Genomic DNA, 109,012 nt, shown 5'->3' with positions numbered 1-109,012 from the left:
GGGCGGGCGGGTGTGGGCGCCCGCCCCTACAAACAGACTTCCAAGATTGATGTAGGGGCCGATGTCCTCATCGGCCCGTCCCCAGGGGGGGTACATCCAATAGGGGGGAGACCGCAGTCTCCCCCCTGATTGGTCGTTTTAAGGAGAGGGGATTTCAAAGGGGAGAGGGAAATCGAAATCCCTCTCCCCTTTGACGGTTCTTTGGTGCCTTTCTGTCCGCACAGAAAGGCACTCGCCCAACAGGGCAAAACTATTTGGAACTAATCGGCTTAATCTCCAACGCTCTTCTGGAAATGATCGCACCAGGGCCGCAGGGTACAGTTTTGGCAGTCGGGCCGCCGGGCCACGCACACTGCCCGGCCATGGAGCACCATCCGGTGGCAGAAGTCGCTGGATTCCTCCGGGGGAAGGATTTTCCGCAGCTGCATCTCGGTCTTGACCGGGTCCTTGGTGCCGTCGGTGAGGCCCAGCAGGCCGGTAATGCGGATGCAGTGGGTGTCGGCCACCACCACGCCGGGGGTCTTGTATACGTCGCCCAGGATCAGGTTGGCGGTCTTGCGGCCCACGCCGGGCAGCTTCAGCAGGTCCTCCATATTGTCGGGTACCACGCCGCCGTACACATCCACCAGCATCCGGGCGGCGGCCACGATGTCCCGGGCCTTGGCCCGGAAGAAGCCGGTGGAGTGGATGTAGGTCTCCACCTCGCTGACGTCGGCCTCCGCCAGGGATTCCAGAGTGGGGAAGCGGGCGTACAGGGCGGGCGTGACCATATTGACCCGCTCGTCGGTGCACTGGGCAGCCAGACGGACGGCGAAGAGCAGCTCATAGGGCTTGGGATATTGCAGGGAACACAGGGCGTCGGGGTAGAGGCGCTTGAGCTCCTCCACAATGGCAATGACATCCTGATGGTCTTTCATAGGATCACCTCGTTAGACAATATAACACACAACGCAGCAAAAAACGAGAGGGTTTTTCCTATGGTGACGATTGTAATTTTGGGAATCATCCGGTATAATGAGTTAAATCGCTAAAATTTTGAAAGGTGGCGACAGACATTGGTCAAGGATATCATGGAGTTTCTTACCGCCCAGGACCCGGAGGTAGGTCAGGCCGTTGAGGCGGAGTACGCCCGGCAGCAGCGCAACATTGAGCTCATCGCCTCTGAGAACTTCGTCAGCCAGGCGGTGCTGGCCGCGGCGGGTACGGTGCTCACCAATAAATATGCCGAGGGCTATCCCGGCAAGCGGTACTACGGCGGCTGCCAGTGCGTGGACGTAGTGGAGGAGATCGCCCGCAAGCGGGCCTGCCAGCTCTTCGGAGCCGACCACGCCAATGTGCAGCCCCACTGCGGCGCCAACGCCAACTTCGCTGTGTATCAGGCTCTGTGCGAGCACGGCGACACCGTGCTGGGCATGGATCTGGCCAACGGCGGCCACCTGACCCACGGCTCTCCCGTCAACTTCTCCGGCAAGAACTACAACATGGTGGCCTATGGTGTCAATGAGCAGGGGTATATTGACTACGACCAGGTCCGGGATCTGGCCAAGAAGCACCAGCCCAAGATGATCCTGGCCGGCGCCTCCGCCTATCCCCGCATCATCGACTTCAAGACCTTTGCCGACATCGCCCATGAGGTGGGGGCCTACCTCTTTGTGGATATGGCCCACATCGCCGGTCTGGTGGCCGCCGGGCTCCATCCCAACCCGGTGCCCTATGCCGACGTGGTGTCCACCACCACCCACAAGACCCTCCGGGGTCCCCGGGGCGGCATGATCCTGTGCAAGGAGGAGCTGGCCAAGAAGATCGACTCCGCCATCTTCCCCGGCAGCCAGGGCGGCCCCCTGGAGCACATCATCGCCGCCAAGGCGGTGGCTCTGGGCGAGGCCCTCAAGCCTGAGTTTAAGACCTACCAGCAGCAGATCGTGAAGAACGCCGCCGCCCTGGCGGACGCCCTGCTGAAGGAGGGCTTCGATCTGGTGAGCGGCGGCACCGACAACCACCTGATGCTGGTGGACCTGCGGCCCGCCCACCTCACCGGCAAGGAGATGGAGCACCGCCTGGACGAGGTCAACATCACCGTCAACAAGAACGCCATCCCCAACGACCCCGAGAAGCCCTTTGTCACCTCCGGTATCCGGGTGGGCACCCCTGCCGCCACCAGCAGGGGCTTTAAAGAGGAGGACATGAAGGTCATTGCCCAGGTCATGTGGCAGACCGCTACCAACTTCGAGGGCAACCAGGAGAACCTGCGTGCCCAGGTGGCCCAGCTCACCGCCAAATACCCCCTGTACGAATAAGAACGTTCCACAAGGCCGCCTTCGGGCGGCCTTGTTGCGTCCACCCATCCAGCTTGACAGGTAAATTATGATATGGTATATTTATCACAAGATGAGCGAAATACATCACACATATAAAGGGGAATGAGATGAAGACCAAACGGTGGTATGGACTGATCGGCTTACTGTCTCTGCTGGGTTTTGTGGGAGTATTCACGCCGGAACGGGCCTTTTTGGGTTTCTTCGCCTTTGCGGTGGACTTCCAGTATTTCTTTGTCCGGGCGGATGAAATGGAGGAAGGGCGGATCCAGCGCTCGGCGGCCTTGGGCTTTTTTGCAGGTATGACGGTCTCTGTGGTGGCAGCCCTTGGCTGCTTGCTGCTGGGAGGGGGCACCAGAGAAGGGCTGTATCCGGCCTTTGCCCTGGGCTGGGGCGTGGCGGTTGCGGTATACGCCTTGTCCGACTTCTGGAGCAGTTGTAAGGAATGGTGGTATACCCGGTCATGATATACAATCGGATCAAGGAGCACCGGGCCCGGCTGGAACTCAGTCAGGAGGAGCTGGCCAAAAGGGTGGGGGTCCGGCGGGAAACCATCAGCAATCTGGAAAAGGGAAAGTATAATCCCTCTCTGGTACTGGCCTGGAATATCGCCAAGGTATTCGGTGTGTCCATTGAAAAGGTCTTTACCGTCACAGAGGAATAGGGGCATTTTCTCTTTACGGTCAATCGAACGTGTGTTAGAATGGAGCGGAAGTAATTCCGCTCCATTCTGCTTTTAAGGGAGGTCGTTCCCATGACATACCGGCCTTTGGCGGACGAGATCCGGCCCCAGTCTCTGGATGAGGTGGTGGGCCAGCGCCACATATTGGGGGAGGGAGGGCTGCTCCGCCGCATCATTGAGGGGGGCAACATCCCCAATCTGGTGTTTTACGGCCCATCGGGCACCGGCAAGACCACGGTGGCTAACATCATCGCCAAGCGCACCAACCGGCCCCTCCACCGGCTCAACGCCACCACCGCCTCCATCTCCGACATCAAGGAGATTATGGCTCAGATCGGCACCATGCTGGCCCCCGACGGGGTGCTGCTCTATCTGGATGAGATCCAGTACTTTAACAAGAAGCAGCAGCAGTCCCTGCTGGAGTTCATGGAGAACGGCAAGATTACCCTCATTGCCTCCACCACTGAGAATCCTTACTTCTATGTCTACAACGCGGTGCTCAGCCGCTCCAGCGTCTTTGAATTCAAGCCCCTCACTGCCGCCGACGTGCTGCCCGCCGTGGAGCGGGGCATCCGACTCATGGGGGAGCGGCTGGAGGGCGAGGTAGTGTGCGAGGAGGGCGTGAAGGAGCATATCGCCTCCGCCTGTGGCGGGGACGTGCGCAAGGCCATGAACGCGGTGGAGCTGCTCCTCAACTCCGCCAAGCGGGAGCAAGGAAAGCTCCTTGTCACTCTGGCCGATGCCCAGACGGTGGCCCAGCGCTCTGCCATGCGGTATGACCGGGAGGGGGACGACCACTACGACATTGCCTCCGCCCTGATGAAGTCCCTCCGGGGCTCCGACCCGGATGCCGCCTGCCACTATCTGGCCCGGCTGCTGGAGGCGGGGGATCTGATCACTGCAATCCGGCGGCTGCTGTGCTCGGCCAGCGAGGATGTAGGCATGGCCTATCCCCAGGCGGCCCTCATCGTTAAGGCTCTGGTGGACAACGCCCTCCAGCTGGGTCTGCCTGAGGCACGGCTGCCGTTGGCCCAAGCGGCCATCCTGCTGGCCACCGCCCCTAAATCTAACTCGGTGTACAAGGCTATTGCCGCTGCCCAGGCTGACATCCGCAAGGGCAAGACGGGGGACTATCCCCGGCACCTGCAGAACGTCCACGCCGATTCGGCCGGGATGGAGCGGGAGCAGGGGTACATCTACCCCCACGATTTCCCCAACCACTGGGTGAAACAGCAGTATCTGCCCGACGCCCTGGCGGGCAGTCACTATTATCAATACGGAGATAACAAGGTGGAACAGGCCGCCAAACGGTACTGGGACGCCATCATGGGGGGCAAACCTTAAATCGGGTTGTCCGCATAAACCACTGCTCTGCCGCATATAGATAGCCCACACTCATACAGAAGGGATGCGGGCCGGCATGAGAGAGCAGCGAAGCAGGGTTGCCAGCAGAAGAACGGGACAAAAGAAGGGAAAAACAGTGCTGGGCCCACGGGAGAGGCGGCGGATCACCCAGCTGGTGGTCTGTCTGGCACTGTTTTTGGCGGTATTTATCGGAAAAGGGATCTTCCCGGAGCGGATCTCCGACCTGCGGGAGCAGGTGCTGGGCCTGCTGCGGGGGGACACGGATTTTCAGGCGGTCTTTGCCGACCTGGGCCAGTCTATCTCCAAGGGAGAGCCGATGTTGGATACCCTGGGGGATGCCTGGAGCCAGATGCTGGGCGGGGAAGAGGCCAAGACCGGCGGAACGGCGGGGGAGAACGCCCTCTATGCCGCCCAGGCTGCCTGGCTCAGCGGCTTTGGCCGTCAGGAAGGCACCGGGACCCTGGGGCTGAAGATCGACCCCCAGGCGACCCCGGCGGTGGCCGCCACACCGGCGCCCCAGCCGGAGGTCACCCCAGAGCCGACTCCCACCCCGGAACCGGCGGTGGAGCACGTGGACTACACCGGTCCCGCTCTGCCGGACAACACCTCCATGGATAAGTACCGGCTGGATGTGGGGGAGACAGTGAGCCCGGTGATGGGGGTGCTCACCTCACCCTTTGGCTGGCGGGAGCACCCGGTGGACGGGGAGGAGAAGTTCCATAACGGAGTAGACCTGGCAGTGAACACCGGTACCCAGGTCAAGGCCTTTGCCGATGGGGTGGTAGACTATATCGGCGATGACCCCGATCAGTACGGCCTCTACCTCCAGATCAGCCACGCCAACGGGGTGAAGAGCTTTTACGCCCATTGCAGTCAGCTGCTGGTCAGTCAGGGCCAGACGGTGAAGGCAGGGGACACGGTGGCCCTGTCCGGCGACACAGGCAACACCACCGGACCCCATTTGCATCTGGAGCTGCGGTTCAACGGGGTGCGGATCAATCCCATCTACTATATCGAGACCAACTGAATGAGATGGGGGCGTGTGGAGATCACGGCAGGGGCCCTGCTGCTGTGGGCCCTGCTGTACTATCTGGACAGCGGGACGCTGGTGCCCCAGGCTTTGGCGGCCTGCGCCCTCCATGAGCTGGGCCATTATGCCGCCATCCGGCTGCTGGGAGGCAGAGTGGCCCGGCTGAAACTCTCCTGCGTGGGGGCGGAGATGGCCCTGTCTGCACGCTGTCCCCTGGGCCCCGCCCGGGAGCTGGCGGCCGCCCTGGCCGGACCGGCGGTCAATCTGCTGTGCGCCTGGATCTGTTCAGGACTGGGGGAGGCCTGGTGGTGCTTTACCGGCCTCCATCTGGCTCTGGGCCTGTTTAATCTGCTGCCGGTGGGGCCGCTGGACGGAGGCCGGGCGCTGAGCTGCCTGCTGACCCTGGCGGGCAGGGAGGACTGGGCACAGCCGGTGGTGGGCCTGCTTTCCGTTGGGCTGTCCATGGGCCTGACCATGGGGGCGCTGTTGCTGTGGCGGGTAGGGGAGGGCAACCTGACCTTGCTGCTGGTTGCTCTGTGGCTGTCTGCCATCCCGCTGCGGAAAACCAAGAAAAAATGAAAAATCTGCTTGCAATTTGTGGTGGGGCATGGTATACTATATCGGACTCAATAAAGGGCGGTCCTCTGCGGCTGCTGTCCAGAGAAGGACGGCGGGAATATGGCCGGTAAGAACGCCTATCAACAGGAGGAAAATCAAATGGATCTTATGCAGGCTTTCAGCGCCAAGTATCAGAAGGCTGAGCCCCCCGTGGCCAATGTGGGCGACACCGTCCGTGTGCACGTGCACATCAAGGAAGGCAACCGCGAGCGTATCCAGGTCTTTGAGGGCACCGTGATCGCCAAGAAGCACGGCGGCATCGAGGAGACCATCACTGTTCGCCGCGTGTCCTACGGCGTTGGTGTGGAGAAGGTGTTCCCCATCCACGCTCCCGCTGTGGACAAGATCGAGATCGTCCGCAAGGGTAAGGTGCGCCGCGCCAAGCTGTATTATCTGCGTGACCGCGTGGGTAAGAGGGCCAAGGTTAAGGAGCGCATCTAATCGCATTGGATTTATCCGAAAAAGGAGAGAGGCAGCTGCCTCTCTCTTTTTTTATGTCTAAAAATAGTTAGAAAACGCAAACTGTTTGCCATCTTGCACAAAAATGCATCGGTAAATTGAGAACGGCGAAGTTTGATGTTCTTGTTTTGGTTATAATTCATAAAGAAACTGAAATATTTTTAAGGTTTTTAAATGGTTTCAGACAGAATAGAGGAATACAGAGGCATAAATGGACTTTTGAAAAACCGTCTTGCAAAAGAAAATGCTTCATGGTACGCTATAGGCAAGAGCAAGAGGAAAGGAGGACAGGCCCAATCGCGCACACCGGGAAACTGAGAAAGAAGAATCAAATAGGAGGCGAAATTCATGTCACGCAAAGGCTTTGGACGCATTCTTGGCACGATTTTGGCACTTACCATGCTTCTCTCCCTCTTCCCCGCCTCTGCGGCCGGCCCTGAGCCCGCCGACAGTGTGTACCGCAACGGCAATATTTATACGGTGGATGAGGAGTTCACCGTGGCCAGCGCCATTGCCGTCAAGGGCGACCGGCTGGTCTATGTGGGCGATGAGGCCGGTGTGGAGGCCTACATCGGCGCCGGCACCAAGGTGGTGGATCTGGGCGGCAACACCGTGATCCCCGGCCTGATCGAGGGCCATATGCATATCAACGGTCTTGGTGAAAGCCTGCTTCAGATCGATGCCTTCTGGAAACCCAAGGAGGACATTCTGGCCGCGGTGAAGGAGGCGGCCGACGCGGCCCAGCCCGGCGAGTGGATCCGCGGCCGGGGCTGGATGAACACCGTGTGGGAGGACAGCGACTATCCCACCAAGGAGGAGCTGGACGCGGTGGCCCCCAACAACCCGGTGTACCTCACCCGGGCGGACGGCCATATGTGCTGGGTGAACTCCATGGCTTTTGAGCTGGCGGGCATCACGAAGGATACCCCCAATCCCCAGGGCGGCGAGTATCTGAAGACGGAGGACGGGGAACTGCTGGGCTGTGTGACCGATACCGCCATGAGTCCGATCAGCGCCCTGCTCCCCGCGTTCTCCATCGAGGAGCAGAAGCAGGCCCTGCTGCTGGCCCAGGATCAGCTGTTCTCCTACGGGCTCACTTCGGCCATGAACGCCGGCACCTCCGTGGAGACCCTGAACGAGGTGTACAAGCCCCTGTATGAGGACGGCAGTCTGAAGTTGCGCGTTTATATTCTGATGTCCCTGTCCTCCACCGAGGGGGCTCAGGCCGATTATCTGCGCAACAATAAGCCTCAGGACGGTCTGTATAATGAACACATGGACGTCCGGGCGGTCAAGCTGTTCAGCGACGGCTCCCTGGGGGCCCGCTCCGCCGCCATGCTGGAGGAGTACAGCGACCGGGCCGGTCATCTGGGCAATTACAGATCCTCCGACGAGGAGATGTACCAGCTGGTGAAGCTGGCCTATGATAACGGCTATCAGACGGGCAGCCACGCCATCGGCGACGGCGCCAACCACCAACTGCTGGACGCCTATGAGCGGGTGATGGAGGAGAATCCCAGAGAGGATCCCCGCCTGCGCATCGAGCACTTCCAGATCCTGACCCTGGAAGACATCCAGCGGGCCATTGATATGGGGGTCCTGCCCTCCATGCAGACCACCCACGCCACCTCCGATATGCTGATGGCCGAGGACCGCATCGGCGCCGAGCGGCTGAAGGGCGCCTACGCCTGGCGCACCATCATTGACAGCGGCAGTATCATCATCAACGGCTCCGACGCCCCCGTGGAACTGGTCAATCCCTACCATGGCCTGTATGCCGCGGTCACCCGCAAGGACCGTCTGGGCGAGCCGCCCGAGGGCTGGCATGCCGAGCAGTGCATGACCCGGGAGGAGGCCCTGCGCTCCTTCACCATCTGGGCGGCCTACGGCGAGTTCAACGAGGACATCAAGGGCTCCCTGGAGGTGGGCAAGCTGGCCGACTTCGTGGTCATTGACCGGGACTACATGAACTGCCCCGCCGAGGATATCAAGGACATCCAGGTGCTCACCACCGTCTCCGGCGGGGAAGTGGTGTACACCAAGGACCTGTCCCAGCCCACCATCATGTGGAACGGCCTGCCCCTGACCTACAACAGCAAGCTGTACGTTGAGCCCGGCACCATCTATGTGCCCCTCAACGATACGGTGAACGGCCTCAGCGCCGCCCAGACCAAGGCCGACGGCATGGTCACCATCAAGCTGGACGACCAGTCGGTCACCCTGCCCGTCAAAACCGTGGACGGCGTGGAGTATGTGGGTGTGCGCGCCCTCTTTGAGGGTCTGGGCCGCAACGTGACCTGGTACGGCCTCAGCTCCTGTGTCTCTGTCGGCTGGCTCAAGTAAATTCTCTGTTCCGCAAAGCGGCTCCGGATTGATCCGGAGCCGCTTTTTTGTGCGTGTTTGCTCTTTTCAAACTACTATATCTTGTGTATAATGGAGCATAAAATTGATTCTAACCGAACCAAAGGAGGCGGGAGCATGAACATCCAATGGTATCCCGGCCATATGACAAAGACCCGGCGGCAGATCCAGGCGGATCTGAAGCTGGTGGACCTGGTGGCGGAGATCATCGATGCCCGCATTCCCATTTCCAGCCGCAACCCGGATATCGATGAGATTGTGGGCGACAAGCCCCGGCTCATCATCCTCAACCGGGCGGATCAGGCCGACCCGGCCATGAACAAGGTGTGGGGGGACTGGTTCCGCCAGCGGGGCTGGTGGGTCATGGAGACCAACGCCCGGGACGGCAAGGGAGTCAATCAATTCTCCGCCGCTATCAAGTCCGCCCTGAAGGACAAGATCGAGCAGTGGAAGGCAAAAGGACTGGTAGGCCGCCCTGTGCGGGCCATGGTGGTAGGGGTGCCCAACGTAGGCAAGTCCACCTTTATCAATCAGGTGGCCAAAAAGAAGTCCGCCAAGGCGGGCAACAAGCCCGGCGTCACCCGGGGCAAGCAGTGGGTCAACGTGGACCCGGGCCTGGACCTGCTGGACACCCCCGGCATTCTCTGGCCCAAGTTTGAGGACGAGATCACCGGAATGCACCTGGCCTTTACCGGGGCGGTGAAGGATGAAATCATGGACCGGGAGACCCTGGCCTGCCACCTGATGGAGATTTTGGGACAGCGGTATCCCCAGGCCATCACCGACCGCTACAAGGTGGAGCCCCAGCCCGGTTTAGCTGGCTGGGAGCTGCTGGAGGCCTGCGGCCGCAAGCGGGGCTTCTTGATCTCCGGCGGCGAGGTGGACACCGAGCGTATGGCCCGGGTGCTGCTGGAGGAGTACCGCAGCGGCAAGCTGGGTAACTTTACCCTGGAGACTCCCCAAGAGGTGTAAAGGAGATATACTATATGGATCTGTGGGAACTGGAGCGGGACTGCTGGGCCCAGGGCCATGAACTGGTGTGTGGCTGCGACGAAGCGGGAGCTGGTCCCCTGGCCGGTCGGGTGTACGCCGCTGCGGTGATCCTGCCCCGGGAGTTGGTGATCCCCGGCCTCAATGACTCCAAAAAGCTGACTCCTAAAAAGCGGGATCAGCTCTACGATCTGATTATAGAGCAGGCCCAGGCCTGGAGCGTGGCATGGGTGGAAGCGGAGGAGATCGATGAAACCGACATCCTCAGCGCCCGGATGAACGCCATGCAGCGGGCCATTGACGGCTTGAGCGTCAAGCCCGACTTCGCCCTCATCGACGGTAACCGGGACCATGGAAAGCACGGAGCCGTCACCACGCCCCACGCAACAGTTGTAAAGGGAGATTCCCTGTCGGCATCTATTGCCGCCGCCTCCATTCTGGCCAAGGTGAGCCGGGACCGGTACATGGAGGAGATGGCGGAACAGTACCCCCAGTACGCCTTTGAGCAGCACAAGGGATATCCCACAAAACTCCACTATGAACGGCTGCGGCAGTACGGGCCCTGTCCCATCCACCGCCGCACCTTCCTGAAAAAGCTATGAGCGGGGGAGAGGCCAAGCTGCTGGGTCGTTGGGGGGAGGCCAAGACGGCGGAGCTGCTGCGGCAGCGGGGCTATACCATCGTTGCCGCCGGTTATCACTGCCGGTTTGGAGAAATCGACCTGATTGCAACGACTGACAAGTATTTATGCTTTATAGAAGTGAAGCTGCGGAAGAATGATTCCTTTGCCCCCGGGCGGGCGGCGGTGGACCGGCGGAAGCAGCAGAAGCTGCGTACCACGGCGGAGTGCTGGTTGGCGGAGCACCCTGATATGGGGCTCCAGCCCCGGTTCGACGTGGCGGAGCTGTATGCGCCCCAGGGCATGGCTACCCGGGAACCGGAGTTTCACTATTGGGAAAATGCGTTTTAAAAGGAGGCGGGTGCCTTGCCGGAGATCGACGTCTTTGACGGACACTGTGATACGGTGCTGAAATGCTGCCTGGAGGGGGGCGGCTTTGGCCGCAATTCCTATCATGTGGATCTGGAGCGGGGGAGAGCCTTCCGCCGGTACGCTCAATTCTTTGCCCTTTTTGGTCAGCCGGAGGATTTCCCCGGGCTTATACCCCGGGAGACCTTTGAGCGGGAATACCAGCTCTTTTCCCGGGAAATGGAGGCCAACGCCTCTGTGATTACCCACTGCCGGACGGCAGAGGAGGCGGAGAAGGCTTTCGCGGCTGGAAAGATGGCTGCCTTCCTGTCTGTAGAGGGGGCAGAGCTGCTGGACTGTTCTGTGGAACGGCTGGAGGAGGCCTGTGCTTTGGGTGTCCGGGCGGTCAATCCCACCTGGAACCGGGCCAACGCTCTGGGCGGCACCAACGCAGAGGACACCGACAAGGGCTTGACCGTTCAGGGAAAGGCCTTTGTCCGCAAAGCGGAGGAGCTGGGAGTGCTGGTGGATGTGTCCCATCTGTCCGACCCGGGCTTCTGGGATGTGGCGGACACCCTGTCCGGTCCCTTTTTTGCCAGTCATTCCAACAGCCGGTCTGCGTTTTCTCATCCCCGGAACTTGACCGACGAGCAATTTACTGCCATAATAGAGCATGGCGGCGTGGCGGGACTGAACCTCTACGCTGAGTTTGTGGGCGGTAAGGCGGATCTGGAGGCCATTGCCGCCCATCTGGACCACTGGCTGGAGCTGGGGGGCGAGAAAAACATCGCCCTGGGGGGCGATCTGGACGGATGCAGCCCCCTGGCCGGCAGCATGGCCGGAGTCCAGGACTATGAACGGCTTTACCACTTCCTGCTGGAGCGGGGCTACGGCCTGGCCCTGGTGCAGGATCTGTTCTTCAATAATCTGATGAGGGTAGTGAGCAAAGTATGTACTATGTAAGCACGAGAAACAAACAGGACCGCTGCACCGCAGCTCAGGCCATTGCCCGGGGACTGGCCGCCGACGGCGGCCTCATGACCCCCGAGGTGTTCCCCAAGCTGTCTCCCAACGGCCTGAATACCATGCGGGATATGTCCTACCAGCAGCGGGCGGTCTTTGTGATGAACTCCTATCTGGACGACTTCACCTCCTCCGAGCTGACCTCCTTTGCCAGCAAGGCCTACGGTGGCGCCAAGTTTGACGTACCTGAGGTGGCTCCTGTCCGGCAGGTGGACGACAAGACCTACTGCCTGGAACTGTGGCACGGCCCCACCTGCGCCTTCAAGGATATGGCGCTGCAGATGCTGCCTTACCTGCTTACCGCCTCCCTGAAGAAGAATCAGGAGTCCAAGACGGTGTGCATTCTGGTGGCCACCTCCGGCGACACCGGTAAGGCTGCCCTGGAGGGCTTCCGGGACGTGGACCGCACCCGCATTCTGGTGTTCTATCCCAAGGACGGCGTGTCTGCTATCCAGGAGCTGCAGATGAACACCCAGGAGGGCGGCAACGTGGGAGTCTGCTCCGTGGTGGGCAACTTCGACGATGCCCAGACCGGCGTGAAGAAGCTCTTCTCCGATGAGGCCCTGCGGGAGCAGCTGGCAGAGCGGGAGTATTTCCTGTCCTCCGCCAACTCCATCAACTGGGGCCGGGTGCTGCCCCAGATCGTCTACTACATCTCGGCCTACTGCGACCTGCTGCGGGACGAGAAGATCCAGAAGGGGGACCCCATCAATGTCTGCGTCCCCACCGGCAACTTCGGCAATATCCTGGCGGCCTACTACGCCAAGGAGATGGGCGTGCCCATCAATAAGCTGATCTGTGCCTCCAATGCCAACAACGTGCTCACCGACTTCATCCGCACCGGTCAGTACGACCGCAACCGCACCTTCTACAATACGATGTCCCCCTCCATGGACATCCTGATCTCCTCCAACCTGGAGCGGATGCTCTTTGCCCTGAGCAACCATGACGATGCCGAGGTGCGGGGCTATATGAACCAGCTGAACACCGTGGGAATGTATAAGGTAAGCCCCGCCATCCAGACCAAGCTCAGCCGCATCTTTGCCGCCGGCTGCTGTGATGATGCCCAGACCCAGAAGGTCATCGGTCAGATGTGGCAGGAGCACCAGTACCTCATCGATCCTCACACCGCTGTTGCCTTTGACGTGCTGGATCAGTACCGGAAGGAGACCGGCGACGAGACCCCCGCTGTGGTGGTGTCTACCGCCAGCCCCTTCAAGTTCTGCGACAGCGTGCTGGGTGCCCTGGGCGTCACCGAGCTGGCGGAGGGGACCGCTATCCTGGATCAGCTGGCCGAGCTCACCGGCGTGCCCGTGCCTGCTCCTCTGGCTGCCCTCAAGAATAAGAGCGTGCGCTTCAGCCAGACCGTCTCCAAGGAGCACATGGTGGACCAGGTGCTGGAGATGCTCAAGTAAATGGCCCTGTTTGTCATTGGCGATACCCACCTTTCCCTGGCCTCCAACAAGCCCATGGATGTATTTGGCGGCGGCTGGGAGGGCTATGTGGACAAGCTGCGGGAGGGCTTTCAGGCGGTAGGCCCGGAGGACACGGTGGTGCTGTGTGGCGATCTGTCCTGGGGTATGAGCCTGGAGGAGGCGGAGGCCGACTTTGCCTTTCTGGACAGCCTGCCCGGCGTCCGCAAGCTGATGCTCAAGGGCAACCATGACTACTGGTGGAATACCGCATCCAAGATGAACCGCTTTTTTGCCGAGAAGGGCTTTTCTACCCTGAAGATCCTCCACAACAACTGCTACGAATACGGTGAGTACGCTCTGTGCGGCACCCGGGGCTGGTTTTACGAGGAAAAAGGGGACCAGAAGGTGTTCAACCGGGAACTGATCCGGCTGGAGGCCTCCCTGAAGGCGGCGGGGGAGAGGAAGAAGCTGTGTTTTCTCCACTACCCGCCCCTGTATCAGGGCTACCGCTGTGCGGAGATCATCGCGCTGCTTGAAAAGTATGAGGTGGAGGCCTGTTATTACGGCCACCTGCACGGCGGAAGCCACCGTTTGGCGGTGGAAGGAAAGTACGGTCCGGTGGTCTATCATCTGGTGGCGGCCGACTATGTGGGGTTCCAGCCCCAAAAAATCCTGGAATAATTGAAAAAAACTATGGCAATTTCCGCGCACATCTGATAATATATAACGGATAACGCGAAAGCTGCCCCGTCCTGGACCCCTGTCCGGGCCCCGGGGCTGACAGGAGGAAGTTAACAAGATGAATGTCAAAAGCGTCGAGAAGCAGGAAAAGAGCGCCGTTCAGCTGGTCATCGAGATCGGCGGCGAGGAGTTTGAGGCCGCGGTCCAGAAGGCTTATCTGAAGCAGCGCAACAAGATCAACGTGCCCGGCTTCCGGAAGGGCAAGGCTCCCCGGAAGATCATCGAGGGTATGTTCGGCTCCGGCGTGTTCTATGAAGATGCCATCAACGAGCTCTATCCCAAGGCCTATGCCGATGCCGTGGAGCAGGAGAAGCTGGACGTGGTGTCCTGGCCCAACGTGGAGGTTCTGGAGGCCGGCAAGGACGGCCTGACCTTCAAGGCCACCGTCACTGTCCGTCCCGAGGTGAAGCTGGGCGAGTACAAGGGCCTCACCGCTGAGAAGGAAGAGGTCAAGATCACCGACGAGGACATCGACAACGAGCTCAAGCCCTACATCAACCGCGCCAGCCGTATGGTGACCGTGGAGCGTGAGGCTCAGAACGGCGACACCGTGGTCATCGACTTCGAGGGCTTCAAGGACGGCGTTCCCTTTGACGGCGGCAAGGCCGAGGGCCACAGCCTGGAGCTGGGTTCCGGCGCCTTCATCCCCGGCTTTGAGGATCAGCTGGTTGGCACCAAGGCCGGCGACGAGAAGGACGTGAACGTCACCTTCCCCGAGGACTATCACGCCGAGGATCTGGCCGGCGCCCCCGTGGTGTTCAAGGTCAAGGTCCACGAGGTCAAGGAGAAGCAGCTGCCCACCGTGGATGACGAGTTCGCCAAGGATGTGTCCGAGTTTGACACCCTGGAGGCCTTCAAGAAGGATCTGGCCGACAAGCTGACCGAGCGCCGTGAGGCCCAGGCCAAGCGCGCCTTTGAGGCCGCTATCATGGAGCAGGTCATGGACAACATGGAGGTTGAGATCCCCGACGCCATGGTGGCCTACGAGACCGACCAGATGGTGGAGGATATGGCCCGCCGCATCCAGGCTCAGGGCATCCCCTTCGAGCAGTATATGGCTATGACCGGCATGACCATCGACATTGTCCGCTCTCAGGCCGCCGCCGCCGCCATGGAGCGGGTGCGCCGTGACCTGGCTCTGGGCGCCGTTGTGGCTGCTGAGAACATTGAGATCAGCGACGAGGACCTGGAGGCCGAGTATAAGCGCCTGGCCGACGAGTACCACATGGAGCTGGATCAGGTGAAGGCCGCCGCTCCCGCTGAGGACGTGAAGAAGGGCCTGGCCATCCAGAAGGCCGAGCAGGTCATCTATGACAGCGCCAAGGTGGGCAAGGCTCCCGCCAAGAAGAAGACCACCAAGAAGAAGGTCGAGGAGGCCGAGGGTGAGGCTGCCGAGGGCGAGGAGAAGCCCAAGAAGCGCCGCACCACCAAGAAGAAGACCGAGGAGGCTCCCGCTGAGGAGGCTCCCGCTCAGGAGAAAACTGAGGAATAAGACGCCGTGAGGCGGGCATACTTTGAGGTAAGCCTGCCCAAGGATGGGGATGGTCCGGGGCCCGGGTCTCTGAGAGGGAGGCCCGGCGCCCCGACATCAGAATAAAGGAGTTTCGCAATCATGAGCTTAGTACCCTATGTAGTGGAGCAAACCAATCGGGGCGAGCGGTCCTACGACATTTTCTCCCGCCTGCTCAACGACCGCATCATCTTCCTGGGCGAGGAGGTCAATGCCACTACCGCCAGCCTGGTGGTAGCCCAGCTGCTGTACCTGGAGGCCCAGGACCCGGATAAGGACATTCAGTTCTATATCAACAGCCCCGGCGGCTCCGTCACCGATGGTATGGCCATCTATGATACCATGCAGTACATCAAGTGTGATGTATCCACCATCTGCATCGGTATGGCGGCCAGCATGGGGGCCTTCCTGCTCTCTTCCGGCGCCAAGGGCAAGCGCCTGGCACTGCCCAACGCGGAGATCATGATCCATCAGCCCTCCGCCGGCACTCAGGGCCAGATCACTGATATGGCCATCCACCTCAAGCGCCTGGAGATCATCAAGAAGCGTATGAACCAGATCCTGGCCGACAACACCGGCAAGAATGTGGCGGAAGTCACTGCCGCCTGTGAGCGCGACAACTTCATGTCCGCTGAGGAAGCCAAGGAGTTTGGCCTGATCGACAAGGTCATCTATTCCCGGTAATCTGCGGGGGAGCGGGGAGGAAACGCCCCGCTCCCTTTCCGGCTTTTTACCTGCTCCCATCTGCAACCAATCCAGAGTACGACGAGGTAACGATATGCCAAAAAACGACGAGCGCAAAAGCGTACGCTGTTCCTTTTGCGGCAAGCACCAGGACCAGGTGGCCCGCATCATTGCCGGCCCCGGGGCCTATATCTGCAATGAGTGCGTCCACCTGTGCATGAGCATTCTGGACGACAACTACGACCCGGAGGAGTCCGTGTCCCCCGACATCCCCGATGTGATCCCCACCCCCCGGGAGATCCGGGACGTGCTGGACCAGTATATCATCGGCCAGGAGGACGCCAAGGTGGCTCTGTCCGTGGCGGTATACAACCACTATAAGCGCATCTACTTCGGCGGCGGGGAGGATGTGGAGCTCCAGAAGAGCAACATCCTGCTCATGGGCCCCACTGGCTGCGGCAAGACCCTGTTTGCCCAGACCCTGGCCCGCATCCTGAAGGTGCCCTTCGCCATTGCCGACGCCACTACCCTCACCGAGGCGGGCTACGTGGGCGACGACGTGGAGAACATCCTGCTGCGTCTGGTCCAGGCCGCCGACTACGACATTGAGCTGGCCGAGCGGGGCATCATCTATGTGGATGAGATCGACAAGATCGCCCGCAAGAGTGAGAACACCTCCATCACCCGCGACGTGTCCGGCGAGGGTGTGCAGCAGGCCCTGCTGAAGATCCTGGAGGGTACCGTGGCCAATGTGCCCCCCCAGGGCGGCCGCAAGCACCCCCATCAGGAGTTCATCCAGATCAACACCAAGAACATCCTCTTCATCTGCGGCGGCGCCTTCGATGGCATGGAGAAGATCATCGAGCAGCGTCTGGACAAAAAGACCATCGGCTTTGGCGCCGAGATCCAGAGCAAGAAGGAGAAGGATACCGCTATCTTCAAGGAGGTCCAGCCCCACGACCTGCTGAAGTTCGGCATCATCCCCGAGCTGGTGGGCCGTCTGCCGGTGATCACCACCCTGAACGCCCTGGACAAGGACCAGCTGGTGCGCATCCTCACCGAGCCCAAGAACGCCCTGGTGAAGCAGTACCAGAAGCTGCTGGAGTACGATATGGTGGATCTCACCTTTGACAGCGCCGCCCTGGAGGCGGCCGCCGACAAGGCCATTGAGCGTGGTATCGGCGCCCGCGGCCTGCGGGCGGTGCTGGAGGAGGTCATGACCCAGGTCATGTACGACGTGCCCTCCGACCCCACCATTACCAAGGTGACCATCACCGCCGAGAGCGTCAAGGACCATGTGCCTCCCACGGTGGAGCACGACCCGGAGCGCACCCACCGGCCCAGGCTGGGCGGCGCGTCCCTCCGTGCCGAGCACGGCGGAAAGGCCCCCAAGGGCAACGTGTCCTGAACAGAACAGCCATAAGACCAATATAGGAGACAGGAACCGGGAGACTGGGCAGGACCGGCCGCCCTCGGTCCTGTCTCCTGTTTCATATTCCCGAGAGGAGGGAAGTCCATGCAAACCAATCTGCCTGCGGTCATGCCGGCCCTGGCCCTGCGGGGCCTGACCATTTTTCCCAATATGATGCTCCACTTTGACGTGGGCCGGGAGGCCTCCATCAAGGCCCTGGACGAATCCATGACCTCCGGTCAGCCCATTTTCCTGGTAGCCCAGCGGGATTTGGCAGTGGAGGAGCCTAAGGAGGCCGACCTCTACCGGGTGGGTACTATCAGCACCGTCCGCCAGATTCTCCGCCTGCCCGGCGGTAATGTGCGGGTGATGGTGGAGGGCGTCAGCCGCGGACGGCTCCAGTGCCTGACCCAGACCACGCCATACTTCACCGCCCAGGTGGAGGAGATCCCGGAGGAGACCACCTTCCGCCGCTCTGCCCGCACCGAGGCGCTGATCCGTCAGACCTACGAGCTGTTTGAGAACTACATCGACCTGGCCCCCAAGATGACTCCCGACATTCTGCTGTCGGTGCTCTCCAGCGAGGAGCCGGGCTATATTGCCGACTACATCGCCCAGAACCTGCCCATGCGCACCGGGGACAAGCAGGCCATTCTGGAAGAGTTGCGCCCCGTCCGCCGGCTGGAGAAGCTGTGCCAGAACCTCCGCCGGGAGGTGGCCATTCTGGAGCTGGAGCACCAGATGCAGGACAAGGTGCGGGACCAACTCACCCGGAGCCAACGGGACTATGTGCTGCGGGAGCAGCTGAAGGTCATCCAGCAGGAGCTGGGGGAGGACGGCCAGGGGGACAGCGAGCTGGAGGAGTACCGCCAGCGTATTGCCCAGGCCAAGCTGCCCCAGGAGGTGGCGGACAAGCTGACCAAGGAGCTGGGCCGGCTGGAGAAGCAGCCCTTCGGCTCCGCCGAGGCTACTGTGCTGCGCAACTACTTGGATACTGTGCTGGAACTGCCCTGGGGCAAGTATACCAAAGAGCGAGTCAACGTGGAGGCCGCCCGCAAGGTGCTGGATGGGGACCACTACGGCCTGGAGAAGGTAAAGGAACGTATCCTGGAGTTCCTGGCCGTCAAGCAGCTCTCTCCCCAGATGAAGGGGCAGATCATCTGCCTGGTAGGCCCGCCCGGCGTGGGCAAGACCTCCATTGCCACCAGCGTGGCCCACGCCATTCACCGGAACATGGCCCGCATCTCTCTGGGCGGCGTCCACGACGAGGCTGAGATCCGGGGCCACCGCAAGACCTATGTAGGGGCCATGCCTGGCCGCATCATTGCCGCCATCAAGCAGGCCGACAGCTGCAATCCGCTGCTGCTGCTGGATGAGATCGACAAGCTGGGCAACGACCAGCGGGGCGACCCCGCCTCCGCGCTGCTGGAGGTGCTGGACGCCGAGCAGAACGCTACCTTCCGGGACCACTTCCTGGAGGTGCCCTTCGATCTGTCCGACGTGCTCTTCATCACCACCGCCAACACCCTGGACACCATCCCCAAGCCCCTGCTGGACCGGATGGAGGTCATTGAGCTGAGCAGCTACACCGACGAGGAGAAGGTGGAGATCGCCAAGCGCCACCTGATCCCCAAGCAGATCAAGCGCCACGGCCTGACAAAGGCCAAGTTCAAACTGTCCGACGACGCACTGCGTACCCTCATCCGGGGTTACACCCGGGAGTCGGGCGTGCGTATCCTGGAGCGGCAGATCGGCGCCCTGTGCCGTAAGGCCGCTATGCGCCTGGTGACAGGCACTGTAAAGTCGGTCAGCGTTACAGAGAAAAATCTGGAGGAGCTGTTGGGCATTCCCCGGTATCACCCCGACCACATCCCCCAGACCGAGCAGGTGGGCGTAGTCAATGGTTTGGCCTGGACCAGCGTGGGAGGAGAGATCCTGGAGGTGGAGGTGGCCGTGGTGCCCGGCACCGGCAAGGTGGAGCTTACCGGCAACCTGGGGGACGTGATGAAGGAGTCTGCCCACGCCGCCCTGACCTATATCCGCAGCCGGGCCGCCCAGCTGGGCATTGAGGCCGACTTCCACAAGACAAAGGATCTCCATATCCACTTCCCGGAGGGAGCGGTGCCCAAAGATGGCCCCTCCGCCGGTATCGCCATCACCACCGCCATGGTGTCCGCCCTCACCGGGCTGCCGGTCAAGACGGAACTGGCGATGACAGGCGAAGTTACTTTACGGGGCAGAGTGCTCCCCATCGGCGGCCTGAAAGAAAAGACCATGGCCGCTTACCGCAACGGCATCCGCACCGTTCTCATCCCGGCGGACAATGAGAAGGACCTGGAGGAGATCGATCCCACCGTCAAGGCGGGCCTGCGGTTCGTGCCTGTGGAGCAGGTGGATCAGGTACTGGCTGAGGCTCTGGACCTGAAGGTGTGTGAACCTGCCCAGCCGCTGGCCCAGCCCCACACCGGGGCCCAGACCGCCGAGCGGCCCAATCTGCGCCAGTAAGACGGGGGCAAACCCCCGTCGCGCATACACATTTGGGAGGTAATTATGCCCATCAATCTGCAAAAAGCGGAATTTGTCCGCTCCGCCGCCAAGGCGTCCGATTTCCCCCGTGACCGGCTGGCCCAGGTGGCCTTTGCCGGCCGCTCCAACGTGGGCAAGTCCTCAGTGATCAACCGGCTCCTGAACCGGAAGAACTTTGCCCGGGTGGGCGCCGCCCCCGGCAAGACCACCCACATCAACTACTTCCTCATCGACTCCGCCTTCTATCTGGTGGACCTGCCGGGCTACGGCTATGCCAAGGTGTCCCTGGCGGAGAAGCAGCGGTGGGGGCGGCTCATGGAGGAGTGGTTTGCCGACAACTCTCTGATGACACTGGGGCTGATGATCGTGGATTCCCGCCACAAGCCCACCGCCGACGACTGTACCATGGCTCAGTGGTTCAAGAACAGCGGGAAGCCCTTTGCCGTGGTGGCCAACAAGCTGGACAAGCTGCGCAAGAGCGACATCGAGCCCAACCTGGCCCGCATCCGGGAAACCCTGGAGCTGGACGATAGTGTAAAGGTAATTCCCTTTTCGGCTGAAAAGGGAGACGGAAAGCAGGAACTGCTCAATCTGATTCTGGACCACGCGGAGGGACTGGCATGAGATATGTAAAACTGCTGCGGGACGGCAAAGGTGTGTGGGGCGTGCTCCAGGGGGACCTGGTGCGCACCTTGACCAAGCCTCCCTTTGAGGAGCTGTGCTACGACGGGGCGAGCTTGCCCCTGGAGGCCTGCCGGCTGGTGGCACCCTGCGAGGCCACCAAGATTGTGTGTGTGGGCAAGAACTACTATGACCACGCGGTGGAGATGGGGGAGGGGGTGCCCGACAAACCCATCCTCTTCCTGAAGGCCCCCAACACCCTCAACCACCCGGAGGGGAGCGTCCACGCCCCCGGCTTTGTGGAGCGGCTGGACTACGAGGGTGAGCTGGCCTTCGTCATCCGCCGCCGGGCAAAGGATGTAAAGGCGGAGAACTTTGCAGACTATATCCTGGGCTACACCTGCCTCAACGACGTCACCGCCCGTGACGTGCAGAAGGGGGACGGCCAGTGGACCCGGGGCAAGAGCATGGACGGCTTCGCCCCCATTGGCCCCGTGGTCACCGACGAGGTGGACCCCGCCGCTCTGGCCATCGAGACCCGGCTCAACGGGGTGGTGGTCCAGCAGGGGAACACCAGCCAGTTCATGACGGCGGTGCCTCAGCTGCTGGAGTTCATCACCGCCTCCATGACCCTGGAGCCCGGCGACGTGGTGACCACCGGTACCCCAGCGGGCATCGGGCCCATGGCCCCCGGCGACACCGTGGAGGTTACCGTCCAGGGCATCGGCACCCTGCGGAACCACATCATCTGAGCAGAGGCCGGACCGGCTGGGCAAACCCGCCGGTCCGGCTTGTGTTTTTCGGGAAAATTTGATATAATCGGAATCAAATTATGGACAGAACTGAGGTGAAATGGAATGGAGCGGCGAATCGTGCTGGGGAAGATGCTCAACCTGCGGGATCTGGGCGGCTATCCTACGGCGGATGGGAGGACCACCCGGTGGGGCGTTCTGCTGCGGGGGGACAACCCTATGGGATTGACCGACGCCGATGTCCAGCTTCTGCTGGAGCGGAACATCACTACTATCATCGACCTGCGCAGCCCGGCGGAGGCGAGACAGTTCCCTGACGAACTGACGGCCCGTTCCGGCTTCTCCTGCCATTTCATTCCCATGTCTACCGGCGAGAAGCTGCCCAACGAGGAGGAGCTCATCGGCCTGGGCTATTTCCGCACCCTGGAGCGGAAGGACACCATACGCTCGGTGCTGGAGACCATCACCGACGCACCTGGGGGTGTGCTCTTCCACTGTATGGCGGGGAAGGACCGCACCGGCTGCATTGCCGCCCTGCTGCTCACTCTGGCGGGAGTGGACCGGCTGGATATCCTGGCCGACTATCAGGTGTCCCAGACCTATATCCGCCCGGTGATCCGGTGGATGCGGGAGACCCGCTCCGACCTGCCCGCCTATGTGGGCCTCTCCAAGCCGGAATATCTGGAGGATTGCCTGGAGAGGTTGGAGGGGGCCTACGGCTCTGTTTTGGACTATCTGTATGCCGCCGGACTGACCGATCCGGTACTGGACCGGCTGAAACGCAAACTGTTGGAGGAATGACCATTGGGTTCTCTGCGTGAATTTGCCCAGCACATGGACTGGTGGGGGCTTGTGGCTCTGCTCATCAGCGCCGTGGCCGCCCTGCTGTGCATTACCCTGCATGAGCTGTCCCACGGCTTTGTGGCCTACCGGCTGGGGGACCCCACCGCTAAAAACGCCGGACGGCTTACCCTCAACCCCATCAAGCATCTGGACCTCATCGGCCTTTTGATGATGGTGGTGGTCAAGGTGGGCTGGGCCAAGCCGGTGCCGGTGGATATGCGCTACTTCAAGCACCCCAAGCAGGGTATGGCCATCACCGCCCTGGCGGGCCCTGCGGCCAACTTCCTCACTGCCCTGGCGGCAGTGGCGCTGGCCTCCGTTGTCTGGCACTTCGCTCCCATCAACAAGGGCACTCTGCTGGCCCTGTGTTTCCTGTCCAATATGGCCCTGCTGGGGGTGGGTATGGGACTGTTCAACCTGATCCCCATTTCCCCTCTGGACGGGTCCAAGATCCTGTTTGCCTTCCTGCCCGACAGGACCTACTATACCATCCTCAAGTATGAGAAATATGTGATGGGCCTGCTCATCATCCTGGTGCTGGTGGGGGTGTTCAACAAGCCCCTGACCTTCCTGATGGTCCAGTGCCTGCGGGGGCTGTGCGCCATCACCGGAATGCCGCTGGAATGGCTGCTCTATCTCCAGGACGTTTCCACTATTCTGAACCTGTTTTGAGGTGAGTGCCATCGAAACGCCCATTTACCATCTGGAAAAAGTGGTCAAGAACCGGGAGGACCTGGAGGACTTCAACGGTCCCCTGGACCTGATCCTCCATCTGCTGAGCAAGAACAAGATGGAGATCAAGGACATTCAGATCTCCCTGATTCTGGACCAATATCTGGCCTGGATGGACCAGCGGCGGCAGCTGGACCTGGAGGTGGCCAGCGAGTTCGTCACCATGGCGGCCCAGCTGGTCTACATCAAGACCCGGATGCTGCTGTCCATCCACGATGAGGAGGCCCTCACCGAACTGGAACAGTTGATGGCCTCCCTGGAGGAGCATCAGCGGCGGGAGGACTATGTCCGCATCAAGGCGGTGGTGCCCACCCTGTCCGACCGCTACGCGGTGGGGCGGGACTACCTGACCAAGCCGCCGGAGGCTATCCAGGCGGACAAGACCTACCGCTACGTCCACAAGCCTGAGGACCTGCTGAAGGCCATGAAGTCGGTCCTGGCCAGGACTGACCACCGGCTGCCGCCCCCCATAGCCGCCTTTGAGGGCATTGTGGGTAGGGAACCCTATCCGGTGGCCGATAAGGCCGACGAGATTCTGGAGCGGCTGGCCCGGTTCGGGGTCACCCGGTTTTCCGCCCTGTTCCGGGGCAACCGGAGCCGGTCGGAGATCGTGGCCACCTTTATCGCTGTGCTGGAGCTGTGCAAGGCCCGGCGGGTGCGCCTGGCCGGGACCGAGCAGGACTGCACCATTACAAGCACCGGGGAGGGCGGGGAGGAGCCCGACTACTCCACCGATGTTTATGAGCCGTCAGACGGGGGATAATCTATGGAAGTAAAGGAAATCGAATCGGCCATCGAGGGCATCCTCTTTGCCGCCGGGGAGCCGGTGGGAGTGGAACGGCTGTGCCTGGCCCTGGACCTGGACCGGGGCACCGTGGACACGGTGTGCAAACGCATGGCCGACCGCTACAGCTATGAGCGCCGGGGCATCCGGCTGGTGCGGCTGGAGACCAGCTATCAGCTGTGCTCTGCCCCTGAGTTCGCCCCCTACATCCGAAAAGCCTTTGAGACCCGCCGTCCGGCCCGGCTGAGCCAGCCCGCTCTGGAGGTGCTGGCCATCATCGCCTACCACCAGACTGCCACCCGGGCCTATGTGGACCAGGTGCGTGGGGTGGACAGCTCCTACACCATCGGCCTGCTGCTGGAGCGGGACCTGATCGAGGAGTGCGGCCGCCTGGCGGTGCCGGGCCGGCCCATCCAGTACCGCACCACCCAGACCTTCCTGCGGTCCTTCGGCCTGTCCAGCCTGGACGAACTGCCCGAGCTGCCCAATATGCCGCCGGAGGACGGGCAAATTACCCTGGAGATGCAGGCGGCGGTGGAGCGGCTGAAGGCGGCGGAGGAAGGGGAGAACCTGTCCGCCATTACGGAAGAAGAGATCGAGGAAGCCGCCAGGGAGCTGGCCAAGTCTGAGGAGGAGTCTGGGGCATGATTGTGCTGCTGGTTCTGGGGATCGTGGTCCTGGCGCTGGTGCTGCTCAGCCTGATCCGGGTGGGGGTATGGGCGGAGTACGCCCAAAAGACCTTTACCGTTCGGCTGCTGATAGGCCCGGTGCGGGTGACCCTCTTTCCCCGGAAGGCCAAACAGCCCAAACCGGCCAAGGCAAAAAAAGCCAAGGCATCCAAGCAAAAAAAGTCCAAGCCTCCAAAGAAACCCAAGACGGCGGGGGAGATCTTTGATCTGGTGAAAGAACTGCTGCCGGTGGTGACCGATGCCGCCGGGCAGCTGCGGCGGAAGATCCGCATTGACCAGTTTTATTTGGACGTGGTTGTTGCCTCCGCCGATCCGGCCAAGACGGCGGTGAATTACGGCAGACTCAACGGGGCCATCGGTATGTTTTGGCCCCTGGTGGAGCAAAATTTCAAGGTGAAGGAGTGGCGCATCCGCACCAACGTGGATTTTACCACCGAGCATCCCACTGTATATCTGCGGGCGGCGGCCACATTGACCATCGGGCAGATCCTTGCCTTGGGCGTCCGGGTGGCATCCAAGGTACTGCCCATCCTTTCCAAACAAAAAAGCGGGAGCAAATCCCGGCAGGAAACACAGAAAGAGGCGGTTTAAGCTATGGAAAAGCATCCTATCGGAGATCTGATGGGCGAGATCGCGGACAAGGTCCGTGAGATCGCAGACGCCAACACCATTGTGGGCCAGCCCATCGTCACCGGCGAGGTGACCATCATCCCCATCTCCCGGCTCAGCGTGGGTGTGGGCTCCGGCGGCACTGAGTTTGGCAGCAAGCACAAGAAGCCGGAGGACAACAGCTGCTTCGGCGGCGGCGCCGGGGCGGGCATCAACCTGATTCCGGTGGGCTTCCTGGTGGTCAAGGACGGGTCGGTAAAGCTGCTGCCCGTGGCGCCTCCCGCCGCTACCACTGTGGACCGGGTGGTGGAGATGGTGCCCGAGGCCATCGACAAGATCACGGACTTCATTGAGAAGCAGCAGGAGAAGAAAAAGGCAGAGAAGGCCGCCCAGAACGGCACGGATAAACCGGGGTTTGAGGGCGTATACTAACGGCATCAACGTGAGGTGATGCTGTTTTGAAACGCTGGTGCGCCCTTTTGCTGGTTCTGTCTCTGCTGGTCCTGCCCGTTTTTGGGGCAGAACCCACCCTGTCCGCCTCCTCGGCCATCCTGATGGACAAAGAGAGCGGGCGGGTGCTCTACGAGAAAAACGCCCGGGAACAGAGGAGCATCGCCAGCATCACCAAACTGATGACCGCCCTGGTGGCGGTGGAACTCCATCCCGACCTGTCCTCCACGGTAACCATCAAGCGTGAGTGGACGGGGGCGGAGGGCTCCTCCATGTACCTCAAGCCGGAGGAGAAGGTCACCCTGGAGGCTCTGCTCTATGGGCTGATGCTCTCCTCGGGCAACGACGCGGCCCTGGCCATTGCAGGCTACTGCGGGGGAGACGTGGAGAGCTTCGTGGCGGAGATGAACAAAAAGGCCGCCCAGCTGGGCATGAACGACACCCACTTTGCAAACCCCAACGGTCTGGACGATCCCGACCACTGCTCCACCGCCTACGATATGGCCATTCTGGCCCGGGCGGTACTGGAGCGGGAGGAACTGCGGACCATCGTTTCCACCCGGTCTATCTTCATTGACGGGCGGAGCCTGACCAACCACAACAAACTGCTGTGGCGGTATGAGGGGTGTACCGGCCTGAAAACGGGCTACACCGACGAGGCGGGACGGACCCTGGTGTCCAGCGCCTTGCGGGATGGCCAGGAGCTCATCGCCGTTACCCTCAACGCCCCCAACGACTGGACGGACCACGCCGCCCTCTTTGACTACGGCTTTGCCGCCTATCCCCGGACTCTGGTGGCGGCGGCGGGGGAGTGGACCCACATTCCGGTGACGGGCAGTCTGTGCCCTTTCACCCGGGTGAGCACCGTGTCCGACTTTTATTACCCGCTGGCCCAGGGCGAGACCGTCCAGCGTACGGTGGACCTGCCGGAGGAGGTGGAGGCGCCGGTGGAGGCCGGGTTTCCGGCGGGGAGCCTCACCCTCACCCTGAACGGGGATGAGATCGGCCGGCTGCCCCTGCTCTACCAGACGGGCGCGGCCAACAACGTGGCCCCTCTGCGGTGGTGGCAGCGGCTGTTCGGATGAATTTGAGAGAATACAGAAGAGGTCTGCCGTTTTACGGCAGGCCTCAACTGCGGAAAGGAGACTGCCGGTGGAAGAACGGCTGCAAAAAATACTCTCCGCCCACGGTGTTTGCTCCCGCCGGACGGCGGAGGGCTGGCTGGCGGCGGGCCGGGTGACGGTGAACGGCAAGCCTGCCGCTGTAGGTGATAAGGCCGACCCAGACAAAGACGATATCCGGGTGGACGGCAGGCCCCTGAAGGGTCCTGAAAAGCGTACTTATCTGATGCTCAACAAGCCAAGGGGCTATGTCACTACCCTGTCCGACGAGAAGGGACGGAAAACGGTGGCCGACCTGGTGAAAGGCTGCGGGGCCCGGGTGTGGCCGGTGGGCCGGCTGGACCTGGATTCGGAGGGCCTGCTCATCCTCACCGACGACGGGGAGCTGACCCAGCGTCTCATCCACCCCAGCCACGAGGTGGAGAAGGAGTATCTGGTGTGGGTGAACGGAGATATCCCCGCCGCTCTGCCGGTGCTGCGGGGTCCCATGGAGCTGGACGGCGTGCCCCTCAGTCCCGCCCAAGTGGAGCGAGCGGGGGAGGGGATTCTGTCCGTCACCATCCATGAGGGGCGCAACCGGCAGGTGCGGCGGATGTGCGCCGCCGCCGGACTCCAGGTCACCCGCCTGCGCCGGGTGCGGGAGGGAGCCCTCACCCTGGGAGAGCTGAAGCCGGGCCGCTGGCGCGCCCTCAGCAGGGAGGAAGTGGCCCTGCTGGAACAGGTACCCCCAAAAAGGTCATAGACTTTTTGCAGGAAGTGATAGAATTCTTGCAAAAAGGGGATTGCTTTTCTTTCGAAAAACCAGTATGATAGTGTTTACTGAATCAAGGGACGTACCGCGGCTGCGCGGCCGTCTATCTGTCCGGTCTGTCCACGGTCACACCGGGGGATGGACCGGGATTCTTTGTCATCAAGGTTAACGGCGTTATGTCGACAGGGATCAGAACGCCGGGAGGTACTGGTTATGCCGAAAGATATTCTCTCTACCATTCAATCTGAAATGAATACCTTCTCCAAGGGGCAGAAGCTCATCGCCAACTTCATCCTGGAGTCCTACGACAAGGCCGCCTTCATGACGGCCAGCAAGCTGGGCAAGACGGTGAAGGTGAGCGAGTCTACCGTGGTGCGCTTTGCCGCCGAGCTGGGCTACGACGGCTATCCCGCCATGCAGAAGGCCCTGCAGGAGATGATCCGCAGCAAGCTCACCTCCATCCAGCGCATCGAGGTGACCAACGACCGCATCGGAGACCACGACATTTTGTCCATGGTGATGCAGTCCGACATTGAGAAGATCCGCCTGACCATGGAGGAGACCGACCAGGCCCAGTTCCAGCGTGCGGTGGACGCCATCGTCAAGGCCCGCCACATCTATATTCTGGGTGTGCGTTCCGCTGCCGCCATCGCCAGCTTTATGGGGTTCTATTTTACCCTGATCTTCAACAATGTGACTATCATCCACACCACCTCCAGCAGCGAGGTCTTTGAGCAGCTGCTTCACATCGGGCCGGAGGACGTGATCATCGGGATCAGCTTCCCCCGTTACTCCCGCCGGACGGTGAAGGCCATGCAGTTTGCCCATGACCGGGGAGCGGAGGCTATCGCCATTACCGACTCGGCGGCATCCCCCCTGGCCCCCTATTCCACCATCAACCTGCTGGCCAAGAGCGACATGGCCTCCTTCGTGGACTCCCTAGTGGCCCCCCTCAGCCTGGTCAACGCCCTGATCGTGGCCATCGGCCGGAAGAAGAACGACGACCTCTCCCGCACCTTTGAGAGTCTGGAACGGATTTGGGACGAGTATGAGGTCTATGAGAAGGTGGACGAAAACCCTTGAGTGAGATCATCGTGATTGGCGGCGGCGCCGCCGGTTGTATGGCGGCCCTGGCCGCCGCGGAGCAGGGCGTGTCCGTTACCCTGCTGGAGCGCAACCCTAAGCTGGGCCGCAAGCTGTACATCACCGGCAAGGGCCGGTGCAACGTGACCAACCACTGCACGGTGCAGGAGTTGCTGCAAAACATCCCCGGCAACAGCCGGTTCCTGACCAGCGCCGCCACCCGCTTTACTCCCGAGGAGGCGGAAGCCTTTTTTGAAGGTCTGGGTGTGCCCCTGAAGGTCGAGCGGGGCAACCGGGTGTTTCCTCAGTCCGACAAGGCCGCCGACATCATCGACGCCCTGCTGCGGGCGCTGAGAAAGGCCCGGGTGGACATCGTTCAGGACCGGGCTGTCGGCCTGATCCTGGAGAAGGGACACATTACCGGCGTGAAGGGGGAGAAGGGGACCTATCCCTGCAAGGCGGCGGTGGTAGCCACCGGCGGCGTGTCCTATCCGCTCACCGGTTCCACCGGCGACGGCTACGACTTTGCCAAGGTGCTGGGCCATACCATTGTGGAACCCCGGCCCTCTTTGGTGCCTCTGGTGGCGGAACAGGCATTCTGCGCCCAGATGCAGGGTCTCAGCCTGCGGAACGTGGCCATCCAAGTGAAAAACAGCAAGAAAAAGACGGTGTATGCCGAGCAGGGGGAGATGCTCTTCACCCATTTCGGGATCACCGGACCCCTAATCCTCTCCGCCTCCGCCCATATGCGGGACATGGGGAAGGAGCACTATTACATCCTGCTGGATCTGAAACCCGCCCTGGACCAGGAGAAGCTGGACGCCCGGGTGCTCCGGGACCTGGGGGAGGGGGCCAACAAGGATTTCCGCCATGTGCTGGAGGGGCTGGTGCCCCGGCTCATGGTGCCGGTGGTGCTGGAGCTGACCAGCATTCCCGGCGACCTGAAGGCCAACTCGGTGACCAAGGGGCAGCGCCGCCGGTTGGTGGAGACCCTCAAGTGCATTCGCATCGATATTTCCGGACCCCGGCCCATCGCCGAGGCCATTGTCACTGCCGGCGGCGTCAAAACTTCTGAGGTAGACCCCCATACCATGGCCTCCAAGAAGGCGGGCGGGGTCTTTTTTGCCGGGGAAGTGCTGGACGTAGACGCCTACACCGGCGGCTTTAATTTGCAGATCGCCTGGTCCACCGGCCGGGCGGCGGGACGAGGCGCGGCGGAGTTCGTTCGTCCCTCCAAGGAGGCAGAGTGATATGACCAAGCACAGGAGCATTGCCATCGACGGACCTTCCGGGGCGGGAAAATCCACCCTGGCCCGGGCGCTGGCAAAGGCGCTGGGTTACCTGTATGTAGACACCGGGGCCATCTACCGTACCGTGGGCCTGCAGGCCTTCCGTACCGGCGCAGACCCGGAGGACAGAGCGGCGGTGATCGCCCTGCTGCCCGGCCTGGACATCGGTCTGGGCTACGGGGAAGACGGGGAGCAGCGGATGTACCTCAATGGAGAGGACGTATCCCAGGCCATCCGGCAGCATGAGATCTCCCGGTATGCCTCCTGCGTGTCCGCCATACCCGAGGTCCGTGCTTTTTTGCTGGACCGCCAGCGGAAACTGGCTCAGGAGCACGACGTGGTGATGGACGGCCGGGACATCGGCACCGTGGTGCTGCCTGAGGCTGACGTAAAGATCTTCCTTACCGCCGCTCCCGAGGCACGGGCCCGCCGCCGCTGGCTGGAGCTGAAGGAGCGGGGCCAGAGCGCCGATTACGAGGCGGTGCTGCGGGACGTGAAGGAGCGGGATGAGAAGGACAGCACCCGCTCTGCCGCACCTCTGCGTCAGGCGGAGGATGCAGTTTTGGCCGATACTACCCAGCTGGACCTGCAACAAAGCTTGGACCTGCTGATTCAGATTGCAAAGGAGCAGTTGCAGGCATGAATATCATCTATATCCTGGCCTATATCGTTCTCTGGCCGGCCTTTCGTATCTTCAAACCCACCCGCTGCATCAACAAGAAGAACTTTCCGGAGGGGGGCGCTCTGCTGTGCGCCAACCATACCCGGATGAGCGACCCTCTCTTTGTGGCTTATGCTCTGGGTCTGAAGCACCAGATCCACGTCATGGCCAAGGAGGAGATCATGCACTGGCCCATCATCGGCTGGATCCTGAAGCACGGCGGCATTTTCGGCGTCAAGCGGGGCCAGGCCGACATTGGAGCCATCAAGACCGCCATGAAGTATCTGAAAAATGGGGAGCTGCTGCTTATGTTCCCCGAGGGCACCCGTCATCAGGACGGTGACTTCGGCGACGCCAAGACGGGCGCCGCCATGCTGGCGGTACGCACCGGCGTGCCCATTGTGCCTATCTATATGCCGGCGGAAAAGCGCTGGTTCCGTTGGAATCAGGTGGTCATCGGGGAGCCTTATTACCCTGAAACAACCTCCAAGCGGCCTACCCCGGATGAGTACAAGGCCATCGCCGAGGACCTGATGAGACGGATCGAGGCTTTGCAGCCTCAGGCGGGACGATGAGGGTGGAGCTGGCCCGGTCCGCCGGATTCTGCTACGGCGTCCGGCGTGCGGTGGAGTTGGCGGAACAGGCCGCCAAAAGCGGCAGACCCTGTGCCATGCTGGGCCCCATCATCCACAATGGCAGCGTCATTGACTATCTGAAGGAGCAGGGCGTGGCGCTGATCCAGTCTCCCGACCAGGTACCGCCCGGTACTGCCGTCATCATCCGCTCCCACGGAGAGGGGCGGGCGGTCCACCAGGCCCTGGAGGAGCGTGGCTGTCCTGTGATTGACGCTACCTGTCCCAATGTCTCCCGCATCCACCGCATTGTGGAGGAGGCGGAGGGGGAGGGCCGGCAGGTACTCATCATCGGGATGCCCGACCACCCGGAGGTGGCCGCCATCGCCGGCTGGTGTGCCCATCCTGTTGTGCTGGAAGGGGAACAGGCTCTGGCCCAGTGGCTGGAGGAGGACCCCAAACGGCGGGAACTGCCCATCACCATGGTGTCCCAAACCACCTCCACGCACTTTATCTGGGCAGAGTGCGTAAAAAAAGCAAAAAAAGAGTGTACAAATTTAAAAATTTTTGATACAATATGTAATGCTACGTATAAACGGCAGTCTGAGGCTCAGGCGCTGGCCGCCAAAAGCGATGCTATGGTCGTCATCGGCGGGCGGGAAAGCTCCAACACCAAACGGCTGGCCGAGTTATGCAAAGCGCTCTGTCCCATGGTCGTTTGGATCGAACGGGCGGCAGAGCTGGAACCTTCCACCCTGTACCGGAAGGCTTCTATTGGAATCACTGCGGGCGCGTCCACGCCTGAGTGGATTATAAAGGAGGTCTATGACAAAATGAGCGACGAAAACATTGAGATCGAGGAATCCTTCGCTGAAATGCTGGAGAAATCGATCAAGACTTTAAATACAGGGGAGAAGGTCACGGGCGTTGTCACTGGCATTACGCCCACTGAGATCTATGTGGATCTTGGCACCAAGCACGCCGGCTACATACCGGTGTCCGAACTGACCGACGACCCTACGGTCAAGGTCGAGGACCTGGTAAAGGTTGGCGATGAGATTGAGACTTATGTCATGCGCGTGAACGACCAGGAGGGTGTTGTCACCCTTTCCAAGAAGCGCCTTGACACCGTGAAGAGCTGGGAAGACGTGGAGCAGGCCAAGGAGGATCACACCACCGTCGAGGGCGTGGTCACCGAGGAAAACAAGGGCGGCGTCGTCGTGTCCATCAAGGGCGTGCGCGTCTTCGTGCCCGCTTCCCAGACCGGCCTGCCCCGTGACACCCCCATGAGCCAGCTGGTCAAGCAGAAGGTGCGCCTGCGCATCACCGAGGTCAACCGCGCCCGTAAGCGCGTGGTGGGCTCCATCCGCGCCGTCGAGGCCGAGGAGCGTGCCGCCAAGGCCGCCGAGGTGTGGGCCAACATCGAGGAGGGCAAGCGCTACACCGGTACCGTGAAGAGCCTGACCTCTTACGGCGCTTTCGTGGACATCGGCGGCGTGGACGGCATGGTCCACATCTCCGAGCTGTCCTGGTCCCGCATTAAGCACCCCTCCGAGGTGGTCTCCGTGGGCGACACCGTTGAGGTGTATGTCATCTCCTTCGACCCCGAGAAGAAGAAGATCTCTCTGGGCATGAAGGATCGCTCCCAGAATCCCTGGGAGATCTTCACCAGCAAGTATCAGGTGGGCGACGTGGCCAATGTCCGCGTAGTCAAGCTGATGACCTTCGGCGCCTTTGCCGAGATCGTGCCCGGTGTGGACGGTCTGATCCACATCTCCCAGATTGCCGATCACCGCATCGACAAGCCCGGCGACGTGCTGAGCGAGGGCCAGATGGTGGACGTGAAGATCATCGACATCGACTACGACCACAAGAAGGTCTCCCTGTCCATCCGCGCTCTGCTGGAGGGCGGTCAGGAGGAGGCTGCTCCCGAGGAGGAGTAATTCTGTCACCCAAACCGGGGACGCCAGTTCTGGCGTCCCCGGTTTTTTGCATTTTGGACCACAGAGCAGCACAGCGGAGGCTTTTTCGCCCGGATTCCCCGCTTTTTTACACAGACGCAAGGGATTTTACTTGCAAAGCATTGAAATCCGGTCTATAATGAACTTGTATCGGATAAAACAAGGTAAGGAGTGTATAGGAACCGGACAGATCTGCTTGGAGGTGGGATCGTGTTTCAGGTAGGGGACAAAATCGTTCACCCGATGCATGGTGCTGGTATTGTGGACAGCATCGTGCAGAAGAAAATCAACGGTGTCGTACGGGAGTACTACATTCTCAAGCTGCCTGTGGGCGGGATGCTGGTCATGATCCCCACGGAGAACAGCGAGGAGATTGGTGTGCGCCCGGTGATCAACGGGGAGGAGGCGGAACGCGTCATTGCCGCCATTCCCGGCATCGAGGTGGATATGACCCCAAACTGGAACCGCCGTTACCGGGAAAATATGCTCCGGCTGAAAAGCGGGGATTTGCTGGAAGTGGCTCGGGTGGTAAAGGGACTGACCCACCGGGATGAGGAGCGGGGCCTCTCCACCGGAGAGCGCAAGATGCTCCACTCCGCCAAACAGATTCTGATCTCAGAGATCGTGCTCTCCCAGAACGCCAGCTATGAGGACGTGGAAAAGCGCATCAATACCGCTATGGCGTAATAGGATACAACGGAGGGACGGCCAACCGCCCCGCCCATATCAAGCGATAAAAAGGGGCCGGCAGGCTCCTTTTTTGTAGAAGGAGGAACCAACATGGCAGGCATATTCTCCCGGCTGTTTCATCGGGACAGGCCGGAATCCCTCCGCTGCGGCGCGGTGGTGCCTGCGGCGGGCAGCTCCACCCGGATGGGGCAGGACAAAGTGCTGCTCCCCCTGGACGGGGTGCCGGTGATCCTCCGCACCCTGCGGACCCTGGACAACTGCCCCCTCATTGACGAGATCGTGGTGGTCACCCGGGAGGATTTGATCGTGCCCATCAGCGGCCTGTGCCGGGATGCCGCCCTGTCCAAGGTGCGAAAGGTAGTACGGGGCGGGGAGACCCGCACCCAGTCGGTACTGGCCGGGGTGGAGGAGCTGAGCCGCTCCATCGAGCTGGCCGCCATCCACGATGGCGCCCGTCCTCTGGTGAGCCAGAAGGTACTGGAGGAAGTAATCCGCCGGGCGGCCCAGTGCGGCGCCGCCGCCCCCGCTGTGCCGGTGAAGGATACAGTAAAGGTGGCCCGGGACGGTCTGGTGGAGTCCACCCCCGACCGGTCGGTGCTCTACGCCGTCCAGACCCCCCAGGTGTTCCAACGGGATCTGATTCGAGGGGCCCTCACCAAGGCACTGGAGGCGGATGCCGCCCTCACTGACGACTGCTCCGCTGTGGAGCGGCTGGGTATCGGGGTGGCTCTGACCCAGGGCGATTACTGCAACCTGAAACTGACCACGCCGGAGGACGTGGCTATGGCTGAGGCCCTGCTGGCCTGGAGGGAAGAAGTATGAGAATCGGACACGGATATGACGTACATAAGCTGGTGGAGGGCCGGAAGTTGATTTTGGGCGGGGTAGACATCCCCTGGGAGAAGGGGCTGCTGGGCCACTCCGACGCCGACGTACTGACCCACGCCATTATGGACGCCCTGCTGGGGGCGGCGGCCCTGGGGGACATCGGCAAGCTGTTCCCCGATAACGACCCGGCCTACGCCGGGGCGGACAGCCTGGTGCTGCTGGAGCGGGTGGGGGAGCGCCTCACCCAGGCCGGGTACCGGGTGGGCAACATTGACGCTACCATCCTGGCTCAACGCCCCAAGCTGGCCCCTCACATTTCCCAGATGAGGGCCAATCTGGCCGCCCGGCTGGGACTGGACGTGGATCAGGTTAGCGTGAAGGCCACCACCGAGGAGGGCCTGGGCTTTACCGGGACAGGGGAGGGTATGGCCGCCCACGCTGTCTGTCTGCTGGAGTCCATTTAAATGCACGGTTCACCCTTTGCTCCTCTTGCACATATGCTGGTGCGAGAGGAGCGTTTTTTATGGTCTATTATCTCATTGTCTGCCGCTCCCTGACCTATGCCCAGCGGACAGCCGCCGCGCTGGAGCGGGCGGGGATCACGGCCCGCATTCTTCGATCCCCCAAACTCATCGACCGGGAGGGGTGCAGCCACTCGGTGAAGGTGGCCGAGCGCAGCCTTACCAACGCCCTGGTGATCCTGAACCGGGCGGGCCTCAACCCTAAACGGATTTTCCTCCAGGCGGAGGACGGCGGCTACCGGGAGGTGGGGCTGTGATCTATCTGGACAGTGCAGCTACTACCCTGCAAAAGCCTCCCGCTGTGGCCCGGGCGGCGGCCTGGGCGGTGGGAAATCTGGCCAGCCCCGGCCGGGGCGGCCATCTGCCCGCCCGCCGGGCGGCGGAGACCGCCTTTGCCTGCCGTCAGGCGGCGGCCGACCTCTTCGGCATGGAGAGCCCCGAGCAGGTGGTGTTCACCTTCAACGCCACCCACGGCCTGAACATCGCCATCCGTTCCTTGGTGAAGCCGGGGGACCGGGTGCTCATCTCCCCCTGGGAGCACAATGCCGTCACCCGGCCGCTCCACGCCCTGGGGGCGGAGATCATGGTAGCCAAAGCCCCTCTGTTTGACCGGCAGGGGCTGCTGGACGCTTTTGAGGCGGGGCTGGAGGCGGACCCGGCGGCGGTGGTGTGTACCCACGTCTCCAATGTGTTCGGTTTCATCCTGCCCATAGAGGAGATCGCCGCCCTGTGCCGCCGCCGGAGGATTCCCCTCATCGTGGACGCCTCCCAGTCCGCCGGCTGTCTGCCGGTGCGGCAGGGGAAGCTGGGGGCGGCCTTCATCGCCATGCCCGGCCACAAGGGGCTGTACGGCCCCCAGGGGACCGGGCTGCTCCTCTGCGCCGGGGAGGCGGTCCCTCTGATCCAGGGTGGTACCGGCAGTGCCTCCGCCCTCCAGACCATGCCAGATTATTTGCCTGACCGGCTGGAGGCGGGGACCCACAACCTGCCCGGTATCGCCGGATTGCTGGCGGGGCTGCGCTATGTGACCGCCCGCACGCCAGAGACTATCGGCAGGAGAGAGGGAGCTCTCATCCGCCGGGCAGCCCAGGGTCTGGCCCGACTGCCCCATGTAAAAGCCTTTCAGGCACGGGACCCGGCCTGTCAGAGCGGCGTGCTCTCCTTCCAGGTGGAGGGGATGGACTGCGAGGCGGTGGGGGAGACCCTGAGCCGCCGGGGCATCGCCGTGCGGGCGGGGCTCCACTGCGCCCCCCTGGCCCATGAAAACGCCGGCACTCTGGAGGCGGGCACCGTCCGGGCCAGTGTCTCCGACTTCAATACCCCGGCGGAGGTGGACCGGTTTGTGTGGGAGGTCTCCCGGCTGGTCCAGTCCTCCCGCTGAGCGAAATGCCCTCCAAGGCCCTCGGCCCGGAGGGTTTTTTGCTGCCAGGAAAGCGTCGGACCCCGTCGGATCTGAGGGAACGGTGAGCGGAATTCACAGAAAATTGATCTTGCTTACCCTTGTCAATCACAGGGGAATACAGTATAATAAATTGGTTAAAGTAGGTCGGTTCAACAGGACCGGCCAGGGAGCAATGACCGGCGCCGCCGGAGAGCGGGAGACGTGGGAGTATGGAAGGCATTTTATATCTGCTGCAGCAGCTCAAAGGGATGGTGACCCCCATCGGGATCTTCGATATCATCGACATCCTGATTATGGCGTTTATCATCTATAAGCTCATTATGCTCATCCGCCGCACCAGCTCCGGGGCGGTGGCAAAGGGCATTTTGGTGCTCATTGTGGCCCTGTGGGCCTCCAGCCTGCTTCAGCTTAACACCGTTAATTTCCTGCTGGGCAGGGTGGTGGAATGGGGCGTTGTGGCTCTGGTGGTCATTTTCCAACCGGAGATCCGCCGCTTCCTGGAGCAGATGGGCCGTACCAGCCTGGGCCAGGTTTTTACCCACGCTGAGGAACGCAACGAGTTGGACGGGGCCATCACCCAGACGGTGGAGGCCTACGCCTCTCTGTCCAAGTCCAAGACCGGCGCGCTGATGGTGTTTGAGCGGAAGAATATGCTGGATGATGCCATCAAGACAGGCACTGCCCTGGACTGCTCGGTGAGCGCCGAGCTTCTGAAAAACATCTTCTGGAACAAGGCCCCCCTCCATGACGGCGCCGTCATCGTCCGGGGCGGCCGGATCGTGGGCGCGGGCTGTATGCTCCCCATGTCGGGCAACGTGAATCTGTCCCGGGAGCTGGGTATGCGCCACCGGGCGGGTATCGGCGCCAGCGAGCACACCGACGCGGTGGTGGCCATCGTGTCGGAGGAGACCGGCTCCATCTCGGTGGCGGTGGGCGGGATGCTCAAGCGGCATCTGGCCCCCGAAACCCTGGAACGGCTGCTCCGCAATGAGCTTATGCCCGAGCAGGAACAGACCGAAGCTCCGTCCAAGTTCAAATTTATGTCGCTGTTCCGGGGCGGAAAGGGGGAGAAGCTGAATGGTGAGAAAGATCACTGATTCCAAGTGGTTCTATATTCTGGTCTCCCTGCTGCTGGCCTTCGCCCTTTGGATCTATGTGGGCAAGGAGGCCAACCCCCTGACCACCGGTACCGTCCGCAACGTACAGGTGGTGTTCAGCGGCCTGGACGTGCTGGAAGAGCGGGGCCTGATGATCTCCCAGGGAGCCGATCAGACGGTGAGCCTCAACATCCAGGCCCGCCGGGAGGTGTTCAACCGCCTGTCCCAGGGGGATGTGACGGTGAATATCGATGTGTCCGGTATTACCGAACCGGGTGAGCAATCCATTCCCATCACCACCCGTATCATCAACTATCCCCGATCCATCACCTCCACCGACGCCATCGATCTGCGGTATACAAGCCCCTCCACTGTGGACTTTACCGTGTCCCGCTGGACGGAAAAGGACGTGCCAGTACAGGCGGTCTTTGAGGGCAGTGTGGCTGAGGGCTATCAGCGGGGTGAATTTTCCATTACTCCGGAGACTATTACCGTTAAAGGCCAGGAGGAACTGGTGGACCAGGTGCAGTACGCTCAGGTGACGGTGGCTCAGCAGGAGCTGACCAGCACCTATAGCGAACAGTGCCCGGTAACCCTCATGGATGCGGACGGAAACGCGGTGAGCGGGAGCAACATTCAGGCCGATCCCCAGACCGTTCTGGTGACCCTGCCGGTAGAGGTGCTCAAGGAGGTACCCCTCACCGTCAACCTCATCGAGGGCGGCGGCGCTACGGCGGCCGACACCAAGGTGACCTTCAGCCCCACCGACACCATCATGGTGTCCGGCGATCAGGCTGATGTGGAGGGCCTGAAGGAAATCTCCCTGGGTGATATCAAACTGGCCGACGTATACGGCACCAATGTGTTTACCAAGGAGATTGAGCTCTCCCCGGAGCTGACCAACGTCAGCGGCATTACCGAAGTGAATGTGACGGTGACCATTCAGGGTCTGGCTACCCGCACCATGAAGGTGGACAACATCGAGATCATCAACACGCCCGAGGGCTATGAGGCGGAGGCCATCACCAAGTCGTGCAGCGTCCTCATCCGGGGCCCGGAGGAGGAGGTCAATGAGATCACCGAGTCCCAGCTTCGGATCGTAGCCGACCTGTCCAACACCGATCCCTCCACCGGCAGCCGCACTGTCCCGGTCAAGGTCTACCTGGATGGCAGCAGCAGCGTGGGCGTGGTGGGCGAATACGCCATATCCGTGTCTCTGACCTAGATTCCTGTCACAGAATAAAGAGAAAAACCAAGGTGATCCCATGATTCAAACTGCAAAAGTAACCAAAGTATTTCCCGATGGCCGGGCGGAGGTGGCGGTGAAGCGCCAGTCCGCCTGCGGCCACGACTGCTCTAAGTGCGGCGGCGGATGCAGCGAGCTGATGGTCAGCTCCACCGTGGCCGTCATGGCGGCCAACCCGGTGCGGGCCATGCCCGGCGACATGGTACGGGTGGAGTCCTCCACCGGCGGCATTCTGAAGGCGGCTGTGGTGGTCTATCTGGTGCCTTTTATCCTGTTTTTCCTGGGCTATTTTATCTGCGCTGCCTTTCAGCTGAGCAGCGGTATCAGCGCCGCGGTGGGCGGCATCGGCTTTGCCCTGGGCGTGCTGCTGGCGGTGCTGCTGGACCGGCAGGTCCGCCGCAACCGCTCCATTACCTTCTGTATCACCGCCATCAATCCCGCTGACTGATGTTCGGCTATGTGCGTCCCTGGCGGGACGAACTGAAGGTGCGCCAGAACCGGGACTATGAGGCCCTCTACTGCGGGGTATGCCACGCTCTGGGCAAGCGCCACGGCTTTCTGGCCCGGATGTTTCTCAACTACGACTTCACCTTCCTGGCCATGCTGCTGGACGGGGCCAAGCCGGAGCCTGCCTCCAGACGGTGTCCCGCCCGGCTGTGGTGCAGGAAAAAGAACTGCGTCCTCTCTGACGGAGTGGACGCAGCCGCCGATGCCGGTACCATCCTCAGCTACTGGAAGCTGCGGGATACGGTGGATGACAGCGGGTTCTGGAAGGGGCTGACTGCCCGGCTGCTGTCCCGGATGCTCCGCCGTGGCTACCGGAAGGCTGCCGCTGCCCGGCCTGATTTTGACGGCCAGGTGCGCCAATGTCTGACGGAGCTGCAGGCGTTGGAAGGGGAGAAGTGCCCCTCCATCGACCGGACGGCGGATACCTTTGCCCGGCTACTCACCGCTGCCGCGCCCCCCTCAGGGGACCGGGCACGGGACCGGGCCATGGAACAGCTGCTCTACCACATCGGACGGTGGATCTACCTGGTGGACGCCTGGGACGATCTGGAGGAGGACAAGCGTACCGGCTCCTACAATCCCATCCTGACCCGCTTTGACGGCAGGCCGGAGGAGGGACGGGAGACGATGCGCACCACTCTGCGTCACTCCCTCAATCTGGCCCGGTCCGCCATGGCCCTGCTGGAGTTGGGCCACTGGCAGGAGACGGTGGAGAACATCCTCTATCTGGGCCTGCCCGCCGTGGAAGAACTGGTTTTTACCGGCCAATGGAAGGCCGTCAATCATACAGACAGGAGAAAACATACATGAGCGATCCTTACAGCGTATTGGGTGTAAAGCCCGACGCCAGCGACGACGAGATCAAGCGGGCGTACCGGGAACTGGCCCGGAAGTACCATCCCGACAACTATCAGAACAATCCTCTGGCCGATCTGGCGGAGGAGAAGATGAAGGAGATCAACGAGGCCTACGACGCCATTACCAAGATGCGCTCCGGCGGCGGCCACCAGGGCGGAAGCTATCAGGGCGGCTATCAGCAGTCCTACGGCTCCTCCTCCCAGGGCTCCAGCCTGTACAACCAGGTCCGCCAGGCCATCAACATGGGGGATCTGAGCCGGGCCGAGCAGCTGCTCCGCTCCGCCCCCAACCAGGATGCCGAGTGGCACTTCCTCACCGGCTCTCTGGCCTACCGGAAGGGTTGGCTGGACGAGGCCACCCAGCACATCCAGATGGCCTGCAACATGGACCCCTCCAACGCCGAATACCGTCAGGCCCTGATGATGATGCGTCAGGGCGGCCAGGCCTACCGGCCCTACGGCTACGGCGGTGGCCCCGACGCCTGCGATATGTGTACCGCCTGTATGTGTCTCAACTGCCTGTGCGGCGGCTGCGGGAACTGAGCCATGGCAGGGCGTGGTTCTTATCGCGGCGGCGCGGGCCGGACAGCGCTGGTGGGCCTGCTCACCGGCCTGTCCCTGATTTCCCTCTACCTGGCCTTCCTGGCGCCCAGCGGCAAGCTGGCGCTGGTGGCGGTGGCGGGGGTGTTTCCGGCAGGGGCGGTGGTGTCCGCCAGCCTGGCCGCCGGGTTCTTCTGCTACGGCGCCACCGGTATTCTGGGTCTGCTCCTTATCCCCAGCAAGAGTGTGGCGCTGCTCTACCTGATTTTCTTCGGATTGTGGCCCATGGTGAAAAGCTTGCTGGAGCGGCTGCCCAGCCGGGTACTGGAATGGGTGGGCAAGCTGGTCTGCTGCAACATCGCCCTGGCGGTGCTGTGGCTCGGGCTGAAGGCACTCTTTCTGCCCTTTTTGCCCGCCGCCCTCAGCCAGAGCTGGATGGTCTTTGCTGCCGGCAACATCGGCTTTGTCATCTATGACATCGGCTTTTCCAAGCTCATTGCCTTCTATGTGGCCCGGGTGGACAGGGGCTTGCGGAAGAATCGGTAGTCTGATATAATATGTAAGATTAGATGCTTTCCTCCCGCCCGGCGGCGGGAGACACTATACACGACAGGGGGAACCCCATTTGGTCAAGAGTATGACCGGCTATGGCCGGGGAGAGGCCAACCTGAACGGCCGTCCCATCACGGTGGAGCTGCGTTCGGTGAACAACCGCTATCTGGACTGCACCGTCAAGCTGCCCCGCATCTATGTGTTTGCCGAGGACGCGGTGAAGAGCCGGGTGCAGAGCCGGATTTCCCGGGGTAAGGTGGACGTGTACATCACCATTGGCCCCTCCGCCAATGGCGACGTGTCCATTTCGGTGAATAAGCCGGTGGCCGACGGCTATTACGCTGCCCTCAAGGACCTGCGGGATACCTATGGCCTGCGGGACGACATCTCTGTATCCCTGCTCTCCCGGTTCCAGGACGTGTTCCTGGTGGAAAAAACCCAGGAGGACCTGGAGGCCCTGTCTGCCGATATCTGTACGGTGCTGGATCTGGCGCTGGACGACTTTGACGCCATGCGCACCCGGGAAGGGGAGAAGCTGTGCCAGGACGTCCGGTCCCGGGCGGCCACCATCGAGGGCCTGGTGTCCAAGGTGGAGAAGCGCTCTCCCGGCATCGTGGCCGACTATCGTGCCAAGCTGGTGGCCCGGATGAATGAGGTGCTCCAGAATACTCAGATCGACGAGAGCCGCATTCTCACCGAGGCGGCCATCTATGCCGACAAGGTGGCGGTGGACGAGGAGACTGTCCGCCTGCGCAGCCATCTGTCCCAGCTGGACCATATGCTGAGCCAGGGCGGCGCCATCGGCCGCAAGCTGGACTTTTTGATTCAGGAGTTCAACCGGGAGGCCAACACCATTGGCTCCAAGTGCAGCGATATTGAGACCGCCGGCTATGTGGTGGATATCAAGGCCGAGATCGAGAAGATCCGGGAACAGATCCAGAACATCGAGTAAGGAGCGGCCCCATGAAACTGATCAACATCGGCTTTGGCAACATGGTATCGGCGGGGCGGCTTATCGCCATCGTCAGTCCGGAATCCGCCCCCATCAAGCGTATGGTGCAGGAGGCCCGGGATAAGGGCAACCTGATCGACGCCACTTATGGACGGCGTACCCGGGCGGTGCTCATCATGGACAGCGACCACATCGTGCTCTCGGCCCTCCAGCCGGAGACGGTGGCAGGCCGACTGGGCGGAAAAGAGACAGAAGCCGCAGAGGAGGAAGAAGCGCCTTGATGGGAAAGAAAAAGGAACGGGGCACGCTCATCGTGCTGTCCGGCCCCTCGGGAGTCGGAAAGAGCACCGTGATCGCCGAGCTGCTCAGCGAACGCAAGGACATCCATTTTTCCGTGTCCTTCACCACCCGGCAGCCCCGGGTGGGCGAGGAGAACGGAGTGAACTACAACTTCGTCGCCCGCGAGGAATTTGAGCGGATGATCGCCAACGACGAGCTGTTGGAATACGCCGAATATGTCCATAATTACTACGGCACCTCTCTGCGGGTGATCCGGGAGAAGCTGGATGCCGGTATCGACGTGCTGCTGGACATCGAGGTCCAGGGTGCCGCCAAGGTACGTGCCAAGTGCCCCGACGCGGTATGTATCTTCATCGTACCCCCCTCCTTTGAGGAGCTGTCCCGCCGGCTGCACCGCCGGGCTACCGACAGCGAGGAGGTCATCCAGGGCCGGCTTCAGAAGGCCCGGGAGGAATACCGGGAGATCCCCAATTACGACTATCTGGTGGTCAATGACAAGGTGTCCGACGCGGCGGAGGAGATCATCTCCATCCTCACCGCCGAGGGATGCCGCACCAAAAACCGCATGAATCTGGTAGAAGGAGTCTGATCGAATATGATGCTCGAACCCCCTATGAACAAACTGCTGGAGCAGGTGCCCAGCCGCTATATGCTGGTGAACGTGGTGGCCCAGCGGGCCCGTCAGGTGGCCACCGAGGCGGAGGACGCCGGCATCTCTCTGGACGATAAGCCTGTCACCATCGCCATCCGTGAGGTGGCCGAGGGTAAGGTGGAGCTGAACCAGGAAGAGGCCTGATATGAGAGGAATGAGAGGCAAGCGACAGACTTTCCGGCCTGTCGCTTGCCTCGGGCTGTCCTTAGGCCTTGTTTGAAGATTGTCAACAAGCCCAATCGGCGGGCCTTTTGCCCCCTGGACGGCACTATTTTTCCTTGAAATCCGTCAGGATTCCTGCAAAAAAATTGCTTGCCAGCGGCCAAAATTCCTCGTCGCTGGGCATATCGCCAATATTCAAACAAAGCCTAGGGGAAATGGGAAGGAGATGGACATGGTAGCGAAAATCGCCCTCAAGGCTGCCACCTACGCCATCGACAAGCCCTACGACTACGCTGTGCCTGCCGAGCTAACTGTTACTCTGCGGCCTGGGATGCGGGTCATCGTGCCCTTCGGCGCGGGCAACCGCCGCACCGAGGGCATTGTGCTGGCCCTGGAAGCCCAGGGCCCGGCAGGTGTGTCCCTAAAGCCGGTGCTCACCGTGCTGGATGACAGCCCGGTGCTGGACGGTGAGGCCATCAAGCTGGCCCTGTGGATGCGGGAGCGGTGGTTCTGCACCGTGTACGATGCCGCCCGGGCCATGCTGCCGGCGGGGCTGTACTATGCACTCCAGGACCAGTGGAAGGTGGCCGAGGGGGTGGACCGGGAGGCGGCCTTTGAGGCCGCCGGCAAGTCGGACCACGCCCGGCAGGTGGTGGAGCTGCTCTTTGCAAACGGCGGCTGCGCCGATGTGACCGCCATTCGGGAGGCCTTCGGCACCAAAGACCCCAATCCCGCCCTTAAGCTGCTGCGGGACAAGGGGATCATCACCCTGGAGACCAGTGCCTCCCGCGGGGTGGGGGACAAGACCGAGCAGGTGGCCACCCTGGCCATGCCCGCCCAGGAGGCCCTGGATCAGGCTGCCGCACGGCGGCGAACCGCCCCACTGCAATATGCGGTGGTGGAGCTGCTGTGTGTCATCGGCGAAGCTTCCACCAAGGAGCTGTGCTACTTCACTGGGGCCAGTTCGTCCACCCTCCGCGCCCTGGCCAAAAGCGGGGTGATCACCCTGGAAAAGCGGGAGGTCTACCGCCGGGTACAGGTGGAGGGCGTGGAGCAGCTGGCCGAGCCGGTGCTCAACGGCGAACAGCAGGCCGCCTTTGACAGCCTCAACGCTTTGGCTGCCGGAAATAAGCCCGCCGCTGCGCTGCTCTACGGCGTCACCGGCAGCGGCAAGACCCAAGTATACCTGAAATTGATCTATGAAACCCTGCGGCGGGGGAGAACCGCTCTGGTGCTGGTGCCCGAGATCTCCCTGACCCCTCAGCTTATGCGCCTGTTCTCCTCCCACTTCGGGGAGCAAATCGCCGTGCTGCACTCCTCCCTGAGAGCGGGGGAGCGGTACGACGAGTGGAAGCGCATCAAGGCGGGGGAGGCCCGGGTGGTCATCGGTACCCGCTCCGCTGTCTTTGCTCCCCTGAAGGGCCTGGGCCTCATTGTGTTGGATGAGGAGCAGGAGGGGACCTATCAGTCGGAAAACGTGCCCAAGTACCACGCACGGGACGTGGCCAAGTTCCGCTGTGTCCAGCACAAGGCCCTGCTGCTGCTGGCCTCGGCTACCCCGTCCATTGAGACCATGTACCAGGCCCGGCAGGGCGCCTACCAGCTGTTTACCCTGAAACAGCGGTACAATCAGCGGCCTCTGCCCCCGGTAGAGATCGTGGATATGAAGGGGGAGCTGCGCTCCGGCAACGGCACCGACCTGAGCGGCGTGCTTACCCGGGCCCTGGCGGATACCGCCGCCCGGGGGGAGCAGGCCATTCTGCTGCTCAACCGCCGGGGTGCCAGTCGGATGGTGAGCTGCGGGGAGTGCGGCGAGGTGCCCACCTGCCCCCGGTGCTCCGTCCACCTCACTTACCACTCGGCCAACGGGCGGCTCATGTGCCACTACTGCGGCCACTCCCAGCCTTTGCCCCCTGCCTGTCCGTCCTGCGGCGGTACCCTGAACTTCATCGGGGCGGGTACCCAGAAGGTGGAGGAGGAGCTGACCGAGGCTTTGCCCGGTCGGGAGGTGCTGCGGATGGACGCCGACTCCATTTCGGCCACCCACAGCCACGAGAAGCTGTTCTCCCGGTTTGAACGGGAGAACATCCCGGTGCTGCTGGGCACCCAGATGGTGGCCAAGGGTCTGGACTTTCCCAACGTGACTCTGGTGGGCGTCATCAACGCCGACCAGTCCCTGTATGTAGACGACTACCGGGCGGGTGAGCGCACCTTCTCGCTGCTCACCCAGGTAGTGGGTAGAGCGGGCCGCGGAGTCCGGGGGGGACGGGCCGTCATCCAGACCTATACCCCCGACAACGACGTGATCCGCTGCGCCGCCCGCCAGGACTACGACGGCTTCTATCAGCAGGAGATCGCCCTGCGGCGGCTGCGGGGCTGCCCGCCCTTCCGGGATCTCTTCGTGCTCACCGCCTCAGGCAAGCTGGAGGCGGCGGTGCTGCGGACCTGTATGCGGCTGCGGCGTACTTTGGAGGGCTGGCTGAGGCTGCCCGCCTATGAGGGATTGGAGGTCCAGCTGCTGGGTCCCGCCCCGGCCTCCATCGCCAAAATCAACGAGCGCTACCGCTACCGGCTCACCATGGCCTGCGCCAACACCAAGCCGGTGCGTGATATGATCGCCGCCCTGCTGCGGGCGGCCCAGACCGATAAAGAAAACAAAGGGGTGTCGGTGACTGCCGACGTGAACCCACTGGATTAGGAGGAAGAACATTATGGCACTGCGTACCATTCTTACCGACGGCGATCCCGCCCTGCACAAGGTCTGCCGTCCTGTGACCCAGTTTGATGAAAAGCTCCACGACCTGCTGGACGACATGAAGGAGACGCTGGCCAAAGCCAACGGCGCCGGACTGGCCGCTCCCCAGGTGGGCATCCTCCGCCGGGCGGTTATCGTGGTGGATGCCAACGATGAGATGCTGGAGCTGGTCAACCCGGAGATCATTGCCCGGGAAGGGGAGCAGGAGGGCTTTGAGGGCTGCCTGTCCGTTCCCGGCCGCTGGGGCGTGGTGAAGCGTCCCATGAAGGCCAAGGTGCGGGCTCAGGACCGCAACGGCAACTTCTTTGAGGTGGAGGGCGAGGAGATCGTGGCCCGCTGCTTCTGCCACGAACTGGACCATCTGGACGGCCATCTGTTTACCGAGCTGGCTGGCCGCCTGTACACCAACGAGGAGTTGGAAGAGATGATGGCGGAGGAGGACGACGCATGAGAATCCTCTTTATGGGTACGCCCGATTTCGCGGTGCCCTCTCTGGAGGCCCTGATTCAGGCGGGTCACCAGATCTGCGGGGTGTTCACCCAGCCCGACAAGCCCAAGAACCGGGGCATGAAGCTTCAGGCTCCGCCGGTGAAGGAGTGCGCTCTGGCCCACGATATCCCGGTGCATCAGCCCACCAAGCTGCGGGATGGTACCGCTCTGGCTCTGATCCAGGAGCTGGCTCCCGAGCTCATTGTGGTGGCCGCCTACGGCCGCATCCTGCCCGACGACATTCTGGCCGCGCCTCCCAAGGGCTGCATCAACGTCCATTCGTCCCTGCTGCCCAACTACCGGGGCGCCGCTCCCATCAACTGGGCGGTGCTCAATGGGGATAAGGAGACCGGCGTGACCATCATGCACATGGCCCACGACCTGGACGCCGGAGACATCATCTCTCAGGCATCCACCCCCATCGATCCCGATGAGACGGTGGTGACCCTCCACGACCGGCTGGCTGTGCTGGGGGCCCAGCTGCTGGTGGAGACGGTGGCTCAGATTGACGCCGGTACTGCTACCCGCACCCCTCAGGACCATGACAAGGCCACCCTGGCCCCCATGCTGAGCCGGGAACTGTCCCCCATGGACTTCACCCGCACCGCCCGTCAGCTCCACGACCAGGTCCGGGGCCTGATTCCCTGGCCCGCCGCCGTGGCTACCTTGGGAGACAAGCGGTGTAAAGTATTTAAAACTGTCGTTTCTGAGGAGCGCACCAACACTGCTCCCGGCACTGTTCTGGCCGCCGGGAAGGATGGCCTGGCGGTGGCCTGCGGGGAGGGCACCGTGCTGCGGCTGGAGGAGATCCAGCCTGACGGCGGCAAGCGCATGAAGGCTGCCGACTACCTGCGGGGCCATCCCATTGAGGTGGGGACCGTGCTGTCCCTGCCGGAGCAGGGGAAATGAACCTGATCTGGACCCTGGCGGTCACCGGCGTGGTGGCCGCCCTGGGTTTGTACCTTGTGCTGCGGTGGCTGGGCCGGGCCGGTGTGCCGGTGCCCCTGGCCGCCAAAGGACTTGCAGCCAAGGGCTATATGCCTGACAGCAGAGAATGTGTAAAGGCATTTGCCGTTACATTTGGATTCCGTATTTTGATCTTCCTGCTGGTGGGGTTGGTGGCCTGTTTCGTGCTTTATCCCGGCTCCGGTCCCGACGCCTTCCTGTGGATCTGGAAGAAATGGGACGGCCTGCACTACGTCAATCTGGCGGAGCTGGGCTATTCCGGCTATGTGGAGGACGGGAAAAATCTGTTTCTGGTGTTTTTCCCCCTGTATCCCTGGCTGATGCGGGTGATTTCCCTTATCACGGGCAATACTATGGCGGCGGGGCTGCTGATTTCCTTTGCCTGTTACGGGGCGGGCTGTGTCTTTCTCTACAAGCTGGCCGCCTTTGAGCTGGGCAGGGGAGGCGCCCGGCGGACGGTGCTCTTTCTGTCGGTGTATCCCTACGCCTTCTTCTTCGGCGGCATTATGACGGAGAGCTTGTTCCTGCTTACCACCGCCGCAGGGCTGTGGTACATCCGCCGCCACCGCTGGTGGCTGGCGGGGATATGGGGGCTGTTGGCCGCCATGACCAGGATGCACGGCGTCCTGCTCATTGGGGCGGCAGCGGCCGAGCTGGTGGAGCATATGGGCCGTTTTGATTGGAAAACCATTGCCCGCAGACTGCCAGCTCTACTGCTGCCAGCTGTGGGCACCCTGATCTATTTGACCCTCAACTGGTCTGTAACTGGCAACCCATTTGCCTTTACAGTTATGCAGCAGCACTGGAGTCAGGGTTTTTGTCCCATTGCCGATACCCTGTGGTATGTGCTGCAAAACGCCCTGAGCTACCCTGCGGAGCTGGTGCGGTACCAGATTTGGATCCCCACCATTGTGCTCTTCCCGGTGTTCTTTGCCCTGCTGGTATGGGCCCGGAACAAGTTCCGGGGTATGTACACTCTGTACGGCTTTGTCTACCTGGTGCTCAACTATTCTTTGTCCTGGCTGCTCAGCGCCGGACGCTATCTGTCCTGCGCCCTGCCCTTTTTCCTGTTTGCCGCCGCCCTCACCCAGAGGAGGCCCAAGCTGACGGGGGTCATCGCCGCCGCCATAGGGGCGGGATTCCTGCTCAATCTGTTCTGGTTCCTCACGGGGGGCCAGGTCATGTGACTGGAGGTCATTATGCCCTTTTTCTACTATTTTGACACCTATTACTGGATTATTCTGGTGCCCGCCATGCTCATTGCCCTGCTGGCCCAGATCAACGTGTCCTCTACCTTCAACCGCTATTCCCGCATTGCCAGCCGCCGGGGCCTTACCGGCGCTCAGGCTGCGGAGGAGGTACTGAAGGCCCACGGGGTGTACGGCGTGCGCATCACCCGGGTGTCCGGTAAGCTTACCGACCACTATGACCCCCGGACCAATACCATCCGGCTGTCCGATGCGGTGTATGGTTCCACCAGCATCGCCTCGGTGGGAGTGGCCGCCCATGAGGCGGGCCACGCCGTCCAGTACGCCCAGGAGTACGGTCCTATCAAACTGAGAGGGGCCATCATCCCGGTATGTAACTTCAGCTCCCAGATCTCCATCCTGCTCATTATCCTGGGCTTTGTCCTGTATTCCAGGCCCCTGTTTGCCGTGGGCGTGGTGCTCTTTGCCGTGGCCGCCTTCTTCCAGGTGGTCACCCTGCCTGTGGAGTTCAACGCCTCCCGCCGGGCAATCCAATCCTTGCAGGATACCCATATGCTGGACGACCAGGAGCTGCGGGGGGCCAAGAAGGTGCTTGGGGCTGCTGCCATGACCTATGTGGCCGCTCTGCTGGTGTCCATTGCCCAGCTGCTGCGCTATATCCTGGCTTTTAACAGCCGCCGGAGGGATTGACATATGACTGCCAGAGAAGCGGCCCTCCGGGCCCTGGTGGCCTGCGAACAGCAGGGCGCCTGGTCGGACGGCTTTTTGAAGAAGATCCTGCGTACCGCCGGACTGGACAGCCGGGACGCAGCCCTCACCACCCGGCTGTGCTTTGGTGTGCTCCAGAACAGGCTGCTGCTGGACTACTACCTGGGCAAGCTGTCCACGGTGAAGCTGGAAAAAATGGAGCCTGCCGTCCGCAATGCCTTGCGGCTGGGGGCCTATCAAGTGTTATTCCTTGACAGAGTGCCCGACCACGCCGCCGTCAGCGAGGCGGTGGATCTGGCACGGAAGGGCTCCAAGAATCCCCGGTCCGCCGGTCTGGTGAACGGTGTGCTTCGGTCCCTGGTGCGGCAGAAGGACAGCCTGGAGCCGCCGGAGGACCCGGCGGTGCGGTACAGCCATCCCCAGTGGCTGGCCGACCTCTTTACCCGCCGGCTGGGCAGGGAGGAGGCCGCCGCCCTTATGGCGGCCAACAACGGGGAGCCGCCCACCTGCGCCCAGGTGAACACCACCAAGGCCACGGTGGAAGAAGTGACCGATTCCCTCCGGGCGGAGGGAGTGGAGGTCCAGCCTCACCCCTGGCTGCCAAACTGCCTGCTGCTGTCCCACACCGGCAGCCTGGAGGAGCTGGCCGCCTTCCGGGAGGGCCTCTTTTACATTCAGGACGCCGCCGCCAAGCTGGCGGTGCTGGCCGCCGACCCCAGAGAAGGCATGGACGTACTGGACGCCTGCGCCGCCCCCGGCGGCAAGTCCTTTGCCGCCGCCATTGCCATGTGGGGCGAGGGGAAGGTGGTCTCCTGCGACATCTACCCACATAAGATGGACCTGATCCAGGCGGGAGCCAAGCGGTTAGGCCTGGACTGCATTACAGCGGAAGTGCTGGACGGCAGGGAGTGTAAAGAAGAATTCCTTGACGGATTTGACCTGGTATTGGCCGACGTGCCCTGCTCCGGCCTGGGTATCATCCGCAAGAAGCCGGACATCCGCTACAAGGACCCCAAGCCCCTGGAGGGGCTGCCCCGGGTCCAGAAGGCCATTCTGGACAATGTGTGCCGCTACGTCCGTCCAGGCGGTGTGCTGCTCTACGCCACCTGCACCCTGCTGGAGCGGGAGAATGAGGACGTAGTGCGGGCATTTTTAGACAAGCATAAAGACTTTACATTGGAGCGTTTTCAGGTGCCCGGCGACTTTGAAGGCGCCAGGGAGGGCATGGTGACCTGCTGGCCCCACCGCCACGGCACTGACGGCTTTTTTTTCGCCAAGCTGCGGCGGATGCGGGGGGTGTATGAGGTCCGGCCCAACGAGGGCATGGGTCCCTTCACCCTGGGCATGACCCAGGCGGAGGCGGAGGACGCCCTGAACAAGCTGAATGAGGAAGAGCACCAAGCCGTGGAGGTGTGGCACCGCTTCGGCGGGTACGGCTCGCCCCAGACCTTCCAGCTGGAGTATGAGGACGGAAAGCTGAGCCGCATTGGACTGGACCGGTGCGAGGATCTCAAGGTCCTGTACCGAGGCCTGGATCTGACGGGTACCCACGCCGAGGACCTGATCCCGGCCCTGGCCAAAGAGACCGGCTATGTGTGTGACTGTGAGGACCATGAGCTGGCCTGTACCTATGAATTTCCCGCCCTGGGTCTGGAGCTGTGGCGGGAGAGCGCCTACCACCCCAAGCTGCTGGCGGTTCCGGAATTCCAGGAGCTGATTCAGGCGCTGCCGGAAAATCTGGAGTACGAGCAGGACCACGGCTGGTGCTTTGCCCAGGTGTGGGTCCAGACCGGGTCCTTCCGGGCCCAGTGTCCTCTGGAGCCGGGCACGGCCCCTTATGCCCACCCCGTCAAGCCAACGCCTCCGGAGCGGGAGCCTACGGCGGAGGAGATGATTGCGTTCCTCCATAGAAAATACGGACTGATACCGCCGGAAAGGCCCGGCAGGGGAGAGTAACATGACTGACATCAAATCTATGGATCTGGCGGAGATGACCGCCTATTTCAAAGAGCTGGGGGAGCCCGCCTTCCGGGCCAAGCAGGTCTTTCAGTGGCTCCACCGGGGGGTACGCTCCTTCGATGAGATGACCAACCTGTCCAAGGCCCTGCGGGAGAAGCTGAAGGCCGACTGCCTCCTGTGTCCGCCGGAGGTGGAGCGCAAGCAGGTGTCCGCTCTGGATGGCACCATCAAATATTTATGGCGCTTATCCGACGGAAACTGCATTGAAACCGTTTTGATGCGCTACCATCATGGGAATACTGTGTGTATCTCCTCTCAGGTGGGCTGCCGCATGGGGTGCGCCTTCTGTGCCTCCACTCTTGGTGGCAAGGTAAGAGACTTGACACCTGCTGAGATGCTGGACCAGGTGCTCTTTACGCAGATCGATTCCGGCCACACCATCAGCAATATTGTGCTCATGGGCATCGGCGAACCCCTGGACAACTTTGACACGGTGCTGCGGTTCCTATCCCTGGTCAACAGCCCCGACGGACTCAACATCGGGATGCGCCACATCTCTCTGTCCACCTGCGGTCTGGTCGAAAAAATTGACAAACTGGCCGAGCATCAGTTACAATTAACCCTATCGGTATCTCTCCATGCTCCCGACGATGAGACCCGCAGCAAGCTCATGCCGGTGAACAGAAGCGTGGGCGTGGAGAAGCTCTTTGACACCTGCCGCCGGTATTTTGAAAAGACCGGGCGGCGGATCTCCTATGAGTACGCCATGGTGGACGGGGTGAACGATTCCGACTGGCAGGCTGACCTGCTGGCCAGTCACCTGAAGGGCACCCCGGGCCATGTGAACCTGATCCCCCTGAACCATGTGGCGGAGAGCCCTCTCAAGCCCAGCCGCCGGGTGGCCCAGTTCCAGAAGCGCCTGGAGTCCCACGGCATTACTGCCACGGTGCGGCGCAAGCTGGGCGGGGACATCGACGCCTCCTGTGGTCAGCTCCGCAGGAAGGCCATGCTGCATACCGATGATTAAGCTGCACTGGCTAAACGCCAGTTCCATTGTTTTGCCGCAGGCCCGGGCAGCAGGGCCGACCGGCTGGAAAAGAGGCTGATTCACTATGATCAAAGCGTGGGGCATCACCGATAAAGGCGTGGTGCGTACCCAGAATCAGGACGGGTATTACTTAGACGTGCCGTCGGAACACCTGGCCGTAGGCGTGGTGTGCGACGGTATGGGCGGCGCCAAGGCGGGCAACATCGCCAGCCTCATTGCCGTGGAGACCTTCGTGGATACCCTCCAGCACGCCCAGGGCGAGCCGGATACCCCGCCGCCGGCGGTGCTGGCCCGTGCGGCGGAGGAGGCCAACGGCGCGGTATACCGCCGGGCCAGTTCCGATCCCGACTGCTTCGGTATGGGCACCACCATGGTGGCGGTGATGGTGGTGGAGAACACCGCCTACCTGCTGAACATCGGAGACAGCCGGGCCTACCACATCAACGAAGAGGGGATCACCCGGCTCACCCGAGACCACTCGGTGGTGGAGGACATGGTGGCCCGGGGAGACATCACCCCGGAACAGGCCCGCACCCATCCCCGAAAGAACCTGATCACCCGGGCGCTGGGCGCGGAGGAGCGCATCCGGGCCGACCTGTATGAGCGGGAGCTGGTCAGCGGAGACTACCTGCTGCTGTGCTCCGACGGGCTGAGCAACATTCTCTCCGACCAGGAGCTGCTCTATGAAGTCATCCACGGGGGAGATCCCGCCGGCTGCTGCCAGCGGCTGCTGGACATCACCATCTCAAGAGGTGCGCCGGACAACGTGACGGCGGTCCTCTTCCAGATCCTTTGAAAAGGGGGTAATGAACTATGGATCAGTACATAGGGAAATTACTCGACAACCGATATGAAATTCTGGAGCGCATCGGCATCGGCGGCATGGCCGTGGTGTACAAGGGCCGGGATCACCGGCTCAACCGGCTGGTGGCCATCAAGATCCTGAAGGAGGAGCTGGCCTCCGACGCCGAGTTCCGCCGCCGCTTCCACGATGAGTCTCAGGCCGTCGCCATGCTGTCCCATCCCAATATCATGGCGGTGTACGACGTGTCCCACACGCCCGAACTGGACTATATCGTCATGGAACTGCTGGACGGCATCACCCTCAAGCAGTATATGCAGAAGAAGGGTGGCAAGCTGGCCTGGCGGGAGGCCCTTCACTTCATCACCCAGATCATGAAGGCCCTGTCCCACGCCCACAGCCGGGGCATTATCCACCGGGACATCAAGCCCCACAATGTGATGGTGCTGCGGGACGGATCCCTGAAGGTGGCCGACTTCGGCATCGCCCGGCTCACCTCCTCGGCACAGGCTACCCTGACCCAGGAGGCCCTGGGCTCGGTCCACTATATCTCCCCCGAGCAGGCCCGGGGCAGCCACATCGACGCCCGCAGCGACATCTACTCCGCCGGCGTGGTGCTCTATGAGATGATCACCGGCCGCCTGCCCTATGAGGGAGATTCCCCTGTGGCAGTGGCCATTCAGCACATCAATTCCATCCCCCTGTCTCCCAGAGAGATCGATCCGGAGATCCCCGAGGCTCTGGAAGCCATCACCATGAAGGCCATGGCCTCCGACGTGAACCAGCGGTATATCTCCGCCGACGCCATGCTGGCCGACCTGGAGGAGTTCCGCAAGAATCCCTCCATCAACTTTGACTATACCCCGGCGGATCTGCTGGTCACCGAAGGGGATGAGCCTACCCAGGTGCTGGGGGCCAATACCCCCAGCAATGTGCGGACCCAGCCCGCCCACGCCGACCGCTATGAGGAGGATACCTGGACCCGGTCCAGAGGTCCCCGGCGGGAGGAGGACCCCCGCAGCCGTACCAAAAATAAGCGGTACGAGGATGACTATGAGGAGGTCCGGGGTGCCAACAGCCGTCTGCCCATCTTCCTGGCCATCGGTGCGGTGGCTCTGTTCCTGGTGGGCATGGGTGTGTTCCTGTGGTTCTCCTTCTTCAATGGCCTGGGCGGCGGCAGTTCCACTCAGTATAATGTGCCCAAGCTCATTGGCATGACCGTGGAGGAGGCCGAGCAGCACTCCGACGTGGTGGAGGCTGGCTTCCATATCGTGGTCGGCAATACGGTGGACAGCAGTCTGCCTGCCGGTCAAATCGTATCTCAGGACCCGGAGAGCGGCCGTAACGCCCAGGCGGGCGCAACCATCACCGTGGATCTGAGTAATGGCAGCGACTCCGACGAGCTGGAGGAGGGCGTCATGCCCAACCTGGTGGACCGGGACAAGCGGATCGCCATCAGCGAGCTTAACGCCCTGGGCTACAGCGAGGAGAAGGGCAACCTGGTGATCCAGGAGGAGGCCAGCGAGGACGTGACCAAGGATTACGTCATCTCCACCGATCCCAAGGCCGACGCCAGCCTGGAGGGCGTGGATAAGGTGACCCTGGTGGTGAGCACCGGCCCGGACGAGGAAACGGCCACCGTCATCAACTTTGTGACCATGACGGAGCAGGAAGCCCGGGATGCCGCCGACAAGCTGGGCCTGACGGTCTCTGTGGAAGAGGTGTACGACGACTCGGTGGAAGCCGGCCATGTGTGCTGGCAGAGCATCGATCCCAACACCGAGGTGGAGAAGGGCCAGACCATCCGCCTGCGGGTGAGCAAGGGTTCCGACCCCTCCGCCGGCGAACCCACCACCCAGCCCAGCACCGATCCCAATGAGTCCACTCCGCCCACCGACCAGCCCACCGAGTCCCCCAGCAGCCAGCTGAAAACCATCTCCTACACCGTCAATCTGCCCCGGGATCGGGACAGCGTGGAGGTGGTGATCACGGTGGACGGACAGGAGCAGTACCGCAAGACCCTGGATACGGTTCAGCAGCTGGTGACGGTGCCCCTGAAGGGCAGCGGCACCCAGACCGTCGGCGTCTACTTCGACGGCCAGCTCAGCCTGAGCGAGCCCAAAGACTTCGGCTGATATGGAAGGGATCATTTTAAAAGCCCTCAGCGGCTTCTACTATGTGGACGACGGCTCCGGCAGGCTCACCGCCTGCCGGGGTCGCGGCAAATTCCGCCACCAGAAGGTGAGCCCCCTGGTGGGGGACCGGGTGGAGTTCACTCCCCTGGAGGGGGAGAGCGGCATCCTGGACGCCATTCTGCCCCGGAAAAATGAGTTCCAGCGCCCGGCAGTGGCGAATATTGACCAGCTGGTGGTGGTGGCCTCCGGGGCCATCCCGGTCACCGATCCCTTTCTGATCGACCGGGTGGTGTCCATCGCCGAGGGGCGGGACTGCGAGAGCATCATCGTCCTCAACAAGTGCGATCTGGACGGGGCGGACAGCCTGTACGACACCTATACCAGGGCGGGCTTCACTACCCTGCGGGTGAGCGCCCAGACGGGGGAGGGCATTGATCAGCTGGCCGCTGCCATTGTTGGAAAGGTATCTGCCTTTACAGGCAATTCCGGTGTAGGCAAGTCCTCCATTCTCAACGCCCTCCAGCCCGACTTCCATATTCGGGTGGGCGAGGTGTCCGACAAGCTGGGCCGTGGCCGCCACACCACCCGCCATGTGGAGTTGTTCCGGCTGGACAGCGGGGCCATCGTGGCCGACACCCCCGGCTTCTCCTCCTTTGATACCGAGGAGATGGAGCTGCGGCGGCCGGAGGAGCTGCAATACACCTTCCGGGAGTTCGCTCCCTATCTGGACCAGTGCCGGTTTACCGGTTGCGCCCATGTAAAGGAAAAAGGCTGTGCAGTCCTTGCGGCGGTAAAAGCGGGGGAGATCCCGGCCAGCCGTCACCAGAGCTATGTGCGGCTGTACCAGCAGGCAAAGGAAGTGCCGGAATGGCAGAGAAAATAACCAAACAGGCCCTCATCGTCGGCGCAGCCCCCTGCGCCGACCTGGCTTTTCTGGGGGCGTATCTGGAGGGAAAGGACTGGACGGTGATCTGCGCCGACGGCGGGCTGCAAACCGCTCTGGCCGCCGGGCTGAAACCGGACTACCTCATCGGGGACTGGGACTCCGGCGGCGGCCCCGCCGGGGACGTGCCCTATGCCACCCTGCCGGTGGAGAAGGACTTTACCGACCTCCAGGCGGCGGCCCACTGGGCCTTGGAACAGGGGTGCAAAGAGCTGCTGCTGTGCGGCTGCACCGGCGGCAGGCTGGACCACACCGCCTCCAATCTGGTGCTGCTGGAGTGGATCGCCCGCCGGGGCGGCAAAGCCGTCATGGCCGACGGGGACAACGAGGTGCGTTTTCTGGAAAACGGCGGCCTTACGCTGGAAGATACGCCCCACTATCACTATCTGTCCATCATCCCCCTGGACAAGACTGTAAAGGGTGTTACCTTGTGTGGCGTCAAATACCCTCTGGAAGGAGCGGAACTCACCCGTGGGGACACCCTGACCGTCAGCAATGAGCCCTCCGGGCCGGTGATGGAGATCTCTGTGGAGGAGGGGGCAGTGCTGGTGATCCGCAGCCAGCGGGAATAACACAAGAGGACCCGAAGGGGGCGGCAAAAGCCGCCCCCTGTTTTATCGTCCGCCTTTGAGGCATGAACACAACCGCCTTCCTGCGCGTATACTGGGACAGAACCAGTGAAGGGAGGCGGCTGTTTTGACGTTGGAGGGCAAGAAGGCCCTTGCCGCGGCGGCGCTGTGCGGCGCGGGCGCGGTGCTGCTGTTTCGTCCGGGCACTCTGGCGGTCTTTGTGGCCGGGGCCTGGATGGGCCGCCGGGGCTTTGGCTGGCTCAAACGATATTGGCTTGACAGGGAGGCATAAGGTATGAAGATCGTGGTAGTGAAGTCCCCCAAAGCCCTCAGCAGCCTGCTGAGGCTGGTATTCGGCATCAAAAAATCCGACCTGGCGCCGGAAAGCCGGTCATAGCCGGACCCCCTTGTACATATATTGCCCTAGCAGCAATCAGTCTGGGCAATGGCCCGTACAAGGAGTGGAACGCTATGGAACTGGAACTGGAACGGACGGCGCTGGACGGATTTCGCGGGGTGCTGGACGCCGCCGTGGCGCAGGAGGAGACGGTAGAGAGCATCGTGCCCGACGCCTGCCCGGACCTGCTGGAGGTCTGCGATACCGAAGGTGTGGTGTGCCTCCATAGGAAGGAGGCCATGGAGGGCCGGGTGGAGCTGTCCGGCACCATCCACGCCCTGCTGCTCTGCCAGCCCGACGGGGAGGTGGGTCTGCGGCGGCTGGAGGTGGATCTGCCCTTCACCTGCACCGCCGATTCCCCCGACATCACCCCCGGCTGCAAGGTGGTGGCCCAGCCCCGGCTGCGGGGGGCGGACGCCCGGCTGGTCAACCCCCGGAAGGTGCTGGTGCGGGCCGACCTGGTGGTGGACGTACAGGTGTTTGCACCGGTGGCCGACTGGGCTCCCGCCTCGGTGCTGGACCCGGAGCAGGCGGGGGTGGAGCAGCTCAGTCAGAGCTGTGACACCTGTGTGACAGTGTGTGTACAGGAAAAACCCTTCCCATTCAGCGACGAGCTTACCCTGGCGGGCAGCCGCCCGGAGGCGGAGGCCCTGCTGAAGTGGCGGGTGTCCCTGGAGTGCGGGGAGGCCAAAGTCATCGGCAGCAAGCTGATTTTCAAGGGCTCCGCCCGGCTCCAGGTGCTCTACCGCTGTGCCGACGGCGGGCTGAGCACCGGGGAGTTCGAGCTGCCCATCTCCCAGCTGATGGAGGTGAGCGGCGCCGGGGAGGAGGCCATGTGTCAGGTGGGCCTGATCCTCACTGATCTGAGCTGTGAGCTGGACGACGGGGACGGCCGCACCATCAGTGTAACCATGGGCCTGCTGGCCCAGGCGGTGATCCGGGAGGAGCGGAGCCTCACCCTGCTTACCGACGTGTACTCTACCCTCTATCAGCTGGACAACGAGATCCGCACCATGGACCTGAGCCGGGTGGCCGACCGGGGAGAGCGGGAGGTGGCCGTCCGGGAGCTGCTGGAAACCGGCGTGGCGCCCCAGGACGTGCTGGACGCCTATGTGACCATGGGAGACGTGACCCAAAACCGGGAGGGGGAGCGGGTATCCCTCACCGTTCAGGCCAATGTACATCTGCTCTGCCGCACCGAGTCGGGGGAGACGGCGGCTGTCACCCGCATCATCCCCGTATCCTGCCCGGTGGACCTGCCCGAGGGGGCACGGTGCTCCTGTCGGTGCGCCTGCACCGCTCCGGTGTACGGGGCCCCCGCCTCCGGGGGCGTGGAGGTCCGGTTCCCGGTGCGCTTTGCCTGGCTGGCCCTCACCGGCAGCAAGGCTGCCGCCGTCAGTGCCGTGTCTTTCGATGAGAATGCCCCCATTGACCACGCCGGTCAGCCCTCCATCGTGCTGCGGATGGTGAGCGGGGGAGAGCGGCTGTGGGACATCGCCAAGGCCTACGGCACCACCGCCCGGGACGTGATGCAGGCCAATGCCCTGGAGGAGGAGGAGCTGCCCGACGGACAGCTGCTGCTCATCCCAAGAAAACGATAAGCCGAGAAAATGGCCGCCATTTGGCGGCCATTTTTGATGGAGCGCGCATCGCCCCGATTTTTCCGCTTGCATTCCGGCGGTTGTTCTGTTATATTAGTAATTGCTTAATTACTTAATTGCTAGGAGGACGATCTATGGCGTCGAAGCGTTATGCCGCTGTGGGGAAGCACTGCGTGGCCTGCGGCTGTTGTGTAAAGGTGTGCCCCATGTCAGCCATCTCCATCTGGCGGGGCGTAACTGCCCAAGTGGACCGGGAGAAGTGCGTGGGCTGCGGCAAGTGCGCCAAAGAGTGCCCGGCGGGCACCATTGAACTGCGGGACCGGGAGGTGGGCGCATGAACAAGAAAAAACACTGGTACGACTATCTGTGGATCGTCACCCCCATCTATCTGGGATTGGGGTTCTTCAACATCCTCTTTGCCTGGCTGGGCATGATCTTCTTCTGTCTGCCACTGCTCATCGCCATCTTCGGCGGCAGCAAGCTGTACTGCAACCGCTACTGCGACCGGGGGCAGTTCCTGTCCCTGCTGGGTGGGCGGCTGAAGCTGTCCCGGAACAAGCCCACCCCCCGGTGGATGCGGACCAAAGCCTTCCGGTACGGCTTTCTCATCTTTTTCTTCGTGATGTTTTTCCAGATGCTCTTTACCACTTACCTGGTAGGGGCGGGAGCCAGAGACATTGGGGAGTTCGTCAAGCTGTTCTGGACCTTCCAGGTGCCCTGGCACTGGGCCTATCACGGCACCCTCTTTGCTCCCTGGGTGGCCCAGTTCGCCTTCGGGTTCTACTCCATCATGCTTACCTCCACCCTTATCGGCCTTATCGTTATGGTGCTCTTTAAGCCCCGGACCTGGTGCGTGTTTTGCCCCATGGGCACCATGACCCAGCTGATCTGCACCCTGCGGGCAGGCAAGGCCCCGGCGGGGGCCTGCGCCGCCTGTTCCGGCTGCCGGAGGTAAGCATATGGACGAACAACTGCGGGAAAAGGCCCAAACCATCGCTTCGCTTATGGCCCAGATGGCCAACGAGAACCGGCTGCTCATCCTGTGCGCCCTGCTGGACGGACCCAAGACGGTGGGGGAGCTGGGGGAGAGCGTGCCCAACATCACCGCTCCCGCCCTGTCCCAGCATCTCCACAAGTTGAAGGACGGGGGACTGATCCAGGCAGAGAAGCACGGCCAATTTGTCACCTATTCCATCAAAGATCACCGCATTCAGGCCTTGATGGCGGTGCTGAGAGACCAATACTGTACCCAATAAGCAGAAGGCGCGGACCGGTACTACAGGCCGGTCCGCGCCTTTTATTTCAATCCCCGTTAATCACATGGGAAATATTTTGTTAAATTGGTGAAATTCCTATTGACATACTCTGTTAGGATGTGTTAATATGCCCATAGAAGATAATGATTCTCATTACTGATTAAAAATATAGACAAGGAGGACGACACCATGCTGTTTAAGACCACGGAACAACACGAGGCCCTGCGGGCTCAGATCCGGGCCTTCGCTGAGGCGGAGGTGAAGCCCCAGGCCTTCCTGATGGACAAGGAAAATCTCTTTCCCGACGAGGCCATCAAGAAGCTGGGGGAGATGGGGCTCATGGGCATCCCCTATCCCAAGGAGTACGGCGGCGCCGAACTGGACGCCCTGAGCTACGCCATCGCGGTGGAGGAACTGTCCCGGGTGGACGGCGGCACCGGCGTCATCCTGTCGGCCCACGTGTCCCTGGGCTCCTGGCCCATCTTCGCCTACGGTACTGAGGAGCAGAAGCAGAAGTACCTGGTGCCCCTGGCAAAGGGCGAGAAGATCGGCGCCTTTGGCCTCACCGAGCCCAACGCCGGCTCGGATGCCGGCGGCACTGAGACCACCGCCGTGGACAAGGGGGACCACTGGCTCCTCAACGGCGGCAAGATCTTCATCACCAACGCCCCCAAGGCAGATACTTATGTGGTCTTTGCTGTGACCACCCCCGACATCGGCACCCGGGGCATCTCCGCCTTCATCGTGGAGAAGGGCTGGGAGGGCTTCACCTTCGGCGACCACTACGACAAGATGGGCATTCGTTCCTCCTCCACCGCTGAGCTGATCTTCAACGATGTGAAGGTACCCAAGGAGAACCTGCTGGGCAAGGAGGGCCAGGGCTTCAAGATCGCCATGTCCACCCTGGACGGCGGACGCATCGGCATCGCGGCCCAGGCGCTGGGTATCGCCCAGGGGGCCTATGAGGCCGCCGTGGAATACGCCAAGGAGCGTGTCCAGTTCGGCAAGCCCATCGGCTTCAACCAGTCCATCGGCTTCAAGCTGGCCGATATGGCCACCAAGCTCCGCTGCGCCCGGCTGCTGGTCTACTCCGCCGCCGATCTGAAGGAGCACCACGAGCCCTACGGCACCGAGTCCGCCATGGCCAAGATGTATGCCTCCGACATCGCCCTGGAGGTCACCAACGACGCCGTCCAGATCTTCGGCGGCACCGGCTTCCTCAAGGGCATGGACGTGGAGCGGATGTACCGGGACGCCAAGATCACCACCATCTACGAGGGCACCAACGAGATCCAGCGGGTGGTCATCTCCTCCGCCATCCTGGGCAAGCCCCCCAAGAGCGAGGGCGGCTCCTCCAGCCGGCCCAAGAAGCCCGCCCCCGTCACCGGCGTGCGCAAGCGCATCCTGCTGAAGGAGGGGAGCGCCGCCGATCAGGTCAACGCTCTGGTGGAGCACCTGAAGAAGGACGGCCACGACTTTACCGTGGGCATCCCCCTGGATACCCCCATCAGCCAGGCCGAGCGTGTGGTTTCCGCCGGTCAGGGCATCGGGGACAAGAAGAACATGAAGCTCATTGAGAACCTGGCTAAGGCCGCCGGCGCCGCCATTGGCTCCTCCCGCCCGGTGGCCGAGACCCTGAAGTATGTGCCCCTGGACCGGTATGTGGGTATGTCCGGCCAGAAGTTCAAGGGCAATCTGTACATCGCCTGCGGCATCTCGGGTGCCATCCAGCACCTGAAGGGCATCAAGGACGCCTCCACCATCGTGGCCATCAACAAGAACGGCAACGCACCCATCTTCAAGAACTGTGACTATGGCATCGTGGGCGACGTCAACGAAATCCTGCCTCTGCTGGCCGCCGCCCTGGACACCGGGGAGAAGCAGCCTGCGCCTCCCATGGTGAAGATGAAGCGCCCCGCGCCTCCCAAGCCCGAGCCAATCGGCAAGCGGTATGTTTGCGGCGGCTGCGGCTACGAGTACGTGCCCGAGCTGGGCGACCCAGACGCCGAAGTGGCCCCCGGCACCCTGTTTGAAAACCTGCCCGAGGAGTGGGTGTGCCCCGAGTGCGCCGAGGGCAAGGATATGTTCATTGAAGCCTGAGTAAGAAGGAGGGACTATCATGTATTGTGTCCGCAATGTGACGGAAGATCTGTACTGGGTGGGTGCCAACGACCACCGGCTCCACCTGTTTGAAAACATCCATCCCATTCCCCGGGGCGTCAGCTACAACGCCTATCTGCTGCTGGACGAAAAGACCGTCCTCTTTGACACCGTGGACTGGTCCGCCTGCCGCCAGCTGCTGGAGAACGTGGAGCATCTGCTGGGGGAGCGGCCCCTGGACTACCTGGTCATCAACCACATGGAGCCTGACCACGGCGCCTCCATCGAGGAGATCCTGCTGCGCTGGCCCCAGGTGAAGGTGATTTCCACCGAGAAGTCCTTCCTCTTCATGCGCCAGTTCGGCTTCCAGATCGACGGCCATGCGCTCATCGAGGTGAAGGAGGGGGACACCCAGACCTTCGGCAAGCACACTGTCACCTTCGTGGCGGCCCCCATGGTCCACTGGCCTGAGGCCATGGTTACCTTCGACACCACCAACGGCGTTCTCTTCTCCGCCGACGCCTTCGGCTCCTTCGGGGCTCTGGATGGCAAGCTGTTTGCCGACGAGGTCAACTTCGACCGGGACTGGATCGACGACGCCCGCCGCTACCTCACCAACATCGTGGGCAAGTACGGCCCCCACATCCAGCTGCTGCTCAAGAAGGCCGGTACCATTCTGGACCAGATCAAGTACATCTGCCCCCTCCACGGTCCCGTATGGAGGAAGGATCTGGGCTACTTCATCGACAAGTACGACAAGTGGAGCCGCTACGAGCCGGAGGAGAAGGGCGTCATGATCGCTTACGCCTCCATGTACGGTAACACCGAGGCCGCTGCCCAGGCCCTGGCCGCCAAGCTGTGCGAGAAGGGCGTCACCAACGTGTGGGTGTATGACGTATCCAACACCCATGTGTCCTACCTGGTCAGCGAGTCCTTCCGGCTGAGCCACATCGTGCTGGCCAGCGTCACCTACAACCTGGGCATCTACCCCGTGATGCACGACTATCTCATGCACCTGAAGGGCCTCAACCTCCAGAACCGTACCTTCGCCCTCATCGAGAACGGCTCCTGGGCTCCCAAGTCCGGCGATCTGATGCAGAAGTTCGTGGATGAGGAGCTCAAGAACATGACCGTCCTCAATGACCGTCTGTCCATCGCCTCCTCGCTCCACGCCGACAAGGCTGCCGAGCTGGAGTCTCTGGCTGACTCCATTGTGGAATCCATGCAGTAACGACCCAAGCGAGCGCTCCCACAAAATTTGTGGGAGCGCTCGCCTTTTTGTCATGAATTGGAGATACTTACAATTTTCTGTGTTGACAAACCGTTACTTTTGTGCAACTATTTGTTTATGACAGGAAACATCCGGAATCCGATGGAAAGAAGGGAGGTTGTTTTTTTCGCGGGACCCCGGACTCGAATCACAAAAGAAGGAGATGTGTACGACCATGAAAAAGTCCTTTCGCATCCTGTCTGCTGCGCTGGCGGGCACTGTGCTGCTGAGCACCAGCGCGCTGGCCTGTACCGGCGTCTATGTGGGCAAGGACGTCAGTGACCAGGGGACCTATATCATCGCCCGCAGTGAGGACCAGAGCCAGGGCGATTACAATAAGATGTTCATGGTGCAGCCCCGGGTGGAGAACGTGCCCGGCCGCTACATCGAGGACACCGCCACCGGCTTCAAGATCCCCCTGCCGGACACCACCTACAAGTACACCTATGTGCCCGATTATACCCGGGGAGACGACGGAATGTATCCCGGCTCCTGCACCAACGAGTACGGCGTGAGCATTTCCGCCACCGTGTCCACCTCCACCTGCGAGGCCTGGGAGAAGGCCGATCCCTTCGTGGAGCCCGGTCTGCGTGAGGCCATTCTGGCCGCCTCCGTGGCCGCCGTGTCCACCAACGCCCGTGAAGCCGTGGACGTGCTGCTGGGCTATGTGGACCAGTACGGCTCCGAGGAAGGCAACACCGTCATGATCACCGATCAGAACGAAGCCTGGATCGTGGAGATCTACGGCGGCCATCAGTACTGCGCCATGAAGATGCCCGACGACAAGGTGGCGGTCTTTGGCAACCAGAACATGATCGGCCTGGTGGACCCCAAGGCCACCCCCGAGGACGGCTACATCTACTCCGACGGCCTGTTTGAGCTCATCGACCAGCTGGGTCTGGCGGTGAAGGAGGGGGACCTCTATCATCTGGCCAAGAGCGTCACCAACAACACCCGCGAGGACTACAACAATATGCGCAACTGGATGGGCATGAAGATCCTGGCGCCTTCCCAGGTGGGCGAGTACGACACCAACACCTTCTATCCGCTGTTCTACAGCCCCGATGAGAAGGTGAGCGTCCTCACCGTCATGGACATCTACCGCAGCCGCTATGAGGACACCCCCCTGGATGTGACCCTGCCCGGCCAGGAGGAGAACCGTGTCATCGGCACCGAGCGCTCCTCTCAGATCCACATCCTCCAGACCTTCCCCGACTGGCCTGCCTACTGCTCCTCCATTGACTGGCTGGCCCTGGGCAACGCTGAGCATTCCGTGTTCATTCCCTTCTTCTCCGGCATCACCGACACCGCCGACGCCTACAAGGTGGACGGAGACACCTACGATCCCGCCGGCGCCTTCTGGATGTTTAAGCGCATTTGCACCATCGCTGAGCAGGACCGCACCCTGTACGGCCAGGGCGTGAAGGACTTCTGGAAGCTGCAGGAGGGCCTGATGTACGAGACCATGCTGGAGCAGGCCCCCATCGTCATGGCCAAGTACCAGGAGAGCCGGGCCGCTGGCGACGCCTATGTGACCCAGCTGGGTATCGACATGGCCGAACATGAGATGACCCTGTCCGACAACCTGTACGCCAAGCTGCTCACCACCATGATGCACAACACCGGCCTGGCCGCCGGCAAGACCCCCACCACCTTCCTGGCCGATGTGCCGGTGCGTGAGGTGGCCGAGGCCAAGGGTTACACCGTCACCTGGAACGGCGCCGACAGCACCGTCACGCTCACCAAGGGCACCACCACCTACACCCTCACCCTGGAGAGCTACACCTGCAAGGTGGCGGGCGGCGACGATATCGAGCTGACCCACTACTGCTACGCCAAGGACGGCCTGACCTACGTCCCCATGGACTTCGCCAACCAGCTGTAATCCAGCTTTCCCGCAAAGGAGCGCGCTTCGGCGCGCTCTTTTGCTGTCTGTACGGCGGACTCGCCTCCAGGCATATTCCACGGCTTATCCCCATACCTATGTAGAGAAAACGCCGGCTTAACATGGCCGAAGGAGGAATTGCCAGTGGAACAACGCAAGCTCTATGAGGATATCGCCCTGCGGACCGAGGGAGATATCTATATCGGCGTGGTGGGGCCGGTGCGGACTGGAAAATCCACGTTCATCAAGCGGTTCATGGAGACCATGGTCATCCCGGGCATCGAGAACGTCTACCGCCGGGAGCGGGCCAAGGATGAGCTGCCCCAGAGCGGCTCGGGCCGCACCATTATGACCGCCGAGCCCAAATTCGTCCCCGAGGAGGCGGTGGAGGTCACCATGGACAGCGGGGCCACCTTCAAGGTGCGGCTCATCGACTGCGTGGGCTATCTGGTGCCCGGGGCGGTGGGCTCTCTGGAGGACGACGTGCCCCGGATGGTGACCACACCCTGGTTCCCGGAGCCCATCCCCATGACGGAGGCCGCCGAGATCGGCACCAGGAAGGTCATTGCCGAGCACTCCACCATCGGCATCGTGGTCACCACCGACGGTACCGTTACCGACATTCCACGGGAGGACTACCTGGAGGCGGAGGAGCGGGTCATCACCGAGCTGAAGGAGCTGGGCAAGCCCTTCCTGGTGGTGCTCAACTCCGCCCAGCCCCGGTCGGAGCGGGCTCAGGCCATCCGGGCGGACATCGCCTCCCGGTACGACGTGACCTGTGTGTGCGTCAACTGCCTGGAGCTGGAGGAGGAGGCAGTGACCGGCATCATCAAGGGGGTGCTGTACGAGTTCCCGGTGAAGGAGCTGGACCTGTTTCTGCCCCCCTGGGTGGATGCCCTGCCCTGGGATCACCCCATCAAACACGGACTGTACGCCGCTATCCGGGAGAGCGCCAAGGGAATGCGCCGCATCCGGGACGTGGAGAGCACGGTGGCCGCCATGGGGGAGTGCGACACGGTGAGCCGTGCCCAGGTCACCTCCATGAATCTGGGCACCGGTCTGGCCGCCGCCGACCTGGAGCTGCCCCGCAGCCTCTTCTACGACACCCTGTCCCAGCAGTCCGGCTTCACCATCCACGACGATGGGGACCTGCTGGAGCTTTTGAGCCGCCTGTCCCGGATCAAGGCCGAGTACGACAAGGTGGCGGGCGCTCTGGAGGAGGTGAAGGCCACCGGCTACGGCATCGTGGTGCCCGGCACCGACGAGCTGGTGCTGGAGGAGCCTGAAATCGTCCGCCAGGGCGGCCGGTACGGGGTGCGCCTCAAAGCCTCGGCCCCCTCCATACATATGATCCGGGCCGATATCGAGACCGAGGTCTCTCCCATTGTGGGCAACGAGAAGCAGAGCGAAGAGATGGTCAACTTCCTGCTTCAGGAGTTCGAGGGGGACACCAAGGCCATCTGGCAGTCCAACATCTTCGGCAAGTCCTTCCACGAGCTGGTCAGCGAGGATCTGAACGCCAAGCTCAAGCGGATGCCGGAGGACGCCCGGTCCAAGCTGCAGGAGACCCTCCAGCGCATCATCAACGAGGGCTCCGGCGGGCTGATCTGCATCATCCTGTAAGAAAAGGCGGGAGCATGGCCGGTACATCTTGCTTCGGACTGGGAAATGTTGTATGATAACAGCCGGAGAGGACCCAGAAAGAGAAGAAGGAGAGATACCAATGAAAAGACGTACCCTGTGTGTGGCAGTGGCTATGCTGATGTGCCTGGCGGCGCTGGCCGGTTGCTCCGGCGGCGGTGACGGCCTTGTAGGAAATGTCTACACCTACGACCATGTGTCCATTGAACTGCCGGAGGGCTATGAGGTGGACGAGAGCGGTTCCTTCCCCATCATCTACTGCCCCGGCTACCCGGAGCGGACCGACAATATCAACATCCTCAAAAGCGGAGCAGACAGCATCGACAACTACGACGCCGGCATGATCGACAGCTACTATACCTCTTCCTTTGAAGCTTACAATGGAATGCGGTCCTTTGAGAAAACCACGGTGGGGGGCGTCGACGCCATCGTGTGCTCCTATGGCGTCGGCATGAACGGCGTGGAGATGGTGGGCACCCAGTATTATCTGTTCGGCAAGGATTTTACGGATGTGATCACCTTTACCAGCGTCTCCGGCGACTATGACGACGACTTCGAGGACATTGCCCAGTCCATCACGGTCCATTGAGTACAAGAGAAAAACCGCTGCAATCTTTATGGATTGCAGCGGTTTTTTGCGTCTTTGGTTCAGTTCTCTATACCCATGAGGATCTTCTCTGCGGTGATGGGCAGAGAGCGCACCCGCACACCGGTGGCGTTGTATACCGCCTGGGCGATGGCGGGGGAGGGGGTGTTGATGACCACCTCACCGATGGATTTGGCGCCGAAGGGGCCGTTGGGCTCGTAGCTCTCCTGGAACTCCACCCGGATCTCCGGCAGGTCGGTGCGGCTGGGGATCTTGTAGGTCATGAAGGTAGAGTTGACCATCTGGCCCTTGGGGTCGTAGTTGATGTCCTCCAGCAGGGCCATGCCGATGCCCTGAGCGATGCCGCCCTCGGCCTGGACACGGGCCAGGTTCTTGTTGATGACGGTGCCGCAGTCCACCACGCCTACATAGTCCACAACCTTGGTCTCGCCGGTCTCCAGGTCCACTTCCACCTCGGCAAAGCCTGCCATGAAGGGTGGGGGAGAGGTGGGGCTGCAGTGGCTGGCGGTGGCGGTGAGCCACTGGGTGCCCTCGCCTACCACCAGGTCCTGGGCCAGCTTGTCCAGAGTGATGGAGGTCTCCGGATTGGTGCGGTCGTACACCTTGTCCCCATCAAACTCCGCCCGCTCGGGGTGGATGTTCAGACGGCGGGCGCCCTCGGCGGCGATCTTCTCGTTGAGCTCGGTACAGGCCTTCACCACCGCCATGCCGGTGACGTAGGTGGTGCTGGAGGCGTAGGAGCCGGTGTCGAAGGGGGAGTGGTCGGTATCCACCCCGTCCACGGTGATGCGGTCCATGGGGCAGTTGAGAATCTCGGCGGCCATCTGGGCCAGAATGGTGTCGCAGCCGGTACCCATGTCGGTGGCGCCGATCATCAGGGTATAGTAGCCGTCGTCGTTGAGCTTGATGGTCACCGACGCGGTGTCGATGGCGGAGATGCCGGAGCCCTGCATGGTCACCGCCATGCCCACACCCCGGACACGGTGGTCGTCCACCTTGACGCAGGGGTATTTCTCCTTCCAGCCGATCATCTCCATGCCCCGCTCAATGCACTGGGGCAGCTTGCAGCTGGTGAGGGGCTCGTTGTAGTAGGCGGCCATGTTTTCTCCCACATGGGGCAGGTTCATAAGCCGCAGCTGGGCCGGGTCCATGTTCAGCTTTTCCGCCAGCTCATTCATGGCGGACTCCATGGCAAAGCAGCCCTGGGTGGCGCCGTAACCGCGGAAGGCACCGGCGGCCATGGTGTTGGTATACACCACGTCCCAGGAGAAGCGGAAGGCAGCCTGCCGGGCGTAGAGGGGGATGCTCTTGTGGCCCACCAGGCCGATGGTGGTGGAGGCGTGCTCGCCGTACGCACCGGCGTTGGACAGGGCGTGCATATCCACCGCCTTGATGGCGCCGTCCTTCATGGCGCCCACTTTGACGTGGACCCGCATCTGGTGGCGGCTGTTGGAGGCCTGGAAGGACTCTTTCCGGGTGTACACGATCTTGGCGGGCTTGCCGGTGCGCAGAGTGACCAGGGCGGGGAAGAGCTCACTGACCAGGGTCTGCTTGGCGCCGAAGCCGCCGCCGATGCGGGGCTTCACCACCCGCACCATGTTCTTGGGCAGGCCCAGAGCATGGGCGATGGTGCGGCGGCAGTGGAAGGGCACCTGGGTGGAGGTGACTACGTTGAGCCGCCGGTTATGGTCCAGATAGGTATAGGTGCGGAAGGTCTCCATCATGGCCTGGGCGTTGGCCTTGGTGTAGTAGGTGTGGTCCACCACCACGTCGCAGGAAGCCATGGCGGCCTCCACGTCGCCGTCGGCGTCGCAGCCGCTGGACACCAGGTTGCGCTTCTGGTCGCCGCCGATGTCGAAGTGGTGGAAGTAGTCATCCTCCGGGTGGACCACGGAGGGGTTGTCCAGGGCGTTCTCAAAGTCCAGCACCGGGTCCAGGATGTCGTACTTCACCTGGATCATGCGCAGGGCCCGGGCCACGCAGTCCTTGTCCCGGCCCGCCACGATGGCCACCGGGTCGCCCACATAGCGGACGGTGCGCTCCAGAATGTAGCGGTCGTAGGGGGAGGGCTCCGGGTAGGACTGGCCCGCCAGGGTGTAGCGGATCTGAGGCACGTCCTCCCAGGTCAGGATGCAGGAAATGCCGGGCACCCGGCTGGCGGCGTCCTTGCGGATGGACTTGATGCGAGCGTGGGCGTGGGGGCTGCGGAGCACCTGGACCACCAGGCAGTCACGGGGCACCATGTCCTCGGTGTATACGCCCTTGCCGCCGGTGAGGGCGGCGCCGTCCAGCTTGGGGATGGCCTGATTGACGAATTTCAGATTCATGCCTGACCCTCCTTCTCCCAGGGCTTGTCGTGGAGCCAGGCCCGCAGGGCCCGGGTCTGACCGGCGTAGCCGGAGCAGCGGCACAGGTTGCCCGCCAGATAGTTGGAGATTTCCTCCTCGGTGGGGTCGGTGAGCTCCCGGCGCATGGCCAGCACAGCCATGATGAAGCCGGGGCTGCAATAGCCGCACTGCTCGGCGCCCTGGGCGGTCATGTATCGGCCGAAGGAGGCGGCCTCGTCCTTCACACCCTCCAGGGTGGTGACGTGGAGGCCGTCGGCCCGGGCGGCGGGGTAGGAGCAGGACAGCACCGGCTTGCCCTCCACCCACACGGTACACAGGCCGCAGTTGCTGGTGTCGCAGCCGCGCTTCACGCTGACGTAGCCGTACTTGCGCAGAAACTCCAGCAGCATCATATCGTTGGGGATGTGCTTGTTATACAGCATCCCGTTGACGGTGATCTTGACTTTCATCCCTTGTTCTCCTCCATGCACTGCTCTGCCGCCCGGCGCACCAGTACAGCGGCCAGCTTCTTCCGGTAGTCGGCCCCCGCCCGCAGGTCGGTGCCGTAGGTCAGCTCCTCAGCGGCGGCCTGTCCGGCGGCTGCGGCCCCCTTGCCCTCGTTGAGGCAGGCGGCGGCACTTTCGCACCGCACTGCCCGGGCGGGACGGGCGCCCACCGACACGGTCCACTGGCCGCCCCGGCAGCTCACCGCCGCCGCCAGGGTGGGGAAGTCGGTGGTGGAGCGGCGGACGCTCTGATAGGCGGCCCGGCGGCCGTCGTCCTTGATGCGTACCTTCAGCAGGATATCGTTGAAGGCGATGGGGGAGGCCATGAACTCCGCCAGGGGGAGCTCGCCGCCCCGATGGAGCACCACGGTGGCGTCCAGCGCCAGCAGGGCGCAGGTCAGGTCGGAGAAGCCGAACCGGGAGAACACAGAGCCTCCCACGGTGGCGCAGTTGCGGAAGGGTACCCCCACGATGTGGGATACACAGTCCCCCAGAATGCCGTCAAAGCGGGAGGTGACGGCGGGGTGAGTCTCCAACTGATGGAGGGTGACCGAGGCCCCCAGCTCCAGATAGCCGTCCTTCACTTCGATCTGGTCCAGGCCCAGCCGGGTCAGGTCAATGGCGCGGCCAATGCGGCGGCGGCCCATTTTCAGCCAGCAGCAGCCACCCAGAATGACGCTGGTCCGGGTGTCCCGCTGGAGCAGCTCGTCGGCTTCGGCCAGGTTCTCGGGGAACACATAGCTCTTGATGGTGAACAAATCTAATTCCTCCCCATAAATCGGGTTTTCTCGCGTTTTACAGAAAATTTATTATACCGGCTTCTGCCAGAAATGTACAGGGGAAATCATAAAAATACAAGGTTCAGTTTCCATCCTGCAAAAAGCCCTCCAGGCCCCGGCGGTCTGTCAGCTTCAGGCTCTTGTAGCCCGTCCTGATCCAGCCCTTTTTATCGAACTCGCCCAGCACCCGGCTTACCGTTACCCGGCTCACCCCCACGGAGGCACCAATCTCCTCATGGGTGCAGCGCACCGTATCCTCCGGCCAGGGCAGGATGGTCAGCAGGTGGCGGGCGATGCGCTTGTCCGCCTGGAGGAAGTCCCCGTCCACATGGCCGGACAGCATCCGCACACGGCGGGCCAGATCCTCCAGCATGGCGATGGCCAGATCGGGATGGGCGGCAAAGACCTGGGTTAGGTGCTGCCGGTCCACCGCCACCAGCTGGCATTTGGTCACCGCCATGGCGGAGGATACCCGGGGCTGGCCGTCAAAGAAGGCGGCCTCGCCCATCAGCTCGCCGGCATGGGGGAGGGTGAGGATACGCTCCTCGCCCTCGGGGGAACTGATGAAGCACTTGGCGGTGCCCGATACAATATAATAAAAGCAATCCGCCCGGGTGTCCTGGAGATAGATCAGCTCTCCCGGCTCCTTGTGCAGAATGGGCTGGCCGTCGGCCAGAGGCGTCCAGATGTTGCGCAGCATGGCGGTTTCCTCCTTTCGGGCGGGGACAAGCCCTGCCCTTACGGTAAGATTGTAGCATGGTTTACATTCTTCTGGCAAGGGGGTATGGTATGCTGATACCAACAAGAAATAAGGAGGCGCCCTCGTATGGGAATGACCATGACCCAAAAGATCCTGGCCCGCCACGCCGGACTGGACCAGGTGGTACCCGGCCAGCTGGTGGAGGCCAAGCTGGACCTGGTGCTGGGCAACGACATCACCGCGCCCGTCGCCATCACCGAGTTCCGCAAGGCGGGACTGACTCAGGTATTTGATCAAGACAAGATCGCCCTGGTGCTGGACCACTCCACCCCCTGCAAGGACATCAAGTCCGCCCAGCTGTGCGCCCAGGCCCGGGAATTTGCCAAGGAATTTGACATCACCCACTTCTATGACGTGGGCTGCATGGGTGTGGAGCACGCTCTGCTGCCGGAAAAGGGCCTCACCGCCCCCGGTGAGTGCATGATTGGCGCCGACTCCCACACCTGTACTTACGGCGCGGTGGGTATGTTCTCCACCGGCGTGGGCTCCACCGATATGGCCGCCGGCATGGCCACCGGCCTTGCCTGGTTCAAGGTGCCCGCCGCCATCAAGGTCACCCTCACCGGCAAGTTCCAGCCCTATGTGTCCGGCAAGGACGTGATCCTCCACCTGATCGGTATGATCGGCGTGGACGGCGCTCTGTACAAGTCCCTGGAGTTCGCCGGGGAAGGGGTAGGGGAGCTGTCCATGGACGACCGCTTCACCATCGCCAACATGGCCATTGAGGCGGGCGCCAAGAACGGAATCTTCCCGGTGGACGACAAGACCCGGGCCTACCTGAAGGGCCGTGTTACCCGTGAGTGGGAGGCGGTGGAGGCCGACCCCGATGCCGAGTACGAGCGGGAGATCGTCATTGATCTGAACACCCTCCAGCCCACGGTGGCCCTGCCCCATTTGCCCTCCAACACCCGCACCATCGACCAGGTGGAGGGCACCCACATCGACCAGGTGGTCATCGGCTCCTGCACCAACGGACGCCTGGACGACCTGCGGCAGGCCGCGGCGGTACTCAAGGGCCGCAAGGTGGCCGACGGGGTGCGCTGCATCGTCATCCCCGCCACCCAGCAGATCACCCTGGACGCCATGGCCGAGGGCCTGATCCAGACCTTCATCGAGGCGGGCTGCGCCGTGTCCACCCCCACCTGCGGTCCCTGCCTGGGCGGCCACATGGGCGTACTCTCCGACAACGAGCGGGCCATCTCCACCACTAACCGCAACTTCGTGGGCCGCATGGGCCCCGTGTCCTCCGAGATCATTCTGGCCAACCCCGCCGTGGCCGCCGCGTCCGCGGTGGCGGGCGTGGTCGCCGATCCCCGAACGCTGTAAACAGCGTTCGGGCCCCCATATTTTTCTTCCTCGGGGCAAGTGAATTGCCCCTGCGGCAAGGTTTTGCAGTGCAAAACGCTTGCACGCGCCACTTGGCGCGTCCCGCCTGCGGCGGGTCCCAAGGCACCAAATAAGAAAGGGTGACATCCTTGAAAGTATATAAGTACGGCGACAACGTGGATACCGACGTGATCATCCCCGCCCGGTACCTCAACGCCCCCGACGAAAAATCCCTGGCCTCCCACTGCATGGAGGACATTGACGCCAACTTCGCCTCCACCGTGGAGCAGGGCGACATCATCGTGGCCGGGGCCAACTTCGGCTGCGGCTCCTCCCGGGAGCACGCCCCCCTGTCCATCAAGGCCTGCGGCGTGAAGTGCGTCATCGCCCCCTCCTTCGCCCGCATCTTCTACCGCAACGCCATCAACATCGGTCTGCCCATCATGGAGAGCCCCGAGGCTGCCGCCGCCATCCAGGCGGGGGACACTGTGAGCGTGGACTTTGCCACCGGCACCATCACCGACGAGACCCAGGGCAAGACCTGGCAGGCCGCGCCCTTCCCGGCCTTCGTGGACAACATCATCCAGGCCGGCGGCCTGCTCAACTCCCTGAAAGCGCGAGGTGTGGCCAAATGAATTACAAAATCGCTTTGATCCGGGGCGACGGCATCGGCCCCGAGGTGGTGGGTGAGGCCGTAAAGGTGCTGGAGGCCGTGGGCAAGAAGTTCGGCCACAGCTTTACCTATGAGGACGTGCTGCTGGGCGGCTGCGCCACCGACGCGGTGGGGAAGAGCTACCCCGACGGCACCGCCGAGAAATGCAAGGCCTGCGACGCCGTGCTGCTGGGCGCGGTGGGCGGCCCCAAGTGGGGGAGCGACAAGCCCGCCGAGCAGCGGCCTGAGACCGCCCTGCTGGCCATCCGCAAGGATCTGGGCCTGTACGCCAACCTGCGCCCCGCCGCCCTGCGGCCCGCCATGGCCGACGCCTGCCCCCTGAAGAAGGAGACTGCCGAGAAGGGCATCGACCTGATGATGGTCCGTGAGCTCACCGGCGGCATCTACTTCGGCCAGCGGGAGAAGTATGACACCCCCGACCGGGGCGTGGAGTGCGCTGACCGGATGGCCTATTCCGAGAAGGAGATCGAGCGCATCGGCCGCCGTGCCTTTGAGCTGGCCCGCCTCCGCCGGAAGAAGGTGTCCTCCGTGGACAAGGCCAACGTGCTGGAAACCTCCCGCCTGTGGCGCTCTGTCATGCACCGTCTGGCGGAGGAGTATTCCGACGTTCAGTACGAGGACGTGCTGGTGGACAACTGCGCCATGCAGCTGGTCCGTGATCCCGGCCAGTTTGACGTGGTGGTCACCGAGAATATGTTCGGCGACATCCTGTCCGACGAGGCAAGCATGGTCACCGGCTCCATCGGCCTGCTGCCCTCCGCCTCCATCGGCGACACCGCTCCCGGCCTGTACGAGCCCATCCACGGCTCCGCCCCCGACATCGCGGGCCAGGACAAGGCCAACCCCATCGCCACTATCCTGTCGGTGGCCATGATGTTCCGCTACTCCTTCCACCTGGCCGCCGAGGCCGACGCGGTGGAGGCTGCCGTGGACGCTGTGCTGGCCGAGGGCTGGCGCACCGCCGACATCGCCGAGCCCGGGGTCACCCCCATCGGCACCAAGCAGATGGGCGATCTCATCTGCGCCAAGATCTGAAGATAACATAGGGAAGAGGCGGCACTGCCGCCTCTTCTACTATATATAAAAAGGAGCCGTTCCCTTCGTGGGAACGGCTCCTTTTCAGAGTTTGGATTACATATCGACGGTCAGGACCTTCTTCAGGCGGGCAAAGCGGGGCAGGGAGTGCTCCTTGGGGCCGTTGGCCTCGCCCTGGATGAGGGGCAGGACGTAGTCGATGAATTCCTGCTTCACGCCGTTGCCGGCCTCGTTGATCCACTCGCGGGGCACCTTCTTCTCGAAGTTGGCCACGATGTCCAGGGGCTGCAGCACGGTCTCGCACTTGTAGCCGCCGTCGCGGGTGCACTGGAAGGCCACCATCTTGTCGGTGGTGCCGGCCACAGCAGCCTCCACGGCGGTCTTACCGGCCAGGAAGGCCTCGTCGATGTCGGTCTTGGAGCCCACGTGAGAGCCGCAGCGCTGCAGCAGGGACAGCTCGATGCCGCGGACCTTGGCGCCGGTCTTGTTTTTGATAATGTCGGCCAGCTTGACAGCCAGGCCGCCCAGCTGAGCGTGGCCGAAGCCGTCGGTGGCGGAGGTCTCAGCCTCGGACACGAAGCGGCCGTCGGCATAGTGGATGCCCTCGGACACGGCCACCATGCACTTGCCGGTCTTGTTGTAGATGTCGGTCACGTCCTTGACGAACTGATCCATGTCGAAGTCCACCTCGGGCAGGTAGACCAGGTCGGGGCCGCAGCCGGCCACGGAAGCCAGAGCGGCGGAGCCGGCCAGCCAGCCGGCGTGACGGCCCATGATCTCGATGACGGTGACCATGCCGGTGTCATAGACGTGGGCGTCCTGCCACACTTCGGCGCAGGAGGTGGCGATATACTTGGCGGCGGAAGCGAAGCCGGGGCAGTGGTCGGTGCCGTTCAGGTCGTTGTCGATGGTCTTGGGCACGCCCATGATGCGGCACTCATAGCCCACCTTCTGCATATACTTGGAGATCTTGTTGCAGGTGTCCATGGAGTCGTTGCCGCCGTTATAGAAGAAGTAGCGCACGTCGTACTTCTTGAAGATCTCAAGGATACGCTTATAATCGGTATCGTCCTTGTCGGGGTCGGCCAGTTTATAGCGGCAGGAGCCCAGAGCGGAGGAGGGGGTGTACTTGAGCAGATCCAGCTCGGCGGCGTCCTCCTGGCCCATATCATACAGCTTATCGTCCAGCACGCCCTTGATGCCGTGGGCGGCGCCCAGCACCCGGGTGATGCAGTCGGTGTCCAGGGCGGTGCGGATCACGCCCAGAGCACTGGCGTTGATGACGGCGGTAGGACCGCCGGACTGGCCGATAATACAAGCGCCTCTCAGTTCACTCATGAAAGTTGCCTCCTGTTGGTTGAATAAATTTTTACAAATTTTGATTTTGCGGGAATATCATATCACGTCCTCTTGAAATTATCAAGGAGACCTGCTAAAATCATGGTGCATCAAAAAAAGGAGATGACTGATATGCCTCTCGTAACTACTAAGGAAATGTTCCAGAAGGCCTACAACGGCGGTTACGCCATCGGCGCCTTCAATGTCAATAACATGGAGATTGTCCAGGGCATCACCGAGGCTGCCAAGGAGGTCAACGCCCCCCTGATCCTCCAGGTGTCCAAGGGCGCCCGGGCCTACGCCAACCACACCTACCTGGTGAAGCTGGTGGAGGCCGCCATCATTGAGACCGGCCTGCCCATCTGCCTGCATCTGGACCACGGCGACAGCTTCGAGACCTGCAAGAGCTGCATCGACGGCGGCTTTACCTCCGTCATGATCGACGCCTCCTCCAAGCCCTTCGCTGAGAACATCGAGATCACCAAGAAGGTGGTTGAGTACGCCCACGATCACGGCGTCGTCGTCGAGGCCGAGCTGGGCGCTCTGGCCGGCGTGGAGGACGAGGTCAACGTGTCCGCCGCCGACTCCCACTATACCCGTCCCGAAGAGGTGGAGGAGTTTGTCTCCAAGACCAACTGTGACTCCCTGGCCATCGCCATCGGCACCAGCCACGGCGCCTACAAGTTCACCGCCGCTCAGTGCACCCGCAATGAGAAGGGCGAGCTGGTTCCCCCGCCCCTGCGCTTCGACATCCTGGACGAGGTCGTGAAGCGTCTGCCCGGCTTCCCCATCGTGCTCCATGGCTCCTCTTCCGTGCCTCAGGAATTCGTGAAGATGATCAACGAGAACGGCGGCAAGATGCCCGACGCCGTGGGTATCCCCGAGGAGCAGCTGCGTCAGGCCGCCCGGGGCGCTGTGTGTAAGATCAACATCGACTCCGACCTGCGTCTGGCCATGACCGGCACCATCCGCAAGTTCTTCAACGATCATCCCGACAAGTTCGACCCCCGTGAGTACCTGAAGCCCGCCCGTGCCGCCATCAAGGAGCTGGTGAAGCACAAGCTGGTTTACGTTCTGGGCTGCGACGGCAAGGCCTGATCCAACAAAATCACCACAGAAAAGGAGAGGGGAGACCCTCTCCTTTTTTTGCACCCTGACCCGCTGCCGCATAGAATAGCGGGAAGGGAGAGAACTGTTATGTGGGAGCCTGTTCCATACGACCGCCGTGCCGCCGTGCGCTACGCCCACCGCTGGGCCTTTGGCCGCAACCCGGCCTACTACGACTATGAGGAGGTGGGGGGCGACTGCACCAGCTTCGCCTCCCAGTGCCTGTACGCCGGCATCGGGGTGATGGACTATACCCCGGAATACGGATGGTATTACCTGGACGCCAACAACAAGGCCCCGGCCTGGACCGGAGTGGAGTTTCTCTACCGCTACCTGACCCAGACCCAGGCGCGCCCCGGCCCCTACGCCGTGGAGACCGGTCTTGACCTGCTGCTGCCGGGGGATATCGTCCAGCTCAGCCCCCAGGGGGAGGTATTCACCCATACCGCCGTGGTGGTCCAGGTGGGGGCACGGCCCACCCTGCGCAATACCCTGGTGGCCGCCCACTCCTACGACGTGGACCGGAAGCCCCTGGGGAATTACGCCTTCCGGGCCGTCCGGTACCTCCATATCCTGGGCGGCTTGCGGGAGACCGGGGGAGTTTCGTAAAGACGGAAAGGGGTCTGTTGCAAAATGTGCAGCTCGTACAAAGACCCGTCATTCCGAGAAAAACGGCCGCCCACCGGGCGGCCGTTTTTCGTGGGAATCCGCCCCTTTTGCCGGGGAAACGGATTGCCACGCCAGTGTGCGCACTGGCTCGCAATGACAGGTTTGTGCAAAACAGCTATTTTGCAACAGGCCCTTTCTCGTTGGGTCAATTCCCCAGGGTCAGACCGGAGTCCTCCAGATAGAGCCGCCGGAAGAAGGAAATGGTACTGCCGCTTTCGTCCTGGCAGGTGCCCGCCAGCACCACGCAGCCCTCCAAAGGATCGGCGGCGGCGGTGTCCAGACTGCGGAAGGCGGGCCAGTGCTCCTTTAAAAAGTCCGCATAGGTGACGGTGTAGATGGTCCCGTCCCGGCGGAAGAAGAGCTGCTTGTCGGTGATCAGCTCACAGTCTCCGTCCCCGTTCAGGTCCAGGATGCGGACATTTCCCCGGAGGGTACTCTCTGCCCGCAGGAAGCGGACCAGACCTTCCTCCTGGTTCCACCGGTACAGGTCGATGGTCCAGTTGACCTCCTTGGAGTCATTGCTCCAGCCCGCCAGCAGGCCCTGGTAGCCCAGCAGGGCGGGGAAGTCGTCCAGCCACCGGTTGCCGGACACAACCCCCAGGGGGAGACGGTCAAAGGAGGGCACCACGTCATCATTCTCCAGGGTGATCCGGGGGACGCAGGTGCCGTCCTCCAGGGTGTAGATGCCGAAGTAGAACTGGTCGTCGAAATTGCGACCGAACCGGGTGGACTCCCTCCAGGGCTCGGGCTGGGGGTCGCTGAGCTCCTCATACACCGTCAGCTCCTCCAGGGGAACGGCGACAGGCTCCCCGTTCCCGGCGGCAGGCTGGTCCACCGTGAGGGTGTCACCGCTGAAGGTGAGGGTGCGCAGGAAAGAGGTGGTGGTGCCGGTTTCATCCTCCATCGTGCCGGAAAGCAGGATGCAGCTGCCTCTGGCGGACAGTCTGGCCCCCTCCAGAGTGCGGAAGGCGGGCCAGCGCTGGGCCAGCAGGTCGGCGTAGTTCACGGCGTAGAGGGTATCCTCCCACTGGAGGAGGAGCTGCCGGTCGGTGATCAGCTCCTCCTTCCCGTCCCCGTTCAGGTCCTGGGTCAGCAGCTGACCGCCGGCGCTGCCGTAGGTCTCCGCCAGCAGGGACCGGTTTCCTTCCTCGTCCACGGCAAACAGGTCGTAGAACCATTCATCCTGCCGCTCCGACGGCACGCCGGGGTAGGAGGTGATGAAACCGTCGGTGCCCATCAGGTCCAGGTAGTAAAACAGCTGGTAGGTCTCCTGCAGCCCATCCATGCTGCCGGACTGCTTGCGCTGTAGGAAGAGCATGGCGCCGGCGTTTTCGCTTCTGGGACCCTCCCGCATGGTCCAGGGTGGGGTTTCGCCGCCCTCACCATAGGAGTCCAGGTCGAAGAACTGCTCGATGGTGGGATTTTGGGGCACGGCGGGGGCGGAGTAGGGGGACAGGTCGGAAAGGGACAGGGTGAAGATCCCATCCTCATATACAGCGGTCCGGGGTCCCGAGAAGGTACAGGCAGCCGCCAGACCTGCCAGCACCACCGCCGCCAGCACAGCGGCCAGGATGGGGCGCTTTTGGTGGGCGATGCGGGTGATGCGGTCCTTCAGCTGCCGCTTGCCGGAGGTCATGGTGGTGGCGGCCAGCAGGGGATTGGTCGGCCTGCCCCGCACCGGCACCAGGGCCAGCAGGGTGCGGCCATAGGCTAGCCGCCCGCTGTGGTCCAGCTCCGCCATGGCTCCCTCGTCGCAGGCCAGCTCACAGTCGGTGCGGGACAGAAGGGCCGCCGCCCACACCAGGGGGTGGAACCAGTAGATGGTGAGGCACACACACCGCAGCAGAGCCCACAGGGGGTCCAGATGTTTGGCGTGGGTGCGCTCATGGAGGAGCACATAGTCCAGACGGTCCGACTGGACGGCGGCGGGGGTCAGATAGATGGCGGGCCGCGCCAGCCCCACCAGACAGGGGGAGGAGAGCCGGTCGCTGAGATACACCGGCAGGGGACAGCCCTCCGCCGGGAAGGGGACCCGGCTCTTTTTCAGCCTCAGCCGGAACCGCAGGTTGGCAATCAGGAAGAAGGCGGCCATGGTTACCATGCCCACCTTCCACACCACATCCAGCACCTGGGCCAGGGAGAGGGTGGAGGCGGGGAGTGCGGTACTGGTCTCTGCGGTGTTGGGGATGTTCTGGATCACCTGGGTCTGGGTGTTGTCCGGAATCGGTTCGGCGGCCGGTTGGGTGGGGACCTCCACCGGACGCTCCAGAACGGCGGTGAGCTGCTGCCCGGCCTGCTGGCTCACATCCAGCACCGAAACAACGGGCAGGGCTGGCAGCTGTACCGGCACCAGCAGCCGCACCAGCACCAGCGCCCACAGGGCGTACTGTACCCGGCGGGGGATGGCGGTGCGGAAGAGAAACCGGAAGAGGATCAGGGCTAAAATCAGCACCGACGCGGTGAGGATCACTTCTTTCATGACGACTCCTCCTTTGCCTGCTCCAGAATGGCGGAGAGCTGGTCAATGTCCTCCTGGGTCAGCGCCCGGCTGTCCACCAGGGCGCTCATCATCAGCCCCAGGCTGCCGCCGTATACCTTGTCCAGAAAGTGCCGGGTGGCGGTCTCCTCCGCCTGCTGGCGGGGGAGCAGGGGGGTATACTCCTTGGCACGGCCCTCCGCATGGTGGGTCACCGCCCCCTTGGCCTCCAGCCGGGAGAGCATGGTAATGATGGTGTGCTTGGACCAGCCGGTCTCCCCCTCCAGGGCGCGGGTCAGCTGGGTGATGGTGGCCGGACCGTCCTCCCACAGGCGGTCCATCAGCTTCCATTCGCCGTCGGACAGGTGGATCTTCATAGGGCATCCCTCCATTGGTGTACAGTTGTCTACCTCTTCTAATTGGAGCATAGCACAAAGGTAGACAGTTGTCAACCATAAGTACAAAAAAGAGGGCGGGGATAAACCCCGCCCTTATGAAGGCTGCTCCAGAGCCCGCTCCAGGGCCTCAATGACGATCTTCATGGCCTTGATGCGGGCGTATTTCTTGTCCACCGACTCCAGGATGTGCCAGGGGGCAAAGGCGGTGCTGGTGCGCTGGAGCATCTCGTTCACCGCCACCTCGTAGGCGTCCCACTTGTCCCGGTTGCGCCAGTCCTCCTCGGTGATCTTCCACTGCTTGGCCGGGTCGGCCTGCCGCTCATTGAACCGCTCCAGCTGAGTGTCCTTGTTGATCTGCACCCAGAACTTGATGACCACCATGCCGGAGTTCACCAGTTCCTGCTCGAACTCGTTGATCTCGTCAAAGGCCCGCTGCCAGTCGTCGGTGGTGCAGAAGCCCTCCAGCCGCTCCACCATCACCCGGCCGTACCAGCTGCGGTCAAAGATGGCGATATGGCCCGTCTTGGGCAGCCGGGTCCAGAACCGCCACAGGTAGTGGCGGGCCAGCTCGTCCTTGGTGGGGGCGGCGATGGGGAGGACCTCATACCCCCGGGGGTCCAGGGCGGAGGCCAGCCGCTTGATGTTGCCCCCCTTGCCGGCGGCGTCCCAGCCCTCATACACCACCACCACCGGCACCTTCTTCCGGTAGAGCTCGTTGTGGAGGGCGGCCAGCTTCTTGCGGCACTTTTTCAGCTGCTTGCGGTAGTCCTTCTCCTCCAGCGCCTTGTCCAGGTCCACCTGGGCCAGGGGCAGGGTGGGGGCCAGAGGCCACTGATAGGAGGGGTGGACGGGGACGGGCCGGGCCTCCAGAGCGGCGCAGATCTGGTCGTGGAGCCAGTCCGCCGCCGCCAGGTTGGCCTGGACGGCCTGGGTGCTGTCGATGATCTTCCAGGGGGCCCAGGGCTTGTCGGTGGCCGCCAGGTAACCGTCAAAGACCGCCAGGTGCTTCTGGTAGTTCCTGTTCTGCCGCCGGTCGGCCTCGGTACACCGCCAGGCGGTGTCCTTGTCGGCGGCCAGGTTGTCCAGCCGCTCCTTCTGGCTCTGGGCGTCGATGTGGAGGAAGAGTTTTATAAGCAGATAGCCCCCGGCAGCCAGCTGCCGCTCAAAGATGTTGATGCTCTCCAGCCGGGCCTGGTACTCCTCCTCCGACAGATCCCCCCGCAGGTAGGCCTGGACGGTCTCCTCCATCCAGCCGGTGTCCAGAAAGAGCACCTTGCCCTGGGCGGGGATGGTCTCAAAGTGGCGCTTGAGGAAGGGCCAGCGCTTCTCGGTATCGGTGGGGGAATTGACGCTGATCACCTTGAAGAACCGGGGGTCCAGCTCCCGGATCAAAGACTGAATGGTGCGGCCCTTGCCCGCGGCGCTCCAGCCCTCCAGCAGCACGATCACCGGCAGGCCCGCCTGCTGCAGCCGCTGCTGCAAGCCCGCCAGCTGGGTCCTGCGGGCCTTCAGCAGGGCCTTGCACTCGGCCTGGGTCCGCCGCTCGGTGTGAAACGCAAAGTCACTGAGCATGGCTTGTGCCTCCTTCGTGTGGTTTTGTCCTCAGTTTACACCCGAATACCGCCGCTGACAAGCCTTACCGCCCCAGGAAGTTTTTCTTGTGGCGGCGGCGGTTTTATAGTATACTATGTAGAGTCGATTTTACGAAAAAGAGGTTTTTTGCATGGATCACGCCCGTTATGAAAGTCCCCTCTCTTCCCGCTACGCCAGCGACCAGATGCAGTATATTTTCTCCCCGGACAAGAAGTTCTCCACCTGGCGGCGGCTGTGGGTCGCCCTGGCCCGGGCCGAGATGGAGCTGGGCCTGCCGGTGACTGCGGAGCAGGTGGCCGAACTGGAGGCTCACCTCACCGACATTGACTACGACAAGGCCGCCCAGTACGAAAAGAAGCTGCGCCACGACGTGATGGCCCACGTCCACACCTACGGCGAGGCCTGCCCCAAGGCCATGCCCATCATCCACCTGGGCGCCACCAGCTGCTATGTGGGCGACAACACCGACGTGATCCTCATGCGGGAGGGCCTGTGCCTGATCCGGGATGAGCTGGTGCGGGTGCTGGACAAGCTGGCCAGGTTTGCCCGGCAGTACAAGGCCCTGCCCACCCTGGGCTTCACCCACTTCCAGCCCGCCCAGCTGGTCACCGTGGGCAAGCGGGCCACCCTGTGGATGAACGAGCTGCTGCTGGATCTGGCCGACGTGGAGTACCGCATCGCCAACCTGAAGCTGCTGGGCTGCAAGGGCACCACCGGCACCCAGGCCTCCTTCCTGGAGCTCTTCGACGGCGACCACGCCAAGTGCCGTGAGCTGGACCGCAAGATCGCCGCCGAGATGGGCTTTGAGGCCACCGCCGCCGTGTCCGGCCAGACCTACTCCCGGAAGGTGGACTATCAGGTGGTTTCCACCCTGTCCGGCATCGCCCAGTCCGCCAGCAAGTTCGCCACCGACCTGCGGCTGCTCTGCCACCTGAAGGAGGTGGAGGAGCCCTTTGAGAAGAACCAGATCGGTTCCTCCGCCATGCCCTACAAGCGCAACCCCATGCGCTGCGAGCGTATCTGCGCCCTGGCCCGGTACGTGATGGCCGACGCGGTCAACCCCGCTGTTACCGCCGCCAGCCAGTGGTTCGAGCGCACCCTGGACGACTCCGCCAACAAGCGCCTCAGCGTGCCCGAGGCCTTCCTGGCGGTGGACGCCATCCTCAACATCTGGGCCAACGTGGCCGACGGCCTGGTGGTCCATGAGAAAGTCATCGAGAAGCACGTGCTGGAGGAGCTGCCCTTCATGGCCAGCGAGAACATTATGATGGACGCCGTCAAGAAGGGCGGCAACCGGCAGGACCTCCACGAGCGTATCCGCGTCCTCAGCCAGCAGGCCGGCGCCAACGTGAAGGACCTGGGCCTGTCCAACAACCTGATCGACCTCATTGCTGCCGATCCGGCCTTCTCCATGCTCAGCCGGGAGGAGCTCACCGCCCATCTGGAGCCCAGCCGCTACATCGGCCGCTGCCCGGAGCAGGTGGAGGAGTTCCTCAAGGAAGAGGTGGAGCCGGCGCTGGAGCGCTATCCCCACGCCCTGGAGGGCAAGACCGCGGAATTGAAGGTATAAACAGGGACCAAACGGGAATTTAAGGAGGAAATTGTCATGGAAAAGGCAGTTCGGCGCATTGGCGTATTTACCAGCGGCGGCGACGCCCCCGGCATGAACGCAGCCATCCGTTCGGTGGTTCGTACCGCCGTCCATATGGGTATTGAGTGTATCGGCATCCGCCGTGGCTATCACGGCCTCATCAACGGCGACTTTGTTCCCCTGGACTTTAACAGCGTCAGCGGCCTGTCCCGCCGGGGCGGCACCATGCTCTACTCCGCCCGCAGCGAGGACTTCAAGTCCGAGGTGGGCCGGGAGCGTGCGGCTGCCACCTGCAAGCTGCTGGGTCTGGACGCCCTGGTGGGCATCGGCGGCGACGGTACCTTCCGGGGCCTGCTCACCCTGGCCGACAAGGGCCTGAGCGTCATCGGCATCCCCGGCACCATCGACAACGACATCGCCTGCTCTACTTACACCATCGGCTTTGACACCGCCTGCAACACCGCCCTGGAGTCCATCGACAAGCTGCGGGACACCATGCAGTCCCACGAGCGCTGCTCCGTGGTGGAGGTCATGGGCCGCCACGCCGGCCATGTGGCCCTCAACGTGGGCGTGGCCTGCGGCGCCACCGCCGTGCTGGTGCCCGAGCAGGTGGTCAACTACGAGGAGGACCTGATCGAGCCCATCCGCCGGGCCCGGCTGTCCGGGCGCACCCACTTCATGATTATCGTGGCCGAGGGCGTGGAGGGCGGCGCCTATGAGGTGGCCAAGCACATCCACGAGGCCACCTCCCTGGACACACGGGTCACCATCCTGGGCCACGTCCAGCGGGGCGGCGCACCCTCCCTCCGGGACCGGGTGGCGGCTACCTACATGGGCTACGAGGCCGTGCGGCTGCTGGCCGAGGGCAAGACCTGCCGGGTGGTGGCCATGGACGGCGAGTCCTATGTGGACTACGACATCCACGAGGCCCTGCAGATGAAGAAGGGTCTGGATCAGCAGACCTACACCGTCATGCGCGCCCTCACCGGCGTGCAGTAAGCCAACCCACAGAAACGGAGAGCGGAGCCCGGCTCCGCTCTCTGCCTTTTTGGAAGGAGGGACCGCCATGATCCTGGCACTGTGCCTGGACGACAAAAACGGCATGGCCTTCAACGGCCGCCGGCAGAGCATGGACAAGCTGCTGCGGGCCGATTTACTGACGGCGGCGGGGGAGAGCCCTCTGTGGGTGAGCCCCTACACCGCCAAACAGTTCGACCCCGCCCCTGCAAACCTGCGCCCGGCGGAGGCTTTTCTGCTCCAGGCGGGCCCAGGCGAGGTCTGCTTTGCCGAGTTTCCCCCTCTGGCCCAGGTGCTGGACAGGGTGGAGGGGATTCTCCTTTACAGATGGAACCGGACCTATCCCGCCGACCAGTATCTGGATTTTGACCCGGCGGCGGCAGGGTTCCGGCTGGTCTCCGCCGCTGACTTTTCCGGCTCCTCCCACAAAACCCTGACCAAGGAGGTCTACACCAAATGAAACGAATTTCTGCCGCTCTGCTGGCGCTGACTCTGCTGTGTGCCTTGACCCTCAGTGGCTGTAAAGGAAATGAACCTGTCCCCAGTTCCACCCCTGCCGCTTCTTACGACCTGACCAGCCTGCCCGATTACAGCGGCGATCCCTATGTGGCAGTCAATGACAATGTTCCTTACTTTACAGAGGACGACTACACCACCAACTCCTTTGAGTCCTACAGCGACCTGGACGACCTGGGGCGCTGCGGGGTGGCCTACGCCTGCGTGGGGTCCGATCTCATGCCCACCGAGGACCGGGAGAGCATCAGCTCGGTGAAGCCCAGCGGCTGGATCAACGTGGAGTATGACGGGCAGTACCTCTATAACCGCTGCCACCTGATCGGTTTCCAGCTCACCGGCGAGAACGCCAACGAGAAGAACCTCATCACCGGCACCCGGTACATGAACGTGGACGGGATGCTGCCCTTTGAGAACATGGTGGCCGACTATGTGAAGGAGACAAACAACCATGTGCTCTACCGGGTGACCCCCGTCTTTGAGGGGGACAACCTGGTGGCCTCCGGGGTGCTGATGGAGGCCTACAGCGTGGAGGACAGCGGGGAAGGGGTCACCTTCTGCGTGTACGCCTACAACGTGCAGCCCGGCATTACCATCGACTACGCCACCGGGGCCAGCGCCGCCGGCGGTGAGGAGGTGCCCCAGCCCTCCATTCCCGCTCAGACCACCAGCGGCTCGGAGGAGACGTCTCAGCAGTACGTCCTCAACACCAACTCCATGAAGTTCCATGAGCCCGACTGCTCCGGGGTGGCCTCCATGAGCGACGCCAACCGCCAGGACTACACCGGCTCCCGGCAGGATCTCATCGATCAGGGGTATGCTCCCTGCGGCATTTGCAAACCCTGAAATAGAACATCCTGATTCATTTCTTCCCAAGCGAGGTTTCCCATGAAAGACATCGTCACATCCTTCGGGGCCTGGATTCAGACCCTGTGCGACAAAAACCCGGAAAAGGCCCGGAAATGGCTCACCACCGGCTACCGGGCCAAAAACCTGCAATTAAAGCTGGCCCCCGGCAAGCTGACCACCAAATCCGCCCAGATGGTGGCGGTCCAGACCATGAACTCCATGATCGCGCCCCTGGCCCACCCGGACAAGGCGGCCATGGTCAGCCTGTTTCTGCCCTGCGAGCCCCTCCAGGTGCTGGGATTGTCCCCATACTCCTGCGAGGGCTTCGGCTGCTTCCTCTCCGGCACCCAGGCGGAGGGGGCCTTCCTCCGCTACGCCGAGAGCGAGGGCCTGCCCGAGACCTTCTGCTCCTACCATAAAATCTTCATCGGGGCGGCGGAGAAGGGCCTGATGCCCAAGCCCCGGTTCATTCTGTCCACCACCCTGGCCTGCGACGCCAATATGCTCACCTTCCGGCGGCTGGCGGAGTACTTTGACGTGCCCCACTTCATGGTGGACGTGCCCTACCGCACCGACCAGAGCGCCGTGAACTATGTAGCCGACCAGCTGCGGGACATGGTTGCCTTTCTGGAGCAGCAGACCGGCCAGAAGCTGAGCCGGTCCGACCTGGAGGAGACGGTGGCCCGCAGCAACCGGAGCCTGGCCAACTATGACCGCTATATGACCCTGAAGGCGGACAAGTGCATCCCCTGCGAGATGACGGGGGAGATGTTCGCCGCCTTCGCCCTCCATATTCTGCTGGGCACCCCGGAGACCGAGGCCTTCACTCTCCAGTGCCTGAAGGACGCGGAATCGGCGGGACCGGCGGAGGGGGTGCGGCTGCTGTGGCACCACACCACCCCCTTCTGGGTGGCCCCCCTGCGGCAGGTCACCGACTTCAACCGGGACGTGCAGATCGTGGGGTGCGATATGTGCTTTGAGGGCATCCAGCCCACCTTTTCGGCCGACCCCTATCAGGCCATGGCCCAGCGGGTGGTGTACTCCGCCTTCAACGGCCCGGTGTCCCGGCGCATTGAGAAGGGGGTGGAGGCCGCCCGCCAGCTCAAGGCCGATGGAGCGGTGTGGTTCTGCCACTGGGGCTGCAAGCACACCCTGGGGGGCGCACAGCTGGCCAAGGAGACCTTTGAGGCCGCCGGCATCCCCACCCTGGTACTGGACGGCGACGGCTGCGACCGCAGCCACGGCGGCGAGGGCCAGCTGGCCACCCGTATGGAGGCCTTTGTGGAGCTGCTCAAGCAGGGAAAGGGGGGACAGGCATGACCCACTATATCTGTAAATACACCCCGGTGGAGCTTTTGCGCGCCCTGGGGGGCGAGTGCGTGGTGCTGGACCAGATGCCAGACTCCTTCCCCCTCAGCGACCAGCTGGGCCACCCCAACCTGTGCGGCTTCGGCAAGGCGGTGCTGGAGGCCTGCCTGTCCGGGCAGGTGAAGGAGCTGGTGCTGGTCAACTGCTGCGACGTGATCCGCAGCGTGTACGACATCCTGCTCCAGCACGGCAAGCTGGACTTCCTCTACCTGATGGACCTGCTCCACTGCGGGGGCGACTGCGCCAAAACCCGGATGAAGGGGGAACTGCTGGCTCTGGCGGAGGCCTACGGGGCCTACAAGGGCACCAAGTTTGACGAAAAGGCTTTCCGGGCGGCCTTCCAGCCTCTGGACCGGCCCACGGAGCCCTACCTCAGCGTGCTGGGAGGCAGGGTAGGGGACAAGCTCTTTGAGGCCATGGAGGAGGCGCTCCCCCTGCCGGTACGCAACGACACCTGCGTCCACAACCGCAGCGTGGCCCCGCCGCCGGAGGGCGGGGACTTTGATACCCTGATGGGCTGGTACGCCGGGGCTCTGCTGGAGCAGATCCCCTGTATGCGGATGACCGACGCCGCCGGGCGGCGGCAGCTGGTGAACGACCCCCATCTCAAGGGTGTGGTGTACCACACGGTGAAATTCTGCGACTACTACGGCTTTGAATACTCCGGCCTGCGCCATGAGCTCACCGTGCCCATGCTCAAGCTGGAGTCGGACTATACGGCGGGGAGCAGCGGACAGCTGCGTACCCGGCTGGAGGCCTTTGCCGAGACCATGGTCCCGGCACAAACCACGGCGAAAAAAGGAGGCAACGCCATGAGCGGCGGACGGTATTATGTGGGCATCGACAGCGGGTCCACCAGCACGGATGTGGCCATTCTGGACCGCAGCCGCCAGCTGGTGGCGGGGGTGATCCTGCCCACCGGGGCGGGGGCCTCGGCGGGGGCGGAGCGTGCTCTGGAGCAGGCCCTCAAACAGGCGGGGCTCACCGAGGCGGACATTGCCGCCACCGTCACCACCGGCTACGGGCGCTCCGCCATCCAGATGGGGGACAAGTCCATCACCGAGATCACCTGCCACGCCAAGGGGGCCTACTTCCTGGATTCCACCGTCCGCACCATCATCGACATCGGCGGTCAGGACAGCAAGGTGATCCGGCTGGACGGCCAGGGCAACGTGGTCAACTTCCTGATGAACGACAAGTGCGCCGCCGGTACCGGCCGCTTTCTGGAGCTGATGGCCCGCACCCTGGAGCTCTCCATGGAGGAGATGAGCTGGGCCGGGCTGGAGTGGAAGGAGGACATCGCCATTTCCTCCATGTGTACCGTTTTTGCCGAGTCGGAGGTGGTGTCCCTCATCGCCCAGAACAAGGACCGGGGGGACATCATCCACGGCCTGAACCAGTCGGTGGCCTCCCGCACCGCCGCCCTGTGCCGCCGCCTGGGGGGCGAGCCCAACTATATGATGACCGGCGGCGTGTCCAAGAACCGGGGCGTGGTGGAGGCCATCCAGCGGGAGCTGGGGGTGGAGCTCATCGTCTCCGACCGGGCCCAGCTCAACGGCGCTCTGGGCGCCGCCCTCTTCGCCCTGGAGGGGTAATCTCATAGCTATTTCAAAGACCTTCCCTGTGGGGAAGGTCTTTTTTTGCCGCTGGATGTACCAAAACATACAACAAATCCCCCCAAACACCCTACAGGTGAAAGGGGGGAGGCCCATGAAGCTGGTACGCTACGGCAGGGAGGGGGCGCTGACCAACTATCTGCCCCTGCCCAGGCCGCTGCTGGAGCTGGATCTGTCGGGGACGGCCCTGCTGCTCTACGCTCTGCTGCTGGACCGGGCTACCCTGTCCCAGAAGAACGGCTGGTGGTCAGAGGAGGGGTGGGTGTATGTGCGCTATCCTATCAAAAAGCTGGCGGCAGCGCTGGGGCGGGGAACCACAGTGGTCAAGAATCGGCTGAAGGAACTGGAACAGGCGGGCCTGATCCGGCGGGTGACGCCAAGGAGGGGGGAGGCCAGCCAAATTTTTTTGTCCCTGCCCGAGGACACTTTTTTGACCGGGAGCGGGCCGAAAAACCGACCGGGTCCCGGTCGGAAACCGGACCATGACCAGGGCGGAAAAGCGTCCCCTAACAACCTGAGGGAACAACAGAACTTAAACAACCATTCTTATCAATATAGAGAGGGGGAGAGTTTATAATGGATCGGGAGGAACGGCTGCGGGAGGCTATGGAACGGGAAAAGGCCAACCGCATCCAGCAAAAGCGCAAGCGGGTGTTCGGCTCGGCCCAGGGGCTGATGGACTGTACCTTCGACAGGGACAACGGGGCGGTGCCTCAGCTGGCCTGGGCCAGGCAGTATGTGGAGCACTGGCCGGAGATGCGGCGGGAGAACATGGGCCTGCTGTTCTGGGGCCCGGCGGGGACAGGCAAGACCTTTGCCGCCGCCTGTATCGCCAACGCCCTGGTGGATCTGGAGGTGGGTGTGCGAATGATCACCCTGGGGGAGGCTCTGCTCAATCTGTTCGGCATGAGCGGCGAGGAGCGCATCCAGTATCTGGAGGTGCTGACCACCTGCGGACTGCTCATCCTGGACGACTTCGGCGTGGAGCGCCGGACGCCCTACGCCCGGGAACAGGTGTACGAGATCGTCAACCGCCGGTATCTGTCCGGGCGGCCTATGGTGGTGACCACCAATCTGACTCTGAAGGAGCTGAAAAACGCTGACCGGGACGACAGCCGTATTCATGACCGGGTGCTGGAGCGGTGTGTGCCGGTTTGCTTTGACGGAACCAGTCTGCGGCAGGAAAAAACGGCGGAGCGGATCAAACGGATGCAGACGCTGCTGACCGGCGGCAGTCCGGCGGATTGACAAAGGTCCGCCGGGATGGTATCGTTGACTATATCGGCCGCAGGCGGCCCAAAGCCGGACGCCCGCCGAACCACCGCCGATACACCACTCAAAAGAAACAACACAAATACATACAACAGCATTTTTTATTTTGTTGCAGCAGCCGCCGGCGGAGCCGGGCCGTTTGGGGCCTGCCGGAGCCGGCTGGAGGGACCCCTCCGGACCTCAACTATGAACTCAACAAAATAAAAATTTTGTTGAGTTGAGAGGAGGGGGAAAGCCCCCATGGACCATAATGACTACAAATTGACCGCTCCTGAGCTGCTCCGCAACTTCCTGGTCTACCACGAGACCATTCAGGGCCACTCCAAGAAAACCGTGGACGAATACTATCTGGATCTGCGCAACTTCTTCCGCTACATCAAACTTGAAAAAGGCCGGGCGCCCCGTGACACGCCGCTGGATCAGATCGACATCGGCGACCTGGATCTGGATCTGGCCCGTTCGGTGAATCTCAGTGACGTGTACAGCTACATGAGCTACCTCAGCCGTGACCGGGTCAAGCACGCCAACAGCCCCACCTCCGGCTACGGCCTGGAACCCTCCGCCCGGGCCCGCAAGATCGCCGCCATCCGCTCCTTTTATAAGTATCTCTCCAGCAAGGCCAAGCTCATCGGCGAAAACCCCATGCAGGACCTGGATTCCCCCCGGCTGAAGAAATCCCTGCCCCGGTATTTGTCCCTGGACGAGTCCATCATGCTGCTGGAGGCCGTGGACGAGCCCAACCGGGCCAGAGATTACTGTATTCTCAGCCTGTTTCTCAACTGCGGGCTACGGATTTCAGAGTTAGTCGGTCTTAACTTAACCGATGTGCGGCAGGAGCAGCTCCGGGTGCTGGGCAAAGGCAATAAAGAACGGATGATCTTCCTCAACGAGGCCTGCCGGGAGGCGCTGGACGACTGGCTGGAGGAGCGGAACAACCAGGCGGCGGCAGACAAAAACGCCCTCTTCCTCACCCGCTCCCACACCCGCATGACCACGGCGGCTGTCCATTATATGGTAAAACAGCGGCTTTTGAAGGCGGGTCTGGACCCGTCCCTCTACTCCAGCCACAAGCTGCGCCACACCGCCGCCACCCTGATGCTGCAAAATGGCGTGGATGTGCGGACCTTGCAGGAGGTGCTGGGCCACGAGAACCTGAACACCACCCAGATCTATACCCACGTGGACAACGAAAACCTCCGTGCCGCCGCCAAGGCCAATCCTCTTGGAAAGGCGCGGAAAAAGAGCAAACAAAGCGAAGAAACGTAAAAAATGGCCGCCATTAGACGGGTGCTCGTAAGACAGTAATTCTAAAAATTACTATTTTACGGCTTCCCATGATAGCAAGCGCCATTTCCTTAAATGGAAATCGGCGGCAACCGCCGCCTTGTCTGCCTACAAGCGAAACGGACGGGCGCTGTCAATGGCGGCGAAGCCGTTCATCTTGACCATTGACAGCGTTCGGCTGTTTTGCTACACAACGATATTTTGAATGAAACGAATTGAAGCGAAGGAGGAAGAAAGTCATGCACAAAATATTCGGGGACAAATGCGAGGTTTCCTATGTTGACAGGAAAGGTGCGTATATTATTCCGTCCCATAATGGCAAACTCGGTGTTGTGCAAACTTCAAAAGGTTTCTTTTTCCTTGGCGGCGGTATTGATGAAAATGAAACTGACATTGAGTGTATTCAAAGAGAGTGTTCAGAGGAAGCTGGCTGTACTGCCGTTGTTAAGGAGTTTATATGTTCCGCTGAAGCATATAGTGAGCATCCTGTAATTGGACACTTCCATCCAATTCAGAATTATTACGCTGGCGAGATAATTCAGAAAGACCAAGAACCGATTGAAGCCGACCACAAATTAGTTTGGATGACCTATGAGGAACTAAAAGGCAATATGTTTCTTGAAATGCAAAATTGGGCGTTAGACCGGTATCACGAGCTTAAAGAAACCGAGAAAGATAATGCGATTGTCGAACTCACCGCCGACGAAATAGACGAGCTTGTGTTTGAAGAACAGCTTGCAAGCGGCGAGTATGACGAGGAAGTTCCCGAATGTTGGCTACATTCCTGTGGATGAACTGATAAAAGCGGAACAGGCATGACCGAAATCATGCCTGTTCCAAGAAATTCGCATATTACTGTTTTACGACCACCGAGCATTTGGCGGCCATTTTTCTATCTTCACTTGTTCGCCAGGGCGGACAGCTCCTCCAGGGTGACCTGGTATGCCTTTTCGGCATGGATCAGCCAGTTCGGCTTGTCCGCCGGCACCGGCAGGGCCTCCCCCCTGTTCTCCAGGATGCGCTCCGCGATCCAGGCCAGGAAGGCCGGGTTCTTCACCAGCACCGGCCCGGTGATGTGGGTGCCCACCACGTTGCCGTGGCGGAAGCCCTCGGGGCCTCCCTCCTGCTCGTTGCCCATGCCCATGGTCATGGCCTCAAAGATTGGGGTCTCTACCCCGCTGGTGTGGGAGCACTTGTTCATGAAGCCCACCACCGGCTCCGGGAACAGTTCGGTTTTGGCGATGGCGTCGTGGGGCACACGCTTGTCGGTCTCCACGGTGGCAAAGCCCCCAAAGCCCAGGCCCTCATACACCGTCCCCTTCTGGTCGGTGATGGAAGCCCCCAGCAGCTCCATGGCGTTGCCGGTGAAGAGCACCAGAGAACCCTCCGCCGCCTCTTTCAGGGCGTCTTTATAAGGCGTCAGCCAGCCCAGGGCGGCCTTCTGGGTGCGCTCGGTGCCAGCCCCCATGTAAATGAGGTCGGCCCTGGTAAAGTCGGGGGCCTCGTCACAGCCCACGGCCTTGACTTCCACCTCAGCCCCCCGCCAGGTGAGATAGCGGGACAGCAAAGTGAGATTGGCGTACTCCCCGTACAGGCTCATGGCCTCGGGGTAGAGGTGCAGCAGTTTGATATTCATATCCACCCCTCCTTATTCCGTCCGCTGGACCCGGCCCAGCAGCTTGTCCCGGTCGGAGAAGCAGGTAACCACATACAGGTCCTCTTCCCCGTCCTGCTCCAGCAGCTCCGCCGCCTGGGCCACAGTGTCCAGGCAGGTGATCTTGTCCTGAGGCACCGCCGAGCAGTCAAACCGCAGGGCCAGATCATTGACGTACTTGCCGCACAGCACCACGCGCTTGACATGGGGAGCGGAGAGCTGATCGAAGTCGATGTCCCACAGCCAGCTGGTCTCGCCGGTGAAGTATTTGCGGCTGATGGCGTCCACGATGACCAGCACGGAGCAGTCCTTGCCGGTGTCCTTGATATACCGCAGGTTGGTGTCGTAGGCCACCGAGTTCTCATGCTTGCTGGTAAGCAGGGTGCCGTGATGCTTGCCCAGAGTGAAGGTGACCATCCGGCCGTTTTTCAGGATGTAGCTGCCCAGCACCTTGGCGATGGTCTGCTTGTCCACCCCGCACAGCCGGCACAGGGACCAGGCCGCCAGGATGTTGTACACGTTGTAGATGCTGCGGAAGCTGAGGGCAATCTCGGTATCCCCGTCCAGCACCAGCTTGCCCTCCTTCAGGTCCAGGCCGGTAGCGGCAAAGTCGGGCTCGTGGCGGTGGTGGCCGCAGGCGGTACAGCGGTAGTGGCCCACCTGATTGTAGTGGTAAAGGGTGTACTCCATTTTCCCCTTACACACCGGGCACCGGGCGCCGTCGTGGTACACGCCGTGGTGCTCCTTGGTAGCGCCCTCCCAGGCCTCCAGGCCGAACCACTTCACCTTGTCGTGGCCCTGGGCGAAGCAGGACACCAGGGGGTCGTCGGCGTTGAGCACCAGGGTGGTATCGTCGTGGATGGCGGGCAGGATGGCGTCATACACCCACTCGGGATGGCCGTTGCGGGTGAGCTGATCCCGGTACAGGTTGGTGATGACGAAATGGGTGGGATGGAACCACTTGAAGCTGTAGCGGGCGTAGCGCTCGTCACTCTCCAGCAGCAGCACGTCCCCCTTCATCTTTCCGCCCAGGGTGCAGTGGGTGAGGATGAGGGTGGTGACACCCTCGATCTGGTTGGAGCCCTCGGCGTTGTACACCACGTCCTTCCCCGCCGCACGCAGCACCGAGGCGATCATCTCCACGGTGGAGGTTTTGCCGTTGGAGCCGGTGACGGCGATGACGTAGGAGGGCAGCTTCACCCGCCGCAGCACGTCGGGGCACAGTTTTAAGGCAAATTGGCCGGGCAGGCTGCTGCCCTTCCCTACCAGCTTGCCCACGAAGCGCAGGATCTTGCACAAAATGATGGCCAGCACCATTCTCATGGACAGTTCACTCCTTATTGAATGCGTACCCTATATTATATCCACCCTTGTATCCGGAAGTCAACGGCCTGAGGCGGATTGGCGGGGATTTTGTCATTCCCCGATTCCACGCCGGGCGGATAAAAAAGAGACCGCCATCGGCGGTCTCTTCAGGTTGCCAAAAAGGCGCTAGTCATACAAGCAACTCTATTCTCCTTGCATCAGAAAAAGCCCTCGGCAGAGTTTTTCCGCCCGCAGGCGGCAAAAGAAAGTCCAAATCCGTTTTTTCCCAGGACATGAGCCTGGGAAAAAACACTTCTCAGCCCACAAGCGTGCGCGCTTTGCGCGTGCGACGCAGTGGGCTGCATCCCCTCTCAAAAATGCTTGCATTTTTGAGAAGTGTGCGGGAACTTACTCCGCCAGGAACTTCTTCAGACGGGCCAGGCCCTCCCTGATGTTGTCCATGGAGGTGGCGTAGGACCAGCGGACGAAGTTGGGGGCGCCGAAGCCGGAGCCGGGCACCACGGCCACCAGGCCGTACTTCAGGAAGGCATCGGCAAACACGTCGTCGTTGGTGATCTCCACGCCGTGGATGGTCTTGCCGATGAGCTCGTTCAGGTTCATCATCACATAGAAGGCGCCCTCGGGCATGATGCAGCTGACGCCGGGGATGGCGTTCATCTCCTTGACGATGAAGTTGCGGCGCTCCTCAAAGGCCTTCTTCATGGTGAGCACCTCATCCTGGGGACCGCTGAGGGCGGCGGCAGAGGCCTTCTGGGAGATGGCCACCGGGGAGCCGGTGGAGTGGCTGACGTAGTTGGCCATGATCTTGGCGATCTTGGCATTGGCGCAGGCGTAGCCGATGCGCCAGCCGGTCATGGCGTAGGCCTTGGACACGCCGTTGATGAGGATGGTGCGCTCCTTGGCGTCCTCGCTGAGGGAGGCGAAGCTGGTAAACTCCCGGCCGTCGTACACCAGGCAGGCGTAGATCTCGTCGGAGATGACGTACAGGTCGGCCTTGGCGCACACCGCCTCCAGAGCCTCCAGCTCCTCCCTGCTGTACATCATGCCGGTGGGGTTGGAGGGGTTGTTGAGAATGATGGCCTTGGTCTTGTCGGTGATGGCCCCCTCCAGCTTGTCGGCGGTGAGCTTGAAGTGCTCGGCCTCGGTGGCGGTGACCACCACGGGCACGCCGCCCACCATCTTGATGAGCTCAATGTAGCTCACCCAGTAGGGCGCGGGCAGAATGACCTCGTCGCCGGGGTTGACGATGGCCCGCAGAGCCAGGTACACCAGGTGCTTGGCGCCGCTGCTCACCACCACCTGGGCGGGCTTGTAGTCCAGGCCGAAGTCGGCCTTCATGCGGTCGCACACCGCCTGACGCAGCTCCACGGTACCGGCTGCGGGGGTGTAGCGGGTCACATTGTTCTGGATGGCGGCAATGCCCGCCTCCTTGATGGCGTCGGGGGTATCAAAGTCGGGCTCACCGGCGCCGAAACCGATGACGTCGATGCCGTCGGCCTTCATCTGCTTGAACATGGCGTCAATGGCCATGGTGGTGGACGCCTGGACGGCCTCCGCGATCCTGGACAGCTCTTTCAATGGAATCTCTCCCTTGTATCCGTTTTCTTGACATATTATATGCGTCGACTTGCAGAATTGCAAGTCCTTATTTGAAAAACTTCCTGGTTTTTGAATGAGCACAAGCCTCAAAATGCAAAATGGACTGCCGGTCAGCAAAAAAGCGGGCGGCCCGAAGGCCGCCCGCTGGCATATTGGGATGTCAGGACCGCTTTCTGGCCCCCACCACCCGGACGATCACCGTGCTGAGGACCAGGTTGATGGCCAGCTCCAGCAGGAAGTTGACACCGGTCATGATAAAGATGATGTAGTAGATCAAGTCAGTACCACCGGCCCATGCCACCAGGATGTCGTAGAAGAACAGAGTCAGGCCCACGATGAAAATGCCGGTGTTGACCACCGGGCAGACAATACCGGCGGTGATGGCGGCTCCCATGGGGGAGCGGCGGGACAGGCCCCGGAACACCAGGCCGGACACAAAGCCGGCGGCAGCGCCCTTGACGATGCACAGGGCGGCAGTGAGCAGCGGGTTAGCGGTAAACAGGATGTTGCCGCCTGCGTCCCAGCCTGCAATACAGGCGATGAGCACCACCACACCGAACACAGCGCCCAGCCAGGCGCCTGCGCCCGCGCCGTACAGGGCCGCGCCGATGATGATGGGGGCCAGGGCCAGGGTGATGGAGAAGGGGCCGAACTTGACAAAGCTGGCGACTACCTGCAGGACCACGATGATGGCCGTCATTAAGGCCAGTCCGGTCAGGCGTCTGGTTTTTTCGTTTGCTCTCATGGTTACTTACCTCCTGCTGCCGCTCCTCTTTGAGGATGCAGCGCACTTATATTTACCCACGGCAATGTGCCGTTGAGTACCAGGTCAGGCCCTCCTGGGCTTCCGGCTATTCTTCTGGTGGAGCAGGTAGAGCCCCCGCATCACCAGGTCGGCGTCGTAGTGGACGGTGCGCTTGCAGTAGCGCAGGATACGGGGCGCGCTGCCGCCGGTGGCCACCACGGTGACGGGGCTGCCCGCCGCCGCCTCCATCCGGTCGATGACGCCGTCCAGCATGGCGGCGTGGCCATAGAGCGCGCCGGAGCGCATGGCCTCCTCGGTGGTGCGGCCCAGCAGCTCCACCGGGGCGGTGGTCTCCAGAGAAATGGGAGGCAGGGCGTCCGCCCGGTCCCACATAGCCTCCAGCGCCAGGGTCAGGCCGGGCATGATGACGCATCCCTCGTACACGCTGCCCACGATCAGGGAGGCCGAGGTGGCGGTACCCAGGTCCACCATGACAATGGGGCTGGGATAGGCGGCAATGGCCGCCACCGCCGAGGCCACGATGTCGCTGCCCAGCTGATTGTGGATCTCAGCTTTGATGTTAAGCCCGGTCTTGATGCCGGGCCCCACCACCATGGGCGTCCTGCCGGTGAGACGGGTGAGGGCATCGGTAAAGACGGCGGTGAGCGGAGGCACCACGCTGGACAGGATGGTCCCATCCACCGCCTTCACGTCGGCGCCGTAGAGTCCGAACACGCCCAGCAGGTCAATGGCGCACTGGTCCCGGGTCTTGTTCCGGGAGGTCTCCAGGGTGGCCCGGAAGAGCAGCTTGCCCTCCCCGTTAAACAGACCTACCGTGGTGGTGGAATTACCTACGTCTACCGCCAGCACCATGCCGCCCGCTCCCTTCTATTCCTTGGTGATCAGGATCCAAAATATTGTAGCAGTTTTGGGCCGGAGCGTCAAGGGCGGCGGTTGGCGAACAAAACCGCCGCCGGAGCCCCACGGGTCAATATGCTTAGCGAAACAGGAAGGAATTCAGCAATATACTTGATTCATTCGCACTTTAAGAGTATCCTATATAAGGGTAATTGTGTAAGTTTGTGGATATTAAAAGGTGCCCATTCAATCGATATGAGAGATGGAGGAAATAAAGAGATGCGAGAACAAACAGGGGCGTTTTGCCCACAGTGCGGTGCTCCCACCGGATTAGATGCAGTATTTTGCGGAAAATGTGGGAAGCAGTTACCAGCCAAAGGGAGAAATTCGTGGGCGCTCCCTATCACACTATTGCTGTTTTTTGCAGTCAGTAATATCACGGGAGCACTCGTCTCCTGGGCATTTGCCGGTCTGGGATTGGCTGTGGTTTTTGTTTTATGGATCACAAAGTGCATCAAGCCAGAGAGAATAGAGCTTAGTGCATTATGTATTCCCATAGCAGTTCTGCTATTGGAAGGGATGAGAAATCTGGGATTTAGGGTTATTTTCATTTTCGCAGGACAATTTATGGGACAATATGGTGCCATATCGTCTTTCTATGCTTCGTCTGTTTTTCCTTCTATCGAAAACACCTATGGAGCAAACGCATTGTGGCTTTGGGGACTGTTGATATGGTTTCTGCTTCTTCGCAGCAATACGGTAAGACAAAAAGGAATCCATTACTTAATCGTTGGGATTGGACTTGTCATTTGGTCTTTGGTGCTTGCGCACATGGTGCCGGGGCATATGCTTGCTATGGAACAAGGAATGCCCGCAGAAATCCTCCATTATTTCAACACTGCATATGAACAATACTTTACCTGGATGTTTTTGCGTCGGTTTCTCGTTTATTGCCTGTTCTGTTATGCCGGAACCAGACGTCTGGGACCTGTTGGCACGCTTATCTTCCCGGCAGTTGTTATTGTTGGAAGCATGATTCTTATGGTTTTTTGTTTTTACCAATTGAGTCTCGGAATGGTATCGATCGGTGCGTTGTCCTTCGGATACTTGTTTGGTGTCATAATTCTGCTGGCTGCGCTGATCAGAGAAAAGAAGAAGCAGAACCGAACAAGCTCCTAAACTGGCGTTACAAGGCCTGAAAAAAGGGTTCCGCCTGTACTAAATTTAGTACGGGCGGAACCCTTTTCTGTCTTATTCCTGTCCCAGCAGAGCCAGCAGCTCCTCCTCGGTGAGCACCGGGATGCCCAGGTCGTTGGCCTTTTGCAGCTTGGACCCGGCGGCCTCCCCCGCCACCACATAGCTGGTCTTTTTGGACACCGAGCCGCTCACCTTGCCCCCCTGAGCCTCGATGAGGGCGGCGGCCTCCTTCCGGTCCATGGTGGGCAGGGTGCCGGTGAGTACGAAGGTCTTGCCCGCCAGCTTGTCCCCCACCGGGGCCTCGGTGCTGTCGAAGGACACCCCCGCCTGCCGCAGGGCCTCGATGAGGTGGCGGCTCTGGTCATTGGCAAACCAGTCCAGCAGGCTTTGGGCCGTAATGCCGCCGATATCGGGCACGGCGGTGAGCTCCTCTTCACCGGCGTTCATGAGGGTGTCCAGAGTGCCAAACCGGGCGGCCAGCACCTTGCCCGCCTTCTGCCCTACCTGCCGGATGCCGAAGGCAAAGAGCAGCCGTCCCAGCCCGGCGGACTTGGACTTCTCAATGGCGGCCATCAGGTTTTCCGCACTCTTCTTGCCCATCCGCTCCAGAGGCTCCACCTGGTCGGCGGTAAGGCTGTACAGGTCGCCGGGACCCTTCACCAGTCCCGCACCCACCAGGCTCTCCACCACGGCGGGGCCCAGACCTTCGATGTCCATGGCGTCCCGGCTGGCGAAGTGGACGATGTGCCGCAGCCGCTGGGCGGGGCACTCGGCGCCGGTGCAGCGGATGTGGGCTCCGTCCTCATCCCGGGCCACGGGAGCCCCGCACACCGGGCAGTGGTCGGGCAGATGATAAGGTACCGTGCCCTCAGGGCGCTTGTCCTTAATGACCGACACGATCTCGGGGATGATCTCTCCCGCCTTCTGAACCAGCACCGTGTCCCCAATGCGGATATCCTTCTCGGTGATGAAGTCCTGGTTGTGGAGGGTAGCATTGGTGACGGTAGTACCTGCAAGGCGTACCGCCTTTACAACCGCCTTGGGCGTAAGGACACCGGTCCGTCCCACCTGCACCACAATGTCCTCCACCACGCTCTCCTTCTGCTCGGGGGGATACTTGTAGGCAGCGGCCCACCGGGGGAATTTGGCGGTGGAACCCAGGGTGGTTCGGTCTGCAAGGTTATTTACCTTTACAACAGCGCCGTCGATGTCGAAGGGGAACTCCTCCCGGCCGTCCCCCAGGGCGGCAATGCGCTCGGACACCTCCTGAATGGTAGAGCAGGTGTAATGTGGAATTACTTTAAAGCGCTGTTTCCCCAAGTATTCCAGGGTTTCGGTGTGGGTGGTGAAGGTCTTGCCTTCGGCCCACTGGACGTTGAACACCCGGATGTCCAGCTTGCGGGAGGCGGCGATCCTGGGGTCCAGCTGCCGCAGAGAACCGGCGGCGGCGTTGCGGGGGTTGGCAAAGAGGGCCTCGCCCCGCAGCTCCCGGTCGGCATTGAGCTGCTCAAAACTCTTCTTGGGCATGAACACCTCGCCCCGGACGATGAGGGAGGGCAGGGCCTCAGGCAGACGCAGGGGGATGGAGGGGATGGTCTTGAGGTTCTCGGTCACGTCCTCCCCCACCTGGCCGTCACCACGGGTGGCGCCCCGGACAAAGAGGCCGTTCTCGTACTCCAGCGCCACCGACAACCCGTCCACCTTGGGCTCCACGTCGTACTCCACCCCGCCTGTCAGGGCGTCCTGGACCCGCTGGCCGAAGTCGGCCAGCTCCTCAAAGGAGAACACGTCCTGGAGGCTCTCCAGGGGGACCCGGTGGTGGACCTCGGCGAAGCCGTCCGCTACCTTGCCACCCACCCGCTGGGTGGGCGAATCGGGGGTCACCAGCTCGGGGTACTTGGCCTCCAGCTCCTCCAGGCGGCGCAGCTTGTGGTCGAAGTCGTAGTCGCTCATGCTGGGGTTGTCCAGCACGTAATATTCATAGTTGGCCTGCTCCAGCTCCCGGCGCAGGCTTTGGATCTCCTGTTTCTCGTCCATGGCGGACCTCCACTTGGAATTTTCGGGTGAGTTTGGGGGCCAGCTTGCCCAGTGGCAGAGTAATGAGCCCGCCCAGGAAAGCCCCCGTGGTGTTGAGGATCAGGTCGTCCACATCGGTGGAGCGGTTGACGAACAGCTGTAAAAACTCGATGGTAAGGGACACGCAGAAGCCCACCACCAGCCCCTTCCACCACCGGGGTTTCCGCCACAGCAGGTTGGCAAAGAAGCCGATGGGCACAAAGATCAGGGCGTTGGCCGCCGCCATATAGAAGGTCCAGCTGCCAATGGTCTGGAAACTATCCAGAAAATAGGGTGTCCATCCAATATACTGCACCGATTCGCTCAGGGGCGTGATGGGGAAAAAGGGCCGCAGCCCCTGAAAGGCCTCCTGCCAGTGGGATACCGTCCAGAAGTTGGACGGGAACACCGTCAGGGCCGCCAGTCCGGCGCAGAAGAGCACAAATACAAAGAGGCCGATCTCCCGCACCACACCGCTTTGCAGCCCCCGGCGGTACAATCCCCGCCTTCTGTGATGCAGCAGGGCCAGAAAACAGCCCGCGGCTATGGCTATACAGGGCAGCATCTGCTTCAAATAGTCCAGGGTGATCTCAAAATACCACAGCAGGTCGTCCATACAATCGCCTCCTTTTTTCTGAAAATATGATATCACAGAAAAAAGAGGACGTGTCTTACGCTTTTCTTACGAACCAGTGGCGGGCAGCCCCAGATAGGTGTCGGGCACCTCCCCCACCAGCAGGGTCTCGGCCACGCATACCTGGGCGGTGACGCTGGTCTCTGCCCGCCCGCCGGGGATGAGCAGGGTGACCTCCACCGTGATGTCCAGCATGATCTGATGCAGGGTCTGGTTGATGCCCTGGGCGGTAAACTGGTTGGAGAACTCCGCCCGTGGCACCGCCGCCGTCAGTACACCCACTGGCAGCGTGGGCCCCCAGTCGGAGGCGGTGGCAAAGCCGGTGAGGCTGCCCAGCGGCACCCCCAGCTCCTGGGCGTCCAGTCCCTCCACCTGTTCCAGAACCTCTTGCAGAATCTGTGTACGCAAGGTATTCAGCTTGACAGAGTCCACCGCCAGCAGGGACACCTTTCCGCTCTCATCCCGCTCCACCGTCACCAGGTCGGCGTAGGCCACCCCCTGGTCGGCCAGGGTGGCGGTCACCGCGTCGTTGACGATGCCGGTGATCTTGTTCTGGGCCTGAACGGTGGCCAGGGTGGTGACAGCGGGCCGCAGGGCGGCGTCCAGCAGCCAGATCACCAGCAGCGCCAGACCGATCCCCACCGCAGCCGCCAGCAGCAGGCCCCTTCCCCGCCGCCGAATATGGATTCTGCGGCGGGGGGACCACATCCGCAAGGACCGCCTCATGGCCTCACCCCCTCAGGGCAGCCTATGCGGGGGCCGGTTCGTCCTATGCCTTAATCCTTGAGCAGTTCCTCTACCGCCAGCATAACGCCGGCCTTGCCGCTCTCATAGGTGAGGCCGCCCTGGAAGTAGGCGGTGTAGGGCTCCCGCATGGGAGCGTCGCAGGACAGCTCGATGGAAGCGCCCTGGATGAAGGCGCCGGCGGCCATGATGACCGGGCAGTCGTAGCCCGGCATATCCCAGGGCTCGGGGGTGACGTAGGAGTCCACCGGAGCGCCGAACTGGATGCCCTTGCAGAACTTCTTCAGGGGCTCGGGAGAGCCGAAGTGGACCATCTGGATGATGTCGTGGCGCACCGCGTCGGAGGCGGGCTCCACCTGGTAGCCCAGCAGCTCCATGATCCGGGCGGCAAAGACGGCGGTCTTGACGGCCTGGGCGGTGGTGTGGGGGGCAAGGAAAAGTCCTTGATAGAGGCTGCGGTTGGCCCCAAAGGTGGAACCGCACTCCTTGCCGATACCGGGGGTGGTGAGCCGCATGGCGGCACCCTCAATGAGGTCATGGCGTCCGGCGATGTAGCCGCCGGTGGGGGCCAGACCGCCGCCTGGGTTTTTGATGAGGGAGCCCACCACCAGATCGGCACCCACCTGGGTGGGCTCGATGGTCTCCACGAACTCGCCGTAGCAGTTGTCTACCAGCACGGCAGCGCCCGGATTGTTGTCCTTGACCACCTTGGCCAGTGCGCCGATCTCGGCCACCGACAGAGAGGCACGGGTGGCGTAGCCACGGGAGCGCTGGATGAGCACCGCCTTCACCCGGGGGTCCTTCACGGCCTCCGCCAGCCCCACCGGGTCGGGGGCGTTGTCAACCAGATCTACTTGCCTGTATTCGATGCCGTAGCTTTTCAGGGAACCGGGGCCCTTGTCCACCACGCCGATGACACCCAGCATGGTGTCGTAGGGAGCGCCCACGGCGGACACCAGAATATCGCCGGGCTTGAGGGCGCCGAAGAGGGCGCAGGAGATGGCGTGGGTGCCGTTGACAAACTGCACCCGCACCAGAGCGTCCTCGGTGTGGAAGAGGTCGGCGAAGATCAGGTCCAGGGTATCCCGGCCCAGATCGTCGTAGCCGTAGCCGGTGGTACCGGCAAAGTGGGCCTCGGCCACCCGGTGCTTCTGGAAGGCGGCCAGCACCTTCTGGGTGTTCTCCTCGGCGATGGCGTCGATGCGGGCAAACTGCTCCGCCAGGTCGGCCTGGGCCTGCGCCGCCAGGGCTTTTACTTTGTCGCTGATCTGTAAAGACATTTTCCTTGATCCATCCTGTTCTATCTATGGTTTGTGGGTTTGGCGGGACGTCGGAGACGTCCCGCCATTTTCAGAGAAATTACGCCTCCAGCTTGGCCTGAGCGAAGGCGGCGGTCAGGGCCACGCAGGCCTCGATGTCGTCCAGGTCGGCCACCTCCATGGGGGTGTGGACGTACCGGGTAGCCACCGAGATACCGCCGGTGTACACGCCGGAGCGGCTCTGATGGATGGCGCCGGCGTCGGTACCGCCGAAGCGGAGGATGTCCCGCTGGTAAGGAATATTCCTTGCCTGTGCCAGATCCTCCAGGGTTTTCACTACCGCCGGATGGCAGATGACCGAGCTGTCCATCACTTTGATGGCGGCGCCCTTCCCCGCCACGCTGGAGCACTCGTGGGGAGCGTCGGGGATGTCGTCGGAGTCGGTCACGTCCACGGCGATGCCGTAGTCAGGGGCGATGCCGTAGGCGGCGGTGCGGGCACCCCGCAGGCCCACCTCCTCCTGAACGGTAAAGACAAAGTACAGGTCGTTGCCGGCGTGCTTGATGCGCTCCATGGCGGAGAGCAGAATGGCACAGGCGATGCGGTCGTCCAGATAGGGGGAAAACAGCTTGCGCCCGCTGACAAAGGGAGTGGTGTCAAATACGGCGGTGTCCCCCACCTGCACCATGGTCTTGGCCTCGGCCTGATCCTTGGCGCCGATATCAATGTAAAGGTGATCCAGTTTCCAGTCCTTGGGCTCCACCTTTCCCTGGACCGCCACCACGCCCCGGGTGCCGTTGCGGAAGCGGACGGGGGTGCCGGGCAGGTCGTGGGCGGACAGGCCGCCCACCTGGCCGAAGCGCAGGTAGCCATGCTCGTCGATGTGGGTAATGATGAAGCCGATGGAGTCCATGTGGGCGGCAAACATCACCCGGGGGCCGGTGCCCTGCTTGTGGCAGATCAGGTTGCCCAAAGCGTCGGTGGTGATCTCGTCCACATAGGGGGCGGCCAGGGTCCGGATGGCGGCAGCCACCTGGCCCTCGTTGCCGGAGGGGCCGTGGCAGGCGTTGAGGGCCTGCATGATCTCTAAAATATCCATATGGTCAGTCCTCCTTGGACAGATGGTTAATGAATGCCCGGGTCAGCTGGAGCATGGCCTCGATATCCTCGGCGCTGGCCAGGGTGGCGGGGGTGTGGGGATAGCGCACCGGTGCGGCGATGACCGCTGTACGCACGCCGGAAGCGGCCCGCTGGACCGCCATGGCGTCGCCGGAGCCGGTGGTGGCCTCCCGGAGCTGCCAGGGAATGTTCTGTTCCTCCGCCAGCTTCCGCAGGGTCTCAAAGAGCTTCCGGTCCACGATAACGCCCTTGTCCATAATGGGGAGCACCGCTCCCTTGCCCAGGGCGCAGGCCTTTTTGTGGGCGGGCACCCCGGCCAGATCGGCGGCGGGGGCTCCCTCCAGCACCAGAGCAATCTCCGGCTGCACCGAGAAGGCGGCGCCAAAGGCACCTCTTGCCCCCACCTCCTGCTGGGCGGTGAACACGAAGGTGCAGTCCATGGGCAGCTCCTCCCGCATAAGCCACAGCAGCACGGCGCAGCCGATGCGGCTGTCCAGGGCCCGGCCCTTCAGCAGCCCGTTCCCAAAGATCTCAGGGGTGCTGTCAAAGGCGGCCACGTCCCCCAGACGGACCAGTTTTTCCGCCTCTTCCCTGCTCTTGGCCCCAATATCCAGGTAGAATTCGTCCAGCTTGGGGACGTTCTTCTCCTCGTCCCGGCTCACCAGATGGTAGGCCTTCAAGCCCACCACAGCGGGCAGCAGCCTGGGGCCAACCAGCACTCGCTTGCCCAGCAGCACCCGGCGGTCAATGCGGCCCACCGTGTCGAATTTCAGGTAGCCCTCGTCGGTGATGGCGCGCACCATCAGGCCCACCTCGTCCATATGGGCTGTGAGCAGCAGCTTGTTGCCGGTGGCCTTGGTTCCCTCCTTGAAGGCGATGACGTTGCCCATGGCGTCCACACGCAGCTCGGTGGCGTACTGACCGGCCACCTCCATCACGCAGTCCCGCACCTGGTCCTCCCAGCTGGACACGCCGGGCAGGGCGCACAGTTTTCTCAGCAGTTCCTTCACAGCTGCCCCTCCTTTCCCAGATCCTCCACAAAGGCGGCCAGCAGAGCCGCGGTGTGCTCCAGATCGGTGAGAGACAGCACCTCAATGGGGCTGTGCATATATTTCAGAGGCAGAGACAGCACCGCCGTGGCAACGCCCTCCCGGCTGATCTGCATCTCCCAGCCGTTGGTGCCGGTGTGGCCGCTCATGACCTCCTGCTGGAAAGGAATTTCCCTTTCCTGTGCCTTATCCAGCAGCCTTTGAGTCATCCAGCGGGTCATGTTGGGGCCCACACCGATGGCGGGTCCCCCTCCCAGCACGAAGGTCTTGTCAGCGGGGCCATCGGGGGTGCGGCCGTGGGTCACGTCTACGGCGATGCAGCAGTCGGGCTGTACCGCCCAGGTACCCACGGTGGCGCCCACCCCGGAGACCTCCTCCCGGGTGGAGCCCATGACGTACACGTCCATGTCCAGTTCCTTGTCCTTCAGCAGCTCCATGCAGCGCAGCAGAATGGCAAAGCAGGACCGGTCGTCCATGGCTTTGCCGCACATCTGGTCCTCCCCCAGAGGGAAGCAGGAGCCCCGGTACACCATGGGGGTGCCCACCAGCTGTTCCGCCTGCTCCTGGGTCAGACCGGCGTCTATCACCAGTTCAGCGATGGGCACGGACTTGCTCTCGTCGTCCTGCTCGGGGCCGGGGCTGGCCACCATGCCCACCATGGGGGGCTGGGTCAGGATGGTCACTTCCCGGCCGGGCAGCATCCGGGGGTCCACCCCGCCGATGGTGCGGAACCGGAGGTAACCCTCCTCCGCCCCGGTGACGATGAGGCCGATCTCATCCAGATGGGCGTCCAGCAGGACCTTCCCGGTGTCCGGTTTGCCGCAGCGGCGCACACCGATCAGGTTGCCCATGCGGTCGATGCTGGTCTCATCCACCAGGGGGGCCAGCAGGGCCTGGGCGGCCTGCGCCGCCGGGGTCTCAAAGCCGGAGGGCGCCGTGCAGCCGCACAGGGTCTCCAGCACAATTTTCATATCCAAATGTAACTCCTCCTTATGAGGCTATTTATGACAATCCATAAATGATCTTCTTAAAGGCGGCGCCCCGTTCCATAAAGTTCTTGAACTTGTCAAAGGAGGCGCAGGCGGGAGACAGGATCACCACGTCACCCGGCTTGGCGGCCTTGTGGGCGGCCAGTACCGCCTCCTCAAAGCCGTCGATGACGGTGATGGGCAGGGCGGAGGGGAGATAATCAGGGCAGTTCTCCACGGCGGCCTTGATCTTCTCCGCGGTATCGCCTGTGAGGAACAATTCCTTTACATGGCCGATGATCTCAGGGCCAAGCACGTCGAAGGGGATGTGCTTGTCGTAGCCGCCGGCGATGAGGATCACCTTCTGGTGGAAGGAGCGCAGGCCGGCAATGGTACGGGAGGGGCTGGAGGCGATGGAGTCATTGTAGTACTTCACACCGTTCAGGGTGCGCACCAGCTCGATGCGGTGCTCCACCCCGGCGAACTTCTGGGCGAAGTCCCGCACCACCGGATCGGGCACCAGGCCGTCCAGAGCGGTGATAGCCGCCATATAGTTCTCCACGTTGTGGGTGCCGGGCAGCAGGATGTCACTGACCGGCAGCACCGGGCGCTCGTGCATCTCGTTGCGGACCCAGATCACCCCATCCCGCAGGAAGGCGCCCCGGGCGGGCTCAGACAGGCGGCTGAACATGGCCACCCGGCCCTGAGCCTCTCCGGCAAAGCCGTGGGTGATCTCGTTGTCGGCATTGACCACCAGCAGATCCTGTTCGCTCTGATGGAGGAAGATGTTCTCCTTGGCCTCAATGTACTCCTCCATGGACTTGTGGACGTCCAGGTGGTTGGGGGCCAGGTTGGTGACCACGGCGATGTTGGGGCTCCGGTCCATGGTCATCAGCTGGAAGGAGGACAGCTCCAGCACGGCGATATCCCCCGGCTCCATGCCGTCCACGTCGGGCAGCAGGGGCTTGCCGATGTTGCCGCCCACATAGACGGTCTCCCCCGCCGCCTTGAGCAGCTCGGCAATGATGGTGGTGGTGGTGGTTTTTCCGTCGCTGCCGGTGACGGCGATGGTGCGGCAGGGGCAGACCTGGAAAAAGACCTCCATCTCAGAGGTCAGGATGGCCCCCTTCTGCTGGGCGGCCACCAGCTGGGGCAGGTCGGGCCGCATACCGGGTGTGCGGAAGATGACCTCAAAGTCCAGGTCCTCCAGGTAGTCCTCCCCCAGCTTCAGAGTGGCGCCCAGGCTCTCCAGCTCCTCGGCCAGACCGGCGAAGGCGCTCATGGGCTTTTTATCGCAGGCGGTGACCTTCACACCCGCCCGCAGCAGCATTTTGATCAGGGGGGTGTTGGACACGCCGATGCCGATGACGGCCACCCGCTTGCCCTTCAGACCCGCCAGATATTCCTGTATGGTGGAACGCTTCATAACAGTTCCTCCCTTTTCATAGTTTAACCAATTTATTATATCCCACTTGAGCGGAAAATGCAAACGCTGAGCGCTTTTGATTTGACAATCCGGGCAAGATAGCGTAAAATAGTCGGGCAAGCAAGCTGGACAGCCGCGCCTGCGGGGCGAAAGGCCCGTGGGTGAGGAAAGTCCGGGCTCCATAGGGCAAGGATAACGGGTAACACCCGCCGGGGGCGACCC

Annotated in this window: 108 protein-coding genes and 1 other RNA gene (1 of these 109 cut by a window edge); 87 read left to right on the top strand and 22 right to left on the bottom strand. The window is 62.2% G+C overall.

The genetic code is table 11. The features are described 5' to 3' along the window. Positions 1–269 precede the first annotated feature (269 nt). Positions 270–917: an endonuclease III gene (gene nth, locus B5E56_RS09125; protein ID WP_087187883.1), complete on the bottom strand. Its 648-nt coding sequence runs from the start codon at positions 915–917 to the stop codon at positions 270–272. Between the two features lie 138 nt (positions 918–1,055). Here nth and glyA point away from each other — a divergent pair, with 138 nt between their 5' ends. The 70 genes from glyA to B5E56_RS08785 all read left to right on the top strand — a co-directional run bounded on the left by glyA (position 1,056) and on the right by B5E56_RS08785 (position 67,642). Next, positions 1,056–2,297, top strand: a complete 1,242-nt coding sequence (glyA, locus tag B5E56_RS09120; RefSeq protein ID WP_087389435.1) for a serine hydroxymethyltransferase — start codon at positions 1,056–1,058, stop codon at positions 2,295–2,297. A gap of 128 nt (positions 2,298–2,425) precedes the next feature. Beyond that, on the top strand, positions 2,426–2,782 hold the full coding sequence (locus B5E56_RS09115; RefSeq protein WP_087389434.1) for a DUF3796 domain-containing protein: 357 nt from the start codon (positions 2,426–2,428) through the stop codon (positions 2,780–2,782). Continuing rightward, positions 2,779–2,979: a helix-turn-helix transcriptional regulator gene (locus B5E56_RS09110; RefSeq protein ID WP_087187963.1), complete on the top strand. Its 201-nt coding sequence runs from the start codon at positions 2,779–2,781 to the stop codon at positions 2,977–2,979. Before B5E56_RS09115 ends, B5E56_RS09110 begins: the two co-directional genes overlap by 4 nt. A 90-nt stretch (positions 2,980–3,069) precedes the next feature. Next, positions 3,070–4,341 carry a replication-associated recombination protein A gene (locus tag B5E56_RS09105; RefSeq protein WP_087389433.1) on the top strand — a complete coding sequence of 424 codons (1,272 nt, stop codon included), beginning with the start codon at positions 3,070–3,072 and terminating at the stop codon, positions 4,339–4,341. Positions 4,342–4,477: 136 nt separating this feature from the next. Continuing rightward, positions 4,478–5,389 carry a M23 family metallopeptidase gene (locus B5E56_RS09100; protein ID WP_242958874.1) on the top strand — a complete coding sequence of 304 codons (912 nt, stop codon included), beginning with the start codon at positions 4,478–4,480 and terminating at the stop codon, positions 5,387–5,389. Continuing rightward, positions 5,390–5,971, top strand: coding sequence for a site-2 protease family protein (locus B5E56_RS09095; RefSeq protein ID WP_087389431.1), 582 nt, complete (start codon positions 5,390–5,392; stop codon positions 5,969–5,971). 138 nt (positions 5,972–6,109) lie between these two features. Beyond that, entirely contained in the window at positions 6,110–6,451 is a 342-nt protein-coding gene (gene rplS, locus B5E56_RS09090) for a 50S ribosomal protein L19 (RefSeq protein ID WP_087389443.1), read from the top strand. Between the two features lie 366 nt (positions 6,452–6,817). Next, complete coding sequence (locus B5E56_RS09085; RefSeq protein ID WP_087389430.1) at positions 6,818–8,812, top strand: amidohydrolase family protein; 1,995 nt, start codon at positions 6,818–6,820, stop codon at positions 8,810–8,812. 135 nt (positions 8,813–8,947) lie between these two features. Continuing rightward, complete coding sequence (gene ylqF / locus B5E56_RS09080; RefSeq protein WP_087389429.1) at positions 8,948–9,802, top strand: ribosome biogenesis GTPase YlqF; 855 nt, start codon at positions 8,948–8,950, stop codon at positions 9,800–9,802. 14 nt (positions 9,803–9,816) lie between these two features. Continuing rightward, positions 9,817–10,422 carry a ribonuclease HII gene (locus B5E56_RS09075; RefSeq protein WP_206404965.1) on the top strand — a complete coding sequence of 202 codons (606 nt, stop codon included), beginning with the start codon at positions 9,817–9,819 and terminating at the stop codon, positions 10,420–10,422. Further along, on the top strand, positions 10,419–10,790 hold the full coding sequence (locus B5E56_RS09070) for a YraN family protein (RefSeq protein ID WP_087389427.1): 372 nt from the start codon (positions 10,419–10,421) through the stop codon (positions 10,788–10,790). Before B5E56_RS09075 ends, B5E56_RS09070 begins: the two co-directional genes overlap by 4 nt. 15 nt (positions 10,791–10,805) lie before the next feature. Next, positions 10,806–11,750, top strand: a complete 945-nt coding sequence (locus B5E56_RS09065) for a dipeptidase (protein WP_087389426.1) — start codon at positions 10,806–10,808, stop codon at positions 11,748–11,750. After that, on the top strand, positions 11,738–13,225 hold the full coding sequence (gene thrC, locus B5E56_RS09060) for a threonine synthase (RefSeq protein WP_087389425.1): 1,488 nt from the start codon (positions 11,738–11,740) through the stop codon (positions 13,223–13,225). Before B5E56_RS09065 ends, thrC begins: the two co-directional genes overlap by 13 nt. Continuing rightward, positions 13,226–13,906 carry a metallophosphoesterase gene (locus tag B5E56_RS09055; RefSeq protein WP_087187895.1) on the top strand — a complete coding sequence of 227 codons (681 nt, stop codon included), beginning with the start codon at positions 13,226–13,228 and terminating at the stop codon, positions 13,904–13,906. It begins immediately after the preceding gene. A gap of 118 nt (positions 13,907–14,024) precedes the next feature. After that, the gene (tig, locus tag B5E56_RS09050; RefSeq protein WP_087327013.1) at positions 14,025–15,458 is read left to right on the top strand and encodes a trigger factor; all 1,434 of its coding nucleotides are present in this window, start codon (positions 14,025–14,027) and stop codon (positions 15,456–15,458) included. A gap of 120 nt (positions 15,459–15,578) precedes the next feature. Next, positions 15,579–16,160 (top strand): ATP-dependent Clp protease proteolytic subunit, encoded by a 582-nt coding sequence (locus tag B5E56_RS09045; protein ID WP_087187897.1) that lies wholly within the window; start codon positions 15,579–15,581, stop codon positions 16,158–16,160. 94 nt (positions 16,161–16,254) lie between these two features. Continuing rightward, on the top strand, positions 16,255–17,568 hold the full coding sequence (clpX, locus tag B5E56_RS09040; RefSeq protein WP_087389424.1) for an ATP-dependent Clp protease ATP-binding subunit ClpX: 1,314 nt from the start codon (positions 16,255–16,257) through the stop codon (positions 17,566–17,568). 108 nt (positions 17,569–17,676) lie between these two features. Further along, the gene (gene lon / locus B5E56_RS09035) at positions 17,677–20,076 is read left to right on the top strand and encodes an endopeptidase La (RefSeq protein ID WP_087389423.1); all 2,400 of its coding nucleotides are present in this window, start codon (positions 17,677–17,679) and stop codon (positions 20,074–20,076) included. Between the two features lie 45 nt (positions 20,077–20,121). Continuing rightward, on the top strand, positions 20,122–20,721 hold the full coding sequence (yihA, locus tag B5E56_RS09030; RefSeq protein ID WP_087187900.1) for a ribosome biogenesis GTP-binding protein YihA/YsxC: 600 nt from the start codon (positions 20,122–20,124) through the stop codon (positions 20,719–20,721). Continuing rightward, on the top strand, positions 20,718–21,470 hold the full coding sequence (locus B5E56_RS09025; protein ID WP_087389422.1) for a fumarylacetoacetate hydrolase family protein: 753 nt from the start codon (positions 20,718–20,720) through the stop codon (positions 21,468–21,470). The genes yihA and B5E56_RS09025 overlap by 4 nt, the downstream gene beginning before the upstream one ends. A gap of 105 nt (positions 21,471–21,575) precedes the next feature. Next, entirely contained in the window at positions 21,576–22,271 is a 696-nt protein-coding gene (locus B5E56_RS09020) for a tyrosine-protein phosphatase (protein ID WP_087389421.1), read from the top strand. Between the two features lie 3 nt (positions 22,272–22,274). Next, positions 22,275–22,985 (top strand): site-2 protease family protein, encoded by a 711-nt coding sequence (locus B5E56_RS09015; RefSeq protein WP_087389420.1) that lies wholly within the window; start codon positions 22,275–22,277, stop codon positions 22,983–22,985. 1 nt (position 22,986) lies between these two features. Next, on the top strand, positions 22,987–23,808 hold the full coding sequence (locus B5E56_RS09010) for a segregation and condensation protein A (RefSeq protein WP_343214241.1): 822 nt from the start codon (positions 22,987–22,989) through the stop codon (positions 23,806–23,808). 3 nt (positions 23,809–23,811) lie between these two features. Next, the gene (gene scpB, locus B5E56_RS09005) at positions 23,812–24,477 is read left to right on the top strand and encodes an SMC-Scp complex subunit ScpB (RefSeq protein WP_087268538.1); all 666 of its coding nucleotides are present in this window, start codon (positions 23,812–23,814) and stop codon (positions 24,475–24,477) included. Next, positions 24,474–25,109, top strand: coding sequence for a DUF2953 domain-containing protein (locus tag B5E56_RS09000; RefSeq protein WP_087389419.1), 636 nt, complete (start codon positions 24,474–24,476; stop codon positions 25,107–25,109). The genes scpB and B5E56_RS09000 overlap by 4 nt, the downstream gene beginning before the upstream one ends. A gap of 3 nt (positions 25,110–25,112) precedes the next feature. Next, positions 25,113–25,559: a GerW family sporulation protein gene (locus B5E56_RS08995; RefSeq protein WP_087389418.1), complete on the top strand. Its 447-nt coding sequence runs from the start codon at positions 25,113–25,115 to the stop codon at positions 25,557–25,559. Between the two features lie 26 nt (positions 25,560–25,585). After that, positions 25,586–26,662, top strand: a complete 1,077-nt coding sequence (locus tag B5E56_RS08990; protein WP_087389417.1) for a D-alanyl-D-alanine carboxypeptidase family protein — start codon at positions 25,586–25,588, stop codon at positions 26,660–26,662. A 67-nt stretch (positions 26,663–26,729) separates the two neighbouring features. Further along, positions 26,730–27,440: a pseudouridine synthase gene (locus B5E56_RS08985; protein WP_087389416.1), complete on the top strand. Its 711-nt coding sequence runs from the start codon at positions 26,730–26,732 to the stop codon at positions 27,438–27,440. Positions 27,441–27,662: 222 nt separating this feature from the next. Continuing rightward, positions 27,663–28,532 (top strand): MurR/RpiR family transcriptional regulator, encoded by an 870-nt coding sequence (locus B5E56_RS08980; protein ID WP_087389415.1) that lies wholly within the window; start codon positions 27,663–27,665, stop codon positions 28,530–28,532. After that, a complete protein-coding gene (locus tag B5E56_RS08975; RefSeq protein ID WP_087389414.1) occupies positions 28,529–29,782 on the top strand; it encodes an NAD(P)/FAD-dependent oxidoreductase in 1,254 nt (417 codons plus the stop codon). The genes B5E56_RS08980 and B5E56_RS08975 overlap by 4 nt, the downstream gene beginning before the upstream one ends. Before the next feature lies 1 nt (position 29,783). Continuing rightward, the gene (gene cmk / locus B5E56_RS08970) at positions 29,784–30,464 is read left to right on the top strand and encodes a (d)CMP kinase (protein WP_087389413.1); all 681 of its coding nucleotides are present in this window, start codon (positions 29,784–29,786) and stop codon (positions 30,462–30,464) included. After that, positions 30,461–31,057 carry a lysophospholipid acyltransferase family protein gene (locus tag B5E56_RS08965; protein ID WP_087389412.1) on the top strand — a complete coding sequence of 199 codons (597 nt, stop codon included), beginning with the start codon at positions 30,461–30,463 and terminating at the stop codon, positions 31,055–31,057. Before cmk ends, B5E56_RS08965 begins: the two co-directional genes overlap by 4 nt. After that, a complete protein-coding gene (locus B5E56_RS08960) occupies positions 31,054–32,997 on the top strand; it encodes a bifunctional 4-hydroxy-3-methylbut-2-enyl diphosphate reductase/30S ribosomal protein S1 (RefSeq protein ID WP_087389411.1) in 1,944 nt (647 codons plus the stop codon). The genes B5E56_RS08965 and B5E56_RS08960 overlap by 4 nt, the downstream gene beginning before the upstream one ends. A gap of 228 nt (positions 32,998–33,225) precedes the next feature. Next, the gene (locus tag B5E56_RS08955; protein WP_087187914.1) at positions 33,226–33,702 is read left to right on the top strand and encodes a CarD family transcriptional regulator; all 477 of its coding nucleotides are present in this window, start codon (positions 33,226–33,228) and stop codon (positions 33,700–33,702) included. Positions 33,703–33,795: 93 nt separating this feature from the next. Further along, positions 33,796–34,527 carry a 2-C-methyl-D-erythritol 4-phosphate cytidylyltransferase gene (gene ispD, locus B5E56_RS08950; RefSeq protein ID WP_087389410.1) on the top strand — a complete coding sequence of 244 codons (732 nt, stop codon included), beginning with the start codon at positions 33,796–33,798 and terminating at the stop codon, positions 34,525–34,527. Further along, the gene (ispF, locus tag B5E56_RS08945; RefSeq protein ID WP_087187916.1) at positions 34,524–34,997 is read left to right on the top strand and encodes a 2-C-methyl-D-erythritol 2,4-cyclodiphosphate synthase; all 474 of its coding nucleotides are present in this window, start codon (positions 34,524–34,526) and stop codon (positions 34,995–34,997) included. The genes ispD and ispF overlap by 4 nt, the downstream gene beginning before the upstream one ends. A 59-nt stretch (positions 34,998–35,056) precedes the next feature. Beyond that, on the top strand, positions 35,057–35,311 hold the full coding sequence (locus B5E56_RS08940) for a DUF3343 domain-containing protein (protein WP_087389409.1): 255 nt from the start codon (positions 35,057–35,059) through the stop codon (positions 35,309–35,311). Then, the gene (locus tag B5E56_RS08935) at positions 35,308–36,435 is read left to right on the top strand and encodes an aminotransferase class V-fold PLP-dependent enzyme (RefSeq protein ID WP_087389408.1); all 1,128 of its coding nucleotides are present in this window, start codon (positions 35,308–35,310) and stop codon (positions 36,433–36,435) included. The genes B5E56_RS08940 and B5E56_RS08935 overlap by 4 nt, the downstream gene beginning before the upstream one ends. Before the next feature lie 230 nt (positions 36,436–36,665). Beyond that, a complete protein-coding gene (cdaA, locus tag B5E56_RS08930) occupies positions 36,666–37,553 on the top strand; it encodes a diadenylate cyclase CdaA (protein WP_087187919.1) in 888 nt (295 codons plus the stop codon). Beyond that, the gene (locus tag B5E56_RS08925; RefSeq protein ID WP_087389407.1) at positions 37,534–38,778 is read left to right on the top strand and encodes a CdaR family protein; all 1,245 of its coding nucleotides are present in this window, start codon (positions 37,534–37,536) and stop codon (positions 38,776–38,778) included. The genes cdaA and B5E56_RS08925 overlap by 20 nt, the downstream gene beginning before the upstream one ends. Positions 38,779–38,818: 40 nt before the next feature. Next, positions 38,819–39,247, top strand: a complete 429-nt coding sequence (locus tag B5E56_RS08920; RefSeq protein ID WP_087187921.1) for a SoxR reducing system RseC family protein — start codon at positions 38,819–38,821, stop codon at positions 39,245–39,247. Next, positions 39,247–40,116, top strand: coding sequence for a DUF5685 family protein (locus B5E56_RS08915; RefSeq protein WP_087389406.1), 870 nt, complete (start codon positions 39,247–39,249; stop codon positions 40,114–40,116). Before B5E56_RS08920 ends, B5E56_RS08915 begins: the two co-directional genes overlap by 1 nt. After that, the gene (locus B5E56_RS08910; protein ID WP_087327075.1) at positions 40,113–40,706 is read left to right on the top strand and encodes a J domain-containing protein; all 594 of its coding nucleotides are present in this window, start codon (positions 40,113–40,115) and stop codon (positions 40,704–40,706) included. Before B5E56_RS08915 ends, B5E56_RS08910 begins: the two co-directional genes overlap by 4 nt. A 3-nt stretch (positions 40,707–40,709) precedes the next feature. Beyond that, positions 40,710–41,249 carry a hypothetical protein gene (locus B5E56_RS08905; protein ID WP_087389405.1) on the top strand — a complete coding sequence of 180 codons (540 nt, stop codon included), beginning with the start codon at positions 40,710–40,712 and terminating at the stop codon, positions 41,247–41,249. 91 nt (positions 41,250–41,340) lie between these two features. Further along, the gene (locus tag B5E56_RS08900) at positions 41,341–42,207 is read left to right on the top strand and encodes a YicC/YloC family endoribonuclease (RefSeq protein WP_206404967.1); all 867 of its coding nucleotides are present in this window, start codon (positions 41,341–41,343) and stop codon (positions 42,205–42,207) included. 11 nt (positions 42,208–42,218) lie between these two features. Next, entirely contained in the window at positions 42,219–42,488 is a 270-nt protein-coding gene (locus B5E56_RS08895) for an extracellular matrix/biofilm regulator RemA (RefSeq protein WP_087187926.1), read from the top strand. Further along, positions 42,488–43,096: a guanylate kinase gene (gene gmk / locus B5E56_RS08890; protein ID WP_164496874.1), complete on the top strand. Its 609-nt coding sequence runs from the start codon at positions 42,488–42,490 to the stop codon at positions 43,094–43,096. Before B5E56_RS08895 ends, gmk begins: the two co-directional genes overlap by 1 nt. 6 nt (positions 43,097–43,102) lie before the next feature. Then, positions 43,103–43,303: a DNA-directed RNA polymerase subunit omega gene (gene rpoZ, locus B5E56_RS08885; protein WP_087187928.1), complete on the top strand. Its 201-nt coding sequence runs from the start codon at positions 43,103–43,105 to the stop codon at positions 43,301–43,303. Between the two features lie 250 nt (positions 43,304–43,553). Then, entirely contained in the window at positions 43,554–46,019 is a 2,466-nt protein-coding gene (gene priA, locus B5E56_RS08880) for a replication restart helicase PriA (RefSeq protein WP_242958871.1), read from the top strand. Positions 46,020–46,032: 13 nt separating this feature from the next. Next, complete coding sequence (gene def, locus B5E56_RS08875) at positions 46,033–46,527, top strand: peptide deformylase (RefSeq protein WP_087187930.1); 495 nt, start codon at positions 46,033–46,035, stop codon at positions 46,525–46,527. Next, positions 46,524–47,474, top strand: coding sequence for a methionyl-tRNA formyltransferase (gene fmt, locus B5E56_RS08870; protein WP_087389402.1), 951 nt, complete (start codon positions 46,524–46,526; stop codon positions 47,472–47,474). Before def ends, fmt begins: the two co-directional genes overlap by 4 nt. Continuing rightward, positions 47,471–48,718, top strand: coding sequence for a glycosyltransferase family 39 protein (locus B5E56_RS08865; RefSeq protein ID WP_087389401.1), 1,248 nt, complete (start codon positions 47,471–47,473; stop codon positions 48,716–48,718). Before fmt ends, B5E56_RS08865 begins: the two co-directional genes overlap by 4 nt. Before the next feature lie 12 nt (positions 48,719–48,730). Beyond that, entirely contained in the window at positions 48,731–49,429 is a 699-nt protein-coding gene (locus tag B5E56_RS08860) for a zinc metallopeptidase (protein WP_087187933.1), read from the top strand. 3 nt (positions 49,430–49,432) lie between these two features. Further along, entirely contained in the window at positions 49,433–51,403 is a 1,971-nt protein-coding gene (gene rsmB / locus B5E56_RS08855) for a 16S rRNA (cytosine(967)-C(5))-methyltransferase RsmB (protein ID WP_087389400.1), read from the top strand. Between the two features lies 1 nt (position 51,404). Beyond that, on the top strand, positions 51,405–52,433 hold the full coding sequence (gene rlmN, locus B5E56_RS08850) for a 23S rRNA (adenine(2503)-C(2))-methyltransferase RlmN (protein ID WP_087389399.1): 1,029 nt from the start codon (positions 51,405–51,407) through the stop codon (positions 52,431–52,433). An 85-nt stretch (positions 52,434–52,518) separates the two neighbouring features. Further along, complete coding sequence (locus B5E56_RS08845) at positions 52,519–53,250, top strand: Stp1/IreP family PP2C-type Ser/Thr phosphatase (RefSeq protein ID WP_087187936.1); 732 nt, start codon at positions 52,519–52,521, stop codon at positions 53,248–53,250. Positions 53,251–53,267: 17 nt separating this feature from the next. Continuing rightward, positions 53,268–55,391: a Stk1 family PASTA domain-containing Ser/Thr kinase gene (gene pknB, locus B5E56_RS08840; protein WP_087389398.1), complete on the top strand. Its 2,124-nt coding sequence runs from the start codon at positions 53,268–53,270 to the stop codon at positions 55,389–55,391. 1 nt (position 55,392) lies between these two features. Further along, on the top strand, positions 55,393–56,274 hold the full coding sequence (gene rsgA, locus B5E56_RS08835; protein WP_087389397.1) for a ribosome small subunit-dependent GTPase A: 882 nt from the start codon (positions 55,393–55,395) through the stop codon (positions 56,272–56,274). Next, the gene (locus B5E56_RS08830; protein ID WP_087389396.1) at positions 56,259–56,906 is read left to right on the top strand and encodes a thiamine diphosphokinase; all 648 of its coding nucleotides are present in this window, start codon (positions 56,259–56,261) and stop codon (positions 56,904–56,906) included. The genes rsgA and B5E56_RS08830 overlap by 16 nt, the downstream gene beginning before the upstream one ends. A gap of 124 nt (positions 56,907–57,030) precedes the next feature. Then, positions 57,031–57,195, top strand: coding sequence for a hypothetical protein (locus tag B5E56_RS14625; protein ID WP_158098701.1), 165 nt, complete (start codon positions 57,031–57,033; stop codon positions 57,193–57,195). 3 nt (positions 57,196–57,198) lie between these two features. After that, positions 57,199–57,300 carry a stage V sporulation protein SpoVM gene (spoVM, locus tag B5E56_RS14435; RefSeq protein ID WP_140399822.1) on the top strand — a complete coding sequence of 34 codons (102 nt, stop codon included), beginning with the start codon at positions 57,199–57,201 and terminating at the stop codon, positions 57,298–57,300. 74 nt (positions 57,301–57,374) lie between these two features. Then, a complete protein-coding gene (locus B5E56_RS08825) occupies positions 57,375–58,901 on the top strand; it encodes a DUF3794 and LysM peptidoglycan-binding domain-containing protein (RefSeq protein WP_087389395.1) in 1,527 nt (508 codons plus the stop codon). A 134-nt stretch (positions 58,902–59,035) separates the two neighbouring features. After that, a complete protein-coding gene (locus tag B5E56_RS08820; protein ID WP_087187941.1) occupies positions 59,036–59,239 on the top strand; it encodes a 4Fe-4S binding protein in 204 nt (67 codons plus the stop codon). After that, positions 59,236–59,856 carry a 4Fe-4S binding protein gene (locus B5E56_RS08815; protein ID WP_087389394.1) on the top strand — a complete coding sequence of 207 codons (621 nt, stop codon included), beginning with the start codon at positions 59,236–59,238 and terminating at the stop codon, positions 59,854–59,856. Before B5E56_RS08820 ends, B5E56_RS08815 begins: the two co-directional genes overlap by 4 nt. Before the next feature lie 4 nt (positions 59,857–59,860). Further along, positions 59,861–60,157, top strand: a complete 297-nt coding sequence (locus tag B5E56_RS08810; protein ID WP_242958868.1) for an ArsR/SmtB family transcription factor — start codon at positions 59,861–59,863, stop codon at positions 60,155–60,157. A 189-nt stretch (positions 60,158–60,346) separates the two neighbouring features. Continuing rightward, positions 60,347–62,257, top strand: coding sequence for an acyl-CoA dehydrogenase family protein (locus B5E56_RS08805; RefSeq protein ID WP_087389393.1), 1,911 nt, complete (start codon positions 60,347–60,349; stop codon positions 62,255–62,257). Positions 62,258–62,276: 19 nt separating this feature from the next. Continuing rightward, entirely contained in the window at positions 62,277–63,488 is a 1,212-nt protein-coding gene (locus tag B5E56_RS08800; RefSeq protein WP_087389392.1) for an FprA family A-type flavoprotein, read from the top strand. A gap of 214 nt (positions 63,489–63,702) precedes the next feature. Beyond that, positions 63,703–65,412, top strand: coding sequence for a C69 family dipeptidase (locus tag B5E56_RS08795; RefSeq protein WP_087389391.1), 1,710 nt, complete (start codon positions 63,703–63,705; stop codon positions 65,410–65,412). A gap of 144 nt (positions 65,413–65,556) precedes the next feature. Then, complete coding sequence (spoIVA, locus tag B5E56_RS08790; RefSeq protein ID WP_087268638.1) at positions 65,557–67,035, top strand: stage IV sporulation protein A; 1,479 nt, start codon at positions 65,557–65,559, stop codon at positions 67,033–67,035. A 100-nt stretch (positions 67,036–67,135) separates the two neighbouring features. After that, positions 67,136–67,642, top strand: coding sequence for a hypothetical protein (locus B5E56_RS08785; protein ID WP_087389390.1), 507 nt, complete (start codon positions 67,136–67,138; stop codon positions 67,640–67,642). Between the two features lie 59 nt (positions 67,643–67,701). Here B5E56_RS08785 and B5E56_RS08780 read toward each other — a convergent pair whose 3' ends face one another. The 4 genes from B5E56_RS08780 to B5E56_RS08765 form a co-directional block, all read right to left on the bottom strand. Further along, entirely contained in the window at positions 67,702–69,981 is a 2,280-nt protein-coding gene (locus tag B5E56_RS08780) for a xanthine dehydrogenase family protein molybdopterin-binding subunit (RefSeq protein WP_087389441.1), read from the bottom strand. 2 nt (positions 69,982–69,983) lie between these two features. Then, a complete protein-coding gene (locus B5E56_RS08775) occupies positions 69,984–70,457 on the bottom strand; it encodes a (2Fe-2S)-binding protein (RefSeq protein ID WP_087268644.1) in 474 nt (157 codons plus the stop codon). Continuing rightward, on the bottom strand, positions 70,454–71,251 hold the full coding sequence (locus B5E56_RS08770; protein WP_087268646.1) for an FAD binding domain-containing protein: 798 nt from the start codon (positions 71,249–71,251) through the stop codon (positions 70,454–70,456). Before B5E56_RS08770 ends, B5E56_RS08775 begins: the two co-directional genes overlap by 4 nt. Positions 71,252–71,354: 103 nt before the next feature. Further along, on the bottom strand, positions 71,355–71,972 hold the full coding sequence (locus tag B5E56_RS08765; RefSeq protein ID WP_087187948.1) for a Crp/Fnr family transcriptional regulator: 618 nt from the start codon (positions 71,970–71,972) through the stop codon (positions 71,355–71,357). Positions 71,973–72,098: 126 nt separating this feature from the next. Here B5E56_RS08765 and leuC point away from each other — a divergent pair, with 126 nt between their 5' ends. From leuC to leuB, 3 genes are all read left to right on the top strand, one after another. Beyond that, positions 72,099–73,358, top strand: a complete 1,260-nt coding sequence (gene leuC, locus B5E56_RS08760) for a 3-isopropylmalate dehydratase large subunit (RefSeq protein ID WP_087389389.1) — start codon at positions 72,099–72,101, stop codon at positions 73,356–73,358. A gap of 149 nt (positions 73,359–73,507) precedes the next feature. Further along, complete coding sequence (locus B5E56_RS08755; protein WP_087187950.1) at positions 73,508–73,993, top strand: 3-isopropylmalate dehydratase small subunit; 486 nt, start codon at positions 73,508–73,510, stop codon at positions 73,991–73,993. Beyond that, entirely contained in the window at positions 73,990–75,066 is a 1,077-nt protein-coding gene (gene leuB / locus B5E56_RS08750; protein WP_087187951.1) for a 3-isopropylmalate dehydrogenase, read from the top strand. Before B5E56_RS08755 ends, leuB begins: the two co-directional genes overlap by 4 nt. A gap of 96 nt (positions 75,067–75,162) precedes the next feature. Here leuB and B5E56_RS08745 read toward each other — a convergent pair whose 3' ends face one another. Then, on the bottom strand, positions 75,163–76,404 hold the full coding sequence (locus B5E56_RS08745; protein WP_087389388.1) for a 6-phosphofructokinase: 1,242 nt from the start codon (positions 76,402–76,404) through the stop codon (positions 75,163–75,165). A gap of 132 nt (positions 76,405–76,536) precedes the next feature. Here B5E56_RS08745 and fba point away from each other — a divergent pair, with 132 nt between their 5' ends. Both fba and B5E56_RS08735 read left to right on the top strand, forming a co-directional pair. Further along, on the top strand, positions 76,537–77,502 hold the full coding sequence (gene fba / locus B5E56_RS08740) for a class II fructose-1,6-bisphosphate aldolase (protein ID WP_087389440.1): 966 nt from the start codon (positions 76,537–76,539) through the stop codon (positions 77,500–77,502). A gap of 99 nt (positions 77,503–77,601) precedes the next feature. Next, positions 77,602–78,120 carry an amidase domain-containing protein gene (locus B5E56_RS08735; protein ID WP_087389387.1) on the top strand — a complete coding sequence of 173 codons (519 nt, stop codon included), beginning with the start codon at positions 77,602–77,604 and terminating at the stop codon, positions 78,118–78,120. Between the two features lie 205 nt (positions 78,121–78,325). Here the strand turns inward: B5E56_RS08735 and B5E56_RS08730 are convergent, their stop codons facing one another. The 3 genes from B5E56_RS08730 to pap form a co-directional block, all read right to left on the bottom strand. Beyond that, positions 78,326–80,659 carry a M56 family metallopeptidase gene (locus B5E56_RS08730; RefSeq protein ID WP_087389386.1) on the bottom strand — a complete coding sequence of 778 codons (2,334 nt, stop codon included), beginning with the start codon at positions 80,657–80,659 and terminating at the stop codon, positions 78,326–78,328. After that, entirely contained in the window at positions 80,656–81,033 is a 378-nt protein-coding gene (locus B5E56_RS08725) for a BlaI/MecI/CopY family transcriptional regulator (RefSeq protein WP_087389385.1), read from the bottom strand. The genes B5E56_RS08730 and B5E56_RS08725 overlap by 4 nt, the downstream gene beginning before the upstream one ends. 114 nt (positions 81,034–81,147) lie before the next feature. Further along, on the bottom strand, positions 81,148–82,626 hold the full coding sequence (gene pap / locus B5E56_RS08720) for a polyphosphate:AMP phosphotransferase (protein ID WP_087389384.1): 1,479 nt from the start codon (positions 82,624–82,626) through the stop codon (positions 81,148–81,150). Positions 82,627–82,777: 151 nt separating this feature from the next. Between pap and purB the strand changes: the two genes are divergently transcribed. The 10 genes from purB to B5E56_RS08670 all read left to right on the top strand — a co-directional run bounded on the left by purB (position 82,778) and on the right by B5E56_RS08670 (position 92,951). Next, entirely contained in the window at positions 82,778–84,217 is a 1,440-nt protein-coding gene (purB, locus tag B5E56_RS08715) for an adenylosuccinate lyase (protein WP_087389383.1), read from the top strand. 36 nt (positions 84,218–84,253) lie between these two features. Continuing rightward, positions 84,254–85,237 carry an ATP-dependent 6-phosphofructokinase gene (locus tag B5E56_RS08710; protein ID WP_087389382.1) on the top strand — a complete coding sequence of 328 codons (984 nt, stop codon included), beginning with the start codon at positions 84,254–84,256 and terminating at the stop codon, positions 85,235–85,237. A 67-nt stretch (positions 85,238–85,304) separates the two neighbouring features. Further along, positions 85,305–85,715, top strand: coding sequence for a hypothetical protein (locus B5E56_RS08705; protein ID WP_087389381.1), 411 nt, complete (start codon positions 85,305–85,307; stop codon positions 85,713–85,715). Next, positions 85,712–86,614, top strand: a complete 903-nt coding sequence (locus tag B5E56_RS08700) for a DNA/RNA non-specific endonuclease (RefSeq protein WP_087389380.1) — start codon at positions 85,712–85,714, stop codon at positions 86,612–86,614. The genes B5E56_RS08705 and B5E56_RS08700 overlap by 4 nt, the downstream gene beginning before the upstream one ends. A 42-nt stretch (positions 86,615–86,656) precedes the next feature. Continuing rightward, a complete protein-coding gene (locus B5E56_RS08695) occupies positions 86,657–87,937 on the top strand; it encodes a 2-hydroxyacyl-CoA dehydratase subunit D (RefSeq protein ID WP_087389379.1) in 1,281 nt (426 codons plus the stop codon). Beyond that, the gene (locus tag B5E56_RS08690) at positions 87,934–89,580 is read left to right on the top strand and encodes an acyl-CoA dehydratase activase (protein WP_087389378.1); all 1,647 of its coding nucleotides are present in this window, start codon (positions 87,934–87,936) and stop codon (positions 89,578–89,580) included. Before B5E56_RS08695 ends, B5E56_RS08690 begins: the two co-directional genes overlap by 4 nt. A 115-nt stretch (positions 89,581–89,695) precedes the next feature. Then, positions 89,696–90,178 carry a replication initiator protein A gene (locus B5E56_RS08685; RefSeq protein ID WP_158098700.1) on the top strand — a complete coding sequence of 161 codons (483 nt, stop codon included), beginning with the start codon at positions 89,696–89,698 and terminating at the stop codon, positions 90,176–90,178. Then, entirely contained in the window at positions 90,178–90,849 is a 672-nt protein-coding gene (locus B5E56_RS08680) for an ATP-binding protein (protein ID WP_087188782.1), read from the top strand. Before B5E56_RS08685 ends, B5E56_RS08680 begins: the two co-directional genes overlap by 1 nt. Before the next feature lie 264 nt (positions 90,850–91,113). Then, the gene (locus B5E56_RS08675) at positions 91,114–92,139 is read left to right on the top strand and encodes a tyrosine recombinase XerC (RefSeq protein ID WP_087389376.1); all 1,026 of its coding nucleotides are present in this window, start codon (positions 91,114–91,116) and stop codon (positions 92,137–92,139) included. Between the two features lie 257 nt (positions 92,140–92,396). Beyond that, complete coding sequence (locus B5E56_RS08670) at positions 92,397–92,951, top strand: NUDIX domain-containing protein (RefSeq protein ID WP_087389375.1); 555 nt, start codon at positions 92,397–92,399, stop codon at positions 92,949–92,951. A 104-nt stretch (positions 92,952–93,055) separates the two neighbouring features. Here the strand turns inward: B5E56_RS08670 and B5E56_RS08665 are convergent, their stop codons facing one another. The 5 genes from B5E56_RS08665 to B5E56_RS08645 all read right to left on the bottom strand — a co-directional run bounded on the left by B5E56_RS08665 (position 93,056) and on the right by B5E56_RS08645 (position 98,354). Further along, positions 93,056–93,793: a type 1 glutamine amidotransferase gene (locus B5E56_RS08665; protein WP_087389374.1), complete on the bottom strand. Its 738-nt coding sequence runs from the start codon at positions 93,791–93,793 to the stop codon at positions 93,056–93,058. A 12-nt stretch (positions 93,794–93,805) separates the two neighbouring features. After that, a complete protein-coding gene (locus tag B5E56_RS08660; protein ID WP_087389373.1) occupies positions 93,806–95,134 on the bottom strand; it encodes a Mur ligase family protein in 1,329 nt (442 codons plus the stop codon). A 390-nt stretch (positions 95,135–95,524) separates the two neighbouring features. Beyond that, positions 95,525–96,715 (bottom strand): pyridoxal phosphate-dependent aminotransferase, encoded by a 1,191-nt coding sequence (locus B5E56_RS08655; protein ID WP_087389372.1) that lies wholly within the window; start codon positions 96,713–96,715, stop codon positions 95,525–95,527. A gap of 181 nt (positions 96,716–96,896) precedes the next feature. Further along, entirely contained in the window at positions 96,897–97,481 is a 585-nt protein-coding gene (locus B5E56_RS08650; protein ID WP_087389371.1) for an ECF transporter S component, read from the bottom strand. A gap of 84 nt (positions 97,482–97,565) precedes the next feature. Beyond that, positions 97,566–98,354 carry a type III pantothenate kinase gene (locus B5E56_RS08645; RefSeq protein ID WP_087389370.1) on the bottom strand — a complete coding sequence of 263 codons (789 nt, stop codon included), beginning with the start codon at positions 98,352–98,354 and terminating at the stop codon, positions 97,566–97,568. Between the two features lie 264 nt (positions 98,355–98,618). On the opposite strand from B5E56_RS08645, the gene B5E56_RS08640 reads away from it, so the two are divergent. Further along, a complete protein-coding gene (locus B5E56_RS08640; RefSeq protein ID WP_087389369.1) occupies positions 98,619–99,518 on the top strand; it encodes a zinc ribbon domain-containing protein in 900 nt (299 codons plus the stop codon). Positions 99,519–99,590: 72 nt separating this feature from the next. Here the strand turns inward: B5E56_RS08640 and ligA are convergent, their stop codons facing one another. The 8 genes from ligA to murD form a co-directional block, all read right to left on the bottom strand. Further along, positions 99,591–101,573 (bottom strand): NAD-dependent DNA ligase LigA, encoded by a 1,983-nt coding sequence (ligA, locus tag B5E56_RS08635; protein WP_087389368.1) that lies wholly within the window; start codon positions 101,571–101,573, stop codon positions 99,591–99,593. Next, positions 101,515–102,207, bottom strand: coding sequence for a VanZ family protein (locus B5E56_RS08630; protein WP_087389367.1), 693 nt, complete (start codon positions 102,205–102,207; stop codon positions 101,515–101,517). Before B5E56_RS08630 ends, ligA begins: the two co-directional genes overlap by 59 nt. A gap of 66 nt (positions 102,208–102,273) precedes the next feature. Next, positions 102,274–102,951, bottom strand: a complete 678-nt coding sequence (yunB, locus tag B5E56_RS08625) for a sporulation protein YunB (RefSeq protein ID WP_087389366.1) — start codon at positions 102,949–102,951, stop codon at positions 102,274–102,276. Positions 102,952–103,001: 50 nt separating this feature from the next. Further along, positions 103,002–104,249, bottom strand: coding sequence for an aminotransferase class I/II-fold pyridoxal phosphate-dependent enzyme (locus tag B5E56_RS08620; protein ID WP_087389365.1), 1,248 nt, complete (start codon positions 104,247–104,249; stop codon positions 103,002–103,004). A gap of 79 nt (positions 104,250–104,328) precedes the next feature. Then, positions 104,329–105,327, bottom strand: a complete 999-nt coding sequence (locus tag B5E56_RS08615; protein ID WP_087389364.1) for a M42 family metallopeptidase — start codon at positions 105,325–105,327, stop codon at positions 104,329–104,331. 4 nt (positions 105,328–105,331) lie between these two features. After that, positions 105,332–106,357, bottom strand: coding sequence for a M42 family metallopeptidase (locus tag B5E56_RS08610; protein ID WP_087389363.1), 1,026 nt, complete (start codon positions 106,355–106,357; stop codon positions 105,332–105,334). After that, entirely contained in the window at positions 106,354–107,367 is a 1,014-nt protein-coding gene (locus B5E56_RS08605) for a M42 family peptidase (RefSeq protein WP_087389439.1), read from the bottom strand. The genes B5E56_RS08610 and B5E56_RS08605 overlap by 4 nt, the downstream gene beginning before the upstream one ends. Before the next feature lie 31 nt (positions 107,368–107,398). Next, positions 107,399–108,790: a UDP-N-acetylmuramoyl-L-alanine--D-glutamate ligase gene (gene murD / locus B5E56_RS08600; RefSeq protein ID WP_087389362.1), complete on the bottom strand. Its 1,392-nt coding sequence runs from the start codon at positions 108,788–108,790 to the stop codon at positions 107,399–107,401. Positions 108,791–108,907: 117 nt separating this feature from the next. On the opposite strand from murD, the gene rnpB reads away from it, so the two are divergent. Then, an RNA gene (rnpB, locus tag B5E56_RS08595) (RNase P RNA component class A) lies at positions 108,908–109,012 on the top strand; it runs 346 nt beyond the window's last position.

The sequence above is a fragment of the Flavonifractor sp. An112 genome (assembly GCF_002161085.1).
GTDB lineage: Bacteria > Bacillota > Clostridia > Oscillospirales > Oscillospiraceae > Flavonifractor > Flavonifractor avicola.
Note: the sequence above shows the minus strand (reverse complement) of the source record. Positions and strands in the feature narration are given on the sequence as shown.

What these genes read in the sequence shown, in the direction of transcription:
- B5E56_RS08845 (WP_087187936.1), top strand. Translation starts at nt 52,519, where the DNA reads ATGATCAAAGCGTGGGGCATCACCGATAAAGGCGTGGTGCGTACCCAG.
- pap (WP_087389384.1), bottom strand. Translation starts at nt 82,626, where the DNA reads ATGCTCAGTGACTTTGCGTTTCACACCGAGCGGCGGACCCAGGCCGAG.
- B5E56_RS08920 (WP_087187921.1), top strand. Translation starts at nt 38,819, where the DNA reads ATGATTCAAACTGCAAAAGTAACCAAAGTATTTCCCGATGGCCGGGCG.
- B5E56_RS08660 (WP_087389373.1), bottom strand. Translation starts at nt 95,134, where the DNA reads ATGAGAATGGTGCTGGCCATCATTTTGTGCAAGATCCTGCGCTTCGTG.
- B5E56_RS08785 (WP_087389390.1), top strand. Translation starts at nt 67,136, where the DNA reads ATGAAAAGACGTACCCTGTGTGTGGCAGTGGCTATGCTGATGTGCCTG.
- B5E56_RS08895 (WP_087187926.1), top strand. Translation starts at nt 42,219, where the DNA reads ATGAAACTGATCAACATCGGCTTTGGCAACATGGTATCGGCGGGGCGG.
- murD (WP_087389362.1), bottom strand. Translation starts at nt 108,790, where the DNA reads ATGAAGCGTTCCACCATACAGGAATATCTGGCGGGTCTGAAGGGCAAG.
- B5E56_RS08650 (WP_087389371.1), bottom strand. Translation starts at nt 97,481, where the DNA reads ATGAGAGCAAACGAAAAAACCAGACGCCTGACCGGACTGGCCTTAATG.
- B5E56_RS08805 (WP_087389393.1), top strand. Translation starts at nt 60,347, where the DNA reads ATGCTGTTTAAGACCACGGAACAACACGAGGCCCTGCGGGCTCAGATC.
- leuB (WP_087187951.1), top strand. Translation starts at nt 73,990, where the DNA reads ATGAATTACAAAATCGCTTTGATCCGGGGCGACGGCATCGGCCCCGAG.
- B5E56_RS08980 (WP_087389415.1), top strand. Translation starts at nt 27,663, where the DNA reads ATGCCGAAAGATATTCTCTCTACCATTCAATCTGAAATGAATACCTTC.
- B5E56_RS08925 (WP_087389407.1), top strand. Translation starts at nt 37,534, where the DNA reads ATGGTGAGAAAGATCACTGATTCCAAGTGGTTCTATATTCTGGTCTCC.
- cmk (WP_087389413.1), top strand. Translation starts at nt 29,784, where the DNA reads ATGACCAAGCACAGGAGCATTGCCATCGACGGACCTTCCGGGGCGGGA.
- B5E56_RS08690 (WP_087389378.1), top strand. Translation starts at nt 87,934, where the DNA reads ATGACCCACTATATCTGTAAATACACCCCGGTGGAGCTTTTGCGCGCC.
- B5E56_RS08795 (WP_087389391.1), top strand. Translation starts at nt 63,703, where the DNA reads ATGAAAAAGTCCTTTCGCATCCTGTCTGCTGCGCTGGCGGGCACTGTG.
- def (WP_087187930.1), top strand. Translation starts at nt 46,033, where the DNA reads ATGGCACTGCGTACCATTCTTACCGACGGCGATCCCGCCCTGCACAAG.
- B5E56_RS09105 (WP_087389433.1), top strand. Translation starts at nt 3,070, where the DNA reads ATGACATACCGGCCTTTGGCGGACGAGATCCGGCCCCAGTCTCTGGAT.
- B5E56_RS09085 (WP_087389430.1), top strand. Translation starts at nt 6,818, where the DNA reads ATGTCACGCAAAGGCTTTGGACGCATTCTTGGCACGATTTTGGCACTT.
- B5E56_RS08675 (WP_087389376.1), top strand. Translation starts at nt 91,114, where the DNA reads ATGGACCATAATGACTACAAATTGACCGCTCCTGAGCTGCTCCGCAAC.
- B5E56_RS08605 (WP_087389439.1), bottom strand. Translation starts at nt 107,367, where the DNA reads ATGAAAATTGTGCTGGAGACCCTGTGCGGCTGCACGGCGCCCTCCGGC.
- B5E56_RS08900 (WP_206404967.1), top strand. Translation starts at nt 41,341, where the DNA reads ATGACCGGCTATGGCCGGGGAGAGGCCAACCTGAACGGCCGTCCCATC.
- B5E56_RS08710 (WP_087389382.1), top strand. Translation starts at nt 84,254, where the DNA reads ATGGAAAAGGCAGTTCGGCGCATTGGCGTATTTACCAGCGGCGGCGAC.
- rsmB (WP_087389400.1), top strand. Translation starts at nt 49,433, where the DNA reads ATGACTGCCAGAGAAGCGGCCCTCCGGGCCCTGGTGGCCTGCGAACAG.
- purB (WP_087389383.1), top strand. Translation starts at nt 82,778, where the DNA reads ATGGATCACGCCCGTTATGAAAGTCCCCTCTCTTCCCGCTACGCCAGC.
- B5E56_RS09075 (WP_206404965.1), top strand. Translation starts at nt 9,817, where the DNA reads ATGGATCTGTGGGAACTGGAGCGGGACTGCTGGGCCCAGGGCCATGAA.
- pknB (WP_087389398.1), top strand. Translation starts at nt 53,268, where the DNA reads ATGGATCAGTACATAGGGAAATTACTCGACAACCGATATGAAATTCTG.
- B5E56_RS08940 (WP_087389409.1), top strand. Translation starts at nt 35,057, where the DNA reads ATGGTCTATTATCTCATTGTCTGCCGCTCCCTGACCTATGCCCAGCGG.
- B5E56_RS08960 (WP_087389411.1), top strand. Translation starts at nt 31,054, where the DNA reads ATGAGGGTGGAGCTGGCCCGGTCCGCCGGATTCTGCTACGGCGTCCGG.
- B5E56_RS09110 (WP_087187963.1), top strand. Translation starts at nt 2,779, where the DNA reads ATGATATACAATCGGATCAAGGAGCACCGGGCCCGGCTGGAACTCAGT.
- fba (WP_087389440.1), top strand. Translation starts at nt 76,537, where the DNA reads ATGCCTCTCGTAACTACTAAGGAAATGTTCCAGAAGGCCTACAACGGC.
- leuC (WP_087389389.1), top strand. Translation starts at nt 72,099, where the DNA reads ATGGGAATGACCATGACCCAAAAGATCCTGGCCCGCCACGCCGGACTG.
- rplS (WP_087389443.1), top strand. Translation starts at nt 6,110, where the DNA reads ATGGATCTTATGCAGGCTTTCAGCGCCAAGTATCAGAAGGCTGAGCCC.
- B5E56_RS08630 (WP_087389367.1), bottom strand. Translation starts at nt 102,207, where the DNA reads ATGGACGACCTGCTGTGGTATTTTGAGATCACCCTGGACTATTTGAAG.
- B5E56_RS08670 (WP_087389375.1), top strand. Translation starts at nt 92,397, where the DNA reads ATGCACAAAATATTCGGGGACAAATGCGAGGTTTCCTATGTTGACAGG.
- B5E56_RS08965 (WP_087389412.1), top strand. Translation starts at nt 30,461, where the DNA reads ATGAATATCATCTATATCCTGGCCTATATCGTTCTCTGGCCGGCCTTT.
- B5E56_RS08685 (WP_158098700.1), top strand. Translation starts at nt 89,696, where the DNA reads ATGAAGCTGGTACGCTACGGCAGGGAGGGGGCGCTGACCAACTATCTG.
- B5E56_RS08815 (WP_087389394.1), top strand. Translation starts at nt 59,236, where the DNA reads ATGAACAAGAAAAAACACTGGTACGACTATCTGTGGATCGTCACCCCC.
- rpoZ (WP_087187928.1), top strand. Translation starts at nt 43,103, where the DNA reads ATGATGCTCGAACCCCCTATGAACAAACTGCTGGAGCAGGTGCCCAGC.
- B5E56_RS09055 (WP_087187895.1), top strand. Translation starts at nt 13,226, where the DNA reads ATGGCCCTGTTTGTCATTGGCGATACCCACCTTTCCCTGGCCTCCAAC.
- B5E56_RS08705 (WP_087389381.1), top strand. Translation starts at nt 85,305, where the DNA reads ATGATCCTGGCACTGTGCCTGGACGACAAAAACGGCATGGCCTTCAAC.
- B5E56_RS08640 (WP_087389369.1), top strand. Translation starts at nt 98,619, where the DNA reads ATGCGAGAACAAACAGGGGCGTTTTGCCCACAGTGCGGTGCTCCCACC.
- lon (WP_087389423.1), top strand. Translation starts at nt 17,677, where the DNA reads ATGCAAACCAATCTGCCTGCGGTCATGCCGGCCCTGGCCCTGCGGGGC.
- yihA (WP_087187900.1), top strand. Translation starts at nt 20,122, where the DNA reads ATGCCCATCAATCTGCAAAAAGCGGAATTTGTCCGCTCCGCCGCCAAG.
- B5E56_RS08915 (WP_087389406.1), top strand. Translation starts at nt 39,247, where the DNA reads ATGTTCGGCTATGTGCGTCCCTGGCGGGACGAACTGAAGGTGCGCCAG.
- B5E56_RS08735 (WP_087389387.1), top strand. Translation starts at nt 77,602, where the DNA reads ATGTGGGAGCCTGTTCCATACGACCGCCGTGCCGCCGTGCGCTACGCC.
- B5E56_RS09020 (WP_087389421.1), top strand. Translation starts at nt 21,576, where the DNA reads ATGGAGCGGCGAATCGTGCTGGGGAAGATGCTCAACCTGCGGGATCTG.
- B5E56_RS08645 (WP_087389370.1), bottom strand. Translation starts at nt 98,354, where the DNA reads ATGGTGCTGGCGGTAGACGTAGGTAATTCCACCACCACGGTAGGTCTG.
- B5E56_RS09025 (WP_087389422.1), top strand. Translation starts at nt 20,718, where the DNA reads ATGAGATATGTAAAACTGCTGCGGGACGGCAAAGGTGTGTGGGGCGTG.
- B5E56_RS08620 (WP_087389365.1), bottom strand. Translation starts at nt 104,249, where the DNA reads ATGTCTTTACAGATCAGCGACAAAGTAAAAGCCCTGGCGGCGCAGGCC.
- gmk (WP_164496874.1), top strand. Translation starts at nt 42,488, where the DNA reads ATGGGAAAGAAAAAGGAACGGGGCACGCTCATCGTGCTGTCCGGCCCC.
- B5E56_RS08615 (WP_087389364.1), bottom strand. Translation starts at nt 105,327, where the DNA reads ATGGATATTTTAGAGATCATGCAGGCCCTCAACGCCTGCCACGGCCCC.
- B5E56_RS09095 (WP_087389431.1), top strand. Translation starts at nt 5,390, where the DNA reads ATGAGATGGGGGCGTGTGGAGATCACGGCAGGGGCCCTGCTGCTGTGG.
- B5E56_RS08730 (WP_087389386.1), bottom strand. Translation starts at nt 80,659, where the DNA reads ATGAAAGAAGTGATCCTCACCGCGTCGGTGCTGATTTTAGCCCTGATC.
- B5E56_RS09045 (WP_087187897.1), top strand. Translation starts at nt 15,579, where the DNA reads ATGAGCTTAGTACCCTATGTAGTGGAGCAAACCAATCGGGGCGAGCGG.
- B5E56_RS09070 (WP_087389427.1), top strand. Translation starts at nt 10,419, where the DNA reads ATGAGCGGGGGAGAGGCCAAGCTGCTGGGTCGTTGGGGGGAGGCCAAG.
- rlmN (WP_087389399.1), top strand. Translation starts at nt 51,405, where the DNA reads ATGACTGACATCAAATCTATGGATCTGGCGGAGATGACCGCCTATTTC.
- ylqF (WP_087389429.1), top strand. Translation starts at nt 8,948, where the DNA reads ATGAACATCCAATGGTATCCCGGCCATATGACAAAGACCCGGCGGCAG.
- B5E56_RS08725 (WP_087389385.1), bottom strand. Translation starts at nt 81,033, where the DNA reads ATGAAGATCCACCTGTCCGACGGCGAATGGAAGCTGATGGACCGCCTG.
- B5E56_RS09115 (WP_087389434.1), top strand. Translation starts at nt 2,426, where the DNA reads ATGAAGACCAAACGGTGGTATGGACTGATCGGCTTACTGTCTCTGCTG.
- B5E56_RS08745 (WP_087389388.1), bottom strand. Translation starts at nt 76,404, where the DNA reads ATGAGTGAACTGAGAGGCGCTTGTATTATCGGCCAGTCCGGCGGTCCT.
- B5E56_RS08695 (WP_087389379.1), top strand. Translation starts at nt 86,657, where the DNA reads ATGAAAGACATCGTCACATCCTTCGGGGCCTGGATTCAGACCCTGTGC.
- B5E56_RS08765 (WP_087187948.1), bottom strand. Translation starts at nt 71,972, where the DNA reads ATGCTGCGCAACATCTGGACGCCTCTGGCCGACGGCCAGCCCATTCTG.
- B5E56_RS08830 (WP_087389396.1), top strand. Translation starts at nt 56,259, where the DNA reads ATGGCAGAGAAAATAACCAAACAGGCCCTCATCGTCGGCGCAGCCCCC.
- priA (WP_242958871.1), top strand. Translation starts at nt 43,554, where the DNA reads ATGGTAGCGAAAATCGCCCTCAAGGCTGCCACCTACGCCATCGACAAG.
- B5E56_RS08680 (WP_087188782.1), top strand. Translation starts at nt 90,178, where the DNA reads ATGGATCGGGAGGAACGGCTGCGGGAGGCTATGGAACGGGAAAAGGCC.
- B5E56_RS08910 (WP_087327075.1), top strand. Translation starts at nt 40,113, where the DNA reads ATGAGCGATCCTTACAGCGTATTGGGTGTAAAGCCCGACGCCAGCGAC.
- thrC (WP_087389425.1), top strand. Translation starts at nt 11,738, where the DNA reads ATGTACTATGTAAGCACGAGAAACAAACAGGACCGCTGCACCGCAGCT.
- B5E56_RS08905 (WP_087389405.1), top strand. Translation starts at nt 40,710, where the DNA reads ATGGCAGGGCGTGGTTCTTATCGCGGCGGCGCGGGCCGGACAGCGCTG.
- clpX (WP_087389424.1), top strand. Translation starts at nt 16,255, where the DNA reads ATGCCAAAAAACGACGAGCGCAAAAGCGTACGCTGTTCCTTTTGCGGC.
- rsgA (WP_087389397.1), top strand. Translation starts at nt 55,393, where the DNA reads ATGGAAGGGATCATTTTAAAAGCCCTCAGCGGCTTCTACTATGTGGAC.
- ligA (WP_087389368.1), bottom strand. Translation starts at nt 101,573, where the DNA reads ATGGACGAGAAACAGGAGATCCAAAGCCTGCGCCGGGAGCTGGAGCAG.
- B5E56_RS08700 (WP_087389380.1), top strand. Translation starts at nt 85,712, where the DNA reads ATGAAACGAATTTCTGCCGCTCTGCTGGCGCTGACTCTGCTGTGTGCC.
- spoVM (WP_140399822.1), top strand. Translation starts at nt 57,199, where the DNA reads ATGAAGATCGTGGTAGTGAAGTCCCCCAAAGCCCTCAGCAGCCTGCTG.
- ispD (WP_087389410.1), top strand. Translation starts at nt 33,796, where the DNA reads ATGGCAGGCATATTCTCCCGGCTGTTTCATCGGGACAGGCCGGAATCC.
- B5E56_RS08775 (WP_087268644.1), bottom strand. Translation starts at nt 70,457, where the DNA reads ATGAAAGTCAAGATCACCGTCAACGGGATGCTGTATAACAAGCACATC.
- scpB (WP_087268538.1), top strand. Translation starts at nt 23,812, where the DNA reads ATGGAAGTAAAGGAAATCGAATCGGCCATCGAGGGCATCCTCTTTGCC.
- B5E56_RS08665 (WP_087389374.1), bottom strand. Translation starts at nt 93,793, where the DNA reads ATGAATATCAAACTGCTGCACCTCTACCCCGAGGCCATGAGCCTGTAC.
- B5E56_RS08820 (WP_087187941.1), top strand. Translation starts at nt 59,036, where the DNA reads ATGGCGTCGAAGCGTTATGCCGCTGTGGGGAAGCACTGCGTGGCCTGC.
- B5E56_RS08800 (WP_087389392.1), top strand. Translation starts at nt 62,277, where the DNA reads ATGTATTGTGTCCGCAATGTGACGGAAGATCTGTACTGGGTGGGTGCC.
- B5E56_RS08810 (WP_242958868.1), top strand. Translation starts at nt 59,861, where the DNA reads ATGGACGAACAACTGCGGGAAAAGGCCCAAACCATCGCTTCGCTTATG.
- nth (WP_087187883.1), bottom strand. Translation starts at nt 917, where the DNA reads ATGAAAGACCATCAGGATGTCATTGCCATTGTGGAGGAGCTCAAGCGC.
- B5E56_RS09000 (WP_087389419.1), top strand. Translation starts at nt 24,474, where the DNA reads ATGATTGTGCTGCTGGTTCTGGGGATCGTGGTCCTGGCGCTGGTGCTG.
- ispF (WP_087187916.1), top strand. Translation starts at nt 34,524, where the DNA reads ATGAGAATCGGACACGGATATGACGTACATAAGCTGGTGGAGGGCCGG.
- B5E56_RS08825 (WP_087389395.1), top strand. Translation starts at nt 57,375, where the DNA reads ATGGAACTGGAACTGGAACGGACGGCGCTGGACGGATTTCGCGGGGTG.
- B5E56_RS08995 (WP_087389418.1), top strand. Translation starts at nt 25,113, where the DNA reads ATGGAAAAGCATCCTATCGGAGATCTGATGGGCGAGATCGCGGACAAG.
- B5E56_RS08860 (WP_087187933.1), top strand. Translation starts at nt 48,731, where the DNA reads ATGCCCTTTTTCTACTATTTTGACACCTATTACTGGATTATTCTGGTG.
- cdaA (WP_087187919.1), top strand. Translation starts at nt 36,666, where the DNA reads ATGGAAGGCATTTTATATCTGCTGCAGCAGCTCAAAGGGATGGTGACC.
- tig (WP_087327013.1), top strand. Translation starts at nt 14,025, where the DNA reads ATGAATGTCAAAAGCGTCGAGAAGCAGGAAAAGAGCGCCGTTCAGCTG.
- B5E56_RS08865 (WP_087389401.1), top strand. Translation starts at nt 47,471, where the DNA reads ATGAACCTGATCTGGACCCTGGCGGTCACCGGCGTGGTGGCCGCCCTG.
- fmt (WP_087389402.1), top strand. Translation starts at nt 46,524, where the DNA reads ATGAGAATCCTCTTTATGGGTACGCCCGATTTCGCGGTGCCCTCTCTG.
- yunB (WP_087389366.1), bottom strand. Translation starts at nt 102,951, where the DNA reads ATGAGGCGGTCCTTGCGGATGTGGTCCCCCCGCCGCAGAATCCATATT.